We start from the raw sequence: 115,343 nt of genomic DNA, 5'->3' as shown, positions 1-115,343 counted from the left end.
GCTTGACCCACCGTCGCCGGCACACGCTGATCTCGCTGACACCAAGGGGCACCTGAACTCGCGAAACGCGATGACCGGCTTCGCGGGTTCGAAGGTGCGGGACAGCGGAGATCGGTAATCTATGCGCGAGCGGTCCCCCGCCAATACGCCTGGCGGGGGACCGTTTCCGTACGGGGTCAGCCGGCTCGCAGGCAACTCTGGAGAGCAACCCACTCCTCGGCGGAGAAGTCGAGTGTTCCCAGGTCACGGTTCTGCGAGTCTCGGACATCCGCGCCTCTGGCGTACTCACGCGCTTCCACGCAGTTCCCGCCGGTGCCGTTGCTGTACGACGACTTGTGCCAGTCTTCGGTCATCATCAGAGGTTGCCTCGAATCTCTTCCAGTTTGGCGCGGGACTCAGGAACCGGCAGAGCGGCACTCATCAACTCCGCGAAAGTCCGTTCGTAGCTTGCCACAACCTCCGGTTGCCTCAGCACGAACCCCGTCTCCTGACTCTCCACATACGCGAACGTGCCCGAATCAGGTACTTCCATCAGAGTAAACGCCCCACACAAACCCGCATGACCCTCGGCCCTGAGCGGTACGACCTGAATCCGCAGTCGAGGCTTTCGTGACTGAGAGATCAGGTGATCGACTTGTGCCTCCATCACGTTCGGGTCCTGAAAGCGCCGCAACAGTACCGACTCGTCCAAAAGCACAGTGAGAGCGGGCGGGTGCTTACGAACGAGCAGCTCCTGCCGTTGACGTCGAGCGACCACGTTCTTCTCGATGCTCCCGGGATCCGCCTGCGGGCGGGCCAACAGGCCGATAGCCCGGATATATCCCTCGACCTGCAAAAGTCCGGGGACCAAGCCCAGCGCGAACTCCCGAATCTCCAGCGCGGTCTGTTCGGATCCCGCGACCTCACGGAAGTACGCACTGGTACCACCCTCGGAGAACGCCGCGTCCCAGGCACTCGTCAGAACTCCGTGCGCGGTAAGCGCGGAATCCAGACGGAGCACATTCTCCCGATGTGTCTGTTTCTTCCCTCGTTCGACATCGCTGATCGTGCTCTGTCCAACGGTGGATACAGCGGCTAACTCCTGTTGAGTCATGCTCGCCTGCACCCGAATCTTCTTCATGAGATTGCCGAACCGAGCCAGCGGAATCTGGACATCGTTCCTCTTCACAGACCGCCCTCCGGTCGAATATCTGAACCTATCGCCGCTTATGAAACCTCTACCGAGTCTCCTGATAAGCGTAGCCGGCGACAGAAGCCCTTGTCAGAGTTTTCACAGAAGGACATTTCTTCCGGAACAGAAGAAGCCCCGGGGCCGATTACGACGGCCCACCGGGGCAGGCGAATCGCCCAAAATTACCCGGAGTGAGAAGAATGCAAGATACCCAGGCACGCCCCCCACACCAGACGAGCCCTATCCGCGGTTGCTCCATTTCCCGAACTCGCGCCGGTCCGGAATCCTCCTGGGGCACACCCTCGCCCCCGCTCCCCTACTCACCTGGTGTCGCACCACGCTCCCCCACCGCGCCGTACCGCTGATCCAGATCACCCGAGCACTGGTCGACAACGCCCACCACCACTCAAGTTCAGGGCTGCCCGGCGGCACCGTCCGTGTCGTGCTCGACCAGACCCTCCCCCTATTACCTCACCTGTACGTGACCGACGAAGGCCCGCGCCCGGACGATCCCTTGATCAGCTATCCGCATCGCCTCACCCACGCCCCGCACAGCGGTCTCGCCCTCGTCGAGCGACTCTCCGTGTACTGGGACTTCTCCTGGACTTGGGACGGGCACCGCATACGCGCGCTGACCATGCAGGTCGTCCTCGACACCACCGACCCGAACTCCCGAAGGACCCTTTGATCGGAGTTTTTCGGGCAGCGCAGACCCCGGGCTTCAGCCCTAGGGATAGCCGTCCTTCCGCGAACGGGAACATGGAACAGCCCTTTGCCCTACGATGAGTTACTCGTCCGTCACTCCGCGCTCGATCTGCGGCATCACTTTCCCACGAGCCTTCCACGTGCTCTGGTACCCCATGCACCGAGGCCGCGTACCGGGGGGCTGTGTCGAGGAAGGGATGAAGGAGCTCGTGCGCGAGGGATCTCGGGCACCTGAAGTCCCCCTGCCGATGCTGTGGACCCACGGCTGCTTCGTGGCCGCTGTCGGAGGTGTCCTGCCGGGAGCGCATCGAGCGTGACGTGGCGAACCAGGAGAGCCGCTGAGAGGGAAGGGGGTGTTTCACGGTGTTGACGGGTCGTCGTTACCGGCTTGCTCTGACCGGTGTACAGGAGGCGATGTGTACCGAGTTCGGTGACCTGTGCCGGGCGGTGTGGAACACCGCTCTGGATCAGCGTCGCCAGTACGTGGACCGCTACACCCGAGGCCGACAAGGTGGGTTCTGCGGCTACCACCTTCAGGCCGCCCAGTTGGCCGAGGCCAAGGCCGAAGAGCCCTGGCTGAAGGTGGCCCCCTCGCATGTGCTCCAGCAGACCTTGAAGGACCTGGACCGGGCTTGCCGGGAGAAGGGCACCTTCAAGGTGCGGTGGCGGGCCAAGTACCGGTGGAGCCCGTCGTTCCGCTTCCCGGCCGGGAACCTCATCACCGTGGAGAAGCTGAACCGCAAGTGGTCACGGGCCAAACTACCCAAGCTCGGCTGGGTGCGGTTCCGCTCCTCCCGGCCGATCGGCGGCATCATCCGCTCGGCGACGGTGTCCCGTAAGGGCGGGCGTTGGTTCGTGTCCTTCCTCGTGGAGGACGGGCTGCTCACCCCCGAGCACCATCCGGGTACCCCGGTGGGGGTGGATCGGGGGGTGAAGGTCGCCGCGACCCTGTCCACCGGCCGGTTCCACGACCGTCCCTTCGCCTCTCCTGGGGAGAAGGCCCGACACCTGCGCCTTCAGCGCAAGCTCGCCCGGAAGAAGAAGGGCGGCGCGAACCGGGCCAAGATCCTCAAGTCCCTGGGGCGCATCGCCACTCGTGCGGTGGACCGGCGTACCGACTTTTGCGCTCGGCTCGCCCGCCAGCTGACCACCCGCCACAGCATGGTGGTGCTGGAGAACCTGCGCACCACCAACATGACCGCCTCCGCGAAGGGGACCCCGGAAGAGCCCGGAAAGCGGGTCCGTCAGAAGAGCGGCCTGAATCGGGCCATCCTGGACAAGGGGTGGCACCGGCTCGAACTCGCGTTGCGCAACGCAGCGCGCAGGACCGGCACGCGCATCGTGCTGGTCGATCCCGCGTACACCTCGCAGACGTGTTATCGGTGCAAGGTGGTGGACGCGAACTCGCGCGAGAGCCAAGCCGAGTTCGTGTGCACTTCTTGTGCTCATACCGATCACGCCGATGTGAACGCGGCCAAGAACATCCTTCACGCCGCAGGGCATGCGGTGTCAGCCTGCGGAGACCTCGGGGTTGCCCGGTCTGTGAAGCAGGAACCAGCGCCCCCGCGAGGGCAGGCGCACCAACCGGCGTTGCCGCTGGTGGGAATCCCCCGCCCTTAGACGTGGGGAGGAAGTCAAGGACGTCTGCCCCGCGATCGAGTGGGGCAAGCGCGACGCCTGAGCGCGTTATCGGTTCGGGGCGCAGAGCAGGAATCTCGTCCGTTGCGGTGCCAGGCGGATTGAGGCGGCCAGATCTGCGGCGGCGTCACGTCGGCTCCCCCGGGGAGCGTGTTCTGGGGGTCGGACGGGACTTCGCCGGCCACTCGGATGACGCGCCGACAAAATACGAACCCGAACCGCAGGTCAAGGGCGGGTCCCACCATAAAGTTGATTGATCATCTACCATCTGGATGCCGTATCGATCATCACCGGGATCCGGGCCGAGCCGGGAGCACGGGGACGCGAGGTTCCACCCCAGGCCACGTTCCCTCTCCGGGGACGCGACAAAGGAAGTGAGAACCAGATGAGCGACTCCTCGACGACGAACTGGCCGAGCCTGCGGGTCTCGGACTGGACGGACACCCGCGACACCCTGCACATGTGGACCCAGATCGTGGGCAAGATCCGCATGGCCCACGCCCCACTGGTCAACCACTGGTGGCAGGTGCCCCTGTACGTCAGCCCGCGCGGACTGACCACCTCGACCGTCCCCTACCGTTCGGGGGCCTTCGAGATCGAGTTCGACTTCGTCGGCCACCGGATCGAGGTCCGCAGCAGTGACGGCGACACGGACGGTTTCCCACTGCGGCCCATGACCGTCGCCGCGTTCTACTCCCGGATCCTGGACCTGCTCGGCCGACTCGGGATCGCAGCGCCGATCCGGCCGATCCCCAACGAGGTCGACCCGGCGATCCCCTTCGCCGAGGACCACGAGCACGCCTCCTACGACGGCGAGGCGGCCACCCTGTTCTGGCGTCAGCTCCTACAGGCCAACCGGGTGATCGGTGAATTCCGGTCGCACTTCATCGGCAAGGTCAGTCCGGTGCACTTCTTCTGGGGAGGGATGGACCTGGCCTGTACCCGCTTCTCCGGGCGGCCGGCCCCCGAGCACCCGGGCGGGGTCCCCAACTGCGGGGACTGGGTCATGGTCGAGGGCTACTCCCGGGAACTGTCCAGCTGCGGCTTCTGGCCCGGCGGCGGCGAGGAAGGCGCCTTCTACTCCTACGCCTACCCCGCACCCGAGGGCTTCGCCGAGCAGTCGCCCGGCCCCGAGGGCGCTCACTACAGCACCGAGTTCCAGCAGTTCCTGTTCCCCTATGAGGTCGCCCGCACCGCCCCCGACCCCGACCGCGCCGTGGCCGAGTTCTTGCACAGCACCTACGAAGCCGCCGCGAACCTCGGACGCTGGGATCGTCCCGCGCTGGAGGACGACCCTCTGCGCTGGCACGGAACCTCCGCGACGCCGGGGAACGGCGAGGCCTGACCGGACTGCCACGGGCGGAGAGGAAGCGCAAATCCTGTTGACTGGTCAACAGGAACTTCCCAAGCATGAAGTCGATTCATCAATCGAACGGTGACGATGTCGAGGAACGCGAGGGACCAGGCCCGGCATCTCGTTCACCACGCCGGTCGACACAGCGACCGCAGGGAGGTAAGTGCGATGCGGTTCGGGATCTTGACCCTCGGTGACGTGACACAGGATCCCGGATCGCGCACCCTCACGTCAGGCTTCGACGACGGAAGGGTCGGGGTCCGCTTCCTCCGGCTCGGAGCCGAGGTCGTCGATCCCACGGAACGCCGGGGAGACCAAGGCGGCCAACGCGGTGACCCCGACGAGGACCGCGATCACGGCCCCGGCCACGGGCAACCCGGCCATCGAGGCCACCGCCGCGAGCGGTGCGCCGGCCAGGGCGGGCGCGGAGAGCATCACGGTGTTCTGCGCCCCCAGCACACGACCGCGCATGGCGTCCGGGGTGGCCTCGATGGTCAGCACCCCGAGCACGCCTCCGGCCGGAGCGAAGAGGAACCCGGCCAGGGCCGCGCCGCCCAGCACCAACCAGGGGGAGGCCATACTTCCCACCGCGGCGAACCCGATCAGCGCGCCCAGCATGCCGATCACGAACCAGACCCGTCGACGGACCCGGAGCGCGAAGGCGGCGTAGAGCGCGGAGCCGCCGATACTGCCCGCGGCGATCGCGCTCAGGGTCAGACCCGTCAATTCGGGAAGGTCCTGCTCGGTGAAGTAGGCGGGCATGAGGGTGGTCTGTAGGACGCTCAGAACCGCGATGAACACCCCGGTGACCAGGGTCGATCCGAGAACCAGCCGGTTGCGGAACAGGAACCGCCACCCGTCGGCCAGATCGGCCACCGCCCGCCGCAGCGAGCCCCCCGCGGCATCGGCCGGGACGGGGTCCCGGGGCGGGATCCGTCCGGCCCGCGGGTCGAGAACGAGCATGCTCAGTGCGGCGAGCAGGCTGGTCACGGCGGCGGCGAGCAGGATCGCCGGGGACAGGCCGAACAGCGCGACCAGCAGCCCGCCCAGGCCGGGGCCGGCCAGCACGAGCATGTTGCCCACGGTCTCGCGGACCGCGACCAGCCGGTCCAGCCGGACCGGGCGCCCGTTCCGGCCCGGCTCGGCTTCACCGAGGCGGGCCAGGGTGGGCAGCATGGTCTCCTGGGCGGTCATCCCCGGAACCCGGATGAACGCCCCGACCACGGCCATGGCCAGGAACCAGGCCAGGTTCAGGCCCCACGTCAGGTCGATGAACAGCAGCGCCGCCATCGACAGGGCGTTGAGCAGGTTGGCGATGACCGACACCGCGCGCCGGTCGACCCGGTCGACGAGCAGCCCGGAGAAGAGCCCGGTCAACGCGGACACGGCCATACCCACGGTCGCCATGATCCCCGCCGCGAGCACGTCTCCGGTGCGGTCGAGTACCAGGAGCGGGATCACCACGCTCGCGATCCCGGCTCCCAGCAAGGACAGCGCGTAGGAGGTGAAGTAGATCGTCGGGCTGCGGCGCACGGTGGCCGACCTCCTCAGGGAGTCGGTCGCGCGTGCCCGGGACGGCGGGCACGCGCGAGCTGATGGGGTGGCTCCGTGAAGTACGGAGCCGTCGGGACGAACCGGTCAGCCCCGCGGACCGGTCGCGGGGCCGTCCGAGGCGACCAGTCGCTTGGTGGTGCGGCGGTCGGCTCTGCCCGGACCGTCCGCCCAGGTACTGGGCGATGAAGCGGTCGGCGGCCTCGAACACGGCCATCTGGTTCTCGGGGTTCACGAACCCGTGCCCCTCGCCCTCGACGACCACGCACCGTCGCCGGCCTGGCCCCAGACCTTGCCGGGACCGGGGCGTCGAGTTCGTGGGGGTCGAACGTCCCGAGGTCGCGAGTGTTGAGCAGCAGGGTCACCTTCCCCGGGCGGACCGGGGAGGGGGCGAATCCCAGAACCGTGGTTCCGGGGAAGGGGGTGAGGTCGACCGCCTCCGACCCCGGGGTGTCGAGGTCGGCACGGTGCAGGTACCATCTCTGCTCCCCTCCGTCATCTTGGAGGTGGAGCAGCCGGCGCGGGTCGTCGGCCCACTCGAAGCTCTGTACGCTGCGGGTCTCGTCGGCGGTGACGGGCCGGGGCTCGGATCCGGGTTCGAGGTCCCGGACCCAGATGTTGAGCCGGGTCCTCCAGGGCCCGAGGAACGCCATCCTGGTGCCGTCCGGAGAGATCGACGCGCCGGCGCCGCGGAGAGCCGAAGAGGTCCTCGATGGTGTGGAGCTTGGGGAGTGCCATGTTTTCCGGTCCTTGCTTCCGCGGCGTCGCCTCTGATCAGGTGCACTCCGATTCAAGCCGTCGGGCCGTTCGCCGGGGAGTGCCGCCGCGTCAACTCCTCCGCATGAGGTTCGTAGGGGTGTGGACATGACGCGGTGTCACTATCGCGACCATCGTCCCTGGTGAGACCGTTTAGCCGGACCCCGGAACTCAGCCACGCCCAAGGGGTGATCGACCGGCTCCACGGCTGCTCCGGCGTGCTCGACGAGCAGGGCCGGTACGCCTACTACGGACACGCCGGCGGCTTCCCGGCCTACGAAAACCAGCGCGCGGCCTGGGACGCCGGTTGTGGTCCCGACAACGCCGATCCCGAACATCGCTGATCACCCGTGATCCTCCTGGGAGGGTCCGGCGGCCCGGACGAACGCCGTGTGGCCGGTTCAGCCCGGCTGCTTCTCCGCGTGCTCCAGGACGCGCTGGGAGAGCCGGGCGAACGTGTTGAGCTGGTTCGGCGTCAGTGCCTCGATGAAGAGACGGCGGACGTGCTCGGCGTGCACGGGCGCGGCGTCCTGGATGGCCTCGTAGCCGGCTGGAGTGGCGACGATGAACGCTCCGCGCGCGTCCTCGGGACATTCCTTCTTGGCCACGAGCCCGCGCTTCACCATCCGCGTGACCTGGTGGGACATACGGCTCTTCTCCCACTCGACGAGCTTGGCCAGTTCCAGGAAGCGCATCTGCCCGTCAGGGGCCTCGGTGAGTTTGGCGAGCACGATGTAATCGGACGCGGATATCCCGGAGTCGGCCCGAACGAGACGGGTCAGCCGCCCTATGAGGACTTCCTGCATGCGGATGAAACCGTCCCAGGCGGCCTGCTCGTCCGGGTCGAGCCTGCGCGGTGTCTCATACATGGACGCAGTGTAGCGAAACTGTTGACACTTCATCTATCAGAGCTCACATGACGTCGTCAATGAACCCCGGAGGTCGAGGCTCCGTGGATCGCACGGAGCCTCGACCATCGCGCGAGCGGTCCTAGTCGGTGGGTAGGACGAACCGCGGTTCCTCCGCCACGGTCGGCGTTCCCGTCAGGGTCTCGCCGATGGCGGACGCCAACCGTTCCAGACCCTCGGCGGCGGTCTCGGCGTCGACCTGGGGCACTTCGGCGGCGCACACCTGGTCGGTGATCCTCTCGGGGTCGGCCGGACCCGGGTTGTCGAAGGCGTCCAGGGCCAGGGCCGCGGCGACGGGGTCGGTCGTGCCGAGCATCAGGTGGTCGGACTCGTTGTCCGCGCACAGCTCCTGGACGGCCACGTTGCGCACGTTCTCGCCGGCGAGTACGGACGCCCCGGACTCGTCCGTGGTGGCCGGGTGCACGGTGTCGTCGGTCGTGCTCAGGATGCTGGTGGTGCTGACCTCGGCGAAGGTCTCCCGCGGCGAGTTGAGCTCGGTGATGAACCTCGCCTCCGGGTCCATTTGCCACAGCGCGGGCGGGCACTCCACCTCAGTGGTGCAGTGGGTCGCGGTGCTGCCGTGGTGCGGCGAGCCCAGGGTCACCAGGTCGTCGACCATGTCCCTGGTGTCGGGCCAAAAACGCAGGGCGGCGCGCCCGAGGACCCCGCCCTGGCTGAACCCGAGGACGTCGATCTCCTCACCGTGCTGTTCGTAGGTGCCGCGGATGGCGTGGGTGACGTACTCGGACGAGACCTGCATGTCCGCGGTGGAGTTCTCGGGCGGCTCGATGGTGCAGACCGTTCGGGACTCGTTCAGCCGGGGAAGGTGGTTCCAGGAGAAGGTCTCGTCCGCTGTGAGCAGGGTCGGCGGGATCAGCAGGACGGGAGCCGCTTCGCCGTCGCCTGGACCTTCGAAGCAGGCGAACGCCGCGGCGAGCTCATCGGCGGACACGGTGAGTTCCGGGCCGCTGTCGGAGGCGCTGGTGTCCGATGAAGCTTCCTGGCCTATGTCGAGCGCGGCACAGCCCGTCAGCGGAATGGCGAGCGCCAGCAGCAGCGCTGCGAGATCGCGCTTCATCCGCCCTCGCCGAAACAGGTTCTTACGGAGAGGCTCCGTGTCGATGGTCGGTCCCTCGGTGTTCATGGCGACAGAACTTCCTCAGTGGTGGGTGTGACGATGCCCCGGTCGAGAACGGTCGCGGAATCGCGACCGAACCGGGTACGTTGGCGACGCTAAAACCTCACATCAATGTGAGAGGCAAGCGATGTGTCGCAGTTCACCAAGGGGGTGGGATGAGGATCGGGGAGCTCTCACGACGGACCGGAGCGAGCGTCCGGCTGCTGCGCTACTACGAAGAGAAGGGCCTGATCGGCAGTACCCGCAGCGCCGGCGGACAGCGCCACTTCACGGAGGACGCCGTTCCACGCGTGGAGTTCGTGCGCCGGCTCCTCGCGGCGGGGGCGACCAGTCGTGCCATCGCCGAGATGATGCCCTGCTTCGACACGCCCCTGGAGGAGAACTTCGACAGTGCGATGGAACGCCTGGCACGGGAGCGCCTGCGCATCACCAGCGACATCGAGGATCTATTGCGGGCGCGAAAGGCCCTGGACGCCCTGATGGACACCGCTCGGGAGCATCGCGCTCGGCTACCGAGGAACCAGGCGGGCCGACCTCTCGACCTTCCCGTCCACCGGACGTGATCGTCCCGCGCGCCGCGCGGCCCGAACTCCTAGGAGTCATCCGATGCTCAGTGGTGAACTCGCCGAACTGGCCGGCGTCACCGTCCGCACGCTGCGCCATTACCACCAGATCGGTTTGCTGCCCGAGCCCTCGCGCTCGACCGGTGGCTACCGGCGCTACGACGTGAGTGACCTCGTGCGGCTCCTGCGGATCACGAGGTCGACCGCGCTGGGCGTACCCCTGTCCGCACTGCCGGCGGTACTGGATGATCCGGCGGGGGTAGAGGAGTTGCTGGACGAGCTCGACCGCCAGGCGGCCGCCGAGATCGCACGACTCAACGCCCGAAGGGCCGACATCGCCGCCCTGCGCAGTAGCGGCTCCCCGCCCGACCTTCCCCCGGAGCTGGCGATGCTGCGCTCCGCCCCCGAGTCCGGGGTGCCCGAGGACATGGCCCGACACGAACACGAACAGCTGGTCCTGATCGGACACCTGCTCGGCGAGGACGGCCCAGCGAGACTCGCCACCCTGCTCGCAGGGGTGGACAAGGAGATGATCGAGCGGCTGGAGCCGCTGACGGCGCGGTTCTACGCCCTCGGCCCCGACGCCCCGGACGACGAGGTCGTGTCCTTGATCGACGACTGGGTCACCGGGCTGGAACCACTGTCAGCGCGGCTGGCCGGTACGCCCGAGCCCGGCCCGAAGGCCTCGGCCCTGCTGGACGAACTGTACGAGCAGTCCCTCGAACCCGTCCAGCACCGGGTGCTGCGCCAGGTCCTACAGCGGTTGGAGCATGAACGGCGACCGTCCGGGTCCTGACCCCACCGAGCCCTGTGGTCCGGGCCATGCCCTACGGCCTTGACTCCGAAGCGGCGTCGGAGTTTTGAGTGGACCGTGCTCGCGTCCATCGACCAGAGGGATCCACCATGACCGCCCCGTCGAAGCCGATCGCCGTCGAGGAGTTCTTCGGCCCGCCCACCCGCGGTCGGGCGGTGTTGTTCCCCGGACGGCACCAGGGTCGCCTACCTCCCTCTATCCGGCGAACGCCCGGACCGGACGGCCGTGGACGCCGGGGCGGATCTTGAAGAGCGAGCCGGACAACGGTTCCTCGTCCGGTTCCAGGTCTTCCCGGGACGTGGTCATGTAGAGGGTGCCCAGGTCCTCGTCACCGAAGGTGCACGCCGTGACCTTCTGGACCGGTAGCGAGATCACCTCGTCCAGGTCACCGTCGGGGGTGTAGCGGTGCACCTGGCCGGCGTTGACGATCGCGGTCCATATGCCGCCCTCCGCGTCGACGACCAGGCCGTCGGGCAGGCCACCGTCCCGTATCCGGGCCAGGACGCGGCGGTCGGTCAGGCCACGGTCGGAGTCCCAGTCGAAAACGGCGACGCAACCGGTGTCGGTGTCGTTGTAGTAGGCGAATCGGCCATCGGGCGACCAGTCGATGCCGTTGGAGACGGTGACGTGGGGAAGCACGGTGGTCACCTCCAGCTCCGGCGTGAGGCGGTAGAGGGCGGCCGTCCCCGGTGTCTTGTCGTAGGCCATCGATCCGCAGTAGAAGGTTCCGTCCGGGGCGCAGCCGCCTTCGTTCATGCGGATGCCCGGGTCGGTCCAGATCTCGACCCGGCGCCGTTCCTCGCCCTGATCGTCGAACAGCGCCACCCCGCGTTCCACGCCCACGATCGTTCCCCCACCGGCGCGAGGGCGCACGACCGCGGCGACGTCGTCCACGTGCCTTCGGGAGACGTCGCCGGAGGGTGTCAGGCCCAACACGTCACCGCGGGTCATGTCGACCCAGCGCAACCCGCCCCAGGACGGTGACCAGCAAGGCCCTTCGCCATGCTCGGTGATCGGATCGGTGACCCGTTCCACCTTCACGATCGCGTCCCCCTTCGTCATGCGACCCGACCCCGACCAGGCATCGTAGCCGACATCTCCCACATGAACACACACAGTAATCAGATCGTCTACAATACGTGAGGTCATGAGTTCCGCACCCGATCGGTCAGGTCCGACACCCAGGTCCTTTTGGCGTCCCGCCTGGAATCGGGTGCGCACCAACGCCTGGTCGGTGCTCCAGCAGTCGGCCGCCGCGGGACTGGCCTGGATCCTGGCCGAGTGGCTGGTGGCGGGGGACCATCATCCGTTCTTCGCCCCGATCGCCGCCGTGGTCGCGCTCAACACCGGCTTCGGGGTCCGCGGGGTACAGGCGGTGAACCTGCTCACCGGCACCCTGATCGGCATCATCGTCGGCGCATCGGCGGTGTGGCTGATCAGCACGCCCAGTCTCGGGCTGGTCGTGGCGACCCTGGTCGCGACGCTGGTCGCCGTCGCGGTGGGCGCCGCCCGGGTGACCATCGCACAGGCCGCGGCCGCCGCCATCCTCACCGTGACCATCCCCTACGGAGGGGATGGCGGACCGCAAAGACTGTTCGACGCCGCGTTGGGCGCGGGCGTGGCACTGGTCTTCAGCCAGTTGCTCTTCCCCACCCATCCGCTGCGCCTGCTCTCCCAGGCCGAGCACGAGCTGGTCTTCCATCTACACCGCCTGCTGGTCAGGACCGCTCACGTCGCCGACCGGCGAGACGACGCGCAGAGCGAGGTACAGGACGCGCTCGTCTCGACGCACACCGCCATCGCGGACCTGGAATCGGCTCGATCAGCCGCTCTCGACATCGTTGACCGCACCCTCCGAGGGGTGTATCTGCGCCAACGGACCCGGACGCGGGTCGCGGCCGCCGGCCCCTTGGAGGGCGTGGCCGTGATGTGCACGCTCGTGGCGACGACGGTGTTGTCCGCCCCCGGGAAATCACAGACGGCCCTGGCCGCGGTCGTGCGTGAGGTCGCGGACGTGTTCGCGCGTGTGGCCGAGGCCCGTTCCACCGACGGCGCGTGGGGGGCGGCGGCCTTCTGGGACGCGGCGGCGCTGCGAGCCGAGGAGCTGCACGAGACCCTTCCCGGGCTCCGAAGGCGACTGGAGGATTCGGGTCCGGAGACCGACGCGGCGATCAGCGCCATCGACATCCTCTGCGACACGCTTCGCCGAACGGCGAAGTAGGGCGCATCACCGGTTCGCGGCGCCTACCGGTCTGTTCGTCTCCGATGGGGCACCAGGAAGTGCGGCCCTATGGTCGACCGCCCGCGGCGTTGGGCGGTTCGGGGGTGTTCGTGCGGGTCGGCGTTCCCCGGGTGGTCGACACTCACGCCCCGACGCGAAAGACCCCACCGGAGGGTCTCCGGTGGGGCGAAGCTCCATGTCAACGATGGATGGCCGGAATCATCCGGCACCACCGTGTGGGGGAGTCAGGGGGCGGGCCGGGGTCAGCGAACCCAGACGTCCCAGGTTGAGCCGTTGTACACGCACTTGTACTCGGTGAAGTCGTGGTTGTTGTCCTCCTCGACGACGTAGCTGTAAGCATCGATGAGGCAGACGGCCTGCATATCGAAGCCACCACCGACGACCTCCCAGTCGGCCGCGTGCGCGGGGCTCGCGGCGAGCGGGAGGGCCAGGGCCGCCGCTCCGATCGCGAGTCCGGTGGCGATGCGCTGCGACAAGGACATGTGTCTCCTCCAAAATGTGGATTTCTGTTTACTCTCCCCGCGCTTGGCGGGGAGAGGCCGTGCTGACCGCTCGCGGCGGTCGGTTCTTCCCGGGCTCACCGATGGGAGCCCGGTAGGTCCTGTCATCGGACACGTCGTCGCCCAGGTCGGCCCTCGGGCCGATCCGTCCTGAAGAGCCTGCTCGTGGCCACCACCCTGATTCCGACCGGCGTGTGTTCGAGTGGTTACTCGCCGACACCGATCAACCTAGTAAACGAAAACCGGCGAACCCTCCGCCTTGGGGACGAAGCGGACCCCGACGAACGTTCACGTGCGCGCGCCGTGGGGCAACGAAAGTTCAGTGTGGCGCCCAACGATCGTCGATCACCGACCGGCGGCCCGCGGACGTCCCGCGAGAGTGCTCACCCTCCGCCACTCCCCCGGACGTACTCCTATCTTCACGTCGCGACACCATTATCGGGACGTAATTCTCATAACGCCAAAAACGGACACAGGGCGCCATGGTTTCGCTGATATGAGCAATACGTCGGCGGGAACAGTACTCTGGCCGAGTCACCTGACCATGACCCCGTTGAGTCAGCGTCAAGCATGAGGAGGAGATTACTTGCTGACCCGTCTACACGACTTCATGAGACTGCGTACCTCACCCCCGATCTTCTTCGGATCGGCCGCGGTGATCATCGCCTTTGTTGTCGGAACCATCGTCTTCACCGAGCCGCTCGACGCGGCCGTCACCGTCGCCTCGGAATGGCTTTACGCCAACCTCGGCTGGTTCTACATTCTCGGCCTCACCCTGTTTCTGGGATTTTTGATCTTTATCGCCCTGAGTCGATTCGGCCGGGTGAAACTGGGACCACACGACGAGCCTCCCGAACACTCCGGACCTGCGTGGTTCGCCATGCTCTTCGCCGCAGGCATCGGTAGCATCCTGATGTTCTGGGGTGTGGCCGAACCCATCAGCCATTTCGGCGACCCTCCGCGGGGACCCTCTTTGGGCATCGAACCGGAATCGCCGAGTGCCGCGGCGGACGCGATGAACTTCACGTTCTATCACTTCACCCTGCACACCTGGGCCATCTTCACGCTGCCGGCATTGTGCTTCGCCTACTTCATCCATAAACGGAACCTGCCACCACGTGTCAGCTCGATCTTCCAGCCGATCATCGGCGAGGGGATCCACGGACCGATCGGCCGATTCATCGACATCGTCGCCATCGTCGGAACGGTCTTCGGCATCGCGGTCTCTCTCGGCTTGGGCGCCCTGCAGATCAATAGCGGGATCAACCAGGTGTTCGGCATCCCCGAGAGCGCCATGTGGCAATTGATCATCATCGGCGTCGTCGGCGGGGTCGCGATGATCTCCGTCGCCCTGGGGCTGGACCGCGGAATCAAGATCCTGTCCAACATCAACATCTGGATGGCCATCGCCATGTTGGTGTTCATCCTGGTCACCGGTTCCACCCTCTTCGTGCTCAAGGGCACCATCGAGTCACTGGGCAGTTACCTGATGAACCTGCCGGAACTGGCCCTGTGGAACGACACCTTCGCCAATTCCGGATGGCAGGCCGACTGGACGGTGTTCTACTGGGCCTGGACGATCAGCTGGTCCCCGTTCGTGGGCATCTTCATCTCCCGCATCTCCAGGGGACGGACCATTCGCGGATTCGTCTCGGGTGTGCTCCTCGTTCCGGCCGGCTTCTCGGTGCTGTGGTTCGGCGTCTTCGGTTTCTCCGCCTTCGACATCGAACTCCACGGAGACGGCGGACTGGTGGAAAGCGTCGTGGAACAGGAGGACGTCCCCGGGGCCCTGTTCGCGTTCTTGGAGCACTACCCCGCCGTGGGCGTCACCTCGGTGATCGCCATCATCCTGGTGGTCGTCTTCTTCATCACCTCGGTGGACTCCGCGGCCTTGGTCGCCGACACGATGGCCAATGGCCACGAGGACTTCAACCCGTTGGGACAGCGCATCTTCTGGGCCATCTCCATCTCGGTGGTGACCGCGACCCTGCTGGTCTTCTCCGGATCCGGTGGTCTGGAGGCGTTGGAGAAGATCATCGTCCTCGTCGGCCTGCCGTTCTTCATCATGGGCTATTTCCAGATGTACGCGATGTATCGAGCCCTGAGGGAGGACGCCGGAGAGCTGCCGCAGGTGCGGATGCGCAGGTGGAAGAAGGTCCTGCCACCGGAAGAGTACGAACGCCGCCAGGACGAGGACGAACACGACACCTCGGAAATCGTCGTCGAGCCCGAAGCCGTCGATGAGCCGCCCGTACTGCGCGACCCCTACGTCAAGCAGGTCCGGACCACCGGAACACACGGCACACTGTCGGCGCGGACCGGTTCGACCGGGCACAAGGACCACCCGCGGTATCAACCGCCGCCGTCCGGACCCCAGGACCGAAAGGATTCCGAGTAGGCGAAGCATTTCGGGACCGTGGTGGTCTCGGGCCGGGTGGAGGCGGCGGTCGGGGATCTCAACAGTGAGGTCCCCGACCGCCGCCTCCACCGGGTTGTGACGTCTGGAACCTCAGGAGTTGGGACGGTCACGGGCCGGTGCGGGTGTGGTTACCGGGCGGCGAACAGTTCGGGAAGGGACGCTCGGGTCCGGTGATGCGAGCGTCCTGTGGCCCTAGGATCATCGCGTCGGCGGGCCATGCGCCCCCGGTTCCTTTGACCGAGTCGGAGCGGTAGGACGCGAGGGCGCTCATGGGGATGGAGATCCCCGACGATCTGGCCAATCTCTTCTACGGGCTCACCGGGACCAAGTGGCCCAAGGTCGACGAGGACCGTCTGCGGAACATGTCCGACGCGTACGCGACCGTCGAGTACATCCTCGCCACCGAGCTTCCCGATTTGATCGTGGTCCTGCGGCGCAAGGTGCAGAGCACCTTCGACAGCCGCACCACCGAGTACTTCGAGAACTCCCTGGCCCAGTTCACCGCTGGAGAGCGCGACTACGTCGGCGAGTCCGCCAAGCTGGCCGGGGAGATCCGCCAGTACGCCAAGGACGCGGCCAACCAGGTCGAGTACGCCAAGTGGATGATCATCGGCCAGCTCATCCAACTGGCGTTGGAGATCGCCTGGGCGATCGCGACGGCCAAGTTCACCTTCGGCGCGTCACTGAAGATGATCCCGGTGTTCAAGTTCATCAAGAGCGTGGTCATCCGGCGCATCCTCAACTCACTGCTGTGGAACCTGCTCAGTCACCTGTTCATCGCGCAGATGTTCGGCGTGACGATGGACCTGCTCATCCAGCGGATCCAGATGGACCAGGGCAACCGGGAGGAGTGGGACAAGGAGCTCACCCGAATGGCCGCCGCGGGCGCGTTCGTCGAAGGTCTGCTCAGCGCGGGTCTGTCGTTCGGCGCGGATCTGTTCCTCAGTGGCCGGCTCGGCAAGCTCTTCGGTGACAACCTTCCCGATCCGCCGACACCCCCACCACCCGTCCGTGACATCGTCCCCGATCCCCCGGCCGGCCCGGCCGTACGGGGGCCGGACCCCGACTCGATCGCCACCCCGACGCCACGGGACACCCCCGATGCCTCCCCGACCCCTCCGCCTCGGGACCAGCCCGGCGACGGGCCCGAGGGGCCCCCGGGGCACGTCCCACAGCCGCCCGGAAGCATCACCCCGGAGTTCAATCGCGACCTGGTCAACCTGTTCGCGCGCAACTCCAACGAGTTCCTCGGCGCGGCCCAACGGCCCAACACCGCGAGTGTGGGCATGGACCACGCCCGGCGGTTCGTGGACAGGTCCGGCGACATGTTCGCCAAGCACTTCGGGGAGACGATCGGTGACGCCGCCGCACGGAACCTGGGGCGTGAGTACGCCGAGACGATGCTGCGCACGTGGAACACACCGCGCATGACGTCCTCCCTGGACGACGTCCTGGGCTCCGCACCGCTCCCCCAGAGCACGCGGGACCACCTGGCCCGGGACGTGCCGGAGGCCTTCGGCCGCACCGTGGCCGACTTCGGCAGCCGCTGGCGCGACCGGGCCATGTCCCTGGGCATCGGCGCCGCCTCCGGCGCGTTCGAGGGTTACGTGGGCGAGGGACTCACGAATCTGTGGTTCTCGCCCGAGCAGGAGTGGAAGGCGTCGGGCATGTCCGCGGTCGCCGGGGCCTCCAGCTCGGTGGTCCACGATCTGGCCGTGAGCGGCGGTCTCAAGGGCATCGACGCCCTCAATGGTCTGCGTGACCTGAACAACCTACCGGCACCGGAGTTCGGTGGTGCGGGGCCGGGGGCCGACCCGGAGCGGGGCGGCGACCGTGGCCCGGAGCCCGATTTCAGGCCCTCTCGTCTGCGAGGCGGCGGAGAGAGCCTCTCGTCCTTCGAGAGTGACGGCGGGGGCGGCGACGACTCGACGGCGATCGGCCTGTCGGGCCACCCGGGTGGGGAGGACGGCGCGGGCGGCGAGGAATCGTCTCGGGGTGGTGAGGCACCCTCCCGGCCTGAGGAAGAGGCGTCTGAGAGCGGGGAGGAAGCGTCCGAGGGCGGCGAGAGTGCCCCCCGGGGCGGGGAAGAACCGCGTCAGGGTGACGCGGAGCCCTCGCGGGGCGGGGAGGCGTCCCAGGGTGGGCAGGGTTCCGAGACACGTTCGGGGGAGGACGAGAACTCCGGCCGGCGTGAGGCGGAGGCCCCTCGTGCGGGGACCGGTTCCGATCCCGTCGGACGCGGCGGGGAGCACTCCGCAGCACGGTCCGGCGACACGAGCGGCTCCGACGGGGACGGTCGGGAACGGTCCGACGCCCAACCCGCCCCGGCGCCCGAACCAGGCCACGAGGATGCCTTCACGGGCGACACCACCACAGGCGACACCACGGGTGGGGAACCCACCCACGAGGCCGAGCCCGCACCCCCGACCACCGTGGTGGAGCCACCGCCCGCCGCGCAGGAGACCGGCGAGGAGCACTCCGGGCAGGCACCTCGTGGGGACCTGGAACGTTCCGAGGCGGAGGCGGAGACGATCACTTCGCCCACGGGTCCTGAGCACGGGGAGCCCGAGGGGTTCGAGGAGCACACCCCCCAGGCTCCGTCCTCACCCTCGCCCGAAGGCGAATCACGCGGCGGCGAGAGGCGAGACACGTTCACGGAAGCCGACCCCGAAGGAGAATTTCCAACTTCGAACGAAGGGATCGGTCGGTCCGAACCCCACGGGTCGGAGGCCGGTGGCATCGCCGGGGAGTTCTTCCGATCCCTGAACGGCGACCTACAGGAGAGCGGTACCGAGGGTGCTCCCGTGCCACCCCCGATGGTGGCCGCTCCCGTACCGCAACCGTCCGGTTCAGGCCCTGCGACCGGGCCGGCGTCTTCGTCTTCGTCAGGGCGGCAAGAGGGTACGGGCTCGGGCCCCTCCCGAGAAGGCGTGTACGAAGCGGGACAAAGGGATGGCTTCGAATCGCCGACGGACGAGGGCGTGTCCGCCCCTTCGGACCCGCCCGAGGTGGTGGACGGTCCGGTCGACACGGAGACGGTCGGTACGTCACGAGAGGCGGAGCACACCTCGCACGAGACGCCCACGCCGCGAACGGAGAGCACGATCGTTCCCCCGGCGCCGGCTCCTGTCACACCCGTGGCCGAGCCACCGTCCTTTGGGAGAGAACGGCCAGAGGGGCACGTGGCGAACCGGAGCGCACCGCCCACCCGGCAGGGCGGCGATCCGCTCACCCCGATCCGGGAGGAGCAGGATGAGGGGGGCGTGGAGTCCTCCCCCGTCGATCCGGACGGCGACCCCATCGGGCAAGAAGAGACCGCCACCCCCGATCCCACTGCGGAGACCAGGGGAAAGAGGAAGGAAGAACCTCCGACCGATGGCGTCGAGGGGGACGTCGTCGGTGGCGAGGACACCCCGGTGCCCCATCGGGGAGAGGGCCTGGACGACGATGATGTGAAGGCACCGGTCGGCGATGGCGCCCCACCTCGCTCGGATGAACCCGCCGAATCGTCCGCGTCCGACGTCCACGCCGTGGGTACTCCCCCACCGGTCGCGTCCCCTCACCGAAAGAGTGGATCCGAGACGGGTTCCGCACGTCCATCGAGTCCGGTCCGCGACCGCGATCCGCTCCGGAACTCGGACGACCCAGTGCAGGAACCGCTCCCTGCGACGGATCCCGCGATCGAGGAGACGCCCGGTACGAGCGTCCCACCGGTGGCGGAATCCGAGGTCTCCGGGGCAGAGGGCTCTTCGACCGGGGGACCCGAGACCCGGGAACCCCGCACCAGGGAACCCAAAGGAAAGGAACCCGAGGCCAGAGCGCCCGACCCCGAGGAATCACGACCGCAGACCCCTCCGGCCACGGAACCCGAGACCGCTCGGACAGAGCAACCTCCGACCCCGGAAACCCGAACCAGGGAACCCAAGGGAAAGGAGCCCGAGACCAGGACGCCCGACCCCGACCCCCCGGCCGACCCCGCCGAGGAATCCGGGACAGAGGAATCCGAGTCGGCGGAACCCGTCATCCGAGAACCCAAGGGCAAAGGCCGTGCGACCGAGGAAACCGACTCCGAGACCGATGGTCCCCCACTCCCGATCACGCCCGAAGCGCCCGAAGCGCCCGAAGCGCCCGAGAACACCGTCCCCCAGGTAACGCCTCCGGTGGGGCCGCCGGCGGTCGCGGACCCCTCCCGTACCGGAGGCGCGGACGGCCCAAGGCTCAACTACCTGATCGAGTCGCGGTGGATCGAGGCCTACGGTGTCCGCGTCGATCCGGAAGCGGTCCTCGCCACGTTCTCGGGGTCCCCGCTGCCCGACGATGTCCGCGTCTTCTTCCGAGGCCATCTCGCCACCGACCCCCGAGGTTTCTTCTCCCCCGAGGGTGTCCGCAAGACCTCCTCCGACGGCAGGACCTACACACTGCGTCTGAGCACCGAAAACGTGTGGAGTCGAGACGAACGACCTCGACCGGGTGCCCCGACCGCCAACTACAAGGGTCTGCACGACGAGCAGACCCAGACGTCGACGGGCGAATCCGGGTTCATCGGTAAAACGCGGCAGCCGGCGGTGGGCGTCCACGCCAACCTCTTCCACGTGGAGGCCGCCCCGGCCCCCTCGTTCGGCGGCAAGGTGTCGGGCTACCGGGGCTCGTCTGTTCAACAGCAGTCCGGCGCCACCAACCACACCCAGCAGTTGAGCACGGAGATGACCGGCGAGGGGCAGCCCTACACCAGCGACCTGACGGTCACGTGGCGGGTCGAGGGAGATCCGGACCCGGTGGCGAGCACACCCGGGTCGGATGGTGCAACAGGGCCGGAGACCTCGGGCGACCCACCACCGACCACGACAGCCACCGAGGGCGTCGACGGAATCGAACTGGGGACCCTGTCGAACCCACCACCGGTCATCCCCACCGAAGGAGACGATGGGACCGAACAGGACACCTCTGGGAACCCGGCTCCCGCGACGACCACGATCGCCACGACCGAGGGGATCGAAGGGAACCAAGCGAACGGGCCGAGGGTGCTGGAGCCGACCCCCATTCCACAGGGGGTACGGCTGGTCGTGATGGGCGGTTTGAAGCCACCGGACGACCTTCCGACGTTCATCGAGTTCGCGAACCCGTGGGCACCGCCCGTGGCACCGCACACCGAGGGTGCCGAGACCACGACGAACGACACCGGAACCAACAGGGAGCTTCGACGGAACGGCGGCTTCCTGGCCCACTCTCACCCCATCTCGATCGACTCCCTCACCCGCCGCCCCACCCGGGGCGACACGTCCAGGCCGGAAGCGGACACCGCGCCCACCTCGATGAACGACTGGATCGCCGACCGGCTCGGGTTCGATTCCTCCGCCACCCCTCCCAGGACCCGCAAGGTGCTCCACCGCACCCATGGGAACGGCGAGACCCCGTCCGTGGTGACCCAGCGCAAGACCGGATCGCGGGAACAACACCGCGAGCTGAACCGATTCGGCGTGCTCACGGTGTTCTCCGACGACGTCATCATGCCCCAGCTGCCCACCATGACGAGCGAGCCCCGCACCGTGAGCGTGCCCGACGCCGAGGGTGGGACAGAGACGATCACGTTCCGGTCCCTGCCGGTCTCCATGGAACGTATCCCCGACGTCCCCAACAAGTTCAACATCAAGCTGACCGATCGTCTCACCCGCAGCGCCGGCCTGATCGCCAACCGCTTCAAGGGCTTCTCCGTGGAGTTCTCCGCCGGTGTCATCTCCCGGCTTCCCGGTGACATGGTCCGATTGGAGATGCCCGCCTTCCGAGAGCGCTTCCAGAAGGTGTGGACACGCGGCCGGGACCGATCGGACGATGTCTGGGACGCGCACCTGTTCCACAGCACGGACACGGCCGTGTACAAGGTACGGCGCACGATCGCCGTGTGGATGGAGAACGACACCTCTCCCACACTGTTCGACTTCTCCACGGTCGAGGCCCTCACCGCGGACGACGTCCGCCGGATCGACGAGGGCAGACCGAACACGAATAGGATCCCCGAGACGGAGGACCCGTTCCTGGACCGAGCCGGGGGTACGACCCACCTGGGCGGCGCCTTGGTCCGGGACGTGACCTATCCCAATGGCGGCGACGCCGGGGATCCGGCACGCCCCTTCTTCCGGGACTTCGCTCACCGGCTCCTCACCGAGATCGACCAGGAGTACCCGGGCCTGGTCCTGCCGCACCTGGCCATCCCGGGCACACCGAAACCCGAGACCTCCCACGCGGGTTGGCGCCACCGGCGCAACAAGAGCCAGGCCCGAGAGAACACCGAGAACTTTCTGGCCAAGGTGAACGCCGCGTCCTTCCACTCCGACCCGAACGCCTGGTTGTCGGGGCGGTTCGAGGTCAAGCTGGTCGAGACGAAGAAACTCCCTTGGCGCAACGAGTTCAGGGAGCGCCGTGTGTTCGTCCCCGACCACATCTCCGTGTGGCCCCGCGTCAGGTTCAACGGCTACTCCGAGGCCACGGCCCTCGATACCTCGCACACGGGCACCACCACCGGTTCGTCGTCGAGTCTGAGCCGACGGGCGGGCAAGTTCACCTCGCTCACCAATGAGGGGAGGGTCGGCGTCAATGTGCGCAGTGTCCACCAGGGCCTGGACACCTTCGGTCACCCTTCCCAATCGGGCGGCCCGACCATCCGATTGGCCTCTGATTTCCGTCATTCGAAGCGGAGCGAACACGGTATCTCGTCGGCCACCGAGACCAACGTCAAGGACAAGAGCGGTAGTCGCCGTCTTTTCGCGAACGCGGAGTTCTCGGCGTGGATCGGCCCCAGGGATGGGCTGGTTCCGCGCTCTTCACGGGCCGAGAGGGTGGCCGACCCCCGTATGGGGCGCGAGATCTTCGGTGACCCCGGCACCGCCGTATCGCGGCCCCGGGCCCAGGTCGAGTTGCACGCGCCCCGGGTGGGGCGCCGTGTTCCGCTCGACAGCCCGCCGACCACGCATGGGACACCACCCCGAAGCCTCCCCCCGGCCGAGGCGCACCGCCTCTTCGGGCAGGGACCCGAGGGCTTCGTGAACACCGCCCCACCGTCCACGCGTGTCCTCCCTCCCACCCAGTACGGGTTGGAGACGGTGGTGGAGGAGGCCGAGCCCGAGGAGGCCACGCCGCGCACCGAGAGCCGGAACCCACCACGAACGACCGACGGGACCACGACCACCACGAACACCCCCCGGGACACCGAGCCCCCGGCAGGACAGCAGGAGGGGAGCGGTCGGCGGAACAACGGGAACGACACGGCGGTCCGACCCCCTCAGCGGGACGATGGCGCCCCTGAGCCCCTGGCCATCCAACGCACCCCACTGGCGCGACTGCTGGCGGATACGTTCGGCACGGTCCAGGCCTTCGACTCCGCCCTCTTCCACCGCGACGGAAACGTCATCACCGTGGCGTCCCTCACCTTCGAGGCCATGGACCATGACCACTGGTCGTTCTCGCGGTCGGTCGACTCGCGGGACGGCAGCACGGCCATCGTCGCCGCCCATGTCTCCTCGCAGACACTGGCGGCCTCCCCCGGCTTCCTACGCGGGACGGGCGACCGCTTCCGGACCCAGCTCGACGACGGCCTCGCATGGCAACGCACCAGGCCGACCACCGTGACCTGGTACGTGCCCACCTACGTCGCGTCGGCCGCCCTGCGTGGGTCCGCCACGTTGGAATCCAACCAGACGCGGGAGGTCTCCTTCGGATCGGGGCTCTCCCACGAGAACACGACGACGATCTCGATCGCGGCCCGGGGTGTCTTCAACTTCCAGGAAACGGCCGAGACCCCCGGCCAGGCCCAGCGCGGAAACGACTATCCCATCGTCCAACCCGGGCTGGAAACGCGGCACACCTTCCACGGGCACGCAGAGGGGGAATCGTCCTCGGTGTCGTACCGGAACCGTCGGGAGGTCAAGTTCACCGGTGCCTCCTTCGAGTTCATCACGGGCGGCGTGATCCTCCAGGCGACCGAGCACAAGCAGGACATCGACTTCATCGTCACCTTCCCGCGGTCCCCTGGGGAGCATCGGCACACGGGTTGGCAGGTGCCGGTGCGGGACGCCCAGAAGGTGATGGTCCCCGAGCTGTGGGTGTTCGCGCGAGGGCTCGTCCACGACGCCATCACCTGGCGGCCCGACGGGACGTTCGAGCTCGGTACGCGGCCGCCGCCCACGGCGCCGCCGGCCGATCTCGTCACCAAGCCGGACCTGATGGGGAAGGGGCTCGACTCGCGTCCCCTTCAGGTGGATTCCCTGCTCGACCGGCTGAATCAGCGAATACGGTCGGACGGGTGGGAGTTGACCGTCAATTCCCGCGAGGACGTCATCAAGGCGTTGAACAGGCATGTCAGCGGTAACCGAATAGGGCTGGAGGTGCGGGTGAAACCCATCGGACCACGGTTCCACAACCATTCCCGCACCGCGACGCTCAACTTCGATGTCCAGCGCGGCCCTTCCAACGTCGACCATCTCGGCGGGCTGATCGAGTACGTCGACCGCAACATCACATCGACCGGTGATACCCAGACCAACACCAAAATCCGCGGCAATGGCACCGGCGGAGCGTTCGGTCTGCTCGGACCGATCGGAAACGAGCACGACCCGGCGACCGGGCGGGACACCGGAGCCATCAGTGCGGGCGGCACCCCCGCGTTCCGGCAGCAGTCGCGCACCGAGCAGTCGGATTCCCAGGGCTTCGCGCGCGAGCTGACACAGGAACGTGTGCTCTTCTCCCCCTACGCCACGGTCACCACCCCGACCACCGTGGCCGCGACGTTGACCATCGGCGATCGTGCCTACACCGAACAGGTCGACGACCTCCGGCAGGAGAGCGTCTACCCTCTGCCCTACCTGGAGACGAGGGCCACGGGGGATGCTCCTGTCCCCGCGCCGTCGTACCGACCACAGGAGACCCCCTTCGACGTCGACACCTGGTCGAGGAACAACAGAGGCCAGGACGGAACCGGCTTCCAGGATGGTGATGGCGGCCTCGACGCGATCCCCGTCGCGATCCAGGGCGAGGCTAAGTCGCTTCTCGACGCCGCCGTGGTCAACACCGCGCTGCTCCATGGGTGGACGAAACCGAACGAGCGCGCCGATACCGAGGTCTCCAACGTCGCGTCGGCCACCCGATACCTGGATCGCAGGTTCTCGGACATCGACCGGGCGGCGGGGATCACCGCACGCAAGGACGAACTACTCCTTCAGGCGTTGACCCCCGACGCGACGCACGAGCCCACCGTGCTGGCCGAGTTCGAGAAGTCCGTGGTCAAGGTGCGGACCCTGATCGACACCGGGTCCGCCAGGATCGAAGGGGTGAGCAACGAGAGCCGGTCCCGTGACTCGGATCAAGAGGGTGGGCGGCAATCGCAGGGCACGACGGAACAGATGGCGAAAAACGCCGGTCTCGGCATCGAAGCAACGCAGAGCGGACAGTCGGCGGACCGTATACGTGAGAACTTGCAATCCGAGTCCGCGGACTTGAGCGGTGCTCGTGGCGGAAAATCCACCGGGCAACGGCACGGGGCCGAGGCGAGCGGCCCGGGGACCAAACGCATGTTCCTCGTCCGTGTGCCGGCCGTGTGGGCCATTTGGGCCGAAGGCGAGGAAGGCACGGCCACTGCCCGTGGAGGGCATGCCGAGGCCTCGATACTGCGCTGGGTCGACGCCGATCAGGCGCGGGCTTGGGGTCTGACGACCGAGTCCCCGCAGATCAAGAGGTACGCGCAAGCGGAGAAGCGATTCAGTGATGCGGACGCGGCCTACTTCAAGGCGCGTGGGAAACTCTTCTCCTTCGTCGGCCGGTTCGATGCCCCCGAGGTCCGTGACAATTCCCGCCGGAGGCATCACCAGAACGAATACCAGAGGCTGGAGGAAGAATTCGGCAGAACGAACACGGCCCGTAACTCCGCGATGCGGGCTCTGGTCGACGCATTGCGCGACCTGCGAGCGTCTCAACCCGCGCCGGCGACGAGGGGCACCCCTCCGACTCAGACCACCGGTACGGGGGAAACGTCCCACAGCGCACCCGCACCGAGGGGACCCTCCCCCGACGTCGACGTCGACGTCAATACCGACAGCGCCGCGCCACGCACCCCACCGACCGCTCCCGGTCCGGCAGCGGAGAACACCGGGTCGCGGGCGACGACCGACAGCGCGCCCACCACCGATCACCGACAAACCAGGCACACCGAACCCGACCGCGTCCCGGTCGCCGGCCTCTACGACATGCCCCCACACCCCACACCCGCCGACACACCCATCGACGCACCGGCGTCAAGAGCCCCATACGCCAACGACGACATCGACACCATCACCCGAGCGACCGACCCGGCACGGAACGCCCCCACGGCGAAGGACACCCGAACGCCGAGAACATCCGATGGGCGGGCCCGGGAATCAACCGCACACGAGACGGCGTCCTCCCCCGCGCCCGCGCGTCCCCCGGGTCAACGAGATTCCGACGGGGTTCCTCGCTTCCCCGTCCAGACGGAACCGGCCGCCCACCAGGAGCACCCCCACGCACCGGTCGTCCCCCCGCCGCACACCCCCGGCGTCCCCACCGCCACCGAGGGCGGGGAGACGGAGACCGTCCCCACCGCCGAGGAACCCGAAACGACCGGCGAGGATCGGCCATCCCGGCAGGAGGAGCTGAACGCCGAGTTCCACGGCGCCCTGAACGTCCCCCCGAACGGCTGACGAGTGTCCCTCGTGTACATCCGGCCGTCAACGGGCCCACACGTTCCCTTCACCGCCCGCCGCTAGAACGTGGGGGAAGCACGGACGTGCCGACCCCCGCGGGGACGGCCCCACACACGGCAGGGGACGATGATGGCGAACGACAACCTGACAGTGCACCCGGAGGAGATGGCCCGAGCCGGAGAGGCCCTGCGCGAACCGGGGGAGATCATCCGGCAGGCGTTCTCCTACCTCGCCTCGGACCGTGGCGACGTGAGCACGATCTGGGAGCCCGGCGACGAGATCGCGGACTCGCTCGAAAAGAACCTGCTGCCCCAGGTGGAGATGCTGGACAAGCTCGGTGAGACGCTGGTCATCGCCTTCGACCGCACCGCCGACCAGGTGCTGCGCTCGGCCCGTAACTACCAGGTCTCCGAGGAGGGCGCCATCGACGTGAGCAACGACCTGGGCGTCTCCACGGGTTCCGGCGGTGGCCGACGCTGACGCGGCGTGAACGAGTCACGTGAGTGGTCCCACGCGGGAGCGGGGACCACTCACGTCATCGGGCGGGGTCCGGTGGCCCGTACTCAGTCCTCCGTTCGAGGCCGCGACGTTCTCCCTCGGCCCGCCTTGCGCGGTTTGGCCGGTTGGGGGCGGTCGGAGAGCGCGGTCTGGTCATCGGCCACATGTCCGGGCAGGGCCGGTGCGGCGACGGTGACGCGGGCCTGCTGCGAGGCCGGCCGGGCCGCACCGGTGTCCTGGAGGGGTTGCCGGGTCGCGCGGGGACGCACGGGTCCGCGGGCCGATCGCTCCACCGGTTCCGGAGACGTCGGCCGATCCACCCGGACGACACGGACCCGTCCGGCCTTGCGTCCGGGTACGCGCTCGAAGCGGACCTCCTTGTCCTCCCGGGCCTTCGGGGTGGGCGCCTCCTCCCAACGGGTGGAGTCCTTGGTCGGAACGGCCACGTGATCGGCGATTCCCGCGTCCGCACGGGTGGCTTCGCCGGTGGGACCGGGCGGGTCTTCGGTGAGGGGCTCGACCTTGGCGACCTCGCGTTCGGGAGCGTCCCCGGTCAGGGCGGCGAAGGGGTCCTCCGTGGTGGGGACGACGGTCTGATCCCCACCCTCGGTGTCGGGCACGGAGGTGGCGTCGGTGTCCCGTTCCGGTGCGAGGGTCCGCGGGTTCTCGGGTTGGTCCGGGTCGCCGTGTTCCTCTGCGTCCCGCTCCTCGGCCTTCCCCGTCTGCTCGGCCTTCCCCGTCTGCTCGGTCTCGGCGGCCGCGGACACCGGGGTCTCGTCCCACCAGGAGTCGTCGTGGTCGTCGACCGTGGCCACCCTGTGGGCGCCGACGTCCCCGTCCTGGAGGGCACCGAAGGCGGCACCGATGGCGGCACCGTCATCGGGAGCGCTCCGCTGCCCGTCCTCGACGTCACGATCGATCTCGACGGCTTCCTCAGCGGCGTCGGCATCGTCATCGGCGGCGAACGAATCGGGGTCCTCGTCCCAGGCCCGGGTGAGCCGCTCCCAAACGGCGTCATCACCCACCGGCGTGAACGCGTCGTCATCGGCCCAGTCCTCGGCGACGAGCACCGGACGGTCACGTTCCGCCTCCCACGCCTCGGTGTCACGGCGTGAGGACGGTCGTTCCGTCCGCTCCGACAGCGCGTGGTCCGCCTCGTGGTAGGTGACGACGGCCTCGCGGACCTTCTCCGAGGTCGATCCCGCCCAGGAACAGTGGAACAGGGTGGAGAGCGGCTGGCTGGTCTGCGAGATCAGCCCGTCGGCGTCGACCACGCAGTTGCCGCCCAGTGGCCAGCTGCCCAGGATGACCGCGGTGACGCCACGGTGCTGTCCGTGCAGCAACAATCCGGACAGAGCGTGCTCGTGTCGGGGGTCGGGGGAGGCGATCAGGGCGAGGGGTGCCCGCTCCCGCGTGTCCATGGCGTGCAGCTCCGAGGCAAGGAACGCCAACGCGTCCTCCATCGTGGGCACCATGGTGACCGGCTCGCACGGCCGATCGCGCAGCAGGTCCCGGCCGGCCTCGCCGAGCAACCGGGTCGCCTCGGGCTCGGTGATCAGGACGCGCACGGCGAGGGGTTCGGTCGGGTCCAGGGCGTTGACGATGAGGCGGCGGACCGCTGCGTCGGCGCCCTTGCCGATGAGGCCCAGGCCGGGGACGTGGTCCAGTTCCAGGGTCACGCGCTCGTGGATCTCGTCGGTGGGCTCGGGGCGCTCGGGCGGGGCCGGAAGCGCCAGGCGACGCGGGCGGCCGGCGCGCAGCCGCGGCCGGGGCAGGCTGAGCGCCATCCTCGGGACGAAGGAGCCCCGCTTACCCAGCAGGTAGCCCCCGGCCAGACCGGCGAAGGCCACGGTCGCGGCGATGCCGCCGTCCGGGATCTCCACGACGACGACTCGGGGTCCGTCCTCATCGGTGACGGCGGAGGTGTTGTCCATGGTGACGACGGGCCGATCGCCCTCTTCCTCCGCTGTCTGCGCGGCCTGGCCCTGTCCCTGCGATTCGGGTGCCGGGGCCGGGGGCGGGGTCGGTGCCAGGGTGTAGGCGATCTCGACTCGACGTTGGGTCTGCGCCGGTCCCTCGATCTCCTGGTCGGACCCCTTTCCGGTGACCTCGGTGTCGGGGGCGTTCTCGCCCAGGGACTCCGTCAGGTGCTCGGCGAGCGCCCGGGCCCGTTCCTCGGACAGTTCCTGGTTGCGTTCGGCGTCGCCACTGGGGTCGGTGTGACCGGTGATCCGGACGGGAACGTTCGGGTCCCAGTGGTCTCCGAGCATCTCGACGGTGGGCGCCAGGTCCTGGCGCATCCGTTCGGTCAGCTCCGCGGACCCCAGTTCGAACCCGCTGACGGTGCGGGTCCGTTCGACGGGCGCCTGTTCGGCGTCGTCCTGGGCGGCCTCGGGTGCCTCGTCCTCGTCCTCGCTCTGCTCCGCCGGGGCGACGGTGTCGGCGAACGCGACGGCGGGGGTGACCGCGGTGGCCGCGACGGCCGTGGCGGCGATCGCCTGGAGTGGGCCGAGCGGGCGCAGGCGCAGGGTGACGCCGCGCAGCCGCGCCACGGCCTCGGCCATGATCGCCAGCGCGAACAGTCCCCACAGCGCCCACAGGGCCGTGATCAGCGCGGCGGTGAGCACACCCGGTGGGGTCCGCCATCCGCGCAGGTGCGCCAGGGCCACCTCCCAGGAGGCGGGCGGCTCGGGCCAGGTCACGTGCCAGAGCAGTACGTAGGGAAGGCCGATCAGGAAGGCGAGCGCGAACGCGACCGCGCAGAGCCGGCTCAATGGATGCATCTCCGCCTCACGAGGGTCAAGGGGTGGACTGCGTGTGGGGGCGTGCGGTGGCCGTGGTCTCGACGGTGGTCGAGCCGGCGGGGAGCAGACTGAACGAGTAGGGCAAGGCGCAGGTCACGGTCACGGTGTCGCCGCTGACGTTGACGGTGCCGTCGGCTCCGGCGGAGCCGAGGAAGGCCTGGGCCGCCGAGGCCGCCGCGGCGGCGTCCAGCGGTACCTCCTCGGCGCCCTCCCGGTAGGTCTCCCAATCGAGTTGTTGGGCGCCCACGCGGGCTGCCTCCTGGGCCAGCGTCGCGGTCTGGCGGCGGGTCTGGAGCAGTTCCCCGCCTTCGTAGACGAGTCCGAGGCACAGGAGGAAGGCGAGCGCCATGATCACGACGAAGGCGCTCACCTGGCCGCGGTCGTCCCGCGTCGTGGCGGTGTTCATGGGGTCCCCCGGAAGGTGTCGATAGCGACGGTGGCGTCGCCCTCGATGCTGCGGCTGCCGGGGAAGGCGACCCCGAGCAGGTCGGAGAAGCTCACCGTGCAGGTCACGGTCACCGAGACAGCCCCACCGGCGGCGAGACCACCGTGGTCGACGTTGGTCGCGTGGTCGGAGCAGGCCAACCCCTGTTCCCGAAGCGTCGCGGATGCGATGGTGGTCGCCACCGCCGAGGCCTCCCCGGGGGTGCGTTCCAGGGAGGCCGCTCGGGCGGCGGCGTGGGCGACCTCGTCGACGGTGGTGCCCGCGTCGACGGTGCGCCCGGCGAAGATCATCAGCATCGCGAAGAGCAGCAGGGCGGGTGTGACGATGGCGAGTTCCACCGACGCGGAGCCCCGGTCACGGTTCCTCACGGTGTGGCACCTCCGGGGACGAAGCGTTCGACAGGGGCGACCGACACGTGTTCCACAGACCAGGTCGCCCCCGGTACGAGGCTGGGGACGGTACCGGTCACGGTGACTCTGACCTCCTCTGTGCCGCGATCGACGGAGACGTCGACGTCCCGTAGGACCGTTCCGGCGGCCGGGGCCGCCGTCGCGGCCCCTTCCACGGTGCGCGCCTGTTCGGCGGTGCGCCGCGCGAGGTCGGCCGCGACGTGTTCGCCGTGCGTCCACAGGGCGGCCTGGACGACCAGCATCACCAGGAGCAGGAGCGCGGGGGCGGCGATCGCCAGCTCGGCGCTGCCTCGGTCGTCTTCGTACTGACGCAACGGTGGCTCCTACTCGCCGCCGCCGATGAGGGCGATCTGCTCGGTGGCGACCTTGCCGATGGCAGCGACCGCGGCGAGGGCGATACCGACGAGCACCGCGGTGATGATGACGGTCTCGGTCGAGTAGCCACCGTCGTCCTTGGGCGGGGTCAGCGCGGCGAGGATGCGGACGTACAGGTCTTGCATGGTGCTTCTCCAGGTGAGCGGGTCAGGTTTGGAAGAGGATGAGGCTCATGGCCGGGTATCCCAGCAGGACCAGGAACCCGGTGAACAGCAGGACGACGGGCAGGCTCATCCGTTCGGTCGCGGACTGGGCGGTGGCCTCCATCTCGGCGAGGAACTGCACGCGCAGGGTCTTGGCCTTGGCCGCCAGGGAGCCGCGCACCCGGGCGCCGTCGGCGCCGGCCAGGTGCAGGCTCGCCGACAGTTCGGCGAACTCGGGGGTGTCGTACCGTTCCCCGAGGTCGCGCAGGATCCGCCAGGCCGGGGTCCGGGTGAGGGACGCTTCCCGTAGTGCGTCGCGAATGGCGGTCATCGCCCATCCCCCGCCGTGCGCGGAGGCGTCGGTGAGGGCTCCGCTGACCCCGGCGCCCCCGGCGAGGGAGACCACCACCAGGTCGGCGAAGCCCGACAGGGTGCGGCGCATCTCCTCTCGGCGCTTGGTCGCCTCGTCGTTGAGGGACAGGTCCGGGGCGAACCACATGAGCACGAGGAAGCCGGCCCACGACAGCAGGGAGACGAAGGTCGGGGGCAGTACGCCGAAGGAGGCCAGGAGCATGCCGACCAGCGGGGGGAAGACCAGGCCCACCACGACCCCGGACACCTTCTCCGCGAGGTAGCCGCCCGCAGCCCGGTCGCACACGCGCAGATTCCGTACGGCCCGGGGGCCGGGGAGTCCCGCCGCCCGCAGCAGGGGGACGCCCACTCGACCGATTCGGGAGAGGAACCCGTCCTCGTGTCGACGTGGTCTTTCCACGGGGGTCGGTTCGGGGTCGCTCAGACGTTCGGCCAGGCTCGGCCGGGCCCAGCGGGCCGCCGCCAGCGCCCACAGCGCCAGGCCCAGTGCGGCGCCCGCCAGGGCCGCCGCGGTCACGGGGTTCACAGGGCGGCCTCCTTGGCCGGGTCGGGGGCGAGGACGCGCGGGCCGAGGGAGAAGCGGGACATCCGCGTCATCCACACCACGGCGGTGGCCCACAGGGCACCGATGCCCGCCAGTACCGTCTGGCCGAGGAACCCGTCGAACGGCGCGAGGTACTCGGGGTTGAACAGGAGCAGGAACGCCCCCATCCCGAGCGTGGCGCCCATGATGATGCGCGATGAGGTGCGCAGCCGCGCCCGGCTCGCGGACACCTTGACCAGCATCGCCGCCTGGTCGCGGGCGGACTCGGCCAGCGCTCCGAGCAGGACGCCCAGGTCGGTGGCGTGGCGGGTGGCCGACATGGACAGGGCCGAGGCGACCAGGTCACCGGTGGGGTTGTCCACGGTCTCGGCGAAGACGTGCAGCGCCTCCTGGGGTTCACGGCCGCCGCGCATGTCGTCGGCGAGCCGGTGGACGGCCTCGCGCAGTGGTTCGGGGGCGATGGGCGCGGTGGCCGCGATCGCCTGGTGCAGGCCCGAGGAGCCGGCCATGAGGTCGCGGAGCATCTCGGTCCAGGCGGCGACCGCCTCGACCCCTTCGACCTGTTCCTTGTGTTCGGCGTCGCCACCGAAGAGTCGCGGGGCCCACCAGAGCCCGGCGGCGGCCAGCACCCCGGCCACGGGCCAGCCGGTGAGGAACCAGGCGCCCACCCCGGCGGCGACCGCGAAGACGACCTTGCCCGGGCGCGGGAGCCGAAGGGGTCTGCGGTCACGGGCACGCTCGGCCAGGAGTGGAGCCGCCCAGAAGCACAGCAGGAACACACCGAGGCCGACGACGCCGCCGGCGGTGGCGAGCAGGAGCGTGTTCACCGGCCCCACCCCGCCGTCCGCGCGAGCAGGGTCTGGGGGTCGAAGCCGTGGTCCACGAGCACGTCGAGGGTGTCGGGGCTGGGCGGGGCGGCGTCCAGGCGGCCCTGGCGCGAGGAGTAGCGGTAGATCTCGTTGGAGACCACGTTCTGCCCCTCCGCGCCCACGACCTCGCGGACGCTGGTGACCCTGCGTTCGCCGGTGGGCAGGGCCGACACGTGCACGACCAGGTGCACCGCCGACGCCACCAGGGAGGCGGTGGCCTCCAATGGCAGACGTTCGGCGGACTGGGCGGCGTAGGCGCCCAGTTTGGTGAAGGCGCCCGCGGAGCCGGCCGCGTGCAGCGTGGTGAGGCTGCCGTCGTTGCCCTGGCTCATGGCGTTGAGCAGGGGGACGGTCTCGCTGCCCCGCGTCTCTCCGACGATGACGCGGTCGGGTGACATGCGCAGCGCGGTGCGGACCAGGTCGGCGATGGTGATCTCGCCGACGCCCTCGATGTTGGCGGGGCGGGACTGCAGCGCCACGCAGTCCGGGTGGGCCTCGCGGTCCTTGTCCAGGCCCAGTTCGAAGACGTCCTCGATGGTGACCAGGCGTTCGGTCGGCTCGATCTCCGAGGCGAGGGCGCGCAGCAGTGTCGTCTTGCCCGCGCCGGTGCCCCCGGTGACGACCATGTTGCGGCGCGCGGCGACGGCGGCCCGGAACAGGGAGACCAGTGCCGGGTCGAGGGTGCCGAGTTTCTCCAGTCGGCGCAGCGACGAATGCGTGTGCCGGTGCCGGCGGATCGACACCGACGGCTGCCGGGAGACCGCCATGACCGCGTTGAGGCGCTCGCCGCCCGGGAGTTGGAGGTCGAGGATGGGCGCGCCCGGGTCGAAGCGGCGTTCGCCGCTGGCGGACTCGGCGGCCAGTCGGCGGACCAGGACCACGACGTCCTCGACGTCGTCGAACAGGTTCGCGTGCAGGCGTCGGGTGCCGTCGGCGAGGCGCACCCAGGCGTCCACACCGTTGATGTTGATGTTCTCGATCTCGGGGTCGTCGAGCAGGGGCTGGAGGGGTCCCACCCCGGTGACCTGGGCGAGCGAGGCGGCGGCGATGGCCGACTCGGTCTCGGGGGCCAGCAGTGCGCGGCCCCGGGCCAGGGCCGCGCGGGCCTCCTCGTCGAGGATGTTGGCGATGATCCGGTCGGCTCGGGCGCGGTGCTCGGCCGGGGTGTCGGGGTCCTCGCCGCGTGTCTCGTCGGTGATGCGCCTGGCGGTCTCGGCGGACACGTAGGCGACCCATCGGGCCTCGTTCCGGCCGGCCTCCGGGTCGAGGAAACGATCGAGGTCGGACACGCCGATGTCGTCGGGGTGGCTCATACCGTCACCTCCGGTGCCCGCGGCACGGAAGGCGACGGCTGCTCCGGTTCGGTGGCGTCGAGTTCCGTCGCCAGGGCGCCGACCGCCTTGAACAGGGGGCGGCGCCGAGGACGGGCGAGGTCGCCCTCACCCCGTAGGAACCGGGCCGAGCGGTCATCGGCGGGGACGCGTCCCCACACGGCCGGGCCGAGGGCGTCCGCGATCTCGCCCACGCCGCCCCTGCCACCCGAGACGACCACGCGCAGGTCGCGGACGGGGAAGGTCGGCGAGAGCAGGTGCTCACGGGCGCGACGCAGTTCGGTGAGCCCTTCGGAGACCACGAGCACGGTGTGGTCGGCCCGCGCGGCGAGGGCGTGGGCCGGGGAGGAGGTGGTCAGGCGCCCCAGGTCCACGACGACGACCGGCGCGGCCATGGTGGAGAACGACAGCGGTTGACGGCCCAGCAGACGCACCGCGCCCTCGGCCGGTTCGCCGGTCACCGGCGCCGGGCAGACCCGCAGGCCGCCGGGCAGGGTCTGGGTGTGTTCCTCCAGGTCGGCGCTGCCCCGGCGTAGGGCGGCGGCGAGACTGGTGAGTCCGGGTTCGGTGGGGACGCGCCGCCAGACGGAGAGCGCGCCACCGGCGGGGTCGGCTTCCATCAGGATCCCGGGCTCCTCCCCCGGCCAGGCCCCGGCCAGGGCCATGCCCACGCTGGTCACGCCCGGGGATCCGCCCAGGGAGAAGAGGGCGACCGTGCGGGTCATCATTGCCCTCCGCGCGGGTGGACCTGGACGAGGCTGATCCGCCCGGCCGCCGCCGCGTCGGCGATGCGCGCGGCGTCGGCGGAGGAGACCAGCAGTTCGGCGTTGACGGCGCCCTCGACCCCGGGGTCGGGGGTGAGGGTGCGCACCAGGGCGAGGTAGGCCTGAGGTGCGCCCTCCTCGGTCTCCTCGCCGCCACCGACGATCACCGAGACGTTGGCGCCCGCGCCCAGGGATGCGGGGAAACGCCCGGGCTGGAGGGTGGCGCCGACCAGGGCCCGGTCGGCCTCGGGGAACTCCGCGTCACTTCCGAGCCCGGCCTCGGGGACGACACCTCCTTCGACCACGGGCAGGGTGAGGGTCTGCCCGACGATCTCCTCCATGCGTCCGGCGTCCACGAAGGAGATGTCGGAGGAGATGGTCATCTCGGATACGCGCAGGTCGGAAAGGGTGAGGACGTGGCCGGCGGACAGATCCTCGTCGGCGACCACGACCCCGGTCCGGTCGTCGAGGCGTTCCAGGGCGAGGACCCCGCCGAGCGCGCCCGCCGTCGTCAGGGTCAGCGCCAGGACCAGCCAGCGCCAGCGCTTGGGGCCTCCGCCGGAGAGCCGTACGGTGGGGGGTTGTTGCGCGGGGCGCCCCGCCCGGAGGGGCGGGGCCGTCGTCGTCTCGACCACGTCTGTCTCAGTTCTTCTCGGTGTTACCAGGTGTCCGTGGTCACTGGGTGTCCGTGACCAGTCCGTGGGATTCACGGACGGTGAGGTCGACCTCGGAGGTGCTGACGAGTCCGTCCAGAGCGCCGCTGTCACCGTTGGAGAGGCTCCACTCGGTGTCCCAGAGCACGTGGACGGTGACCGTTCGGGTGGCCTCGCCCTTCGCGTCGGAGGTGTCGGAGGCGGAGGTGTAGACGTGCCCGCAGTCCGGAGACGCGGAGTCGGCCTCGTGCACCGACGCGTCGAACGGCGTGCCGGGGCCCTCGCACTCCACGGTGGTGCCGTCGCCCATGCTCCAGACGGTGCGCACGGGGGCCGCCGTCACGGTCAGGGACGTGGAGTCGAGTTCGGCGGAGACGGATTCGGCGTCCCACCCCTCGGGTTCGACCCACAGCCACAGCGGCGCGTTGACCAGGATCAGGGAGTCGGTGCCCGGGGAGGTGGCGATCGTCGGTTCGGGGAGTTCGAAGGAGGCCATGGCCTCCTCCAGCGTCGCGAAGGGGTCGGTGCCCTCCTCGCCCTCTTCCGGGTCGGCGAAGATGGCGTCCCAGTCCATGGCGCCCCAGTCGATGTCGTTCTCCCAGTCGACGCCGATGTCGTTCCAGTCGATGGCGTCCCAATCGACGTGGTCGTATTCGCTCGCTCCGGTGCCGGCGTCGGCGCCGCCGGTCCCGCCGGATCCGGGTGTGCCCGGGACCCCACCGTGTTCCAGCAGCCACTGCAACCGGATCTGGCAGCCGTTGCCGCCGGAGCTCCCGCACTCGACACTGCCGAGGAAGGAGCCGTCGTCGGCGTGTGCGGGTGATGCGGCGCTCACGGTGGCGAGCACCAGCACGGCGGCGGCCGTGGCCGCCGCGGGGGGTAGTGGTCTCAACATGATCCGGCCTCCCAGATGCGCAGTTCGGACACGCGCCAGGCGAGTCCGTCGTGAATGAGCGTGGCGTCCACGCGTCGTGGCCCCGCCGTTCCCCCGGTCCCGCCGGTTCCCCAGGCGGAGTCGTCGACGCAGTCGTCGACCACCGCGCGTTCGGGGCCCTCGATGTCGATGGTGGGGTCCAAGGCGGGTTCCCCCTCGGTCTCGCCGCCGGCGGCCGCCTCGGCCAGAGCCGTGCGCATGAGTTCGCGCGCGCTTCCGACTGCGTGGTCGTCGAGGGCGCGCGAGGCCTCCTCGTCCCCGTGGGAGGCCGCCACCACGGCGTCCCACATCCCGGTGTAGGCGGCCAGGGCCACCTCCTCGTCTCCGGAGGAGGAGGCGGCGGCGGAGGGTGCGGCGTCGGGGGCTTCATCAGTCTCCGGGGCGCCGTTCGCGCAACCGGTGAGGCAGAGGAGGAGAACGGCGGAGAAGACCGTCGCACGGGGAAAGCCGGAAGTCATTGCGGCCTGGTCCCTTCCATGTACTCCGCGTGCCGGGGCGGGGGCGAGCTCCGCCCGTGGAACAGGAGCGGAAGCGGCGAAACAGACAGAATGTGGTTTTCCGTGTGTTTTGTTGCTTGTGTCAGCCGTGAGCCTAGACGGCCCACGCGAAACCCAACAACCCTCCAGCAGGTGAAAAACACGCAACAAAACGGATGTCATGGGGAGCCGAAACCTGCCACGGCGTGGAGAGGGCGACCTCCATCATCCGGTCCGATCGGTTCCGAAACATGCCATCCGGCAGACATAACCCCACATCATCGGGGCTTCGGCACAAGAAATCACACGCGCACCGCGGTCCGCGCCGCTCCTTCGGACGGCGGTACTCCGAGCGACGGTCCGCGCATCGGAGAGTGACACCGAACACGCCGCCCCCTTCACCGCGCCACGCGCGAACCCTCCGCGACGTCATGCTCATGTGACGAGACGAGAACGGGAGGCCCGTGAGACCCCGCCCCTACCTCACCTTCCCGTGGTGCTACCGTTACCGTCGCTTCAGAGTCACGTGGCGTCAGGGGGAGTCGGGTATGAATTTCGACCCTCGCGACATGAGCAAGTCGGCGCACAACGCCGTCAAGGTCATCCTGGGCATCGACCTGCCGCGCGCCAGCCCCGCGAGCATGCGTGCGGTATCGGAGGTCTACGACCGTCTCTCCGGCCAGCTGACCGGCGAGCTCGTCGACGTCATGGACACGACCCGGTCCCGGGTAAGGCGCAACTTCGGCGGCGCGGCCTCCGACCACTACGACCGATCCCTGGCCGCCTTCACCAGCGGGGACAAGGACTACATCGGCAAGGCCGCGAGCACCAGCCGGATGCTCTCGGGGGAACTGCGCAAGGCGGCGGCCAACGTCGACTACATGGTGTCGATGGTCTGGGTGCAGCTTGCCCAGCTCATCGCCGAGATCGCCTGGGCCATCGCGACGGCCAAGTTCACCTTCGGCGCGTCCTTGTCATGGATCCCCGTCTTCAAGGCGATCCGGAGTCTGGCGATCAGACGGCTCCTCGCATGGTTGGCGTTCACCGTACCCAGCCACCAGATCGTCAGCCACGTCTTCGCGAGCTTCGGCGAGTTGATCCAGCGCGTCCAGATCGCCAACGGCGAGCGGGACGAGTTCGACAAGGACCTCCAACGCGAGGCGCACGTGGGGGCCGTGATCGAGGGCCTCATCTCGGCGGGGATCTCCGGAGGCCTCGGAGCGTACTTCAAGAACGGCTTCACCGAGGTCTTCGTCAGGAACATCGACGACCTGCGCGCGCTGCCGGACCCCCTGCCCACTCCGATCAAGGGTGCTCCCGTACCCGACCCGGTCCCCGCTCCGATCAAGAACGACCTCCCGCTCGACCCCGTCCCTCCGCCCAAGGTCGACCCGGACGCACCCCCGACACCGCGCCCCGAGCCCGACCCCTCACCCGTGCCGAGTCCGGGGCCCGGCACGCTCAACAACGACCTCGCCGACGTCTTCGCCCGCCAGCAGGACGAGATGCTGGTCCCGTTCCACCCCAACTCGCCCCCCGGCGCCCGTGCGTGGGACAACACCGCCTCTCGGACGGCGTTCCGCGACGACATGGCGGACCTGTTCCAGCGGACGTTCGGTGGGAGCATGGGGGCCGACCAGGCAAGGCGGTTGGGTGACGACTACGCGAATACGCTGGCCCGCTCCTGGAGCGACCCGGATCTGGGTTCCCAACTCTCCAAGACACTCGGCGACCGGCTGCCGGCGCACCTGCGCGACCACCTGGTCGACGTGCCGCAGAACCTGTTCGGTTCGCTCCGGCAGAGCACGGGCGGTTTCCTGCAGTACTTGAAACAGCTCGGTATCGGGGCGGGAAGCGGGGCCGTGGAGGGCACCCTCGGTGAGGGGCTGGGTAACGCGGCCAACGGCCAGGGGTTCACCGTGACCCCCTGGTCCGCCACCTCGGGTGCCATCATGAACCCGGGCCAGCAGATCACCACCGACTCCACGTTGGTCGGGATCGACGCCCTCAAGGGCCCGGACGGCACCATCCTCGCCCCTGACCTGCCCCCTCCCCCGGAACCAGAGCCGACCCCCGAGGCGGACGCGGGTTCCGCGAACCGGGAAGTTCCCCCGACCGCCCCCTCCTCCGGCTCGGAGGAACGGACGAACCCCTCGTCCGATCCATCGACGGACACCCCCGCCCCTCCTGAGACCGACGACCGCTCCGCTCCGGCCCTCGACCCCGAGGCCGCTTCGCATGCTCGACCCACGGACACGCGGGACCCCGCGTCGCAGGACGGGGACGACACCGTGTCCAGGGACGTCGACGCCGCCACCGGCGAGAACGCACCCGAGCCGACCGTCGAGCGGCCTGACACCCGCCCCGAAGCGTCCGAGGCCCGGGCGACGGACCCTCCCGTGTCCGACGACACGGGTGCCTCCCGACCGAACACGGGACCCGCGCCCTTGAGCGAGACGCAGGAGCGTCCCCACCCAGACGACGCCTTCCCCGAATCGACGGGATCGACGGACGGGCGGACCTCGCAGACACCGGTGGCCGCGTCGGCTCCGCCGGTCGCGTCCGGACCCGTCGCGGCGGACCGCGGCGCTCCCGGCCCCGCGCCGGACGGTGGCCGCCCCGAGCGCAGCACCGGGGAACAGGGGCGGCGATCCGCCTCCGATCCTCAAGGATCGACACAGACCCGGCAGGAGCCGTCGGTGGACGGCCGCACTCCACCCGCGACCGAGAGCGGCCCCACCCCAGACGACGTTCCCGTCTCCGACGAGGGTCCGGTTCCGTCCCACGGCCGGACCCCGGCGGATGTGCGCACGGAGAGCGGGACGGCCTCCGCCGACGGCTCCTCCGCCCGGCCCTCACCCGGTGGAGCCGACAGGCCGGCGGAGACCGCGCCCGAACCCGGACCCGCGCCACGGCCGGTACACGAGACCGATGTGCCGAACACCGAAGCCGACGTGAGCGCGACCTCCTTCTCGTTCGACGCTCTGCTCAACCCCACCGGAGCGGACCACGACTCCTCGTACGACACCGACGACGAGGTCTCGGACGTCTCGTCCGTGTTCGACGACGAGGTCTCCGACACCATGAGTGTCACCACCGAGGTCTCCGACACGAAGGCTCCGGACACGGGGAAGGACGGCGCCGAGTCCGGGTACGTGCCCGGAAAGTCCACGGACCCGCTCGGTACCCCCGACGCGTTCGCCGCGAATCGAACGACCGTGTTCCCCGTGCTCGACGTCGGCCCGGACGTCCCACCCCCGGCGAACGGGGACACCACCCCCCTCCCTCCGGCGATGGCGCGTGCCGAGGAGGCCCTCGACCATCTGGACCGGCTCACCCGACACCTCGACGACGGAGACCTCGCACAGGCGCGGGCCGTCGGGGCCGACATCCAGCGCCTGCTCTCCCCCCGACCCACCGACGGCGCCCCGCAGAATCCCTCCGTCCAGAGGGCCCGGCACCTCGCCCTGGGGCTGGTGTTCACCCTCTCCGACCCGACGGACCGGCGGGTCCCCGTCGACCAGCGGGCCTTCTCCGCGGAGAAGGCCGAGGACGCCGGCGCACTCATCCGCGGGATCGACCGCAACCTCCGAGACCGGGACGAACCGGTCCGGGCCCGGCTCTGGCTGCCCGGCGGCCGACTCGACACGGGTGAGGTCCGCCGCGTCGCTCAGGTCCCGCCGCCCTCGGGCGAGAACACACCGGCCACCACGACGAGCCCGAGCGTGGACCTCACCGGAGAAGACCCCGTCCCCACGCAAAGCGTCGACAGCGCGGCGCACGCGGGGCCGAGCCCCTCCCGGACCGCCGACGCACAGGCCTCGGCTCCGACCTCGCGTCCCGGAGCACGGGCGGCAGAGGCCCTCGACCGTCTTCCCCGGATCACCCGATCCCTCATGGCCGGGGACACCCGCCGGGCGTGGGCCCTGGGGGCCGAAGTCCAGCGATTGCTGGTCCACCGGGCGGACGACGGATCCGCGGAGAACCCCTCCGACCGCCAGGCGCGACAACTCGCGTTGGCCATGATGTACGTGCTCTCGGACCCGTCCAACCGCAAGGTGCCCCTGAGCGGGGAGGACCTACCGCCCCGCCGGCTCGACGACGCCCTTGGCCTGGTCCGCGGGATCGGCCGCAACCTCCAGGACCGGGACGACCCGATCCGGGCCCGGCTCTGGCTCCCCGGCGGCCGACTCAACACGGACTACGTCGTCAACGCCATGCGGGACCCGGCCGACCGGAACCCGCCCTCGGGCACTTCGAGGGACACGTCGGCCACCGTTGGCACCATACCGTCAACGGAGGCCGTGGACACGACGAACGCGTCTGAGGAGACCGCGAGCACCGGAGACGAAGACACCACCGCGTCGAGCACGCCGAACCGTGAGAACGCCCTCGCGGAAGAACCCGGCCCCGAACTGACCGTCAACGTCATGACCCAGGACACCGAGGACGCGGAGGGCCCGGGTGAGGACTCCACCGGAATCCGCCGCTTCCCCGGCGAGGTCGGTCTCCTCGAATACGGCGATCGCCTCCACGACCCGGCCTTCAACCCCAACACCCACGACGCCCTTCCCACTCGAACCCGCAGGTACATCCAGGCCTACACCGCCGAAAGCTGGATCGCCGAATTCTCCCGGCTACGGCCACTGAACGAAGAAACCGTGCAGGCCGAACTCGACCGGCGACGCCAGGAGAGCCAAAACCACCCCGGATGGCGGCTCTACGAAATCGGCAACGGCCGCTGGCCGGACCTTCGGGTCCTGCGTCCCCGACTCGACGCCGGAGTGCTCACCCCCGAACAGGAAAGGGTCGTCAGGGAAGTCCTCGACTCCCCCTACCCCTCCGCGGCCATGGACGGCCTTCGCGCCCGCGCGGGCAGCGCCGGCCGGATCGCCGAAACACTCCCCGACAAGAGGGGGAACGGCTACTACCCCGACGCACAAGACGTCCTGGACATCATCGAACGCCTGGACCAGGCCACCCGGCACCCTCTGCCCGAAGGGGTCGAAGCGGTGCGGGGCGTGTACGGCTTCGAACACCTGGGCCCCGGCGGTACCCGCGATCCCGCCTCCCTGGTCGGCAACACCTACACCGACCCCGGCTACATGTCCCTGTCCCTGGGCGACCGCCCCGGCGCGGCCGGAGGGTCCCCCACCGACCTCATCCACTTCACCCTCCCCCAGGGCACCCAAGGCCTGTGGGTGGGCGACCGAAGCCTGCATCCCTACGAACGCGAGCTCATCCTCGCCCGCGACACCACCTACCAGATCACCTCCACCGAACCCTGGGGCCGAGGGAACCTCCTCCACGCCCGGATCATCCCTGCCGGGCACGGCTCGGACCCCCACACGGCCACCGAATCCTCCGATGAGGTGACCGTCATGGCGGTGACCCCGGTCGAGGGAAGCGTGCAGGCTCCGGACGCCGGCGCCACGTCGCTCTCCGACCCCGACGCCCTCGCGCACGGTATGGGACTGACCGACGGGAGCGGTGGGCCCGGTGAGACCGCTGAGGCCGGAGGAGACAACACGGCCGGCGGAAGCGGTGAGAACAACGGGGCCGAAGGGACCACCACGGAAGGCGACACCACGATCGGCGACGCCGCGCCCACCCTGGAGGAGATCCGGCTCACGGCGCAGCGACTGGCCACGGACATCGCCGACTTGACCCCCGACATCCGAAGAATGGAGGCCACCACCCGCGCCGCGGCGTTCGACCGCCTCGAACAGGTCGGGAGCTCATTCGGTGGTCTCGTGACCCGGGCCTCCGCGATGGCCGGCACCGTACCGGAGGCCATCGACATCACGGCCGGCCTGGCCTCGGACATCGCCACCGCCGCGAACGAGGCGGCGAGACTGAGCGCGGGCGCGGCCACAGGCGCGCGGAACGCTATCCGTAGGGCGCCCACTTCGCTGCCGCAGGACCTGGCCGGGATCACCAGCATGGCCCAAGACCGGAACGCCGCCGATGCGAACGTCACGGCCGCCGCCACCGCACGCAACGAAGCCGACCGCGCGACCCAGGTGGCCGCCCAAGTCACCAAGACGATCACCGGTGCGACCAGGACCGCCGGTGAGCAGGCGCGGAGGCACACCGAAGAGGCGCGTACGGCGTCGGATGGGGCGAACCGCGAGCTGCGGAGTGCGCAAAAGGCCGCGCGCGAGGCCGTCACCCGACAGGAATCCCTCGTGGCCGCCGTTGACAAAGCGACGTCCGACGGCGTCGAACGGGCCCTGGCGACAGCGGCCACCGCTCATACGAACGCCACGAACGCCGTCGAAGCCGTGGAGACGGCACGGGTCAACGCGGAGACCGCCGCCGTCGATGCCGCCCACGCCCGCGCACTCACCGAGACGGCCGTCGCGGATGGTCGCCACAACGACACCGTCGACCATGTGGTCCAGGCTTTCGAACAGGCCGCCACCGCCCGTAGCAACCGAGATGCCATCCCCCAGGCCAAGACCATCCGCGAGGCGATCGAACGCGTCCGGCGAGCGCTGACGGAGGCCGAGCGGATGGCGAAGCTGTCGTCCGACGGTTCTCCCGCACGGAACCGTCTGGATTCGAACCAGGTGACGCCTCCCAGCCTCGACCCGGAGGACAGGTCCGCCGCCGAGGTCGACGCCGAAGCGGCGGTGAATAGGGCCGAGCGTGCCGCCCAGGAGGCGCTCTCCCTCCCCATCGAAGCTCTCAACAGACACACTCGTTCACTGGACTACACCGCTGAGGCGGTCGGCGACCTGTACACCGAGGTGGCCGGGAACCACGAGAGTGCCGAAACGGCCGCTCAAAACGCGAATTCGGAACTCGTCAGGACCCGTGTCACGGACGACCCCGCCGTTGCCGACACCGCCCGGCACGCGGCCTCCGCCGCGGCGGACCGGGCCGAAGAAGTGGCCCGAGAGGCCCGTGACAGGTACGACGGCCACAGTTTCGCGAGGTTCCGCGAAAACTACACCGACGACCTCTTCGCGGCCCAAGAAGACGCGCGTACGATCCAGCGGATCGCCGACGGCGCTCGGGGCCGTCAGGTCGTGGCGAACGCCGCGGTTCAGGCACACGCAACGGTCCAAAGCGCACTCGAACGCCGGGTTTCCGGCCAGGAACAGCGCATGGAACACATCGAACGTGTCCTCGACCAGACCGGGCAGGCGGTTCTTCGGGCGGAGGAAGAGGCCGCCCGAGCGCGGCGCGACGCCCAAGAAGCGCACGACCAGGCGCGGCATCCCCGTGAGTACCCGGGCACGCTCCCCCGGGACGAGTCCGCCAAGACGTACGACCTGGACTACCTGGTCCGGTCACGGCTCATCGCCCCGGATCGGCTCTACACCGAACGCGTACCCGAGGTCGTCGAGTATCTGATCACCGCTCAGGCGCCCGACATGCCGACGTCGCTGCACTCGGACGTAGCGTCTCAGATCGACAGCGTCGCCCGCACGCAGGGGATGGCCGTCTTCTTCTCCTCCGAAGGTTTCGCGGTGACCGTCACCGACGAAACGGGGAGCGACACCCGTTCCTGGACGATCCAGGTGGCCCTGGAGTCGGCCACGCAGGACGGTTTCCGGCACCTCGCCCTCTCCCGTGAGTCGGGGGCTCCCTTGGAAGGGACCGAGGAGGAGCGCACCCACGCCACCAAGAGGGGCGGCGCCTCGTCCCACGACCCGCGCCGCGGGGTCAGCGCCCGCTTCACGGCGAGCCCGATGCTGCTGGGGGACGTTACCGGCGGCTTCGCCGCCGGGCCGTGGTTGACGCTCGGAGGTGGTTACACGGGGGGACGGAGAAGCGGCACGGCCGGCGGTAACGTGGCGGTGAGCTCCACTCTGGAGTACATGGCCTTCGGCCCTCCCGAGGTCTACCTCAACGACCTGCGCGTACGTGTGAAGGTCACCCCTCCCCCCGAAGCCCCCTCCGAGGACGGGAGCCCTTCGGCCCCCGCTGAGAGCGCGGGGACCACTTCCCCGCCCGCCGCAGCTCAAAGGGACGAGACCGCACCCGCGCCGGCTCCCACCGGTAACCGGGACGACGGATTCCAGAGCGGTGTCATCGTGAACGGCATGGCCTTGGTCCTTCCGGGCGAGGTCGCCGCACGACCGGACGACGTCCCCGCGAGCATCGACCTGACCGCCACCCGTCCCGGGCAGGGCGCTGAAGGCGGCACCCCCGCGCGCCTGCCCGACGGGCCGATCGGCGGCCTCCCGATTTCCGTCGCCTCGGTCACTCCGCGCGGGGACGGCGCGAGTCCGCACAGCGATCTGGGTTCCTGGATCGCCGACTACCTCGTCTCCGACTCCTACGCCCCGCATCGCGAGGCCATGGGCGATGTCATGGTGAATCTGACGAAGGAGAGCACCCGGGCGAAGATCCGCGAGTGGCAGGCGACGATCCGGAAGTTCTTCGACAACGACTCCATCCAGGAGTATCTCGCCCACCTCGACACGGGCCCCATGACCGTCGAGGTGACGCACCCCGTCCTGGGCGACATGATGCTGAAGTTGTCCTCGACCCCGAACAAGTTCACCGCCAAGGAACACACGCCTTCGTTCGGCGAGACGTTCCTGAATCACACCGTCGAGGAGAGCACCGCTCTCGGACTGAGCCGCAACAGCAACGTCACAGCGTCCGTGGGAGGGGGGTTGGGGATCGTCGTCCCCCTGCCCACCGGCGGATCGATCCGCCTCAACATGCCCCACGTGGAGTACACCTGGGGTCGGACGTTGTCCGCACAGTCCCAAACCGTCTCTGCTTCCGGAGACCACCGGTCCCTCGCGCACCATGGGACGAGCACCGAGAAGTTCACCGCCTTCGATGTCGAACGCACCGTGTCGGTGGAGCTCCAGGAAGAGCAAGTGGCCCACACGTTCGACGTGCGTACCGTGGAACTCCTGCAAGTGGAGAGCGCGACGAACCTCCAGCGCGCCGCCACCGGCGAGGACGCCCCCTCCGGGGCCGAAGCGGACCGGGTCCCGCCCTTCACACATCTGCGCGGCGAACGCGTCGTGGATTTCTCCGGCACCCACCACCACTCGCTCACCCGGGTTCCCCCACCCGAGGGAGAACGAGCCGCCGAAGGATCGGAGACCCCCTCGACGACCACCGACGACGATCGCGGTGTGTTGGAGACGCTCACCGACCGCATCCTGGAGGGCATCGCCCGCGAGCACCCAGGCCTGGTCCTGCCCGAACTGTCCCGTAAGCGAAGCCTCTACGCGCTCAAGCCGGGGCAGGAGAACACCTCGTTCTTCAAGCGGTCCTTCCGTGAGCGCTGGGGGCTCCGCCGTTCCTACAACATCGCCCACCAGAACACGCTCGACGTGCGTAACGCGGTACGCGACGCCATGAACGGCGACAACCGCGACAGACTCGCCTCCGCCGACGGTCTGCGCATCCAGCTCAGGGAATCCGCGCTCGTCGACCCCACCCTCATGGCACGGGACAGGAGGCTCGTGCGCCCTGACGTCCTGACCCTGGCCCTGAAGGCCGATTTCTCCGCTTTGACGCACCAGGGGACGACCACGGCCGAGACCGGGGTGCGCATGGGCGGGAGCACGACCCTGGGATCGGAATCGGGGACGGGCTCCTCGCACGCCCTCTCCCTGTCCTTCGGCTCCGGCATGATGCGCTCGGCGGAAGCGGACGCACACGGCCTGGCTCGGCTCCTGGGCGGCGTCATGGCCTCCCTCAGGTGGAGCAGGATCAACCGCAGTAGCGCGACCCACGGTGTCTCCTACAAATCGAACAACCGGTTCGTCTTCCCGGGGGACTCGGACCGATGGGAGGGGACGGTCGGCTTCACCGCCCGTCTCTACGACGACACCCAGGTCCTGTCCGGTCGCACGGATAACCACGTCAACCTGTTCGAGAGCCCTGTCGAGGCCCGGTACTCCCTGATCACCCCCAAGAAAACGACCGAGGTCCCTCTGAGGAGAGGCGCGGACGAACCGTCTCCTCCCGAGCTCCTCCCAGCGGAGGAGAGCCGAGCGATCATCGACCCCCGCCCCGAGGACCTGGCCGCTCCGGAACCGGGGGACGTGCACGAGCGCCGGGCACGGGCGGCCATCGACAACGGTGCCACCATCGACAAGGTCGGCCTCACCGTGTTGGGCGACGACGCCGCCGCCTCCGCCAACGGTGTGCTCCAGAAGACCTTCGACACCTTCACCGACCGGCGCCCGGTGTTGGACGGTCGCAAGCACAAGCTCCGAGGGTTCCTGGACACCATCGGCGGGAGACACTTCTTCACCAACTTCCTCTCCCCCGTCTCCCTGGCCTCCGACCCCGCCACCTTCTTGCCCTCGGGACACCGGGGCCGGGTCGAGATGGGCGGTACGTGGCGGTCTCCCAACGACATGCGCGCCGCCGGGGCCACCATCGCGCGACCTGAGCGGATCGTCGGGATGCACGCGATCGAAGCACAGGTGGCGGTCACGGGAGAGAGTTCCTCCTCCGCGGGGGCCGCGAAGACGAAGACCTACACCGCCGGCCTCAGCGGCACCGGTTTCGTGGGCGGTACCAGCAACACCCTGCAGGAGGACGGAGCCGCATCCGGCGCCGACCGGTCCGCGGCCATGGGCCCCACCCCCATGGGCGGGCCGTCCCACAACTGGAACTTCTTCCGCCGCGGGGAGACCCTCGACTCCGGAGTCTCCTCGACCTCGGGGCTCTTCCTGCTGACCAACCCGGCGACGGTCTACACCTTCCGTATGGGGGGCAGCATCTCCCAGGCATGGGAGTTCAAGAAACACCGCGGACTCAACTTCCCCGGTTGGTGGTCCCACAAATACGTCGGCTGGAAGGCCTGGTTCAACGACCTCGCCTCGGGCTTCATCACCGCCCGCGACGCCGAACAGGGCGGCATCATCGACGACGCCGTCGCCCAGGCCGACGACGGCACCCTGGAGCCCGCCACCCAGCGCAACCCGACACCGCCCGCCAACATCCGCGTCCGCACCGGCTTCGACGGCGCCGGAGAGCAGCGTCGGCCGGCGGATCCGACGGCGGCGGTCCGCCGATTGGAAGAGCGGCTCCGCGACCAAGGGCTCAAGCTGACCCGCGGAGGCAAGGAGAGGCTCCTCGCCTCCCTGACCCAGCGCCTGGGAAACACGACCGGGATGATCCCCCCCGTCTCGGTCAAGGTGGTTCCCTCACGAGGAACCTTCCGGAGGTTCTTCCCCCGGTCAAAGCCCGCTCGGGTTCTGGTGGAGCTGTCCAAGACCAACCCTCGGGTCGACTACGTCACCTCTTCCGTCTTCACCGTCGAGAGCCACTCCTGGCAGGCGAAGACGACGAAGATCCACTCGCGGGGCAAGGACCATTCCTCCGCGGTGACCGTGCCCCCGTGGCAGCCCGCGCCCTACGGCGACCCGGAGGGCGGCCCTGGTGAACTACCGGACAGCCACCCCTACCTCCTCTCACCCGCGGCGGGCGTCGGAACCGCCCGTTCGGACTCGGAGAACGTCTCCTACACGGAGAAACAGTCCCGCAGCATCGTCATGGAGTCGTCCGGCCCCTTCGCCAGGATCACTCACGACACGTCCCTCACCCTGTCGTTGGAGACGGCGGGCAAGGACCCGGTGGACGCACACGCCGACAGCGGTCCCGTGCAGACGTTCCATCTCGCTTCGTCGTTGGAGTTCGGCGCCCCCACATCCACGCCCGCCACCCCCCTGGACACCGCACCCACACCACCCATCGTCACCCCCCGGGGCGGCGACAGCCTCGCCGACGCCGTCACCACCGCCACCCGAGCACTCGACGGCTTTCCCCCCGCCTCCCGGGACGCCATCATCATGCCCACCGCGGTCTATGGCCCCGACGTCCGCGACGCCGCCATCCACACGATCGCCCACTCTCTCGGATGGAAACCACGCACCGCCCCGGGCGGTCGTGAGGACCCCACACCCGAACAACTCAACGAACTTCGCGACCACCACGCCCGGGACACCCACGAAGCACGCCGCCACATCGCCGAGCGCCTCAAGCTCGACGACCGCTACACCCCCATCGACAACACCCTCAACCCCGACGCGCTCAAAGGCCTCTTCTCCAACACCCTCGGCCACCCCGAAGGCACCGACATCCTCCGCATCGGCCGCACCCAGTGGCGCGTCGCCGCCACCCCCGACTTCACCGGCTCCCGCATCCTCACCGCCCGTCCCAGCAGCCGACTCGCCTACAAGGAAACCGAAGGACAAGCCGTCTCCCACGGCCACTCGCAAAGTGGCGGTACCACCGCGACCGTGGCCTTCCGTCCCACCGGCAGCGACACCGTCGACTCCGACAACCCCGACCGCAGTGCCATCCTCACCGGCTCCGGCGACGCCACCGTCCAGAACAACACCAGCAGCTCACCCGCCGCCCACAGCCTCGTCACCGGCGCGCCCCCCGACATGACGCGCCAACGGCTCGGCACCGCCTACCTCGTCGAATTCGACACCACCTGGACCATCGGCAGCCGCACCACGAACAAAACCCCCTTCGGTGACCTCCCCCAACAATTCACCACCGACCACACCAACAAGGTCAGCGCCTGGATCTCCCAGAGCGACGCCATCCGGTTGGGCATCATCACCCCCGAGCAAGCACACAGCGCGGACACCCCCATCACCGCGGAACTCGACGCCGCCACGACCATGTCCGACGCCGAAGCCACCTACATCGCCGAACGCGCCAAACTCCCCGTCCTCGCCGATACCTATATCAAGGCTTACAACGCCCACCACGCCGCACCCACAAGCGGCACCAGGGCCTCACTCGACGCCCTCATCGACGCCCTCGATCCCACGCCCGAGGCCCGGGCCACCCTCAACACCGCCCTCACCGCCCACGCCACCAACCCCACGAACGCCACCCAGGCGGCCCTCGACACCGCTTTCACCGGCTTCGACCTCGGCGCCCTCAACCCCACGCCCGAGGCCCGGGCCACCCTCAACACCGCCCTCACCGCCCACACCGCCAACCCCACGAACGCCACCCAGGCAGACCTCCAGGCCGCCCTCGGCACCCTCCGCCACGCCGGCGGCACCGCCTACGACAGCCAGAACGCCATCTATCAGAGGGCCCTCAGGAACTACAACACCGCCGTCGACGCCTGGACCACCGCCGCCGCGGCCACCCACGCCCACTTCGCCGCGCTCACCCGCCCCGATCCCGAGCCCCCTACCACACACAACGCACCGCTCACCGAGCAGATGGAGCGGTCCCTGGGGCTGCGACCCAAAACATCGCCATTGGTAGAGGCGTTCCGGTCCGCCCTGAACACGCCTCCCACGGTCTCCGCCGAGGACACGGACCACGGCGGGGTTCCCGATCCGGGGGCCGGCCCATCCCGTCAGCCGGCTCCGGTGTCCCCGGAGACCGGTGCGTCGGACGATCCCCCGGTGCGTCCGGAGAACGACGAAGACGGCCGGTCCGAACCGCCTGCCGACTCGAACGACGTCCACGTGTTCATGATGGAAACGGATGACGACGCCCCCGCGACGGAGGCCGGGGAGCCCGGTCTGGCGAGGGGCGAGGAGGACGCCCTCGCGGCGGCCCTCGGGCTGGACGGCACGGACTCCGACGACGACGGCATGAACGTCGACGACGGCTCCGACGCCGACACGATGGACATCGACCACGACGACGTCGGCGTCGTCGGAGAGGACGGCGTCCGCAGGTTCGATTCCGACGAGCAGTTGGACTCCTACGACCATTGGCTCCAGGACCCGGACAACAATCCGCACGCCTTCGACACCCTTCCTCGGGATCAGAGGGAGATGGTCGACACCTACACCAGGACCGCCTGGATCACCCGCATGGCCCGCGTACAGCCCTTCGTTCCGCAGAACGTCCTTCGGCAGCTCACGGATTGGCGCAACCGATCCCGGGCGGAGGCGGCCGACCCCGACACCGCACCGACCGCCCACGGCTGGGACCTGTACGAGGCCAACAACCTCACCTGGCCCACCCTCGAACGCCTCCGCGAAATCCAGGCCTCCCCCGCCTCACTGCCGGCGCGCACCCGGGGCCTCATCGACTACATCCTCACCGCCCGCGATCCCGCCGCCGAGCTCGGGCACTGGTACCACAACGCCGGATACGCGGGCGTCATCGCCGGACACGACAACGGCGCCTATCCCCACGTGGAGCGTGTCCGCGAACTCTTCGGCCTCCTCGACGGCGCCGTCGATCGCCCCTTGCCCGAAGGCGTGCAAGTGAGCCGGGGCCTGAACTCCATCGACCACCTCTTGCGGGAGGCAGGCAGCGGGGATCCCCGCGATCTCGTGGGTACCGTCCACACCGAACCCGGCTACATGTCGACCAGCCTGGGCGACGACCCCTTCAAGACCGATGCCGACCCCTTCCCCTTCCTGCTGCGCCTCGACGTCCCCGAAGGGGCCCACGGACTCTGGATCGGCTCGCGCAGCCACGACCCCGAACAACGCGAACTCACCCTCGCCCGCGGCACCGACTACCGCATCACCGAGGTTCGGCGGGTGGACGACCCGGCGACGGGAACGCAGCGGTTCGAGTTGCGCGCGGAGGTGGTTCCGACAGTGTCACCGCGTCCGGACACCTTCTCCTCGGGGCAGGTCGGATCCGATGGTGTCCGGCGGTTCGGCAATCCCTTCGAGGCGATGTGGTATGGGCACAGACTGCACAACACCACGCACAATCCGCACGCCCTCAACGCACTCGCACCCGCCGAACGGTCCCTGGCCCGCGCGCTCAGCAAGTTCCCCGCCGCGTCCACTCCCGTCGCGGCGGATCCGAACACCTCTCGGGCGTGGCTGGACGCCGTGCGCGGCAGGAGCCGGGTATTCGGTCTCGCCCCCACCGACCCACGGAGCGGCATCGGGTGGGACCTGTACGAGGCCAACAACCTCACCTGGCCCACCCTCGAACGGTTGGGCGAGCTGTTCCCCGTGGAACGAGAACGCAACCCCGGCCGCGCCCGACTCATCCACTTCATCCTCAACGACCGCGATCCTCGGGCCGCACTCGCACGGATGTACCAGAACGCGGGTGAGGCCGGCGCCCTGGCCGAGGCCAACGGCGGGGTGTATCCCACGGCGGAACGGCTCCGGGAACTCCTGGACACCTACGACACCTTCCTCGACCACCCGCTCCCCGACGCGGTCGAGACCACCTGGCTCCTCGACGACCCCTCCGTGCTCCACTCCATGGTGGGATTCGATCCGAACGACCCCGCCACCCTGATCGGCACGGAACAGGCCACCTCCGGGTACACCGCCGTCGCACTGAACCCGGACCCGATCCAAAGGAGCCGTTCCCTGCCGGTGGCCATCCGTCTCACGCTCCCCCCGGGGACCCGTGGTCTCTGGGTCGGTTCCTTGGGACTGCTCCCGGCGAACCAGGAATTCGTTCTGCCGCCCGGAACCCCTTACCGCGTCACGGCCGCACACTCGACGAACACCCGTCTTGTGATCACCGCGGAGGTGATCGTCCCGCCGCAGGCACGTCCCGAACCCGGCACCGAAGTCGCCGCGAGCCTGCTCCCGGCCGGAGCGGACACGGTGCCCACGGGTCACTCTTCGCGGCAGGATCCACCCGCACCGGCGGAGCCTTCCGGGGACGGCATGGGGTTCGTCGACGACCACGGGGTCAGACGGCTTCGCTCGGACTCGGAGATCGAGGCCTACGGACAGTGGCTGCACGACCCGGTCAACAACCCCAACGCCCACGACACCCTGGACCAGGCGCGGCAGGACGGGGTGTACGGCTACACCCTGGACGGGTGGGTCAACTGGGTGGTCCGGGAGGGCATGGCACCCGGGCAGATCGCGCGGCACTTGGATTCGATGCGGGAGAGCACCCGCCAGGATGTCGAGACCGAGCCGATGGACAACCAGGGCTGGGATCTTTACGAGGCCAACGACCTCACCTGGCCCACGCTCCAGAGGCTGGGCGAACTCGAAGCCGACGCGCGCACCCCCGACCGCGCGAGAAGACTCATGCGGTCCATCCTCGGGGCCGATGACCCCGAATCCGAACTGGAGTACTGGTACAAGCGTAGTGGTGCGGCCGGGAACATGGCCCGATCCAGCGGCGACGTCTATCCGACACCGGAGCTCGTCCTGCGGCAGGTGCGCATCCTCGACAGCGCCATCGACCGCCCGCTGCCCACGGCGGTCGAGGTGGTCCGTGGTCTGGAGGACCTGGACCACCTCGGCGGGTTCGACCCGAACGACCCCTATTCGCTCGTGGGTACCGTCCACACCGAGTCGGGTTTCATGTCCACTTCGTTGGGGGGCGTGCTACCCGATGACACCGACAACGAGTACGCGCACGTCATCCGCCTGACGCTCCCCAGGGGCGCCCACGGCCTGTGGATCGGCGACAGGAGCGTGTTCTCCCAAGAGCGCGAGCTCCTCCTCCCCCGAGGGACCACCTACCGCGTCACACGCGCGGGCTGGGGCGGTTCCCAGGACCTGCCCGGTTTCTTCATCGAGGCCGAGGTCGTGGTCACGCCGGGGCCGGGATCCGCGACCTCATCGACGCCATGAGAGTAGGACGCTTCGTCCCAGGTGATCGGGGCACCCGCGGGGTCCGGCGGGGTCTTGAGGACCTTGGGCCGGGAAAAGACCTTCCGAGCCCCGTCCTCCACACTGAAGTGACCAGCGAGAGTGATCTGAAATGAGTTCCATCATGAACGCCATGAACGGCGCGGAAGGCGAATACCGCACGGATTCACAGGGCCCGATCACCGCCCGGCCCGTCGTCGCGGAGGATACGGTGATCGGGTACCTGTGGTTCGCCCACGCTCCACAGGAGCATGCCGCCGGCTTCATCGCCGTACCGGGAAGCGCCGTCGCCACGGCGCGGGCCACAGAGGTCTGGGAGACGAGGCTGCGCGAGGCCGCGCGTAACGGGATCTCCCCCGAGCAGGCGGTACTCGACTGGATCGGCGTACCCGCGGACCAGGAGGCGGGAGCGATCCCCGCCGGATCCTCCACCTGGGAGGCCGAGAACACCGGCGCACTGTCGCGGGAGCTCCTCGCGGGCTTTCAGGGACGAGGCGACGAGGAGCCTCGTGTCCCGGGGCCACCGGTGTTCGACCGGTGGAGTGACGAGGCTCTCTCTCCGGTCCTGGTCGGCAGGTCCTACGCCCCTGCCACCGATGGGCCGGTACTCTACGTCCCCGTCACCATGGGTGATGTGCTCATCGGCTACCTTTGGGCCTCGGAAACCGACGACGCCGCCGACTTCCAGCCCCTGCTCCCGCCCGATGTCGAGGCCAACATCGCCCGCGGTTGGTGGATCATGGAGCACGTACGCCTGCACGGCGAGGGACTGACACCTTTGGAGGCCCTACGCTCCTGTGTGGGCACCGTGGACGACCGCCACGGTGGCAGGGTGGACGCCGAAGCCACCGAGTCCCGAGCCGAGAGCCTGGCGGGACTCCGCGACATCGCACGCAGGTGAAGCTCGGTCCCGGGTCGTCGGGGCCCACGGACGCACCCCCTCGGCACGACAGGAGAGCCTGTTGACAAAAACCTCGGCCAGACCCGCGCTCGTGGGCCGCGCCACCGTCGCCTCGCTGTTCCTCCTGGGACAGTTCGCCTTCCCCGCCGTGGCCGGAGCCGACACCTCCGAGGAACCACCGACGCTTCCACAGGTCCACGAGTTCAAGGGGGAACAGCAACCATGCGGCCCCGAGAGCACCGACACCGTCGATCGGCTCCCCTGGACCCACAGCTCGTTGGGCCTGGACGAAGCGCATCGGCTGAGTACGGGGGCGGGTGTCACGATCGCGGTACTGGCCCCCGAACTCGACGCCACCGGCCCCGCTCTGGAGGACGCCGTGGACCAGGGTGAGACGGCGGACTGTCTCGGCTACGGAACCTTCGTGGCGGGTATCGTCGGCGGTCGTTCGTTCGAGGGGAACGGAGCCGTGGGCGTGGCCCCCGAAGCGACCCTGCGATTCGTCCCGACCGGGTCGCCGGCTACGGGGGTGGCCACGGCCGGGGAGATCGCCTCGGGGGTGGCCACGGCGGCGGACTCGGGCGCGTCCGTCATCCTCGTGGCCACGTCGGCGTGGTCGGGCTCGACGGAGCTGGACCAGGCGGTGGAGGCCGCGACCGAGGACGGATCGTTGGTGGTGGCACCGGCGACCGTGAACACCTCGCGCGGCCCCGTCCCCGGACACCCCGCCCAGCACACCTCGGTGCTCGCCGTGGCGGGCCACACACCCGAGGGCCCGCCGTCGATCGAGTCTCCCCTGCCGCTCCCGGACGGTACGCCCTCCCGGGTCGACCTCCTGGCGCCGGGTGACCGGGCCGTGGCCCCCGGGGTCGGCGGCGGACACGTCACGGGAAGCGGAGCCGGGGTGGCGGCCGCCTTCGTGGCCGGGACCGCCGCACTGCTCACCGAGCGTTTTCCGGACCTGGGCACCGAGGAGCTACGGGACCGGTTGCTCGCCACGGCCTATCCGTCTCCGGGCGGGGACGATGACCCCGTGCACGGGAGCGGGCGGGTGGACCCCGTGGGCGCCCTGCTGTCCCACCCCGCCGAGGAATCCGTCACGGTGGCGGGCGACGTCTTCGTCCCGGACCCCTCACCCCAGGGGACGTTGGAGGCACTGCCCACCTCCCTGGTCGCGGGCGGGTTCGCGCTGCTGATCGTGGTATGCGGTCTGGGCGCCGCGGTGGTGCGCAACGGTCGCGCCCGTTCGTGGCGACCCACGGCACAAGGCGAACCGGTCCCCATCGGCCCCCCACCCGACCCCTTGCGGGACTGAACGGCAGCGGGGCCGAACGTGCGGCGGGCCGCTCCGATCGGAGCGGCCCGCCGGACACGATTCACCTTCGCGACGTGCTCAGGAGTCCTCCCGCTCCTCGGCGATCGCCAACTGCACCTCGACCGGGTCTCGTCGGGAGATCCACAGGGCCCGTCCGGGCTGCATGCGGCGGGCTCGGACGGAACCGAACAGCATGCCCTCCGAAGGCGGGGTGGAGAGCATGATGCTGGGTGTGTTGAGGTCGATCAACGACCGGATGAAGGGGTCACCGGCCGCACGGCCGAACCCGCCGGCCGCGTGGACCACGATGACGTGCATCCCGATCTCGGCCCCCTGCGCGATCAGCGGCAACAGGGGGGACATCGGGCTCGGCCCACTTCCGGCCACCAGTTCGAGGTCGTCGACGATCACGAACAGTTCCGGCCCGTTCCACCAGTCTCGCGAACGGATGCGGTCCGGCGTGATGTCGGGACCCGGAACCCGAACGTCCATGGCCTGCGCGGCGGCCTGCATCATCTCGCGGACGCTGTCGGCGGAGACCCCGTATCCGAGTTGCATCTCCTTGGGTACGGCGTCGTAGAGCTGACGGCGCTGATCACCCAGGACGACCCTCGCCTCCGACGGACCGTAGTGTCTGCGGATGGCGTTGGTGATGTGCCGTACGAGGTTGGTCTTACCGGACTCGGTGTCGCCGATCACGAGCAGATGGGGTGTGGCCCCGAAGTCGTGCCAGAACGGCTGCATCCGACGGCTCTCCAGCCCCAGGGGCACCCGGAGCACACCGCCGGTGCCGTCGAGGTCGGAGGCCGGGAGTTCCTTCGCGCGCAGCTTCGTGGGGAGGGTGCGCACCGGTGGCACCACGGGACCGTCCCAGGCTCCCTTGACCCGTTCGACGATCTCCGCCATGCCCGCGGAGGCCGTCACCGAGTCCGACACCCCGTCCGCACGCGGGAGCGCGCTGAGGAAGTGGTGTTTGTCGTCGGTGATGCCGCGTCCGGGGATCTTGGGAACGGTCTGCGCCGCCCGCATGTGGACGAGGGAGTCGACGGGGTCGCCCAGGCGGAGTTCGAAACGGGTGCCCAAGAGGTCACGGACACCGGTGTTGAAGTCCGCCCAACGCGGTGAGGCGACCATCACGTGCAGGCCGTAGTTGAGGCCACGTTGGACCAGCTGCACGATGGGCGCCACCAGGTCCATGTTGTCCTGGCGGATGGTGCCCCAACCGTCGACCACGAGGAAGACGTCACCGTATGACTCTTCGGCGAACTCACCGGCGGCCCTGCGCGCACGATAGGTCGCCATGGAGTCGATCCCGTGGTCGGCGAAGAACGCCTCCCGGTGGTCGAGGATCTCGTGCATCTCCAGGATGGTGCGGAAGATGCGACGCTCATCGGTGCGAGCCGCCACACTGCCCATGTGGGGCAGGTCCTTGAGCGCCTGAAGCAGGCCGCCACCGCAGTCGATCGCGTAGAACTGGACCTGGGCCGGGGTGTTGACCAGCGCGAGGCCGAGGATGAGCGAGGCCAGGAGCGTGCTCTTGCCGCTCTGCGGGCCGCCCGCCACACCGATGTGGCCGCCGCTGCCCGCCAGGTCGACCGTCATCGGCGACCGACGGTGCTCGAAGGGGCGGTCGACCACACCCGCGGCGACCCGCAGCGAGCCCTGCTTGTTCCAGAGGACCCCTCCGTCGGGGATGTCGTTTCCGATCGTGCTGTGCAGTTCGTCCAGGAGCGGGGGGAGCTTCAGGGGCGGTAGCCACACCTCCCGGGCCGCGGGCCCATGGCCGCCCAACCGCTCCAGGGCCAGATCGAGCAGGGCGATCTCCTCGACCTCCTCCACCGGTTGGGCCTCCGAGGGTTCCTCGGGCACGGTGACCGGGGAGTCGGTGAACAGGACCGTCTCCAGGCCGGCGCTCTGACCGGTACTGACCGCACGTCGACTCACCCGATAGGGACCGGACACGTAGGCGGCCTTGAAACGTGTGAGCGTCTCGGTGTCGGTCTTCAAGAACCCGTTTCCCGGCGCGGAGGGCAGGCGGTGCGCGTCGGGCACCCCCAGCACCCCCCGGCTCTCGATCGCGGAGAAGGTCCGCAGGGCGATCCGGTAGGACAGGTGGCTCTCCAGCTGGTGCATCCGCCCCTCGTCCAACCGCTGTGACGCCAGCAAGAGGTGGACCCCCAGGCTCCGTCCCAGCCGACCGATCATCACGAACAGGTCCATGAAGTCCCGGTGCGCGGCCAGCAACTCGCTGAACTCGTCGACCACGACGAACAGGGTCGGCAGTGGCTCCATCGACGGATCCGACTCCCGCGCCTTCTCGTACTCGTGCACCGAGCTGAAGCCGCCCGCGGCGCGCAGGCGCTCCTGGCGGCGCACCAACTCACCGTGCAGGGCGTCCTGCATGCGCTCCACCAGGATGGCCTCGTCGGCGAGGTTGGTGATCAGCGCCGAGGTGTGCCGGAGCCCGTCCAGACCGATGAAGGTCGCGCCACCCTTGAAGTCCACCAGGATGAAGTTGAGGGTGTCGGGGGTGTGCGTCAGGGCCAGGCCGAGCACCAGGGTGCGGAGCAGCTCGCTCTTGCCCGAACCGGTCGCGCCGATGAGCATGCCGTGCGGGCCCATCCCCCCCAGCGCCGATTCCTTCAGGTCCAGTTCCAGGGGGGCGCTGTCCGAGGTCATGCCGATCGGCACCCGCAACCGATTCTTCGGGTGCAGTTCCCCCCACATCCGCTCCGGGTCGTGCGTGCGCAGGTCACGGATGCCCAGCAGCGTGGTCAATTCGAAGTCCGTCTTCAGCGGTTCGTTCACCTCGGTGGTGACACCGCCGGCACGGTAGGGGGCCAGCAGTCTGGCCAGGGTGGACGCACGAACCGCGCTGAGGGTGTCGGGACGCCCCAGGCTCTCCTCCGTGTCACGACCGGAGTGGTCGTTCCCCAACATCACGAGTTCCTCGGAATCGACGCGCAGCGCCAAGGTGTGGGGATCGTCCTCGGGTGGCATCGGGTCGTCGACGTCGATGACGACCGTGTTGCGGTATCCGCCCCCGAGCAGGCGCGACCCGGGCGGGATACTGCCTCCGTCCACGATGATCACGGTGAAGGGCTCCTCCCTGTCCGGAGTCGCCGAGGGGTCGAAGCGTGGACGGTTCATGAGGTCCTCGGAGAGGGCCTGCTCCAGGTCGACGGCGTCGGTGAAGAGCAGACGCAGGGTCCCCGCACCGTCCCGTTTCGTCTGATGCTGGGCATGTGGCAACCACTTGGTCCACGACCAGTGCGGCATCGAACCGGCGGAGGCACAGACCGCGATCCTGAGGTCGTCCGGGGAGTGGAAGACCGTGAGCTGCCCCACCACGGCCCGGGTGAGCCCGCGCGATGCGGAGACCTGCCCGCGCATCGTCACCCGCGCGTATCCGCGCAGGTACACCTGGACCGGTTGGTCGCCCACCGTTCCGTAGGCGTGGATGAAGCGTCGCAGCGCGTGCGCGCTGAGGGGTTCGAGGTCCTCCACCGGTTTGGACGAGATCGGGGAGATCTTCATGGACAGCGCTTGCGCGCCGACACCCACCCGGACCTCGCCGAAGTCCTCGTCGTCGATCCGTCGCTCCCACAGTCGCGAGGTGCGCACGATGGACCACAACGCGTCGGGGTGGGGTGCCCGCCAGAGCATGGCGTCCCGTTGCTCGGTGACCACACCGCGTAGGCGGACACGCATCTGGCGCAGGTAGCGCAGGTAGTCACGGCGGTCGTCGTTGAGCTTGGTCCTGCGTTCGAGCATCCCGCGCAGGTACTGGCCGCCGAGCATGGCGACGGCTCCGACGAGCATCATCCCACCCGCGATGAAGGGCATGACCGTGCCGCTCATTCCACCGGGGCGCATGATCATCATGAGCATCGCCATCGAGGTCAGCGCCATCGGCAGGTACATGAACACCGAGGACATACTCGACTGCTGAGCCGTCAGCTCGGGCGGCTCCTGGAGGGCCACCTCCCCCGAGGGGAGCTCGGGGCCGGGCCGTCGGGGCGGTCTCCGCACACGGATGGTACTCAAAACCGGGGTCTCCTTCGAAGGGCCGGATGTCGGCCCAGAGGATAGGGATTTCGGGTTACGAGCAGGAGGCGGGAAGGTCACGCACCCGTGAGCGTGAGTGGCCCATAGAAGCTACCGTTCCCAAGCAATAACACGAAGACAGAGATTTAACCCAACACAACATCAAATGTCACCCGAAAGGTGTTAACCTCCCAATCGCCAAGACCCCGTCGATCGGCCCCCAGGTGAACGATTCGTCTACCGGCGACCCTTGTCGCCTCCTGATCCGCGCCCCTGAGCGTTCCTTCGAGATAGCGGCACCGGTCGAGATACCACTGTCCGAAATCATCCCCACGCTGGTCCTTTACGCCGAGGGCGACGAGGGGGAGGACCTCGACGAGGCGGGTCTGGAGCACGATGGATGGGTTCTCCAGCAGCTGGGTGACGAGCCGCTCGAAGAGGACGAGACGCTGGCGTCGCTCGGGCTCTGCCACGGCGAGACGCTCTACCTGCGGCCCCGGCGCGACCAGCTGCCCCCGGTCCACTTCGACGACATCGTCGACGGGGTCGCCAACGGCATCGCCGAGCGCCCGGACCGCTGGGAGCCGAACCACCTCAGGGTCCTCCTCCAGGTGTTGGGGCTGGTGGTGCTCTTCACCGGTCTGACCGTCATGGCCGGTTCGGGGCGTGACCTGTTCACCGCCATCGGCGCCGCGGGCTCCTCCCTCCTCATCCTGGCCTCCGCCTGGGCGGCCTCCAGAGCCATGAGCGACCTCACCGCCGCCAAGGGGCTGGCCGGCATGGCGACGCTCGCCATGGGACTCGCCGGCGCCTGTGTGCCCACCGGAGAACCGGGAACCATGCTTCTCGGTGCGATCATCCTCACAGCCTCCCTGACGGCGGCGGGCGCCAGTGTGCTGGGGATCGCGGCCGTCGCGGGGGCGATCCCCTTCTTCACCGGACTCTTCGTCGTGGAGGCGCTCGGGGTCATCGCGGGCCTCAGCCTGATGTTCCTGCCCGGCACCTCCACCGTCCAGGCCGCGGCGGTGGCGGGTACCGTCGCCCTCTTCCTCGGTACCTATGCCCCCCAACTCGCGTTCCGGCTCTCCGGTCTGCGCATGCCCGCCCTGCCCGCCAACCCGGATCAGCTCCAAGAGGACATCGCCCCCTTCCCCGCCCGAAGGATCCTCGATCGGACCACGCTCGCCGACGACTTCCAGACCTCGTTGTACGCGTCCACCGGCGTCGTACTCGCCGTCTGTCTGACGGTGCTGTCCATGGGACCGGGCTGGGCGCCCAGAACCCTCTCCGTGATCATGTGTCTGGTGATGCTGCTCCAGACCCGTGGACTCAACAGTGCTCGGCAACGGATCCTCATGACCGTCCCACCATGGCTCGGACTCATGGTCTTCGTGGTGGACCTGGCATGGAGCGCGGAGCCCGTACCACGCCTGCTCGCGGTGGTCGGCCTGTTCACGGTCACGACCCTGTTGGCGGTGGTCTCCTGGTCACTGCCGGGAAGACGGGCGATCCCCCATTGGGGTCGGGCCGCGGAGATCATCCAGGGGATCCTGTGCGTGGCGATCGTTCCCCTGATCCTCGCCCTGTACGAGGTGTACGGACTCCTGCGCGGAATCGGGGGCTGACATGCAGTCGCGTCGTGACCGGGTGATGGCCTACAACTTCACCGTGGGGCGGTTGGGGACGGCGATGTTGGTGGGTGACCCCGACGCGGTGGACGCCCCCATGCGCCGCACGCGTGGCGGCACCTACGTCGGCCTGGGCCTGGGGGCACTCCTGTGCATCGGATTCCTCGTCTTCGGCCTCATCATGCCCGGCGGAGCCACTGCCTGGCGCCAGGAGGGCGGAATCGTGATCGACAAGGACGGCGGCGCCACCTACCTGTACTCGGAGGGCACGCTGCGTCCGGTCGACAACCTGGCCTCGGCGCGTCTGATCGTGGGCGACGGCGCAAAGACCAGCCTGGTGAAGCAGGCGTCCTTGGAGGGCACTCCGGTGGACGGACCCGTGGGGATCCCGGGCGCCCCCGACGCCCTGCCGGAGGAGGACGCCCCCGCCGTGTGGCGGTACTGCGCCCTACCGCCGCTCGAGGACCAGGACTCCCCGCGCGGGCGAACCGCCCTGGTCGCCGGAGACGCGTCACCGCCCCGGTCCCCCGAAGCCGACCAGGGCATCCTGGTGTCCGATCCGGACGGCGCGGTGTACCTGTTGTGGGGCGGGCAACGACTGCGGGTGGAGGAGGAGTCCGGCGGATTCCAGGCGCTCGGCTACGGCACCAGCCCCGTCCTGACGGTCTCCAACGCGTTTCTCGGCACGATTCCAGAAGGACCCGACGTCGAGGCACCGCCCGTGACCGGGGCCGGGGAGCCCGGACCGGGTTCGATGGACGCCGACCACCGTGTCGGTCAGGTGTTCGCGGTCTCCACCCCGGGTCAGGAGGACCAGCACTACCTCCTGACCCATGAAGGCCTGGTTCCCCTCACCCTGACGGAGGCGTTGCTCCTCCTCGCGGATCCCGATGTCTCCGGTGCCGCTTACGGCGACACCTCGCCCGAGGCCGTCCCTCTCAGCGCCTCCGAGGCACACCGGGCCCTCGCGTCCGGAGCCTCCGCACCGGAGAACGCGAACGGACTCCCCACCGCTCCACCGACCGCATTGGACCTGGGGTCCGCGGTGCCCTGTATGCGTTGGGAAGAGGACGGGTCATCGCTCCTGACCGTCGACGACCCCAAGGAGATCCAGGCCTGGCCCGTCCAGGATCGCCCCTTCGTCGCCCCCGGTTGCCCGACCCCCGACCTGGTGGGAATCCCCTCCGGTGTGGGCGGTGCCGTCAAGGCCTTGCCCGTGGGCGGCATGGAGGCCTCCCCGACCTTCTTCGTGGTGACCGACACGGCCGCCAAGTACCCCGTGGCGGACGACGCCGCGCTCGGCGCCCTCGGATACACGGCCGCCGAGGCCGTCTCGCTACCGATGTCCCTACTGCGAGTCCTGCCCACAGGACCGCTGTTGAGCCAAGAGTCCGCCCCGCTGCCCTTGGCGGCCTCCCCTCGGGCCGGGGACCAAGCCTGTCCCTAGCCAACGACAACAGTGGAGATGATGCAGATGTCCAGAACACGTAATACCGATGAGGCCAACCGACTCGCCCAGGAGGCGATGACGGAGGCCCACACCCAGTGCAACAACATCTACACGAACGTCGACGACCTGCGCGACGGGCTCCGAGCCTCCTGGCACGGAGCCGCCTCGAACCGATACAGCGAAGCCCTGGTGGGATGGCTGGAGGAACTCCGGCTCATCACCAACGACATGAACCAGATGATCGGTACCTACGGCGGCACAGTGCAGGCCATGAACCAGGCTGAGGACACGGCGATCGTCACCGGATCCCGGTGGATGGACGACCTCAACCCCAACCAGGCGGGCTGACGACCGCACCCGATGTCCCCGTACGAAGACCCCTGAACAGTACTTCCGAGACGAGGTAGAGCACATGCAAGGATTCGACGTCAGCTACGGCCAGGTGGACGAGGCGACCAGCCGCCTCTCCCAGCAGACCGAAGCGGTGGCCCGACAGATCGAGGAACTCGACCAGAAGATGCAGACGCTCCTGGCCGACATGTCCGGTGAGATGAAGGAGAACTACCAGACCAAGGTCTCCTCCTGGCGCCTCAACGTCGCGGACATGCGGACTCTGCTGGGCAAGGCGCAGACCGCACTGAACGAGATCCGGAACAACTACTCGGGCACGGACCGCCGCGAGGCCATGAACTGGTCCGCCCTCCTCTGAGCCGGTCCGCACCGGGCCGACGCGTGCGCACCCCTCCCCCGTCGAGCCCGTCCTAACGGGGCCGGACCCGTCCGACCACGGGTCCGGCCCCCACCTCCCCACGTTCGGATGACGCCCACCGAATGGGCGGCAAGGAGACAGAACAGTGGCCGAATCGCCATACGACTTTCGTTCCGCTCTCTCTGGTGAGCCGGGCCCCCTGGTGGAAGAAGAGGGCGAAGAGGCTCAGGCGGAACTCCTCTCCACACTCACGACCCAGACCAACTCGTCCTCGGGGTCTGGTGGTGCCCCACTCAACCTGAATTTGGCGAACGGCCTGCTGGTGATGGGCAATTCCTCCGGCTCCCTGGAGGTCGACACCACAGACCAGAGAGTGGTCATCGATCCGGAATCGCCCTCCGAGGTCGGTCGGCGCGATGGGGAGGTGGTTCTGGGCACCACCGATGAGGCCACCCCCCTGTGGACGGGTCAGGCCGTGGAAGGCGAAGCGCTCCAGCCGATGGTGAGCTCCAAGCTCGCCCCGGTCTCCGAGGGTGTGCCCGCCTCCAGCGCGACCATCCCGGAGGGGGAGGTGACCGAGCCGCAGGAGAACCCGGTACACGTCGTCTCCGTCCAAGAGCCCGATCCATCCGACCTCGGCGAGGACTTCTCGTCCACGAAGGGCACGCCCCTGGCGGAGGCCGTTTCCTCCGAGTTCACGCCGATGACGGAGAGTATCCCGGCCACGGAGGCCATCTCGGTCGAGGAATCTCCTGACTCAGCCGACGCCACCGGCCCGGTGGTCACCGTCGACCCCGAGACGGGCGAGACCGTCATCCTCGCCGAGGACCTGCGAATCACGGTCGGCCCCGAGAACGGCCAGGTCCGGATCGAGCCCTCGGACGAGAACGTCCCCCTCGCCGAGGACACCGCCCCGATCACCGTCGACGCCGGCGGCATGACCATGGTGATCGACCCCGAAACCGGCACCCTTGAGGTGGCCCCGGTCGAGGGAGAGTCCACGGACATCACCGTGGAGGTCGGCGACCTGCGCCTCGTCATGGACGGGGAGACCGGCGAGATCAGCGTCGATCCCGCGGAGGGCTCCGTCTCGGTCGACCCCGACACCGGTCTGGTGACCATCGAGCCCACGGAGACCGAGGGCGGCGAGAGCGGCGAGAGCGGCGAGGGCGAGGAGAACGAGGGCGCTACCGGTGGCGACGAACATGTCGAAGACACCGGTCAAGACACCGCGGACCATGAGCAGGGCACCGATGGCCAAGGTGACCATTCCTCTGGGCAGGGGCAGGGGCAGGAGCCAGGGATGCCCGGGACCGTACCGGGTGGGACCGGCGGAATCCCCCAGGGCGGGTACGGCGGCGGCGAACCGGACGAGCAGGTCGCCGGTGAGAGGGGCGAAAGCGACGGCCAGGGGGGCGACTCGGAGTGGTCCGAGGTCTTGGCCCCGACCGAGATCCCCGAGCCCGCTGAAATGAGCTTCCTCGAACCCGGACCCGACCCCGGGCAGGCTCCGAGCGAGGAGCGAGACGAGCCCACTCCGGACGGCGGCCGGCCGAGCGGCGACGGGAACGGGGGCGAGGACGGCGAAGAGCAGGTGCTGAACAAGCTCGCACCCGGACCCGACACCGAACCGGATCCGAACGAGGACCAAGACGAGCCCACCCCGAGCGGCGACGAAGAGGACTCGGAAGACGAGAAGGACAAAGAAGACGAGGAAGACGGCGACGGGGACGGCGACGGGGACGGCGACGGGGACGGCGACGGGGACGGCGACGGCGACGGGGACGAGGACGACGACGGGGACGAGGACGACGACGGGGACGGGGAGGAGAAGGACGACGAGGATGGCGATGACAAGGGGGATAAGGGTGGCGGAGGGGAGGGCGGTGACGGTGGAGACACGAAGGACAAGGGAACGAAGATCGACCTTGACCGGATCGCGATCTTCAGGGACGAGTTCATCATCAAGGTCCGCGATGCGCTGGAATCACAGACCCCCAACTTTTACGACTACAGCGGCGGCGCAAGCTCGGAGGGCGCCGCACAGGTCACTCGCTTGGGGGACCCTTCGCTCCTTGAAATCGCCGGTGTACTCGGCAGCAGACTCGACCAGTCCATGGCGATGCTCCACTCGATCCTGATCGAATTCGAGGAAGAATTCGAGGGGATTCAGGATCGCCTGCACACGAACATGAACATCTTCGATGACTTGGAAAGCGACCAGGAACTCACCGCCGGCCAGGTAGCACTCATCATGGACGGATCTGAATCCGCTTCGGGCGGAACTCCGACGCCCTGATAGCCACCGAACACACTCACACCGGAGAGGGGAAGAATGCCTGACCTGCACGACATCATGAACATCGTCGCCGACGGCGCGGACAACAGCGACGGGGACTACCCCCGCATGCCAAGCATCGACTCGATCATCGGCCCGGATGTGAAGTGGGTGGATCACGGAAGATACCACCACTCGAAGGACACCAAACCTTTCGTCGGCTTCGAGTGGCACTACGGCGGAAACGAGATGGACCGCTGGTGGGCCATGAGAAAGCCCGGGATGAAGTACGTCCCGGGGTTCGGACCCTACTCCAGCGGCTATTACACGGTTCATGACTGGGACTATGCCGGGTACACCATGAAGTCGGGCCTGTGGGGAGAACAGAACCCGGTGGACGGGGCGGAAGCCGCCGAGGTGGAGAAACCTTTCCTGGATGCCTTGCAAAAGATCTCCAATGTCATACCGAACTCTCTCGACAATCTCGATGCCGGGAAAACAGGAAATTTCGAGTGGGGTCCCACCGGGAAAGTTATCGGCGACCTCCTGAACTTGAAATTCCTATTCGAGGAACACGGGGAAGGGTCGGATTCGAACGGTACCCTGTTGACGGCGTACAAGAATCTCGATATTCCCGAAGGCCCGATGACCGGCGCCGCCGCCTCAATGTTCGGCGCGAAACTCTATCATCTGTTCCATCGCTTCAGGGACATGGAATCCCAGATCCGGAACAATCACGAGGCGATCAAAAATATCAAGGAGGCGATCTCCAAACCCGCCAGGGATCTCCAGGGAGCCGTCAAAGACGCATTGAAAGAAGATTCATACAGGATGCGAGCCGTTCTCGACCACTGGTATTTCAAGGAGAGCATCGGCAAGCAAAAATGGAATCACGGGACCGGCCAGTTCTGGATCAAAATCACAGAAACCTCCTGGGGCCCGGTCAGCAATCCCACCACCGATGAGAACGTCAACAACCGACTGAAGGAAATCTGGAAGGAAAACTTTAAGGATGTGATCAACAAGGCGAACAGCCTCTACGACACACTGAATGAGGTATACACCGACGCCAACAGGAAGTTGAAGGTCATCGAGCCCCCGGAGGGGCAGATCCCTATCACCATGGCGCCTGACCTCGGCGCCGATGGGAACCCCGAGGGCCCCGACATGCCCGATATGCCTGACTTCCCGGATGAGATCGATTTCAAGTTCGATGACGACGTCTTCGGCGGCCCCGAAGGTCCCGGCCCTGAAAGTCCCGGCCCCGGAGATGGCGGCCCCGAGATCCCGGATTGGATGCAGGATCCCCCTTCCATCGGAGGCCCCGAATTCGACTACGAAAGTCCGGGTGGTGGGGACGACGTCCCGACCCCTGGGCCTCCGCCCTTCGTTCCAGGTTCCCCGCCCGCGGTCCCCCCGACCGGTTCGGAGACCCCACCACCCTTCGTCCCAGGCTCCCCGCCCGCGACCCCACCGACCGGTTCCGAGACCCCACCACCCTTCGTCCCAGGCTCCCCGCCCGCGACCCCACCGACCGGTTCCGAGACCCCACCACCCTTCGTCCCAGGCGCACCGCTACCGCCGATGCCCTCCCCCGGGGCCTCTGGCTCCAGACCCCCCTCCCCCAGTGGGAGTTTCCCGCCACCGACGGCGCTGGAAATCGATCCGGAGACCGGGCTGCCGATCAACCCCGAGACCGGACGCCCCTTCCCCGTCGACCCCGACACCGGCATCCCTTTCGTCCCCGGCACCGACCTGCCCCTCCATGTCGATCCCGAGACCGGAAGCGCTCTTCCCATCGATCCGGTCACCGGGCTGCCCGTACAGGACGGCGGCACCCGACTCGACATGGATCCGCAGACGGGGCTGCCGATCAACCCCGAGACCGGACGCCCCTTCCCCGTCGACCCCGACACCGGCATCCCCTTCGTCCCCGGCACCGACCTGCCCCTCCAATACGACCCGGTCACGGGACAGGTGGCGCCGATCGACCCCGTCACCGGGCTGCCCACGGCACCGGACCCGACCTACCCGTCCCCCACCGACTTCGACACCGAACTCCCGCCCCTGCCGGAGAGCGTCTACGAGAACCCCGTAACCGGGGAACCCGCCGAGATCAATCCAAGAACCGGCCTGCCGTACCAGATCGACCCGGATACCGGCGAGGCCATCAAGGGGGAAAGGCCGCCCCCGGAGTTCGCGGCCCCTCCCCCGACCCCCATCAATTCCTCCCTGCCGGTCCGCGAGGGGCCCGCTCCGCTGGACCTCAACTACGGGGGTGTGAACACCCCTCCCCCGACCTCCTCTTCCGGTCCCGGGGGCGTGGACTCGGGGAACTCCGGTGCGGCGTTCGGGGCTCCCCCCGGCGCGGGTGGAACACAGATGCAGGCCGGTGGAGAACCAGGAGGTTTCGGTGGCAACGCGCCCGCCGGAACGCACACCGGTATGCCCGGCGGTGGCATGCCGATGATGCCCCCGATGGGTGGCATGGGCGGTGGAGGCGGTGGTGGTGGAGACAACGGTCGCGAGCGCAACCGAGCCACCTGGCTCTCCGAGGACGAGAAGGTCTGGGGCACCGACAAGACCCGCGGCAAGGCGGTATTGGGCCGTCCCGTGCCCGGCGAGAAGAAGGGAACCACCCGTCATGAGTTCATCGATGCGGGAGCAGATGGAAACCGACCTGGCACGACTTCAAACGACGATGCGAGAACTGGAGGACGCAAGCGCAAACCTGGAGTCGGCAACAGAAGAGGTAACGGCCAAGAACAGACTCGTGACGGCGACGGTCGACGCGACCGGTCGTCTGACTGAGCTGAAGTTCCACACCGACGGCTATCGGAGCATGGCCCCCGCGGAGCTGTCCTCGGCCCTGGTCGAGGTGATCGACCGTGCCCAGCGACAGATGGCGGAGCGGGTCGCCGGAGTGTACGACTCCTTCGCCCCTGAGGGCATCGACACGGCCGCCGTCATGCGCGGCGAGGTGGACGTGGAACAGACCCTCCGTGCGATGGGGGTCTCCCTGGACGACTTTCGATGACCATACGTCCCTAACGAGCATCACGACCGAAGGAGGAGGACGATGTCCGCAGCGGGTCAGGGCCTGTCCGCCGATCCCGATGGGATCAATCAGGACGGTAAACGGATCTACGAGGCCGCCGACTACACCGACGAGATCGTGAACCACGCTCTCACCGGTCGTGAACCCCACGGGGTGCCGTGGGGGGAGGAGGGCGACTACTCGCAGAAGATGCAGGAGACACTCGGCAAGGCCGAGGACATCCTGTGGGAGCTCCTCCCCATGATCGCCTCGGCCCAGCGTCAGGCCGCCGACGGGACCCTGCGCACCGCGGGAGGCTTCGGGAACACCGAGGAGAGCAACGTCGACCTGTCCGGTGCGATCGACACCCCATTGCCCGGGGGTCGACGGTGACCGTTTCTCCCCCGAGTGGGAACGATCGCGGAACGCCCGCGGAGGAGCCCTCAGGGCAGAACGCGACACACGCGTTCCGTGCCGCCCTGTCCGAACCCGCGCACCAACGACCGGCCTTCGAGGAGGTGGCGGCCTCCCCCTCCGTGGCCGGCCGTACCCCCGCCCCGGCCGTGTCCGAGGCCGATCAGGAGCCGGTGCCTTCCAGGGAGCCGACCGCGATCATCGCCGACCCCGGTGGGAGGGGTGCCGGGGAAACGGACACCGAACCGGCCCTCGACCGTCCCGGGGCGCCCGTGCTGGCCGGCGCCGCCATCGCGGGGGCGCTCCTCGTCGTCGCCCCGTTCGCCGTGTCCGCGAGTATGCCCGCGGTGTCCCTGAGCACCGTCGCCCCACAGTCCCCCGTGTCGAGCGCGCTCGGTGATCAGACCGCGGACGGTTCCGCACGAGTGGGCGGGGAGGCCGCCTCGGTGACCGACGCGGGTGGTGGCGGCTCGCCCGTGACCGAAAGCGTCGCCGACCCCGGGTTCGTACCGCAGGTCCAGGAAGGAAGCACCAACCCTTCTCTCCCCGATCCTGGCTCCGCGTCGGAAGGAGCGGGAGCGATCCAGACCTCGGCACCGGCCACTCAGGAGGCGGACCCCCTGCCCCCGGAGGACACTCCCCAGAGCACCGGGGCAGAGGGCACGACCACCGAGGACGGTTCCCCTGAGGCGGCCGGTGGCACCGAGACGGCCTCAGGTGAGGCGTCCGAGAGCGGAACGGCCACCGACAGCACCGAGGAGGGCACCCCCGAAGAGACCGCGGCCGGCGAAACGGAGACCACCTCGGGCGGGGAGAACACCCCGGCATCGGCCGAGAACGACGCGACCGATGCCGGCACGTCGTCGGAAGCGGGCGGCGAGGAAACGACCGCGCAATCATCCTTGGACGGCACCGACACCCCGGAGTCGGCGTCGATCCTCGAGAACGCGACCGAGACGATCGTCCCCGTGGAGGAGCGCTACCGTGTTCTCACCGGGCCCGGCTGCACCGGTACGGCCGACTCCTCCTACGGCGGAGAGGGTAGGTGGCAGAGCGCCGAGGATTCCGCCGGCTGGACCACGCGTCCCGGCGGCTACGACCAAGAGGGATGCGATGGTTCCTACGAAGCGATCCCCGTGTCCGGTGACCCCGAAAAGGGCGACCACCAGTTCGCCGCCTGGACCTTCACGCCGGGCGAGGAGGGCGCGGTCTGCGAGATCTACGTCCACGTGCCCGAAGACGAGAGCCCACTGTGGATCGCCGGCGGGGAGACCCGGTATCGGATCCACCCTGGAGAAGACGGCACCGAGCCACCGGTGGCGGTGTTCGGCTTCGACCAGTCCGAGATCGCGGGCGGGTGGGTACAGGTGACCGGGTTCGTGTCCCCCGCCGAAGCGTTCACGGTGCGGCTCACCAACGCGGGTGAGGACCCGTTCCCCAATGACGAGCACACGAACGCCCACGTGGCCGCCTCGGCCATGCGAGCCGACTGCTCTTGACACATCCCCCACGTGGGACCACGAAGGTCCCCCGGACAGGAAGGCAACCGATGAGCAGGCAGCTCCTCACCGTCAACCCCGACGCCCAGGGAGCACACGAGACGATCTCGTCCGCGCTGGAAGCGGCGGTCGGCGACGCGGTCATCACCATCGCCCCGGGGCGCTACGAGGAGAGCCTCGTCCTGCGCGAAGTGGTCACACTGGTCTCACGCGACGGGCGTGGAACCGTGGAGATCACCAGTGCCTCGGGCAGTGTTGTGTTGTCCGGGGCGGAGGCGGTCAAGCTCGACGGACTGGTGCTGCGTTGCCGCGACGAGGAACGTCCGACCGTGGACGTCGCGGCGGGCGAGGTCGAGATGGCGGACTGCGAGGTGTACGGGGCGGCGTGGTCCGCCGTGTCCATCCGGGCCGAGGGCGGACTCGCGATGCGCGACTGTCGTGTCTGCTGTTCCGAGGGAGCGGGTGTGGTCGTGGTGTCCTCCGGGCGAACGACCATCGAGGACTGCCTCATCGAGGACGTCAAGACCAGCGCCCTGGTGATCGGAGAACAGGGACGGCCCTGGGTGCGCTCCTGCGTGCTCAGGGACGCGGGCGGCAACGGCCTGTTCGCGAGCGGCAGGGCCGCGGGCACCCTGGAGGACTGCGAGATCACGGCCACCGGCAAACCCGGGGTCGCCTTCGAGGAGGGCGCGGCCACCACCCTGCGACGGCTGCGCGTGCACAACACGGAGAGGGAGGGGATCACCCTCTCCAGCCAGGCGCGCCCCGTCGTGGAGGAATGCGTCGTCGAGGAGACCGGGGGCGACGGGGTCGTGGTGCGCGGTGGCTGCGACCCCCAGGTGAGCGGCCTTCGGGTGATCAGGCCCCAAGGGACCGGGATCCACGTCACCGAACGCGCGCGGGGCCTGTTCCAGTCGTGTGAGGTGGAGGAAGCGGGCGCGGACGCCCTGCGCTCGGGTGGTCGCGCCTCGACCACCTTCCTCCAACTGAACGTGAGGGGCGGCGGTGGGCTCCTCCTGGCCGAGGACGGCGTGGTGGAGTTCGATCGCGGCGGTGTGCGCGACACCCGAGGCCACGGCATCGTCGTCACCGGCGGCGCCCCCTTCCTTCGGGGGATGACGGTGGAGGACACCGGCGGCCACGGAGCGCTCCTGGAGGGCTCCGCGCGAGGACGGTTGGAGGGGATGACCTTCGAGCGCACCAAGAACGCCTCCGTGGCGGTGCGCGAGGGCGGGCGGGTCGAGTTGGAGGGCGCCCGGATCGTGCAGAGCCGGGACGTGGGCGTGGTCGTGGGTTCCGAGGGAGAGGCGGACGTGCGGGACTGCGAGATCGCGGAGTCGACCGGCGACGGCGTGTCGATCCGCGGAGGCGGCCGGGCCACCGTCCTTCGGACCAGGGTCCGCGAGGGTCGACGCAACGGTGTGCTGGTGACCGCCAACGCCGAAGCGGCCCTGCGACGCTGTGAGGTGTTCGGCAACCGGGCGGACGGCATCCTGGTCCACTCGACCGAAGAGGTGGTGGTGGAGAACTGCACGGTGCGCGACAACGGACGATCCGGTCTGCGCCAGACCGTGGCCGGCCAGAACACCCACGCCGAGGACCTGTTCAGCCAGGGGAACGGCTCCCCCGACGCCTTCGGGGAGATGGCGGGCACCGCCGTACCCCTCGCGCCACTGGAGGAGGACGAGGCCGAAACCGAGGCGGAGGAGGGCACGGGACCGCTCGCGGAACTGGACGCCCTCGTCGGGCTGGCCAACGTCAAGAACGAGGTCCGCACCCTGATGACCCGCAACCAGATGGCGCAGCGGCGCGCGGAGATGGGGCTGCCCAGTCCGCCGATGAGCCGCCACCTCGTCTTCGGGGGCGCTCCGGGCACCGGTAAGACCACCGTGGCCCGCCTGTACGGGCGTGTGCTCTCCGAACTCGGTGTGCTGAAGTACGGTCACGTCGTGGAGGTCGCCCGGGCCGACCTCGTCTCCCAGTACGTGGGCGGGACGGCCATCAAGACCACCGAGGTGTTCGAACGCGCCAAGGGCGGGGTGCTGTTCGTCGACGAGGCCTACACCCTCTCCGAGGGAAACGACTCCGGTAAGGGCCCCGACTTCGGTCGCGAGGCGATCGACACCCTGGTGAAACTGATGGAGGACCACCGGGACGAGGTCGCCGTCATCGTGGCCGGCTACACCGAGAACATGGACCGGTTCTTGGCGGCCAACCCCGGACTCGCCTCCCGGTTCAGCAGGACCATCGAGTTCGTCAACTACGAGGACGCCGAACTCGTGGAGATCGTGAACAGGCTCTGCGAGGGGAACAGCTACCGGCTGTCGCCCGAGGCGGAGGCGGCCCTGCTCCGGCACTTCGAGCAGACACCCAAGGGCCCGACCTTCGGCAACGCCCGCGCGGCCCGCAAGGTGTTCGAGGAGATGATCGACCGGCAGGCGGCCCGGCTCGGCGCTTCCTTGTCCGAGGACCACGACTCCCTCACCCTCCTTCTCCCGGAGGACCTCGGGGTCTCGGCGGACGCGCCGCCCTCGGCGGACGAACGCCAACGGCAGATCACCGAACTGCGCGAGGAACTGGACGCGCTGGTGGGGCTCGGACAGGTCAAGGACACCGTCAACGACCTCACCAACCTGCTGCTCATGGCCGAACAACGCGCGGCCATGGGGCTTCCGGTGTCACAGATGAGCCACCACCTGGTGTTCACCGGTCCCCCCGGTACCGGTAAGACCACGGTCGCGCGGCTCTACGGGCGTCTGCTCCACACCCTGGGCGCCCTGCCGGCGGAGCACGTGGTGGAGGCGGCCCGTTCGGACCTGGTCGGACGCTACGTCGGCCACACCGCGCAGCTCACGGCGGAGGTGTTCGAGAAGGCGCGCGGAGGGGTGCTGTTCGTCGACGAGGCCTACACCCTGACACCGCGCGGGGAGGGCAACGACTTCGGGCAAGAGGCCGTGGACACCCTGCTGAAGCTGATGGAGGACCACCGGGACGAGGTCGCCGTCATCGTCGCCGGCTACCCCGTGGAGATGGACCGCTTCATGGCCTCCAACCCGGGCCTGGCCTCCCGGTTCAACCACCGGGTGGAGTTCCCGTCCTACAGCGACGACGAACTGGTCACCATCATCACCCGCATGTCCGCGTCCTCCGGTTACGAGTGCGCTCCGGACACACTGGCGGCGCTGGCGGGGCACTTCTCGACGATCGAACGGGACGGCTCCTTCGGTAACGCCCGGTACGCGCGCCAGGTCCTGGAGCGCATGATCACACGACAGGCGGGCCGCCTGATGCAGGTCGGCCCCTCGGCCACACGGGAGGACTTCACCACCCTGCTGCCGGCGGACATCCCCTGACCCGAGAGCGTGGGGCCGGGGCTCATACGTGGCCCCGGTCCCGCGCCGGTTCCGCTTTCCGTTCGTCGGCCGGTCGGGGGGTGCGGGCGGCGGGGGTGAGCATCGCCGCCACGATGACCAGGACCAGGACCACGATCATCGCCGGGCGGAGCCCGAACTGTTCACCCAGGATTCCCAGGGCGGGAGGCCCGACGAGGAAGGCGATGTAGCCGATCGTGGCGGCGAAGGAGACCCGGGCCGCCGTCTCCGCGCCACTGGTTTCACCCCCGGTGTCGCCCGCGGCGGACAGCGCCACCGGGAAGCCGAGCGAGGCCCCCAGCCCCCAGAGGACCACCGAGGCCACGACCAACGGCTGGTGGTCGATGAAGATCACCCCCGCCATCCCGAAGGCACCGATGGCCGCGCTGGCGGCCAACACCGGTGCGCGACCGAACCTGTTGACGAACGACCCACCGACGAACCGGCCCAGCGTCATCGCCGTGGCGAACACGGCGAAGATGGCCGAACCCCAGACGGCGTCGAACCCGTGTCCGTCGACCATGACCAGCGGGAGCCAGTCGTTGGCCGTTCCCTCGGCCATCGCCAGGGCCAGGATGACACCACCCAGGAGGACCAGACGGGTGTCCCGCCATGGAGCCGCCTTGGGGGTGGGTTCGGAGACGGTGTGGTCGACGATCTCGCGGCGACCGAAGCCGACGGGGATACGTCCGATGCTCAGCGCCGATCCGACCAGGATGACGACGCTCATGAGGAGCATGTGGGCGACCACGGGGAACCGAAGGGCCGTCGCGAGCAGGCCGAAGCAGGCACCGACGGCCGTTCCCAGACTGAAGAACCCGTGCATGGCGGGCATGACCGACCGGACGAGCAAACGTTCGACCTCGGCCCCCTCCACGTTCAGAGCGACTTCCCCACTGCCCATGCCGAGCCCGAAGAGCGCCAACCCGAACGCGACCAGCGCCCCGTTACCGGCCATCGCTCCCAGGCCCACCACGCCCACGCCCACGGCGGTCGACAGCATGCCGGCGACGATGATCGGTCGTGTCCCGAACCGGGAGACCAGCGGGCCCGAGCTCAGGATCCCGGTCATGGACCCCACCGACAGCCCGAACAGGATGAGCCCCATCTGGGCGGTGTTGGCGCCCACCAGGTCTCGCACGTCGGGCGTGCGGGTCACCCATGACGACATGCCCAACCCGGGGAGGAGGAACAGCACGAACAGCGCGTTGCGCCGTTTGATCGCGGAATCGGGCATGGGTGTCGACCCTCGGTTTTCGAGCGGAGAGGTGAGCAAGGAATTGAGAGTGTACAAACGTACGCACTTTGTTCCGGGGAAGTCAACCGCCTAGAATCCGGGCCATGCCGAGAAGCCGCCGGGATGTACCGAACGACCCCGACCGTAAGATCCGCATCCTCGACGCCACCCTCGAAGTCATCGTCGAACACGGCGTACACCGCACCACGCACCGGCGCATCGCCGCGCGGGCCCAGGTGCCCTTGGGCTCGGTGACCTACCACTTCACCAACCTCGACGACGTCCTGGCCCGAGCCTTCGCCCGGCTGATGGAGCGCATGTCCGCCCAGTACCGGGAACACATGGAGAACGCCTCCTCACGCGCGGAGGCCGAGGCAGCGGTGGTCGACCTGATCTGCGGCCCGACGTACGCGTCACCGACGTACATGTCGAAGGAACAGATGCTCCTGCTCTTCGAGATGTACACCTACGCCCGCCACAACGTCGCCGTGGCGGACCTGACCCGAACCTGGCTGTACACCAGCCGGGAGAGTCTCGCGCTGCACTTCGCGCCGAACACGGCCAAGGCCCTGGACGTGCTCATCGAGGGTTGGCCCATTCAAGCCACCTTCGAGAGGACCCCGCCGGAGCGGGAGCTCGTGGCGGCGGCGGTCCACGCGATCAGCGCAGCGATGGAGACCCGGGAAGCGGAGACGAATGATCCGAAGGGAACGAACAGCCCTGCCTGACCGCTACTGACGGGACCAGCGCTGCGGACGGGTAACCGGGCGGGGCGGGTAACCGGGCGGGGCGGGGAAGAAGGCGGGGCGAGGAAGGGAGCGCGGCGGGCAGGGCGGGTCGGGTCGGGGAAGGAGGCGGGGTGAGGCGGTCGGGGGCGCGGAAATCTGGTGGGGTTTCGGGTGTCTTGGTGGGGCGCCTTAGGTCGGGGCTCTTCCGGTGGTCTGGCGGGGTGGGGGTGTGTGGGTGGGGCGCCTCGGGTCGGGGTCCTGCGGGTTGTTGGGCGGGGTGGGGGTGGGTTCTCCCTCCTTCCCCGCCGCGTGATTGTTGCCGCCCGCACCGCACGCGTCAAGGCGATGTCGGGTTCTGTGGCAGCGGTGTTGGTGGCCTTGACCCGTGCGGTGCGGGCGGCGGTTTGGCGGCTATCGGGGAAGGGGGGAGAGTGGTTGGGGTTCCAAGGGCCCCGGGCTTCGCCCGGTCCGGCCGCAGGCGGCCGGATGCCTTCCCCTCCGCCTGGCTGTCTCGTGGGCCGCGTCGCCACTACGTGACGGGTGAGGTCACGAAGTACCCGCTACAGGTGGGCCATGGGGCAGGCCGCGTCCCCGCGGTGGCCGGCCCTGGTCTTCTCAGCGATGATCTTGCTCGTAGCGCCATGTTGGGCGCCCAACATGGCGCTACGGACAAGATCATCATGATGAAGAGACAACACGGGGTCGGTGGTGTCGGTGGGCCGGTACCGGGGGTGGCAGCCGTGCCGACACCCCCGATGGGAGCCACTGTGGCCCCGGAATGTGGCTCCGGGTAGGGGGTTCGAGGCGGGGACATGCCGATATCCCCACAGGACACAGGGCCCTTGGGGTCTGACACCCGCTTGGGGGTGATCTCGGGGTGGTGGTGTTCCACCTGGCGGAAACACGTGGTGGAAGCGGATGGTGGTGGTTAGAGGGCGGTGGCTGGGGCTGGCTCCCCCTCACCATCCCCTGACTCGGATTCTTTTCCTGCTTCCTGGCGGTTCTGGGCGTGGTGGTGCTCCCAGATCTGCCGGTTCACCTTGGCCTGCAACCGGTGCTTAAGCCGGTTATGGGTCGAGCAGAGCACCTGCATGTTGTCGGCGCTGGTGGCCCCGCCGTGGGAGAAGGGGACGATGTGGTCGTACTGCGACCAGCTACGCGGCATGTCGCAGCCTTCGTGCCACTCGCAGTAGGGCTTCTTGAACCCGGCCGCCTGGCGCACCGTGTCCGGAGCGCACCGCTGCTTTCGCCCCACATCCAACAGAGTCCGGCCCTGGGCGTCGGTCACGAACCGGCGCAGCCAACTCTGCGGGGTCAGACGGGCCACCATCTGGTCCGGGATGACCACACCATCCTCGGTGGTGGCGGGTTCAGCCGTCCCGTCTCCGAGGAAACGTTTGAGGGGCACGGTGATGTTCAACGTGGCCAACGGTTGGCGGCTCAGGCTGGAGCAACCCCGGTGGGTCAGAGCGGTCTCGAAGATGCGCATCATCGCGTCATAGGTGCGCTGATGCTTCGGCATCGCGGCGTTATCGGGCCCATACGGTTCGGTGTAGGCCTCCAGGGCGGCCTGGATCAGCTCGTTATCGGCCCCCGGCCCCCACATCCGCAACAAAAACCCGGACTCGAACGTAGGCGAGAACTGCGCACCCCGGTTCTCGAACGTTTCGTCATAGTCCCGGTCGGCTTTGTCGGGGTCCAGACGGGCGACGAACCATTTCGCCGCGTCCCGCAACTGGCGCACCGAAGCCTGCGGGCACTCCTGCTTATAGGCGATCAGCCCGTATTCCAACCGGGCCCGAAACCCCTCCACCGAAGGACGCTGGGCACGGAATTCCTCATCCGCCGTTTCCAGGACCTTCGCCCACTCGGTGGTGGCTTTTTCGGTGGAGGTCGCGATGGCGCACGCCTCACCCAGCGACAAGACCTCACCTTGGAAGGCTTCTTCCACCAAGGGCAGCTGCTGCTGGTACAACGCTCGGGCGAGGGTGGCAAGGCTCTTGGCCTCGGTCGGAGAGGTCCCCCACTGGTGGGTGATCCACGCCTGGATACTGCGCTGGCCACCCTCTTCCAACAGGGCACCGGTGGCCTCCAGGCGGGCCAGGGCGGGCAACATCCCGTAGCGGATCCGGTCTGTTTCCTGGTTGAGTCGGCCGAACTGGGCGAGCACATCGCCCTCGCACCCGAACGGGATATCCCGGACGGAGAATTCCACCGCCATCTCCCGTGCACCCGCCATCGCCTGATCGACCGGGGTGTTCCCGGTCGGGCTCGGTGCGTGGGGAGGAAAGCTCATACTCTGATTATATGCGAACACCCCAGGAAATGGCAGGCTTACCGGCGGGTATATTCAACCTATTTCCAGGGCGGCGAATGTGCCTACCGTAGATGGGGTGGCCATTCTGGGTTATCCACAACCCCTTCCCCTATGACCGGATCCACCTATCACGGAGATGCTCCTAGCGACTTCGAGGGAAGGGGCTCTGAAGAGAAACGATCTTGTCCGTAGCGCCATGTTGGGCGCCCAAATGGGCGCTACGAGCAAGATCATCAGGGAGAGAGCCTCACCGGTGCCGGCTACCGCGGGGACGCGGCCCGCCCCGTGCCTCACCTGTAGCGGGTCCTTCGTGACCGGGCCCGTCACGTAGTGGCGACGCGGCCCACGAGGACACCAGGCGGAGGGGAAGGCATCCGGCCGGCTACGGCCGGAGTGGGCCGAAGGCCCGCAGGGCCGTTGGGACCTCAACCACTCTCCCCCCTTCCCCGATAGCCGCCAAACCGCCGCCCGTGCCGTACGGGTCAAGGCCACCAGCCCGATCGCTACAGCACTCAACATTGCCTTGACGCGTGCGGTGCGGGCGGCAACAATCACGCGGCGGGGAAGGAGGGAGAACCCACCCCCACCCCGGCAGGCCACCCGCAGGATCTCTAGCCGAGGCGCCCCACACACCCACCCACACAACGCCCAACAACCCCACGACTCCCACCCCCCAGGCGCCCCACCACACCACACCCCACACCCGCCTTCCCCCCTCCACCCCCTTCCCCGCTCCTCCTTCGCCCCTCCCCTATCGCCTCTCCCCTAGGCATCGTGCTCGTCGTCGAACCTTTCCCGGGCCTGGTCCACTTCAGGCATATACGCGGTGGCCCAACCGAAAAGCGCGTCGATGAGCTCCTGCAGCGTGTTCCCCAGTGCGCTGATGCGGTACTCGACGGCGACCGGCCGGGTGCTGATGACCACTCGTTCGACCATGCCGTTGCGCTCCAGCCGACGCAGTGTGGTGGTCAGGGACTTTTGCGACACGGTCGGGATCACCCGGCGCAGCTCGTTGAAACGACGCGGGCTCTCGCACAGCTTGTCGAGCACCAGCAGCGACCATTTGTCGAGCACCTGGTCCAGCAGCTCACGATGCTCGCCGGCGATCTGGGAGTGACCGGCCTGAGTGACGGTGGTTTCGTTCATGAAACCTAGTCTCGTTGAAGTTCCCTTTCTTGCCTAGGTATCAATGAGCTACCACCCATCAAGGAAGGGAATCTCCCATGACCGTCCAGCTCTCCACCCCCGAAGGCATGTTCCAACCGGTGCCCTACCACCACGTCTCGGTCGCCACTGGCACGCGACACGTCCACGTCGCGGGTCAGATCGCCCGGAACGAGAAGGCCGAACACCTCTCGCCCGGTGACCTCGCCGGACAGATCGCCCACTCACTGCGCAACATCGCGCGGGGTCTGGCCGGGGCCGGGGCGAGCTTCTCCGACGTCGTGCGCCTCCGGTTCTTCGTCACCGACTGGCAACCGGAGAAATACACCGACTTCATGGCGGGCATCGAAAGCGTCGTCGAGGAGTTGGGGATCCCGCAGCCGCTGCCGCCGCTCTCGGCGATCGGAGTGGACTACCTCTTCGAGCCCGACGTCCTGGTCGAGGTCGAGGCGGAGGCCATCCTCGACTGAGGCGTGTCGGCGGGCCGACCGGCCCGCCGACGCGTTGTCTCCGTCATCGGAGAACCCCGTCAGGAGACCTCGGTGAGACCGCACCATTGCGCGATGAACAGGGCGATGGACTTGGTGATCCGCCGTACGGACTCGATGTCGACCCGCTCGTCGTACCCGTGGATGGCCTCGGAGATCGGACCGTAGACCAGTGCGGGAATCCCCTGGTAGAGGGCGTAAACGCGCCCGTCGAGGTAACCGGGGGTGGTGAAGGTGCGCAGCTCTTTCTCGAAGACGGTCGCGTGCGCCCGTCGCAGGACGTTCTCCGCGTCCGTGCCCTCGGGCAGGACGTAGCCCTGGGCGTAGAAGCCGGTCCGCTCCCCCACCGCCTCGATGGGATGGCCCGAATCGTCGGTGACGGTGCTCCGCAGGACATCCTGGATCTGCTCCCAGGCGTCGTCGGCGCTCACCCCCGGGTAGATCGCGGCTCGTACCTGAAGCTCGCACCAGGCGGGAACGCTGGAGGGCCAGTCACCTCCGGTGATCCCACCGAGGTTGAAGTTGATGGGATGGTCCAGGTCCTCGAAGTAGGGGTGGTCCTCCTTCTCCTGGTTCCAACGCAGTTCGAGTTCACGCAGCCTTCCCATGACGTGGTGGGCGGCGTCGATCGCGTTGAATCCCGAGGACATCTCCCTCGGGTGCGTGGGGTGGCCCGCGACCCGCACGTTGAACCAGATGACGCCGACGTTGGCTCGGACGAGCATGTCCTCCTCGGGTTCGGGGATCAGTACGGCGTCGGCCGTGTAACCGCGCTGGATCGTCGCGATCGCACCGTTGCCGGTGCACTCCTCCTCGGCCACGGACTGGAAGTGGATGCGTCCGGCGGGCGCGAATCCGGCCTTGAGCACGGCGTCGTAGGCGAACAGGTTGGCGGCCAACCCCGCCTTCATGTCGCCACTGCCACGGCCATGGAGCCAGCCATCGATCACGGGAGCGTCCCAGGGCGACCTGGACCACTCTTCGAGGGGACCTTCGGGGACGACGTCGATGTGACCGTTGAGGATCAGCGAGCGGCCTTCACCGTGCACGGGTGTGTACGTCCCCACCACGTTCTCGACGCCTTCGTAGGAGACCTTGATCTCGCCCGCGCCGGGGTGGGCGGCGATCTCCTCGGCGTCGAGTTCCCAGCGGTCCATGGCCAGGCCGCGCCGGGACATGGCCTCGTACATGAGGTCTTGGGCCGAGGCCTCCTGGGTGCGCAGGGAGGGGTGGCGTACGAGTTCCCGGGTGAAGGCCAACTGGGAGTCGAAGGCTTCGTCGACCGCTCGGTCGATGCGCGCGATGATGTCGGGCGTGAGGCTCACGTGCGGATCTCCTGACTCGGGGTTGTGGTGGGAAGGGGCGTCTCAGGCCCTGGTTCGCGTGTCCTTGATCCTGATCCGCTCACCGGCGAAGCCGCCGAGCGCGGTGATGACGCAGATGCCGATGAGAACCAGCACGGCGGGCCAGGAGGCACCGTCGTCCACGACCAGGAGCGCGGTGGCGATGAGCGGGAGGAACCCGCTGAGGGTCCCGGCCAGGTTGTAGCCCAGGGAAACACCGCTGTAGCGCAGCCGGGGCGGGAAGAGGTCGGCCAGGAGTGCGCCGGTGACGGCGTAGGCGAGGGTGATGAGGCAGATCCCGGTGGTCACCGCGATGGTGATCGCCCACGGGTCGGCCGTGTCGATGAGCCAGAACAGGGGGAAGGCCGCCGCTCCCGTGGCCACGGCACCGATCACCGTCATTCGGCCGGGCCCGAAGCGCTCGGCCACGCGTCCGGCGAGCAGGGTCGTGACGATCTGGAAGAGGGCCGCGACGAGCGTCGCGTTCACGACCATCTGTCGGTCGACCTCCAGGACACTGGAGGCGTAGGAGACCACGAACGTCGTCATCATGTAGAAACCACCGACGCCCAGGAGCGCCGCGGCGACCGCCACGAGCAGGCGGCCACCCGCTTCACGGAACAGGGCCAGGGCGGGCACCTTGGCACGGTCCTCCATCTGCACGAGTTCCTGGAAGACGGGGGACTCCTCCACCCTCATGCGGATGTAGAGCGCGATGCCCAGCAGGGGGAAGGCCAGGAGGAAGGGAAGACGCCATCCCCAGGCGTCGAACTCGGCCGCGGGCAGCAGCAGCACCGCGGAGAAGGCGGCGGAGGAGATGAGCGTACCCACCGGGGATCCGACCTGGACCAGGGCCGCGTAACGGGCGCGTTGCCGTTCGGGGGCGTGCTCGATGGCGATGGTGATCGCGCCACCCCACTCACCGCCCACGGCCAGTCCCTGCAGGAGCCGCAGGACCGCCAGCAGGATCGGTGCCGCGAGCCCGATCGCGAGGTAGTCGGGGAGCAGCCCGATGAGCCCGGTCGCGCAGCCGATCATGACGATGGTGGCCAGCAGCGCGGGGCGTCGGCCATAACGGTCACCGACGTACCCGAAGATCAGCGCGCCGATGGGCCTGGCGGCGAAGCCGACACCGAAGGTCGCCAGAGCCGCCATGAGACCCGCGTTCGGATCGAGGTCGGTGAAGAACAGGCGGTTGAAGACCAGTGCCGCGGCCATGCCGAACAGGAAGTAGTCGTACCACTCAAGGGCGGTCCCGACGAAGGCGGCGAAGGCGATCCGCCGCGCGTCGGAGGCGTTGACCGTCGGTCCGGCCCCGCCTGGGGCGGCCTGGTCCGGTTGTGACATGTGTTCCTCCGGGAGATGAGCATCGGCCGGACAGTGCGTGAACGACCAGGGCTGATGAAGCTCATCGTCTTGGAGAAAAAGAACCTCCACAAGCGCAGATCACAACGAACCCCCTGGATAAAATGTGCACATGCACAAATTCGAGCGATCGGGGGTCGTCCCCCGCGCGGCCGACGCCTGCCTGAGGGACCTCGGCGCCATCGCCTGGACCTACGTCCACAGGGTCCGCGAACTCACCGGTTACGCCGAGACCGTCATCGATGACACGGATCTGCACCGCACGGCCGGAGCCACGCTGGAGCTCCTCTTGGACCTCCTGCGGGGGCGGGACCGCTTCGAGGAGCTGCGAACCCACTCGGTCGAGGTGGGACGTTCACGCGCCCGCCGCGGGATCCCCCTGGAGTCGTTGCTGCGTGCGGTGCGCATGGACTTTCGCTTTCTGTGGGAAGCCATGCGCGGGCACGTACCGCGGGAGGACTTCTTGGAGTTCTCCGAGCAGGTCATCTCGATCTGGGAGGCGGTCGAGGTGCACACCACGTACGTGCAGACCGGGTACACCGACGAAATCGCTCGGATGCGCTCGGAACTCGAACTGGAGAACGCGTTCCTTCTCCGGCACCTGCTGAGCGAGTCGAGCACGGACGAGCGTCTGCACACACAGGCGGCGGAGGCCCTCGGGCTGCGCGCCGACGGTGTCCACGTCGTTTTCGTGGCCAACGAGGGCCACGCGCGTGACTTCAAGGAGTGGGTGGGACGGATCCTGCCGTCCACCGTCCTACTCCGTCTGGATGGGATCGAATTCGGAATCGTCCCCGCCGGGGACGTGACGGGCAGGACCAGGACCGCACTGCTACAGAAACCCGTCGGGGTCTCACCCAGCGCCCACGGTGTGGGCGAGATAGCCGAAATGTGGAGGATCGCCCGCGAACTTTCGCAGTGGGCGGAGGAAGGTGGGGCGGCGACCGTCGGAAGTCACTGGACACACCTGGCGAGCGCCCGCCTGGGTTCGGTTTCCCAGGCCTTCTCCAGGGATGTCAGGAATTCGCTCGATCGATTCTCCGAACGTGAGATCAACCTACAGATCGAGACGGTCGAGGCCTATTTCACGACCGGTTCCATAACCGATGTCTCACAGAAGATGTTCTGCCACCGGAACACGGTCATCAACCGTCTCCGCAGATTCGCGAACGCCACCGGGCTCGATGTCTCGAAACCGATGGACGCCTCCGCCGCCCACCTCGCGCTGAGAGATCATCAAGCGCCGATAGCCGCCGAACCGTGAATCTATGACTTCCGGGTCGGTTTCCATTCGTGGGCGAGGAGGCCCATCAGGACCTCGTCCACGAACTCGCCCAGGACCCACCCGGAGGAGCGCAGCACGCCCTCGCGGACGAAGCCGTTCTTCTCGGCGGCGCGCAGCATGGCGGCGTTGTCCGCCAGGGTCTCGATCTGCAGGCGGTGCAGGCCGCGCACCACGAAGCCGTAGTGACAGAGCACGGCGACCACGTCGGCGCCGTAGCCCTTGCCACGGGTGGCGGGAAGCAGGCCCAGGCCGATGTGCGCCGAGCGGTTGTGGGTGTCGATGCCCCACAGTGTCGCGGTGCCGATGAGGGAACCACCGCCCATCTCCACGATGGAGAACTGGACGAGGTTCGGATTCTTGTCGTCCACGACGAGCCGCGGGTCCTCGGTCCCGGGTGTGAGCGGCCGCCAGGGACCACCTTCGGCCCGCGACCCGGTGACCACGTCGTCGTAGAGCTCGGCCAACAGGACCGGGATGTCTTCGTCGTGGCGGGCCCGCAGCCCGACCTTCTCTCCCCTGAGCATGGATGCTTACTATCGGACCGGTGGCCGCGGAGGCAATCGGATATTGGCGTCAGTCGGCCCGGGCCGGGGTCGGGCAGGAGTTCGCGGCGCGTAGGCGGGATCGCAGGGCCCAGGCCAGGAGCACCATGCCGGCGACCGCGAGCAGTGGTTGCAGCGGGGCGAACCAGGCCATGGCGCCGCTCGTTCCCAGGGCCAACAGGACGAGTTTGTTGCAGACCGGGCAGCCGATCGCGAACCACGCGAGGGCCGCGCCCACGAGCCCTCGTCCCCCGTCGCGATCGCCGCTCGTCTCCGCCACCTCCGACGTGCCGCGCACGTAGGTCGCCATGACCAGGCCGGACAGGAGCGAGGTGGCGATCCAGACCGGGTAGGACCACCAGGTCGGCTCGATCTCCCGAGCGAACAGTCCGTTCGGGATGAGGACTGCGGGCAGTCCGAGCAGGAGCAGGGTGGCGGCCGTGCCCAGGGCCGCCACGCCCCACTGTCGAAGTCCCCATGCGCGCATGCGACGTCCCTTCGATCGACCGGGGAGGCACCCCCGTTTCCCACGTGTTTCTATGGAGCATAGAGTACTTTCTATCGAGCATAGAAAGCAGAGGTGCCCCATGCCCCCACAAGCGAAGGCGTCCACCACCGGGCCGTTGCTGCTGGCCGGCGCGGTACTGCTCGCCGTCGTCCTGGCGGTGGCCATCGGCCTCACCCTGGAGGAGGATCCCGGTGACGGAGGCGCGAACGCCTCCCGGGCGGAACCACCGGCCGAGAACCGGATCGGCGAGGAGCAACGGGAGTGGGGGCAGAGCCTGGCCCGGCGCGAGGCCGACGACCCCGCCGCCCTGGGTGAGGAGGACGCCCCGGTGGTGATGGTCGCCTACTCCGACTTCACCTGTCCTTACTGTGCCACCTGGGCCCAGGAGACCCAACCCGAACTGGTGGAACGCTATGTCGAGTCCGGTGACCTGCGGATCGAGTGGCGCGAGTTCCCCTACCTGGGTGATCTGGCCCGTGATCTCTCCGCGGGCGCGCTGGCCGTCGCCGAGCAGGACGCCTTCTGGGAGTACCACGAGGCGGTGTTCGCGCGGCAGGAGGAACTGAAGTCGTCCTCCGACCCCGAAGGCGACCTGCGGGAGATCGTCGACGACATCGGCGTGGACCTGGAACGCTTCGACGCGGACATCCAGGACGAGGAACTGCTGACCAGGATCGACGCCGACTTTCTCGAGGGCCAACAGATCGGGGTGTCCGGTACCCCGGCCTTCATCATCAACGGGGATCCGGTGATGGGCGCCCAACCCCTGTCGGTGTTCGTCGACAGCATCGACACCGCGCTGACCGCGGCCGAGGGGTGAGCGGAGATGGACATCGGATTCCTCGCGGCGATGCTGGGCGGCGTGTTGGCCCTGCTCAGCCCGTGCAGTGCGCTGCTGCTGCCCTCGTTCTTCGCCTACGCCTTCCGTGACCCGGGCCGGCTCCTGTTGCGCACCTCGGTCTTCTACGCCGGGTTGTGCCTGACCCTGATCCCGCTCGGGGCGGGGTCGGCCATGGTCAGCATGCTGTTCTACGGCCACCGGGAAACACTGATCAACGTGGCGGGCGCCGTCATCATCGGCTTCGGTGTCCTGCAGATCCTGGGGCTGGGGTTCACCTGGGCGCCACTGGCGCGGGCCCAGGGCCGGTTCGCCGCTGGGCGGGGGCATCTGTCGGTGCTCGGTCTGGGCGCCGTCTACGGACTGGCGGGTTTCTGTTCCGGACCGATCCTGGGCGCGGTCCTGACAGTCGCGGCCACCGGCACCCCGCTGCGCGGCATGTTCCTCATGGCCGCCTACGCGCTGGGCATGGTCCTGCCCATGTTCGTGCTGGCCCTGCTGTGGGACCGCTACGACCTGGGTCACCGCCGATGGCTGCGCGGCCGATCGGTGCGCTTGGGCCCCCTGACCACGCACACCACCGCGTTGCTGAGCGGCGGCCTGTTCATCGGGATCGGCGTGCTCTTCATCGCCTTCGACGGCACCGCGTCCATGATGGGCCTGCCCGGGATGGCGGGAGCGGAACAGCTCGCCTACCGCGCGCAGAAATCGCTCTCCCGTCTGGGTTCGATGACCGACCTCATCGCCTTGGTCCTGGGAGCGGTCGTGGTCGGCGCACTGCTCGTGTTCACCTGGCGGGCCAGGACCCGTGCTCGCGAAACCGAGGCCGAGAGCCACGAGACCTCCGAGAAGGGCTGATCATGCCGTCGACGAAGGGGTGCGGCGTCATCGTGACCGCCGCGGTGCTGTTCCTGAGCGCCTGCGCGGCACCGGTCTCGGAGGGGTCCGACACGGTGCCGCGCGATGACCCCGCGCTCCCGCCGCCGGAAATCTCCGACGCACTCCCCCGACCTCTGCGGGGCGCCCCACTGTGGGCGGCACCGTTCTCCTCCGAGCCCAAGGCCACCGAGTCGATGTTCATCGGGGTGTACCAGGAGCGGGAGGGTGGCGCGGTCGAGTTCCTGGGGGTCGATCACACCGGCCGGACCCGGTGGTCGGCCGAACGCGACCCCGAGTGCACCGGGTTCACCATCATCCGTGACCCGGACGACGGTTCCGAGCTGGTGGTGCTGCTGGACAAGGAGAAGGATCCGGACGGGGGTTTCCTGGCCACCAGGACCACGGCGTCGGCCTTCCGACCGGACGACGGTGAACTCGTGTGGGGTCCGGTGGACGTTCCTGGCACGTTGGTGGGTCCGGGGTTGGTGTTCGCCGCGATCCAGGGGAGCGTCATGAGCGACCACACCGGCCCCAAGGTCGCCCTGCATCCGGGCACGGGCGCGGTGGTAGCCGACGAGAATCAGGACGAGGCGGTCCTGCACGAATACCACGGCCTGTTGTTGGTCCACCGCGACGAGGCGCTTCGGGCGGTCGACGGCACCGGCGCGGACCTGTGGGACCACACCGACCTGGAGATCCCCGCGGAGCTGGACACCACGGACGTCCGGGTCGGTTACGGGCCTCGCCCCGCCGATGACTCCACGGCGGCGGTCACGCTCGTGTGGACCGCCGCTTCCGACGACGAGGACGAAGAACCCCTGCTGTACACGGTGCACGACCTGCGGACCGGTGATCGGCTCCTCACCCTCACTCCGGATCAGGAACCCCGGACCCTGGAGGTCGGGCACGGTCGTACGGCGGTCCTCGGTACGTCGAGCGTGCAGGTGGTGACAGACGAGGGGGACGCCCCGCTCTGGCGGCACGAGGTGGGTCCGGACGCGCGTATGCGTGGGGCGGCCGGCGCCACCCTCTACCTCGATGACGCGGACACGCACCAGGCCCTCGACGTACGGACCGGGTCGGTGGACCAGGAGTGGGAGGGTTCCGCCGAACCGCCCGCCGCCGCGCTCGAATCGGGCCCGGCCCTGGTGGAGGTCACCACCGCCGACGAGTCGCGGGTGTTCGCCGCGCTTCCCGTGGATTGAACGACAACTCCTCCTGACGCGACGTCTTCTATGGTGGATAGAATCCCACGAAGGCGCGGCGGACGCCGCGGTGGAGTCCACGGGAGACGGGTGCCATGCTCACGGGCCTTGGGTCGTTGGAATCAGAGGTCATGGAGGCTTTGTGGGCCTCTCCCTCCCCCATGAGCGTTCGCCAGGTGCTGGACTCCCTCCCACGTGAGGGAATCGCCTACACGACGATCTCCACCGTTCTGGAGAACCTGCGCCGCAAGGGGTGGGTGCGGCGTGAGCGGCTGGGACGCCTCTGGTTCTACCAACCGCTGAGCGATCGCCCCACCCACGCGGCCGAAAGGATGCGCGACGCCCTGGAGGACGGCCGGGACGCCGGGGCCACGCTCCTGCGGTTCGTCGACGGCATGAGCCCCGAGGAGGTGCGCACCCTGCGCGCGCTGTTGGCCGAGCACCCCGAGGAGGGGCCGTGATCTGGTCGTTCGTGGCGGTGTGCGCCGTGGTCGTGCTCAGCGTCAAGGGCCCCGACGTCCTGCGTCGCGCCACCACGAACTGTGGCCCAGGGCCACGCGGCGAGCTTGGGCTGTGGGTGGGGGCGAGCGCCGTGTGGCTGCTCTCGTGCGCGGCCCTGACCGTGGTGGCCGCCGCCGAACTCCTGGGTCCGTCGGTCAAGGGCCTCATCGCCATGTGCGTGAACCTCTTCCAAGCGCTGGAGGGTCAGGGGCCCGGCGCGGTGGGGTTCGTCGGGACGGCCCTGGCCCTGGCCCTGCTCGCCGTCGCCCGACTGACGTGGACCGGTTTGCTGCGCGGGCGGTCCGGTCGGTCCTGGCGGCGTGGACACCACCGGGAACTGAGCGAGGGCGCGGTGCGCCACGTCCTGTACGGGCACCGCGTGTGGCTGGTGCCTTCGAGCCGGCTCAGCGCCTACTGCGTGCCCGGTGACGGTGGCCGGATCGTCATCACCAGCGGGGCCCTGGAGGCCCTGACCCCGCGCCAGACGCTGGCCGTGTTGGAGCACGAGAGCGCCCACCTGGCCGGTGGCCACCACCTGTTGGTCGGCTGGGTGGGCCTGCTGGACCGGGCCTTTCCGGGGGTTCCGCTACTGCGGGAGGCCTCCCGGCGTGTGTCCGTCCTGGTCGAGTGGGCCGCCGACGATCGCGCCGTGCGCCGTGTGGGGGTCGGGCCACTGGCACACGCGCTGGGGCGACTCGCCGATGCCCAGGACGGGCGTGGTGCCGCGACACTGTCCATCGGTGGCGCCTGCCCGATCGAGCGGGTGCGGCGCCAGGTCGCGCCTTCGCCGAGCTGTCCGCGCGCCCTGGTCTGGGCACGTTCGGTGTTCGCGGGCCTGCTGGTCGCGGCCCCTCTCGCGTTCACGGTCACGATGACGCTGGCCTGCGCGATCGTCCCCCCTTGTTCCTGTCTGACCTGACCGATACCGGTCGGGGATCGGGATTGCCCCGGCACGGGTCCATGGCGAGGATGTGTGGGCCGAATATCGATGGGGGGCTCATGTTCGATGTGATCGTGGTGGGTGGCGGACCGACCGGATTCATGCTGGCCGCGGAGTTGCGGATGCGCGGGATTCAGGTGCTCGTGGTGGAACGGGACACCGAACCCACGAAGGTGGTGCGCGGGCTCGGGTTACACGTGCGCAGCGTCGAGATCATGGACCAGCGCGGCCTGCTGGAGCGGTTCCTCCAGGAGGGGCGGCGGTATCCGTTGGGGGCGGTGTACGCGGGGATCGCCAAACCGGCTCCGGAGGGGCTGGACACCGCGCACCCCTACATCCTCGGCATCCCACAGACCATCACGGAGCGGTTGTTGAGGGAGCACGCCGAGGAGCTGGACGTGCCGGTCCGGCGCGGCCGGGCGCTGGTCGACCTGGAGCAGGGCGAGGACGGCGTCACCGCGATCCTGGACGACGGCTCACGGTTGCGGTCGCGCTACCTGGTGGGCTGCGACGGCGGTCGGAGCACGGTGCGCAAGCTGCTCGGGATCGGCTTTCCTGGTGAACCCGCCGCAAGCGAATGGCTCCTGGGCGAGGCGCGGTTGACCATGCCCATGGACGAGGTGATGGCGGTGGTCACCCGGGTTCGGGAGACCCGACCGCGTTTCGGTGTGGGGCCCGCGTCGGACGAGGTGTTCCGGATCGTCGTCCCGGCGGAGCGGATGGCCCAGGACCGGTCCGTCCCGCCGACCTTGGCGGAGCTGCGCGGGGCGTTGCGGGCGACCGCCGGCACGGATTTCGGCGCGCACTCGCCCCGGTGGCTCTCCCGTTTCGGGGACGCCACCAGGTTGGCCGAGAAGTACCGGGTCGATCGGGTGCTGCTGGCCGGTGACTCTGCGCACGTGCATCCGCCGCTGGGCGGACAGGGACTCAACCTGGGCGTACAGGACGCGTTCAACCTGGGATGGAAGCTGGCCGCCGAACTCCGGGGATGGGCACCGCAGGGGCTGCTCGACGGTTACGAGAGCGAACGCCGTCCGGTGGCCGAGACCGTGTTGGACAGCACCCGCGCGCAGGGGGTGCTGATGAACCAGGACGCCGGCTCGCAGGCGGTGCGTCGGCTGGTCTCGGACCTGATGGACCTGGAGGAGGCCAACCGGTTGCTCATCGAGCGGATCACCGCGATCGGGGTCCGCTACGACGTCGGGGAGGGACACCGGCTGCTCGGTCGGCGGCTGAGGGACGTGGAGTTGGAACAGGGACGGCTATTCGAACACATGCGCGATGGCCGCGGGCTGTTGGTGGACGCCACCGGCGGGCTCTCTGTCAAGGGGTGGCAGGACCGGGTCGGCCGCGTCGTCGCTCCCGCCGGCGCGCTGGACGTACCGGCCGCGCTGTTGCGACCGGACGGCCACGTGGTGTGGGTCGGCGAGGACCCGGAGGGACTGTCCGAAGCACTCCCCCGCTGGTTCGGCGCCACCACCTGAGCGGGCGCCACGGACGTGGTGGCGCCGGTGTCGGTGGGATGTGGTTGTCTCATCCCATGGGTGTTGAGATCGAACGGTTCCTGCGGTTGGTGCGCGCGCTTCCGGAGTGCACCGGTACCGAGTCGCGGCGTTACACGACCTTCCGGGTGCGCGAGAAACCGTTCGGATACCTGTGGCCGGACACCGCCACCGTCGGGCTCAAGCAGACCCTCATCGAACAGGCCGCGCTGGTCGCCGAACGCCCCGACGTGTTCGAGGCGCAGTTCACCGCGGGCGGGTTCGGCTGGGTGGTGGTGCACCTGGACCGCATCGACGTGGACGAGCTCAGCGAGCTCGCCCTGGAGGCCTGGTACCTGACCGCGCCCGAGGAACTCCTGGCCTCCCCACCGAGCCCGGAGGCCCTGGTCCGGGCGGGCTGACCGAACTCAAGGAGTGCCGCGGAAGGTGCGTCGGTAGGCGCTGGGGGGCACCCCGAGCGCCTGCTGCATGTGCAGGCGCAGGGACGCCCCGGTACCGAAGCCCGCGCGTTCGGCGATCCGGTCCACCGGCAGGTCCGAACCCTCCAGCAGGTGCTTGGCCAGATCCAGGCGTTGCTCGGCCAGCCAACGCCCCGGGGACAGCCCGGTCTCGTCGCGGAAGCGACGGGTGAAGGTGCGCACGCTCATCGCCGCGTGGTCGGCCATCTGTCGAAGCCCGGGCTGTTCGTCCAGGTGTTCCAGCGCCCAGGTACGGGCCGCGGCCGTGGCGGCGCGGCCGGGTTCGGGCAGGGGGCGCCGGATGTACTGGGCCTGGCCGCCCTCGCGGTGCGGTGGGACGACCGTGCCACGTGCCACCTCGTTGGCGACGGCCGCGCCGTGGTCGCACCGGATCATGTGCAGACACAGGTCGATACCGGAGGCCACCCCGGCGGCGGTGAGGTGTCGGCCGTTGTCGGTGTAGAGCACGTCCGGGTCGAGTTCGATGTGCGGGTACATGGCGCGGAAGTATCCGACCGAACGCCAGTGGGTGGTGACCCGGCAGCCGTCCAGCATCCCGGCGGCGGCGAGCACGAACGCGCCGGTGCAGATGGAGGCCACGCGCGCGGTGGCGGGGATGAGTTCCAGGGCGGCGGCCAGGTCCGGGGAGAGGGGGTCGTGGGGGCGTTCTCCGTAGTCCTCGTCGGCGGCGGGAAGTACGACGGTGGCGGCCTGGGCCAGGGCTTCGGGGCCGTGGTCGACGAGGACGCGGAAGTCGGCGTCGGCACGGATCGGACCGGGTTCCAGGGCACAGGTACGCACCTCGTACAGGGGCGAACCGTCGGGGTCGCGGGCCTGGCCGAACAGACGGTGCACGGCAGCGGCCTCGAAGGAGAGCAGTCCTTGGCGGGCCAGGACGGCGACCGGGTGGCGTTCGGGGTGCCGGAATACGCTCATGGCCCGATCCTTTCACTTATTGGCTTTCGGGCCACTGTCGACGGTGGGATCCGGCGAAGGAACCTGGGTCCATGCAGACGACGACACACGTTCCCTCCCCCGTCCGACCGCGCCGGGCCTGGTCGATGGCTCTGGTGGCCGGGCTGGTCATCACGGGCGCGGCAGCCTTCGCGACCATGCCCGGCCTGCTCACCGAACCACTACGGACCGAGTACCGGTGGTCGCGAGCCGAGATCGGCCTGGCCGCGTCGGTGAACATGGTGCTGTACGGGTTGGTCGCCCCCTTCGCGGCGGCGTGGATGGACCGGTTCGGGCTGCGTCGCGTGGCGCTGGTGGCGCTGGTGCTGGTCGCGGTGGGAGCGGCCCTGACCACGCTGATGTCGCAGGCCTGGCAGTTCACCCTGTACTGGGGGCTGCTGGTGGGCGCCGGGACGGGATCACTGTCGATGACCTTCGCCGCCACGGTGGCCCAACGTTGGTTCGTGGCACGGCGTGGCCTGGTGGTGGGCGCGTTGACCGGGGCGAGCGCGTTCGGTCAGATGGTGTTCCTACCGGCGCTGGCCTGGGTGGTGGACCAGCACTCCTGGCGGCCGGCGGTGGTGGGTTTGGCGTTGACCGCCGTGGTGTTGGCGGTCCTGGCCGCTTTGGTGCTGCGTGACCACCCGGCCGACGTGGGGCTCGTGCCCTATGGCGCGGCGGGGCCGATCGCCCGTCCCGCACCGGAGAGGGGCGCGTCGGCCCGAACGTTGCGGGTGTTGTCCACCTCGGTGCGCGATCGGCGGTTCTGGTTGTTGGCCGCGACCTTCGCGGTGTGCGGGGCGACCACCAACGGGCTGTTGTGGACGCACTTCGTGCCGGCCGCCCAGGACCAGGGCATGGCGGTGACGGCGGCCGCGGCCCTTGTCTCGGCGGTGGGGGTGTTCTCCCTGGTGGGGACGGTCGCCTCCGGCTGGTCGTCGGACAGGTTCGATCCTCGGTGGTTATTGGCGTCCTACTACGCCGGCCGGGCGGTGTTGTTGGCGGTGTTGCCTCTGGTGTTGGGGCCGCAGGCGGGCCCGGCGATGGTGGTGTTCGTGGTGCTGTTCGGGTTGTTGGACGTGGCGACGGTTCCGCCGACGATCCTGCTCGCCCGGCGGATGTTCGGCGCGGACGGGGCGGTGGTGTTCGGTTGGGTGAACGCGGTGCACCAGGTGGGCGCGGGGGCCATGGCGGTCGTCGGTGGTCTGGTGCGGGACGTGGGCGGTGGTTATGGACCGGTGTGGCTGTTGGCGGCCGCGCTGTGCGTACTGGCGGCGTCGGCGTCCCTGCGCCTGGGGAGGTCGAAACGATGAGGAGCCTGTTCCGGACTTGGGGAAGGGCTCGACCGAGCGTGTTCTCGCTGGTGGTTTTGGTACTGGTGGGTTTGCTGGGATACGTGGGACTGTCCGGTTGGGACCGGGGGGTGCGCGCGGCTCGGGGCGAGGGCGCACCGGGTGTGTTCGTGGCCGAGTCGCTGTCGTGCGTGCGGCACCCGGGGCACGAGTCGTGCGTGTGTCAGGGGACGTTCACCCCGGAGAATTCCGGGGAGGAGCGGTCGGTGCGGTTGCACGCCGCCCAGCGGAGCGACTGCGCGAGCGGGGCCGAGGTCGCCTCGGTGGACTCCGGCGCGGCCGATCGGGTCTACGGCCCGTGGGGGTCACGGGAGTGGGTGTTCTCGGCGGTCCTGGTGTCCATCGCGGTGGGTGCGACCGTCGTCATCATGGCGGGGTGGTTCCGGCCCCGGCGAGAGTCGGAGGAGGCGGATTCGGGCAGGTGTCGACGGGGCGTTGCGGTCACAGCAGAGCGGTACTTCGATCCGATCGGAACCCGCCGTGGGAGCGATCCCAAAATCTCTCCGAAACCCTCTTGTGACGCAGCGGAATCACACCTACAGTCACTTAACACTTGTTCAGCTCGGTCTCGGGTCAGTACCCGCCGGAACCGCGCGCGACCCGCTAGCACGCGCGTGTCCAGGGTGCCCGAAGGCCCCGATCCCCCTTGGAGACAAGGATGCGCAAGCGCACCAAGAACACCCTGACCGCCACCGTGGGCCTGGGCGCCGCGGCGGCCCTCACCGCCACCGCCCTGACCTGGACCGGCGGCGACACCGCCGACAACAGCGCCCTGACCTCGGCCGAGGCCGCCGAACCTGGCGCGCTCGTGTGGTCCGACGAGTTCGACGGCGCGGCCGGCGACGCACCCGACCCCGCCAACTGGAACCACGAGACCGGTGACCACGGCTGGGGCAACCAGGAGTTGCAGAACTACACCGAGAGCCGGGAGAACTCCGCGCTCGACGGTGACGGCAACCTCGTCATCACGGCACAGCAAGAAGACGACGGCTCCTACACCTCGGCACGTATGACCACCCAGAACAACGTCGAGCACGCCTACGGCCGTATCGAGGCCCGCGTCCAACTGCCCAGCGGACAGGGCATCTGGCCGGCGTTCTGGATGCTGGGCTCCGACTTCCCCGAGACCGAGTGGCCGAACTCCGGCGAGATCGACATCATGGAGTTCATCGGCAGCGACGTCGGCACGGTCCACGGCACCGTGCACGGCCCCGGCTACTCGGGCGGCGGCGGAGTGGGCGCCTCCTACGACCACCCCGAGGGCGGCGACTTCTCCGACGACTTCCACGTCTTCGCCATCGACTGGGAGCCCGGCTCGATCACCTGGTCGGTGGACGGCGTCCCCTTCAACACCATCACCCCCGAGGACGTCGGCGGTGAGTGGGTGTACGACCAGGAGTTCTTCATGATCTTGAACGTGGCCGTGGGCGGCGAGTGGCCCGGCTACCCCGACGAGACCACCGAGTTCCCGCAGGAGATGAAGGTGGACTACGTGCGGGTCTACGACCTGGCCTGAGCCTTCCCCCTCTTCCAGGGGCCCGCGGGCGCGCCGTGGGCCCCTTTCTCGTGTCCGGGGGCGACCCGTCCCTTTCTCCCCGTCCACTCTCCCTGTCCACCGGTTCTCCACTACCGGTGGGTATGCTGGGTCTCGGTCATGGACGCACCACTCGTACCTGAGGAGACCACGTGATCCGACCGGTCGTGCGCACCCTGACCACCGTCGTCGCCGCCTTCTCCCTGGCCCTGGTGGTGGGATGCGCCGGCGACCCCCAGAAGGCGGAGGAACAGGTCTTCGACACGGTGCCCGAACCCCTGATCGTGGAGGGCGGCAACGCCGAGATCGACCTCGTCGCCACCGATGGTGACCGGGTACGGGTGTCCCGAGAGGCGTCCGGCCAGGCCGGCGGCGAATGGGGGATGGAGGGTGACACCCTCACCCTGGGTTCGGACTGCGCCGTCTTCTCCGACTGCGACGTGCGCTACGAGGTGGCGATCCCCGCCACCACCCCCCTTTCGGTGAGCACCGACAACGGTCCCGTCTCCCTCACCGGATTCACCTCCAGTGTGGAGGTCACCAGCGCCAACGGAACGGTACGGGTCTTCGACGCCACCGGGCCGCTGGACCTGTCGTCGGACAACGGGAACATGGAGCTCGACGGGGTCGGTGCCGAGACCGCGCGGTTGGCGACCGACAACGGCACCATCGACGCCGCCTTCACCGACCGCCCCTCGGAGGTGGAGGTCAGCACCAACAACGGGAACGCCACCCTCCTCCTGCCGGACGGCCCCTACGCGGTCTTCGAGACGGTGGGCAACGGGGAGATCGAGACCGAGGTGGACACCGTCGACCGGTCCGAGAACACCATCACCGCGCGCACCGACAACGGCACCATCAGACTGCTCCCCCAGGACTGACCCGCCGCGGGATCGACCGGCCCCACGGCCACCTTCGGCCACTCGGGTTCCGAGAAGCGTTCGGGAGTCTAGAATCGCCGCGCGTGCCCCTGCCGCCTCGGGCGCTCCACTGCCCCGGAGCGTCGGCCCTGCCGCCTCCCGGGGAGTTGTCGGATGTCCCTTCAGCCAGTGGTGTCGATGGCACTCATGGGCCTGCCCGCCGTGGTGGCGTTCGTGGCCCTGTGTCTGTCGGGCCTGGTCCCCCGGCATCGGCGATGGCCGGCCATCGCCGGTCTGATCCTGATCATCGTCGGAGGCGTACTGGAGCTGGTCGTCTACGTCCTGTTCCTCGGATTCGTCGACATCGACCTACCGCTGTGGTCGTCCACCACGGTGAGCCTTCTGACCTGGTTCACGCTGGTCATCGGGGTCCTGTGTCTGGTCCTGGCCGCGACGCGCGGGCCGGCCACCGGCTCGAACGTTCGGCACGCTCCCGCCCCCGGAGACCTGCGATGATCACGCCCGCGCTCGTCTACGCCGCTCTGGCCGTCCTCCCGCCGCTGGGCTGCTCGGCCATCGCGATCGTCCTCCTGGCGCGCTCCCGCAACGCCGGGCGCGGACGCGGGCCGGCCCTGGTCGCCGCGTTGTTCCTGGTCCTGTACGGGGTCTTGGGCGTGACCCACCACGTGCTGCGGATCATCCATTCGATCGTCCTGGAACGGCCGGGAGGGGAATCCGTCGAGGGGACTCCGTCGCGCGTCCTCACCGACAACGTCGTGCAGCCGGTGTGGACGTATTCGAGTTCGGCCCTGATCGCCCTGGTCGTGCTCTTCCTGATCTGGGCCATGATCCGAAGCCGCGCCGACGAGCCGTGGTCGGCCGGGCCCGCGCCACGTCCGGGTTCGCACCGACGCCCGGACCCGTTCCCGCGGACGCCGCCCCCTCCTGGAACGGAACCGCCCAGACCCAAGGGGCGTCACCACGCCCCCGAACCCCCGAGCCATCCCCCGCCGCGCTCCTGATCACCGTCCCGGCCATGTCGAAATAGGTCGATAGCTGTCGATAGCTACCGCCATGGGCTATGTGTTCCGGTTCAGGGGCATGCCCTACAATCGCTCCCATGCTCGGTCCCGCACGCTTCCTGCGCATGGTGCTCATCTCCATGTCGCTGACGAGCACCGATGACGGCCTCTGTCGCCGCCGGTGCCGCTCCGTCGTGCGCTGACCCCGATCCCCCGTCCCGCGCGCCGACACGGCACCGGTCACAGTAGGTCCTTCTCCCGCTCCGTCATGTCTGGACGTCTCTTCGTGACCTCAACACCCACCACTCCGGTAGGAAAGACCGATAAGGTCGACCATCCCGTCGAGTCCTCACCCGCCCTGGCCCTGAGGTGGCGCCCCACCCTGTCCGTTCCACCGCCTCAGGCACCCGAGGCCGAACCGGTGCGTCGGTGGCCGCTGGCCATCGCCCTGATCGGCGCGCTCGGGCTGGCCGCGTTCGTGTGGTCCGAACACGGCGCCCTGCCCGCGACCCTGCTGGTCCTGGGTCTGGGACTGGGCTTCACGCTCTTCCACTCCCGGTTCGGTTTCACCTCGGCCTGGCGCCAGTTCCTGGCCGTGGGCAACGGCACCGGGCTGCGCGCCCACGCGGTGTTGCTCGGCACCACCGCCACCCTGTTCGCCCTGGTCATCGGGACCGGAACCGGCCTGTTCGGAAACGAGCCGGGGCCGTCGGCCGGGCCGATCGGCATCGCACTGTTCGCCGGCGCGTTCCTGTTCGGCATCGGGATGCAACTCGGCGGCGCGTGCGCCTCGGGCACCCTGTTCGCGGTCGGCTCCGGACAGTCCGCCATCCTCATCACCCTGTTCGGGTTCATCGTGGGTTCGGTCATCTACTCGGCGGCCTGGCCGCTGGTGGCCGTCCTGCCCTCGGTGCCCCCGGTGCTGTTGTCCGACCACGTGGGCTGGGGTGGTTCGTGGGCGATCACCATCGCCGCGTTGGTCGCCCTGGTCGTCATCACCCGCGCTGTGCAGAACCGTCGGGTTCCCCCGCCGGTGGGCGCCCCACCCTCGGCCCAGGGGTGGGCCCGCGTCCTGCGCGGTAGCTGGCCGCTGATCGCCGGCGCCCTGATCCTGGCCGCGCTGGGCGCGGCCGTCCTCCTGGTCTCCGGTGGGCCGTGGGGCATCACCTCGGCGTTCAACCTGTGGGGCGCCAAGGGGCTCCAGCTGCTGGGCCTGCACCCCGAGACCTGGGCGTTCTGGTCCCAGCCCGGTCAGGCCGAGCAACTGGCCGGCCCGGTCCTACAGGACAAGAACAGTCTCACCAACATCGGCATCATCCTGGGCGCCGCCGCCGCTGCCGCGGCCGCCGGCACCTGGAAGGTGCACACCGGCCTGAGCTGGAACCTGGTGGCCGCGGGCCTGGTCGGCGGTGTCCTGATGGGCATCGGCGCACGGCTGGCCGGCGGCTGCAACATCGGCGCCTACCTGGCGGGCATCTCCTCTGGCAGCCTGCACGGCTGGCTGTGGGCGGTCTTCGCGCTGGCGGGCACCTGGGCGGGTCTGCGCGCCCGCACCCTGTTCGGTCTGGGCGTGCCCAAGCCGAGCGACAGCGTCTGCTGAGGTCTCCCTCCCCGGGACACGGGCCCCGCCGAACGTCGGGCGGGGCCCGTCCTGGTCTAGGCTGCGGCCATGGCCGAGGTGACGAGGGTGGACCTGACCGAACAGGTACGACGCTGGGCGAGGGTCGTCTACGACCACCAGCGCTTGGGTGAGGAGCCGCGCCGGTGCGACGTGGCCGTGGTGCTGGGCAGCCACGACATCGGGGTGGCCGACCGGGCCGCCGAGCTGTATCGGCTGGGGTTCTTCGATCGGATGGTCATCACCGGCGCCAACAGTCCCACCACCCTGTCCCGGTTCCCTCGTGGAGAGGCCGTGCACTACCGCGAGCGGGTCGTCGAACAGGGGGTTCCGGGGTCCGCGGTCCTCATGGAGACCGAGGCGACCAACACCGGCGAGAACCTCCGGCTCGGTCGCGCCCTCCTCGACTCCGAGGGGGTCACGCCGACCACGGTGATGTTCGTTTGCAAGCCGTACATGGAGAGGCGCGTCCACGCCACCGTCCTCAAGCAGTGGCCCGAGGTGGAGACCCTGTACGCCTCGGCCCCTCTCGACTTCGACGCCTACCTGCCGACCGTGGGCGACGACCGGCTGGTCCTGGACACCATGGTCGGCGACCTGCAGCGGGTCATGGAGTACCCGGCACGCGGCTTCGCCGTCCCCCAACCGGTCCCCGAGGACGTCCGGGAGGCCTTCCATGGCCTGGTCGCCGCCGGCTTCGACCGCCACCTGCTTCCCGACTCCCGAGGGTGACTCGGTGGTCCACTCCCCCGGTGGGCGGTAGCCTGCGGCCGACGTCGAAAACGAGAGGTTCCCCCATGGACGAGGTCGAAGCGTTGCCCGAGCGAAGCCGCCGTGTGGTCGAGGTTCTGGACGGGCTCGGTCTGACCGGACGGGTGCGGGAGCTGCCCGCCTCCACCCGTACCGCCGCCGAGGCCGCGCGGGCCCTGGGTTGTGAGGTCGGCGCGATCGCCAACAGCCTGGTGTTCATGGCCGACGACGCACCACTGCTGGTGATGACCAGCGGACGGCATCGGGTGGACGTGGACCTCCTCGCTCTGCGGCTGGGAAGGAAGAGGATCCGCAGGGCCGAGCCGAAGGAGGTGCGGGCCGCGACCGGTCAGGTGATCGGCGGGGTCGCGCCCGTCGCCCACCCGGCGCCGGTGGAGACCGTGGTGGACACCGGTCTGGCCGAATACCCCACGCTGTGGGCGGCGGCCGGCACCCCGAACACCGTCTTCCCTCTCACCCACGGCGAGCTGGTCGAGATCACCGGCGGCGTCGAGGTCGCCGTCAACTGACGGAAGGCGCGCTCACCCGCCCTATCGCGTGGTCGCCGGTTCCGGCAGGGCCTTGCTCACGCCCCAGGCGACCAGTCCGCAGACGGCGCCGACGACGGCACCGGTGACCAGACCGCTCAGGGCCGCGAAGACCCGGATGACGACCTGCTGGACCAACGGGGACAGGTCGGCAAGGTTACCGCCGAGCGTGGGCGGATCACCCTCATGGGCGACGGTCCATAGGAGCTGGTGGCCGAGCATGAGCACCACCCCGTACAGAACTCCCACCACCAGGAGGGTACGGAAGGGGTCGGGGACGCGGCGCCACAGGACCACCGCGATCCACACCAGGGGCGGCACGAACACGAACAGGGCGTTGACGAAGGTGCCCTCCTGGATGAGACCGAGATCGTGCAGGACCACGCGCGGCGCGGCGATCAGCGCGAGGAGGACCAGGGCCGGCAAGGACAGGCCCGGGGTGGGACGATCATGTACGTTCATGCCGCCATCGTGCGTGGCGGCCATGGGACACCGCGTCGGCCCGGGGTCGCGTTCGGGTACGTCCGATCGCGTATCCGGGGTGGGCCGTGATCATGTGCTCACTCCCTGTGCGGTACCGTCTTCGATGACGCCGGGCGGACGTCCGGCCCCGGGAAGGACCCCCTGCGCATGACCAGAACCGGATGGATCGCCACCGTCGTCGCCGCCGTGGCCGCGTTGATCGTCGGCTTCGGCGCCGGGTGGATCACCCACGGGAACACCATGGGGCCGCCCGTGGCCGAACCCGAACCCACCGCGCAGGAAACCCTGCGGCCCACTCCCACCTTCGACCCGGTGACCGTGGACCTGGAGGAGACCCACGACTTCGGCGACGGGTTCACCATCGGGCTGAGCGACTTTCGGCGCGAGGTGGAGGAGGGCGGGGTCGACCCGGTCAGCGGCGAGGAGGAGGACCTACCGTACGTGTCCTGGCGGGTGGAGGTCTCCAACGACGGCCCCGAGCCCGTGCAGACCGGCTCGTTGACACGCACCTGCGAGGTGGGCGATCCGCCCCGGGAGTCGGGCGCGCCCGCCCTGGGTTCGCAGGTCAAGCCGCCCGAGACCCTGGAACCGGGGCAGAGCGGTTCCTGGGACGAGGACTGCTGGGCCGAGGAGGACGAAACCCGACTCCAGTACACGGTGGAGTTCCACGACCAGGACTTCGTGCCGCTGTACCCGCCGGTGACCTTCGCCGGTGAGGTGGACTGAGCCGGGTTCCGTAACGCCGGTGCCGCTTCAGCCGGTGAAGAGGGTGGCCGCCTGCAGGGCCGTCTGTGTCACCCCGTATCCCAGGGCCACGATCACGGCCACCCACAGGAGGACGGCGGCGGCCTTGGCCGAGACGTTGCCGGAGCTCTTCTGTTCCATGTGCTTCTCCTCGGGTTGCGGGGCCGGGCTCACGCGGACTGCCTGGACTTCGCCGGCGCGTCGGAGGCGCTCTCGTCGAGCTGACGCTCGCTGAGTGGGCGGACCAGCATGTTGGCGGTGAACCCGATCGCCATCACGATCACCATCAGGTACAGCGACAGCGTGTACAGGTCCGCGCCGGTACGACCCGCGGCGAGCTGGTGGTCGGCGATCACGTTGACGATGAGCGGCCCGGCGACGCCCGCGCACGACCAGGCGGTGAGCAGGCGACCGTGGATCGCGCCGACGTTGAAGGAACCGAACAGGTCCTTCAGGTAGGCGGGGACCGTGGAGAACCCACCACCGTAGAAGGACAGGATGATCCCGGTGACGGCGACGAAGAGCACCACCGAGCCGGTACCCGCGACCGCGATGAGCAGGTAGAGGACGCAGCCGACGCCCAGGTAGCCGATGTAGGTGCGCTTGCGGCCCAGTGCGTCGGAGGTGGAGGACCACACGAAGCGGCCCAACATGTTGCACAACGACAGCACACCCACGTAGCCGGCGGCCTCGGCCGCTCCCACGTCGGCGAAGAAGTCCTGGATCATGGGGGCGGCCTGTTCGAGGATGCCGATCCCCGCGGTGACGTTGCAGAACAGCACGATCCACAGCAGCCAGAACTGGCGGGTGCGGAAGGCCCGTTCCACGCTGACGCCCTCGGTGGCCAGAACGCTCCCGGCGATCGGGGCGGGCGGCTCCCACCCTTCGGGCTTCCAGCCGGGCGGCGGCACCTTGACGGTCATCGCGCCGAGCATCATGGCGACGAAGTAGACCGCGCCCAGGGTGAGGAACGCGGGGACGATCGCGTCGGCCGGGGTGTCGGCGAAGCGCTCCAGCAGTGCCGCGGACAGCGGTGAGGCGATGAGCGCGCCACCGCCGAAGCCCATGATGGCCATCCCCGTGGCCATGCCGGGACGGTCGGGGAACCACTTGATGAGGGTGGACACCGGCGAGATGTATCCGATGCCCAGGCCGATCCCGCCGATGACCCCGTAACCCAGGTAGAGCAGCCACAGTTGGCCGGTGGCCACACCGAGCGCGCCCACGAGGAACCCGGCTCCCCAGCACAGGCCGGAGACGAACATCGCCTTACGGGGGCCGTTGCGTTCGACCCACTTGCCACCGAAGGCCGCCGACAGGCCGAGCATCACGATCGAGATGCTGAAGACCACGCCGATGGCGGTCAGGGTCGTGTCGAACCGTTCCACCAACGGCGTCTTGAAGACGCTGAAGGCGTAGACCTGGCCGATGGACAGGTGTACGGCGAGCGCGGCGGGTGGGATGAACCACCGGCTGTAGCCGGGCGGGGCAACACTCTTCTCACGGTCCAAAAACGACAGCACGAACCATCCTCGCGATCCTCAGGATTGCTTTCCGTTCGGAATACAGGCCTTTTCCACGCCACTTCCGCAACACCGGAAACAAGCATGGAACATCGTCACACCAGGTGTGAGCGGAATCAAATACGAATTTTCTTTCACGCGATAACGGAGGCTTATCGAAGGGGCCGGGGTTCAGCCGGTCAGCGCCGCCCCTCCGGCGGAGTCGCGTCCGGGCAGGTATTCCTCCAGGTCGACCCCGGTGACGCTGTCGAACAGGGCGCGGGCGAGCACCGGTTCGGGATCGCGGTCGGCGATGACCAGCCCGATCTCCTGGCCGATCTCGGGCCGCACCAGGGGGATGGCGCGCATGCCGTCGGGTATGGCGTGCAGGTACAACCAGGCGTGCGGCATCACGGCCGACCACTGACCACCACGGACGTGGGAGCACAGCGCGCTGACCGAGTTGGTCTCGACCCGGGGCACCGGTCGGGTGCCGGCCTGCCGGAAGGCGCCGTCGATGATGCGCCGGTTCTGCATGTCCGGGGTGAGCAGGCACAGCGGCACCTCCGCCGCCTCGGCCCAGCTGATGCTCGCGCGGTGCCCCAGTGGCCCGTCCTCGGCGGTGAGCAGGACGTAATGCTCCCGGTAGAGGTGTTTTCGGCGCACGTGGTCAAGGGGTTCGTTGGCGATGTAGGTGACGCCGACGTCGATCTGGAAGTCGGCCAGGGCCTGTTCGATCTCGGTGGAGGTCATCGAAACGATCGACAGGGTGACCTGGGGGTGGCGTTCACACAGCCCACGGGTGATCAGGGACAGGGAGCTGAGGGTGGTGGGGATGGCGCCGATGCGCAGTCGCCCGCTCAGCCCCTCGCTCCCGTTGCGCACGCTCTCCAGGAGGGAGTCGTGTTCGGCGATGACCCGTTGCGCCCAGGTGACGATCTGTTCGCCCTCGTGGGTGAACCCGATGAACCGGTTGCTCCGTTTGACGATGGGGACGCGGAACTCCGCCTCCAGCTTGCGGATGGCGGAGGACAGAGCGGGCTGGGATACGTGGCAGGCCTGGGCGGCGCGTGCGAAATGACGTTCCTTGGCCAGCGCGGTCAGGTACTTCAGCCGGCTCAACAACATCGCCCGAGCGTACAGGGACCAAGGTCCCCTCAACAAGAACGGTCAATCGCTTGATAGTGATCTCTTCTTTTGGCATACGCGAACGCATCCGCCTCCTGCGCTTCGCTCCGTGGGGTGAAAGAATGGGCGGTGTGAGACACCATGATTCGCAGATGCCCGATCCCGCACAGGACGCGCCGGAGGTCGGATCACCCAAGGAAAGCGCCGCGGGGATCCCCGCGGTGCTCAGCAGCGTGCGTCACGTAGGCGAACAGGCCGGTGTGATGCGCGGGCTGCCGGCGATGCTCGCCGTGAACCAGAAGCGCGGCTTCGACTGCCCGGGGTGTGCCTGGCCGGACCCGGACAAACGGCACACGGCGGAATTCTGCGAGAACGGCGCCAAAGCGGTCGCGGAGGAGGCCACACGCCGCGAGGTCGGCGCGGACTTCTTCGCCCGGAACCCGGTCGGTGAGCTGGCCCGGCGCTCCGGCTACTGGCTGGGGCAGCAGGGCCGGTTGACCGGGCCGGTGTACCTGCCCGAGGACGGCACTCACTACGAGCCCATCTCGTGGGAGGCCGCCCTGGACCTCATCGCCGAGGAGCTGCGCGGGTTGTCCTCCCCCGACGGCGCGGAGTTCTACACCTCGGGGCGTACCAGCAACGAGGCGGCGTTCGCCTATCAGCTGTTCGCCCGGCAGTTGGGCACCAACAACATGCCGGACTGCTCGAACATGTGCCACGAGTCGTCCGGTTCGGCGCTCACCGAGACGTTGGGCGTGGGCAAGGGCAGCGTGTCCCTGGAGGACATGTACGAGGCGGACCTGATCATCGTGGCCGGGCAGAACCCGGGCACCAACCACCCGCGGATGCTCTCGGCCCTGGAGAAGGCCAAGCGTTCGGGGACGCGGATCGTCACGGTCAACCCGCTGCCGGAGGCGGGTATGAAGGCGTTCCGCAACCCGCAGAACGCGCGCGGCCTGGTGGGCCGCGGCACCGAGCTGACCGACCTGTTCATGCAGGTCCGCCTGGGTGGTGACCTGGCGCTGTTCAGCGCGGTCAACCGGCTGCTGTTGGAAGCCGACCAACGTGGCGAGGACGTGCTGGACCACGGGTTCGTACGGGAGTTCACGCACGGGTTCGAGGAGTTCTCCCGGGCCCTGCTCAAGGAGCCCGAGGACGAGTTCTGGGAACGCACCGAACGCGACTCCGGGCTGTCCCGGTCGTTGATCGAGGAGCTGGTCACCATGGTGACCTCCTCCCACAAGATCGTGGTGTGTTGGGCGATGGGTCTGACCCAGCACAAGCACTCGGTGCCGACCATCCGCGAGGTGGTCAACTTCCTGCTGCTGCGCGGCAACGTGGGCCGGCCCGGCGCGGGCGTGTGCCCGGTGCGCGGCCACTCCAACGTGCAGGGCGACCGCACCATGGGCATCTTCGAGCGGCCCGACGAGTCGTTCCTGGACGCCCTGGGCGCCGAGTTCGACTTCGAGCCGCCGCGTGAGCACGGGCACGACACGGTCAACGCGATCCGGGCGATGGGCCGCGGCGAGGTGGGCGTGTTCTTCGCGATGGGCGGCAACTTCGTGTCCGCCTCCCCCGACACCGAGGTGACCGAGGAGGCGATGCGCCGGGTGGGTCTGACGGTGCACGTGTCCACCAAGCTGAACCGTTCGCACGTGATCACGGGTACGCGGGCGCTCATCCTGCCGGCGTTGGCCCGCAGCGACCGGGACGTGCACGAGGGCCGGGCCCGGTGGATCACGGTGGAGGACTCCATGGGAGAGGTGCACGCCTCGCACGGTGTGCTCGCGCCGTTGTCGGAGGACATGTGGTCGGAGGTGGACATCGTCCGCGCGCTGGGCCGGCGGATGTTCCCCGACGGCACGGTGGACTGGGAGGCGATGGCCGACTACGACCGGATCCGCGACCACGTGTCCCGGGTGGTGCCGGGGTTCGAGGACTTCAACGCCAAGGCCAGGCGGCGCGGTGGTTTCCGGTTGCCGCACGCTCCCCGGGACGACCGCAGGTTCCCGACGGCGACGGGGGCGGCCAACTTCACCACCAACGGCACCTACGCGCCCGAGATCCCCCAGGGCCGGCTGCTGTTGCAGACGCTGCGTTCGCACGACCAGTACAACACCACCGTCTATGGGCTGGACGACCGGTACCGGGGTATCAAGGACGGTCGGAGGGTCGTGCTGGTCAACCCCGAGGACGCCCGTGAGCTGGGGTTGGCCGACGGCGCCTACACCGACATCGTGGGCGAGTGGTCCGACGGACGTGAGCGGCGGGCCCCGCACTTCCGGGTGGTGCACTACCCCACCGCGCGGGGCAGCGCGGCCGCCTACTATCCGGAGACCAACGTGCTGGTGCCGTTGGACTCCACCGCCGACGTGAGCAACACCCCCACGTCCAAGTCGGTGGTGGTGCGGTTCGAGCCCTCCGCCGTACGGAACTCTCCCGTTCGCGATTAGGCGACGCCTGAATGGACCGGCCCGGCATCGGGCCGGTCATTCGCGTCCGCGGAACCGGCCGACACGGATGTCGGGCAGGCGCGGTCGCCAGCGCAGCCACGGAAGCCAGGGTTCCTGGGCCGGGGCCGGGATCGTCGGGTCCTCCAGTTCGCCCAACAGGATGTCCTCGACCTCGTCGAAGCGGATCCCGGCGAACACCATGATGTCGGTGGCGACCATCTCCACGGCCAGGTGGGTGGCGTGGGTGACGGGGTCGTCGTCGGGGGTGCCCGCACCGTAGCCGCGCGCCGCCGTCAGTGCCTGGTTCACGGCCTGTTCCCTGGTTTCCCGGCTGCTGAGGTCGTCGGCGAGGGTGCCGAGGACGTCGGCCATGCCCCGCACGATGGGGGCGAGTTCACGGCGTTCCTCGCTGTCCATGGCCACGGTGGTGCGGGCGAGGAACAGGCAGCTCTCGCCGAGCAGGATGAGCCGTTCGATGACCTCGTCCTCGTCGAGGACGGGTCCGGGGTCGCCCCAGCGGATGGTGGAGAGCCGGATCGTGGTCATGCTCGCCTCACGGGCCTTGCTGAGGTCGGCCATGGGTCTGCTCAGGTCACCGAGACGGTTGACCACCTGTGCGCTGGCGTCGTCTCCGTCGGAGGTCAGGGACAGACCCACCTCGTCGAGCATGCGGGCCATCTCGCCCAAGGCCTCCTCCTCGATGCGCCGCATCATCGCCACGAGGCGGGCGGGGAAGAACAGCTGGCTCAGCAGCAGGGCCACCCCGGCTCCGATGAGCGCGTCGACGAGTCGGTCGATGCCGGGGCTGCCGTCGCCGACGAAGATCGTGGTGAGGATGGCGCTGGCGGCCGCCTGCCCGACGACGGCGCGTTCGGAGGTGATCGCGGCGGCCACGATCATGGCCAGTCCGGTGCCCACCGTCAGGGCGAGCAGGCCTCGGTCGGTGAGCAACAGCGCGGCCTCCCCGGCGAGGATGCCGATGAAGACACCGGTCAGCATCCGAACCGCGTTGACTCCTCGTTCGCTGCCGGCGGCGTTGAGCGCGATGAGCGCGGCGATGGGCGCGAAGAAGGGGCTGTGGTCCTGGACCAGCCCCCCGGCGATCGCCCACGCCAGGGCGGCGCCGATGACCGCCAGCACGATCTGGGACACGTAGGAGGACAACCGTTTGCGTGCTTCGAGGAAGGCGGTCCGAATCAGTCGCCGCACGGAAGTGCCCCCCGAGAAAAGTGCTCCCATGGTCTCCTCGTCGTGTGGGACGCCGGAGGTCTGGGGGGACCGGCCCTACTTTTCTACCGGCCGGGATGGTCGAAGTGTGTCAACGCCATGCCCGGTGGGTGCACGCGAGGGGCGTCCCCGTACATTGTGCGCATGCCGACGATCTACCTGATCCGCCATGGAAAGGCCTCCCCCGAGGCAGATGACTACGACCTGCTGAGCCCCACCGGGTACGAGCAGTCGCGACTGTTGGGCGCCGAACTCAAGCGACGTGCCCTGTCGGTGGGCGCGGTGGTGACGGGGTCGCTGCTGCGCCAGCGCCAGACCGCCACCACCGTCCTGGCCGAGGCCGGGATCGACGTGGAACCCACCGTCGATGAGCGGTGGAACGAGTACGACCACCTGAACCTGCTGAGCCGTTTCCCGATCGAGGAGGGCTCGCTGCAACAGCGGTTGGACGCCTGCCTGACCTCGTGGACCACCACCGAGGAGGTGGGGCCGGGTTCGTTCCCGCACTTTCGCGAAGGGGTGCGCGCGGCGCTGGCCGACGTGGCCGCGGACCTGGGCCGTGGGCGGACCGCTCTGGTGTTCACCTCCGGCGGGGTGATCGGCGCCGCCTGTTCCACGCTGATGAACGCTCCGGACTCGGCGTTCGTGATGATGAACCGGGTGACGGTGAACGCCTCGGTGAGCAAGGTGGCGCACGGGCGGGGCGGGACGCAGTTGCTCTCGTTCAACGACCACGCCCACCTGGAACAGGGCGGCCCGGAGCTGATGACCTACCGCTGATCCGGGCCTTTTCACGCCCGTGGCATACCGACTGGTCGGTCCCGATCGTCGGGTGCGGCCCTCGGGTGTGGTCAGGCGCGACGTTCGGCGGCGCGGGCCAGGACGGCCCGCAGCCCCAACTCGTAGCCCACGATCCCGCATCCGGCCACGTAACCGGCGGCCACCGGCGCGGTCACCGAGGTGTGCCGGAACTCCTCGCGGGCGTAGACGTTGGAGATGTGCACCTCGACGACGGGCGCCTCGACGGCGTCGATCGCGTCGCGCAGCGCGATGCTGTAGTGGGCGTAGGCGCCGGGGTTCATCACGACCCCCGCGTAGTGGCGGGCGGAGTGGACGTGGTCGACCATTGCGCCCTCGCTGTTGCTCTGCGCGCAGACCACCTCCACACCGAGTTCCTTGCCCAGGGCGACCACGCGTTCCTCGACCTGGGCGAGGGTGGTGGTGCCGTACTGCCCGGGGTCGCGGGTGCCCAGCAGGTTGAGGTTGGGGCCGTTGAGCAACAGGACGGTGGCGGTGTTCTCGGGCATCGGCGGCTTCCTGGTCGTATTCGGTGTTCGGTGGGACCAGCGTAGACCGTTCCCCTCCGGCGGCCCCGAGCGCGCTTGGGGTATTCGGAGGCGGGTAGCATACCGACCAGTCGGTTCTCATCTTGGAGGCATCCCGTGGCGTCCACCCTGCTGTCCGCGCGCGATCTGCGGTTCCTGCTCTACGAATGGCTCGACGTCGAGGCCCTGACCCGGCGGACCCGGTACGCCGACCATTCCAGGGAGACCTTCGACGGCGCCCTGGAACTGGCCGAACGCGTGGCCACCGACCACTTCGCCCCGCACAACAAGACCAACGACGCCGAGGAGCCCCGCTTCGACGGCGAACGCGTCCACGTCAACCCCGAGGTCAAGAAGGCCCTGGAGGTCTACGCCGAGACCGGCCTGTCCTCCATCGCCATGGACGCCTCCGTGGGCGGCGACCAGATTCCCCGGGTCGTCTCCAGCGCCTGCGACGCCTACTTTCAGGCCGCCAACCTGGGCACCTCCGCCTACCCGTTCCTCACCTCCGGCAACGCGTCCCTGCTCATCGAATACGGCACCCCCGAGCAGATCGACACGTTCGTACGCCCCATGGTGGAGGGCCGCTACACCGGCACCATGTGCCTGTCCGAACCCCAGGCCGGCAGCTCTCTGTCGGACATCACCACCCGGGCCGAACCCGCCGGCGACGGCACCTACCGGCTCTTCGGCAACAAGATGTGGATCTCCGCCGGCGACCACGAACTCACCGAGAACATCGTCCACCTGGTCCTGGCGAAGATCCCCGGCGGCCCGCCCGGGGTCAAGGGCATCTCCCTGTTCATCGTGCCCAAGCACCTGGTGAACGAGGACGGCACCCCGGGCGAGCGCAACGACGTCGTCCCGGCGGGCCTCAACCACAAGATGGGCTACCGGGGCACCGTCAACGCGCTGCTCAACTTCGGCGAGGGCAGGCACACCCCGGGCGGCGAGCCCGGCGCGGTCGGTCATCTGGTCGGCGAGCCCCACCAGGGGCTGCGCTACATGTTCCACATGATGGACGGCGCCCGGATCGGGGTGGGCGCCGGCGCGATGGCGGTCGGCTACACCGGCTACCTGAAGTCGCTCGCCTACGCCCGCGAACGTCTCCAGGGCCGCGCCCTGGGGGCGAAGGACCCGCGTGAGCCGCAGGTGCCCATCATCGAACACACCGACGTGCGGCGGATGCTACTCGCGCAGAAGAGCTACGTGGAGGGCGCTCTGGCCCTGGTGCTGTACTGCGCGCGGCTGATGGACGACAAGCTCAGCGCGGAGTCGCCCGAACGGGTGCGCGAGGCCGGGCTGCTGTTGGACGTGCTCACCCCCATCGTCAAGAGCTGGCCCTCCCAGTGGTGTCTGGAGGCCAACAGCCTGGCCATCCAGGTCCACGGAGGCTACGGCTACACCCGCGAGTACGACGTGGAACAGCACTACCGGGACAACCGGCTCAACGCCATCCACGAGGGCACCCACGGCATCCAGGGGCTGGACCTGCTGGGCCGCAAGGTGGTCCAGGACGGCGGGTCGCGGTTGACGCTGCTGGTGGAGACCGCGCGCGCCACCGTGAAGCGGGCACGAGGGTTGGGCGGAGCCGAGGCCGAGTACGCCGAGCTGTTGGACGCGGCCCTGGCACGCACGGCCGAGACGGCCGCCTCGGCCTGGGCCGAGGGCGACCCGGCCGTGGCGTTGGCCAACGCCACGACCTACCTGGAGGCCGTGGGACACGTCGTGGTGGCCTGGCTCTGGTTGGAGCAGCTGGTCACCGCGCACGGCCGGAACGAGGGTTTCTACGACGGCAAGCGGGCCGCGGCCGCCTACTTCTTCCGGCACGAGCTGCCCAGGACCGGGCCCTGGTTCGACCTGGTCGCCTCCCGCGACCGCACCGTCCTGGACGTGTCCCCCGACGTCCTGTGAGCGCGCGAGGGCCCCGCCTTCCCTATGGAGCGCGGGGCCCTCGGCGGGCGGGATCAGCGCGATTCCCCCAGCACGTGACGGGCGTAGTCCTCCATCGCCTCGCACTGGTAGTCGGCCAACCCGGGCGCCACCTTCTCGTACACCTCGCGCCAGGGCCCCGGCTCCGCGTAGACCCGCCCCAGCTGGACGAACGCGTCGGCGTCCGGAGTCCACATCCGGCACACGCCCTCGTAATGAACGGCGACCTCGGCGCGCACGGCCGGGTCGTCGACCGGACGGCCCGCCCTCAGGTGTGCGGCCATGCGCTCCAGCTGGGCCGCGGTCTCCGCGCGCATCCGCTCCCCCTCCTCGGGGGTCAGGTCACGACCGGCGGCAGCGGCCTCCTCCCACTGCTCGGGCCACTGGGTACGGGCACGGTCGTCGTAGTGGGTGACGTCGAAGCCCTCGAAGAGCTCCTCGGGTCGGATGGTGGTCATGCCGTCTCCTTCCATCGTGTCGACGGTGCGTCGCACGGTCTCGATGAGGGAACCCAACCGGTCGCGTTCGGCCTCCAGGTCGAACAGGTGCCGGCGCAACGCGGCGACCTCGTCGCGTTCGGAGTCCAGGGCACGCCGGATGTCGGCCAGCCCCAACCCCAGCTCGCGCATGACCAGGATCCGTTGCAGTCTGCGCAGTTCACGATCGCCGTAGCGGCGCTGCCCTCCGGGGCCCAGACTCTCGGGCTCCAAGAGACCGATGTGGTGGTAGTGGCGCAGGGTTCGGGAGGTCACGCCGCTGACGCGGCAGACCTCGGCCATCGACCAGGACATCGGGTTCCCTTCGTCGGGCCGGTCCGTCCGGCCTCGGCACGACCGTAGGCGTTGACGTCGCGTCAACCGCAAGTCCGGGCCCCGGCCGAACCCGGGTGCGACCGAATCCACTCCGGAGCGAATTCTCGGGCAATGGTCGTGCAAGGTTTCCGCACGATCTCCACTGAGAAGGGATGAAAGCCCTCAAAAGGGAACACAGTGAGGGTGAAGTCCTGCAGAAAGGCGTGACGTGTTGCCCCTTTCGCCCCACGATCCCGACCGAATCGGACCATATCCGCTGACACATCGGCTCGGCACCGGTGGCATGGGTCAGGTGTACCTGGGACGGGCCGACGACGGCGCGCACGTGGTGGTCAAGGTGGTGCGCTCGGCGCTGGTGGAGGACGACCGGCTGGACGGCACCGACTACCGCGCACGTTTCGCTCGTGAGGCCGAACTCGCCGCGCGGGTGGGCGGGCGCTACACCGCCGAAGTGGTCGACAGCGACCCCCACTCGGAACGGCCCTGGATCGCCTACGAACACATCCCGGGTCCGTCGCTGAAGGCCGCGCTGGCCGAACACGGGCCGCTCGACGCCGCCTCGCTGCGGGCGATGGCCACCCTGCTCGCCGAGGCCCTGGGCACCATCCACATCCGTGACCTCATCCACCGCGACATCAAGCCGAGCAACGTCATCCTGGCGCCGGACGGGCCCCGGGTGATCGACTTCGGTATCGCCCGTCCCACCGAGGGCAGCACGATGACCGGCACCGGGCACGTGTTCGGCACGCTGCCGTACATGTCGCCCGAACAGGCGGAGGGGTCGGCGCTCTCACCGTCCTCCGACGTGTTCGCGTTGGGGACCACCCTGGCCCAGTCGGCGACCGGTCACTGTCCCTTCGACGGTCCCTCCGAGCCGCGCATCCTCATGCGGCTGATCTCGTCGCCGCCCGTGGAGGTCCTGTCCGGGCTGCCCGCGGACCTGGAGGCGCTGATCCGGGACTGCTGGGCGCACGATCCCGCGCTGCGACCCACCCCCGCCCAGGTGGTGGAGCGGTGCGCCGGCCCGCGCCTGGAGCACACCTGGCCGCCCCGCCATCTGGGCGTGCCGGAGACCGCGCCGCCCCTGCCCGAACCCGAACCGACGAAGCCTCAGGTCACCCTGCTCAGGTCCGTGCCGTCCCCGACACCGTCCGAGGAGTCGGTCCGGCGGCGCTACCAGGTCACCATCGTGGCCCTGTTGGGTCTGTTGCTGTTCCTGGGTGTCCTGCTGCTGGTCTGAGCTAGATGGCCTCGCGGCGTTGCAAATGGTTGAACGACAGCCAGCCGGGCAGCACCGGGAACCAGAACGTCAGCACCCGGAACAACAGCACCGCGGGCAGCGCCACCGCCGCCGGGACACCCGCCACCGCGGTGAGTCCGCCGATGAGCGCGGCCTCCACCGCGCCCAGACCACCCGGGGTGGGCGCGGCCGAGCCGATGGCGTTGCCGGCCAGGAACACCACGGCGACGGCGACCAGGCTCACCTGGATCTCGGGGCCGGCGAACGCCAGGACCGAGAAGTGCAGGCACAGCACGAACGCGACGGTGAGCAGCAGCGTGCCGCCCACCCCGAGCAGCAGGCTCATCGGGCGCTGGAGCATGTCCAGCAGTCGGGGCAGGACCCCGCGCAGGTAGGGGCGCAGACGTTCGGCGACCGCCCGGCGCATGCGGGGATGCAGCAGGACCGCGGCCACCAGGGCCGTGCCGAGGACGCTGATGAGGGCGACGGTCGGTGAGGGGCTGAAGCCCGTCCAGTAGGAGGTGCCGGTGAGGTAGGCGCAGACCAGCAGCAGGGGGACGTGGATCAGGAAGCCCACCAGTTGGGTGAGTCCGACCGCGGACAACGCGAGGGAGGTGGGCACGCCGGCCTTGATGACGAACCGGCTGTTGATCGCGATCGAGCCCAGCCCCGCGGGGGCCGCGATGCGCACGAACGACGCCGCGTACTGCACCAGGATGGTGCGCCACCAGGGCAGCGGCGCGGGTACGAAACCGATCAGCACCATGGCGGCGGCGATCATGCACGTGGTGGCCATGGCGAACGCGGTCAAGGCCCACAGCGGGTCGGCGTGACGGATGGTGGCCAGGTCGACGCCGGCGAGTTGGTAGACCAGGACCAGTCCGACGACGGTGGCGACCACGAAGCTGACGATGGTGCGCGGCCGCATCCGTTCCAGCCGGGCGGGTTCGGTCGGGGCCTCGGGGGCCAAGGACACCATGTGGTCACGGAGTCGTCCCAGGAGCGCGCGGTCGGTGCGTCGCAGTTCGGCGCGCAGCCGGTGCGGCAGGCCGGGGGGTTGTAGCAGCGGAAGCACGGCGGCGGCGGTCTCCACGTCCAGGGCGCGCACGGCCGAGGCGACGGCGCGTTCGACACCCACGCGCAGCGCGAGCAGGGTGAGCATGGCCGCGTGGTCCAGGGAGGTGCGCAGTTGGGCCGCGGCCACCGAGCCGTGGTCGAACCCGGTCAGGGCGGCGGTGGGTGGATCGTCGGGACCGTTCTCGCGGATGCCGACCGTGGCGCCGTGGAGGTCGCCGTGGACGACGCGGCGTCGGTGCAGCGCGCCGAGGAGTTCCCACAGATCGGCGAGGAGGGTGTCGGTGACCTGTTCGGGTTCGAGGGTGTCCAGGCCCCGGACGTGCGAGCGTTCGCGGGCGAGCAGGACGGTGCCCGGGGAGAGTTCCCCCAGGGCCAGGATCCGGGGAGCGGGGACCCCGGCGTCACGTGCGGCGGCGCTCATCAGGGCGGCGTGTTCGGCGCGTCTGCGGACCCCGTAGAGGATGCGGGGGGCGACCGGGCGGCGCAGCAGGAGCAGGGCGCGCAGTCGTCTCCAGAAACCGCTGGTGTTCTCGGAGCCGAGGACGGTGAGCTCGATCCGACGCCCGTCGGTGAGGTCGGCCAGGTGGCGGGGGTCCCCGTCCTCGTCGGTGCCGTCGGGGACGATCCGGTCGGCGGTCAGGTCGAAGCGGGCGAGTTCGTCCAGGATGCGTCCGGTGGCGGGGGGAGGTACCCGCACGCCGATGGCGTAGCGGGCCAGGGCCGCGCAGGTCAGGCCGACCAGGACGGTGAAGAGGACGGCGAGGATGCTGTTGACGCCCGCCGTGACCGCGGTGACGGCGACCATGGAGTTGGTCCCCCACAACAGGGAGCGGACCCTGGGCTGCCCGGCGGGCATGGTGCGGGTGAAGGCGATACCGGCGGCCACGTAGCCCAGGGTGGCGGCGGTGAGGACGTCCTCGGGCAGGCCTGGCAGGGGTGCGGCACCGATGGAGGCGATCTCCATCCGCGCGTTGACCCAGGAGGTCATGCCGTAGGCGGCCACCGCCGCGACGAGGGGGCGCAGCAGGTCGCGCACGCTCCCGACGATCAGGGTGCGCAGGACGACGTAGCAGACCAGGACGAGCAGCAGGAGGTTGGCACCGACCGCGACGGCGAGGAGCAGCCCGGGCGGGATCACCGCGCGCAGTTGGGAGGCGTCGTCGATGGGCCCGCCTTCGGCCAGGGCATCGGTGACCAGGAGCAGGACCACGAAGACCAGCATCAGTC

At 69.1% G+C, this 115,343-nt stretch carries 83 protein-coding genes (1 of these 83 cut by a window edge); 47 read left to right on the top strand and 36 right to left on the bottom strand.

Annotated features, from left to right (window positions below):
- Nucleotides 1-6 carry the 3' portion of a VOC family protein gene (locus ACWGKS_RS06655; protein WP_358508057.1) on the top strand. The gene continues 417 nt to the left of window position 1, outside the view, so the window shows 6 of its 423 coding nt (coding positions 418-423); its start codon lies beyond the left edge, outside the window; the stop codon is at nt 4-6.
- Nucleotides 7-176: 170 nt separating this feature from the next.
- Here the strand turns inward: ACWGKS_RS06655 and ACWGKS_RS06650 are convergent, their stop codons facing one another.
- Nucleotides 177-356, bottom strand: a complete 180-nt coding sequence (locus ACWGKS_RS06650) for a DUF397 domain-containing protein (protein WP_358508055.1) — start codon at nt 354-356, stop codon at nt 177-179.
- A complete protein-coding gene (locus ACWGKS_RS06645) occupies nt 356-1,168 on the bottom strand; it encodes a helix-turn-helix domain-containing protein (protein ID WP_358508053.1) in 813 nt (270 codons plus the stop codon). Before ACWGKS_RS06645 ends, ACWGKS_RS06650 begins: the two co-directional genes overlap by 1 nt.
- 253 nt (nt 1,169-1,421) lie before the next feature.
- On the opposite strand from ACWGKS_RS06645, the gene ACWGKS_RS06640 reads away from it, so the two are divergent.
- From ACWGKS_RS06640 to ACWGKS_RS06630, 3 genes are all read left to right on the top strand, one after another.
- Nucleotides 1,422-1,859 (top strand): ATP-binding protein, encoded by a 438-nt coding sequence (locus tag ACWGKS_RS06640; protein ID WP_358508051.1) that lies wholly within the window; start codon nt 1,422-1,424, stop codon nt 1,857-1,859.
- 380 nt (nt 1,860-2,239) lie between these two features.
- Nucleotides 2,240-3,496, top strand: coding sequence for an RNA-guided endonuclease InsQ/TnpB family protein (locus ACWGKS_RS06635; protein ID WP_452521984.1), 1,257 nt, complete (start codon nt 2,240-2,242; stop codon nt 3,494-3,496).
- A 403-nt stretch (nt 3,497-3,899) separates the two neighbouring features.
- Entirely contained in the window at nt 3,900-4,859 is a 960-nt protein-coding gene (locus tag ACWGKS_RS06630; RefSeq protein ID WP_358508045.1) for a DUF5996 family protein, read from the top strand.
- 240 nt (nt 4,860-5,099) lie between these two features.
- On the opposite strand, the gene ACWGKS_RS06625 is transcribed toward ACWGKS_RS06630, so the two are convergent.
- Nucleotides 5,100-6,401: an MFS transporter gene (locus ACWGKS_RS06625; protein ID WP_358508043.1), complete on the bottom strand. Its 1,302-nt coding sequence runs from the start codon at nt 6,399-6,401 to the stop codon at nt 5,100-5,102.
- A gap of 917 nt (nt 6,402-7,318) precedes the next feature.
- On the opposite strand from ACWGKS_RS06625, the gene ACWGKS_RS06620 reads away from it, so the two are divergent.
- Nucleotides 7,319-7,519 carry a hypothetical protein gene (locus tag ACWGKS_RS06620; RefSeq protein ID WP_358508041.1) on the top strand — a complete coding sequence of 67 codons (201 nt, stop codon included), beginning with the start codon at nt 7,319-7,321 and terminating at the stop codon, nt 7,517-7,519.
- Nucleotides 7,520-7,576: 57 nt separating this feature from the next.
- Here ACWGKS_RS06620 and ACWGKS_RS06615 read toward each other — a convergent pair whose 3' ends face one another.
- Nucleotides 7,577-8,044, bottom strand: a complete 468-nt coding sequence (locus ACWGKS_RS06615) for a MarR family winged helix-turn-helix transcriptional regulator (protein WP_358508039.1) — start codon at nt 8,042-8,044, stop codon at nt 7,577-7,579.
- A gap of 121 nt (nt 8,045-8,165) precedes the next feature.
- Nucleotides 8,166-9,227, bottom strand: a complete 1,062-nt coding sequence (locus ACWGKS_RS06610; protein ID WP_358508037.1) for an esterase/lipase family protein — start codon at nt 9,225-9,227, stop codon at nt 8,166-8,168.
- Between the two features lie 149 nt (nt 9,228-9,376).
- Between ACWGKS_RS06610 and ACWGKS_RS06605 the strand changes: the two genes are divergently transcribed.
- Nucleotides 9,377-9,784 carry a MerR family transcriptional regulator gene (locus ACWGKS_RS06605; RefSeq protein ID WP_358508035.1) on the top strand — a complete coding sequence of 136 codons (408 nt, stop codon included), beginning with the start codon at nt 9,377-9,379 and terminating at the stop codon, nt 9,782-9,784.
- 43 nt (nt 9,785-9,827) lie between these two features.
- Nucleotides 9,828-10,580, top strand: a complete 753-nt coding sequence (locus ACWGKS_RS06600) for a helix-turn-helix domain-containing protein (protein ID WP_358508033.1) — start codon at nt 9,828-9,830, stop codon at nt 10,578-10,580.
- A gap of 213 nt (nt 10,581-10,793) precedes the next feature.
- On the opposite strand, the gene ACWGKS_RS06595 is transcribed toward ACWGKS_RS06600, so the two are convergent.
- Nucleotides 10,794-11,660: an SMP-30/gluconolactonase/LRE family protein gene (locus ACWGKS_RS06595; protein WP_358508031.1), complete on the bottom strand. Its 867-nt coding sequence runs from the start codon at nt 11,658-11,660 to the stop codon at nt 10,794-10,796.
- A gap of 85 nt (nt 11,661-11,745) precedes the next feature.
- Here ACWGKS_RS06595 and ACWGKS_RS06590 point away from each other — a divergent pair, with 85 nt between their 5' ends.
- Complete coding sequence (locus tag ACWGKS_RS06590) at nt 11,746-12,819, top strand: FUSC family protein (protein WP_358508029.1); 1,074 nt, start codon at nt 11,746-11,748, stop codon at nt 12,817-12,819.
- A gap of 263 nt (nt 12,820-13,082) precedes the next feature.
- Here ACWGKS_RS06590 and ACWGKS_RS06585 read toward each other — a convergent pair whose 3' ends face one another.
- Nucleotides 13,083-13,322 (bottom strand): hypothetical protein, encoded by a 240-nt coding sequence (locus tag ACWGKS_RS06585; protein WP_358508027.1) that lies wholly within the window; start codon nt 13,320-13,322, stop codon nt 13,083-13,085.
- A 628-nt stretch (nt 13,323-13,950) separates the two neighbouring features.
- Between ACWGKS_RS06585 and ACWGKS_RS06580 the strand changes: the two genes are divergently transcribed.
- The 3 genes from ACWGKS_RS06580 (at nt 13,951) to ACWGKS_RS06570 (ending at nt 26,945) form a co-directional block, all read left to right on the top strand.
- The gene (locus ACWGKS_RS06580) at nt 13,951-15,738 is read left to right on the top strand and encodes a BCCT family transporter (protein WP_358508025.1); all 1,788 of its coding nucleotides are present in this window, start codon (nt 13,951-13,953) and stop codon (nt 15,736-15,738) included.
- A gap of 290 nt (nt 15,739-16,028) precedes the next feature.
- Nucleotides 16,029-26,462: a WXG100-like domain-containing protein gene (locus ACWGKS_RS06575; protein WP_452521979.1), complete on the top strand. Its 10,434-nt coding sequence runs from the start codon at nt 16,029-16,031 to the stop codon at nt 26,460-26,462.
- Nucleotides 26,463-26,594: 132 nt separating this feature from the next.
- A complete protein-coding gene (locus ACWGKS_RS06570) occupies nt 26,595-26,945 on the top strand; it encodes a hypothetical protein (protein ID WP_358508022.1) in 351 nt (116 codons plus the stop codon).
- Nucleotides 26,946-27,028: 83 nt separating this feature from the next.
- Here ACWGKS_RS06570 and ACWGKS_RS06565 read toward each other — a convergent pair whose 3' ends face one another.
- The 12 genes from ACWGKS_RS06565 to ACWGKS_RS06510 are packed head-to-tail and all read right to left on the bottom strand — an operon-like array spanning nt 27,029 to nt 37,065.
- Nucleotides 27,029-29,746 (bottom strand): OmpA family protein, encoded by a 2,718-nt coding sequence (locus tag ACWGKS_RS06565; RefSeq protein ID WP_358508020.1) that lies wholly within the window; start codon nt 29,744-29,746, stop codon nt 27,029-27,031.
- Between the two features lie 16 nt (nt 29,747-29,762).
- Nucleotides 29,763-30,173 carry a TadE/TadG family type IV pilus assembly protein gene (locus ACWGKS_RS06560; RefSeq protein WP_358508019.1) on the bottom strand — a complete coding sequence of 137 codons (411 nt, stop codon included), beginning with the start codon at nt 30,171-30,173 and terminating at the stop codon, nt 29,763-29,765.
- Nucleotides 30,170-30,580, bottom strand: a complete 411-nt coding sequence (locus ACWGKS_RS06555) for a TadE family protein (RefSeq protein ID WP_358508017.1) — start codon at nt 30,578-30,580, stop codon at nt 30,170-30,172. The genes ACWGKS_RS06560 and ACWGKS_RS06555 overlap by 4 nt, the downstream gene beginning before the upstream one ends.
- Nucleotides 30,577-30,936 (bottom strand): TadE/TadG family type IV pilus assembly protein, encoded by a 360-nt coding sequence (locus tag ACWGKS_RS06550; protein ID WP_190318485.1) that lies wholly within the window; start codon nt 30,934-30,936, stop codon nt 30,577-30,579. Before ACWGKS_RS06550 ends, ACWGKS_RS06555 begins: the two co-directional genes overlap by 4 nt.
- Before the next feature lie 9 nt (nt 30,937-30,945).
- Nucleotides 30,946-31,122 carry a hypothetical protein gene (locus ACWGKS_RS06545; RefSeq protein ID WP_358508015.1) on the bottom strand — a complete coding sequence of 59 codons (177 nt, stop codon included), beginning with the start codon at nt 31,120-31,122 and terminating at the stop codon, nt 30,946-30,948.
- Between the two features lie 22 nt (nt 31,123-31,144).
- Nucleotides 31,145-32,038 (bottom strand): type II secretion system F family protein, encoded by an 894-nt coding sequence (locus ACWGKS_RS06540; RefSeq protein ID WP_358508014.1) that lies wholly within the window; start codon nt 32,036-32,038, stop codon nt 31,145-31,147.
- Entirely contained in the window at nt 32,035-32,892 is an 858-nt protein-coding gene (locus ACWGKS_RS06535; RefSeq protein ID WP_452454941.1) for a type II secretion system F family protein, read from the bottom strand. The genes ACWGKS_RS06540 and ACWGKS_RS06535 overlap by 4 nt, the downstream gene beginning before the upstream one ends.
- Nucleotides 32,880-34,238 (bottom strand): CpaF family protein, encoded by a 1,359-nt coding sequence (locus ACWGKS_RS06530; RefSeq protein ID WP_304073174.1) that lies wholly within the window; start codon nt 34,236-34,238, stop codon nt 32,880-32,882. Before ACWGKS_RS06530 ends, ACWGKS_RS06535 begins: the two co-directional genes overlap by 13 nt.
- On the bottom strand, nt 34,235-34,984 hold the full coding sequence (locus ACWGKS_RS06525; protein ID WP_452521975.1) for a hypothetical protein: 750 nt from the start codon (nt 34,982-34,984) through the stop codon (nt 34,235-34,237). Before ACWGKS_RS06525 ends, ACWGKS_RS06530 begins: the two co-directional genes overlap by 4 nt.
- Complete coding sequence (locus ACWGKS_RS06520; RefSeq protein ID WP_304073179.1) at nt 34,981-35,655, bottom strand: SAF domain-containing protein; 675 nt, start codon at nt 35,653-35,655, stop codon at nt 34,981-34,983. Before ACWGKS_RS06520 ends, ACWGKS_RS06525 begins: the two co-directional genes overlap by 4 nt.
- Nucleotides 35,656-35,695: 40 nt before the next feature.
- Entirely contained in the window at nt 35,696-36,568 is an 873-nt protein-coding gene (locus ACWGKS_RS06515; protein WP_358508008.1) for a hypothetical protein, read from the bottom strand.
- Nucleotides 36,562-37,065, bottom strand: a complete 504-nt coding sequence (locus ACWGKS_RS06510; RefSeq protein WP_452521972.1) for a hypothetical protein — start codon at nt 37,063-37,065, stop codon at nt 36,562-36,564. The genes ACWGKS_RS06515 and ACWGKS_RS06510 overlap by 7 nt, the downstream gene beginning before the upstream one ends.
- A 566-nt stretch (nt 37,066-37,631) precedes the next feature.
- Between ACWGKS_RS06510 and ACWGKS_RS06505 the strand changes: the two genes are divergently transcribed.
- From ACWGKS_RS06505 to ACWGKS_RS06495, 3 genes are all read left to right on the top strand, one after another.
- Entirely contained in the window at nt 37,632-53,588 is a 15,957-nt protein-coding gene (locus ACWGKS_RS06505; RefSeq protein ID WP_452521970.1) for an ADP-ribosyltransferase, read from the top strand.
- A gap of 142 nt (nt 53,589-53,730) precedes the next feature.
- Nucleotides 53,731-54,507: a hypothetical protein gene (locus ACWGKS_RS06500; protein ID WP_452521968.1), complete on the top strand. Its 777-nt coding sequence runs from the start codon at nt 53,731-53,733 to the stop codon at nt 54,505-54,507.
- A 61-nt stretch (nt 54,508-54,568) separates the two neighbouring features.
- A complete protein-coding gene (locus ACWGKS_RS06495; RefSeq protein ID WP_452521966.1) occupies nt 54,569-55,822 on the top strand; it encodes a S8 family serine peptidase in 1,254 nt (417 codons plus the stop codon).
- Nucleotides 55,823-55,900: 78 nt separating this feature from the next.
- On the opposite strand, the gene eccCa is transcribed toward ACWGKS_RS06495, so the two are convergent.
- Nucleotides 55,901-59,869 carry a type VII secretion protein EccCa gene (eccCa, locus tag ACWGKS_RS06490; protein WP_358507999.1) on the bottom strand — a complete coding sequence of 1,323 codons (3,969 nt, stop codon included), beginning with the start codon at nt 59,867-59,869 and terminating at the stop codon, nt 55,901-55,903.
- A 224-nt stretch (nt 59,870-60,093) separates the two neighbouring features.
- On the opposite strand from eccCa, the gene eccD reads away from it, so the two are divergent.
- The 10 genes from eccD (at nt 60,094) to ACWGKS_RS06440 (ending at nt 74,237) form a co-directional block, all read left to right on the top strand.
- Nucleotides 60,094-61,494 (top strand): type VII secretion integral membrane protein EccD, encoded by a 1,401-nt coding sequence (gene eccD, locus ACWGKS_RS06485; protein WP_358507998.1) that lies wholly within the window; start codon nt 60,094-60,096, stop codon nt 61,492-61,494.
- 1 nt (nt 61,495) lies between these two features.
- Nucleotides 61,496-62,944: a type VII secretion protein EccB gene (gene eccB, locus ACWGKS_RS06480; protein ID WP_358507996.1), complete on the top strand. Its 1,449-nt coding sequence runs from the start codon at nt 61,496-61,498 to the stop codon at nt 62,942-62,944.
- Nucleotides 62,945-62,971: 27 nt separating this feature from the next.
- Complete coding sequence (locus ACWGKS_RS06475; protein WP_358507994.1) at nt 62,972-63,295, top strand: hypothetical protein; 324 nt, start codon at nt 62,972-62,974, stop codon at nt 63,293-63,295.
- Nucleotides 63,296-63,359: 64 nt separating this feature from the next.
- A complete protein-coding gene (locus ACWGKS_RS06470) occupies nt 63,360-63,656 on the top strand; it encodes a WXG100 family type VII secretion target (protein ID WP_358507993.1) in 297 nt (98 codons plus the stop codon).
- A gap of 145 nt (nt 63,657-63,801) precedes the next feature.
- Nucleotides 63,802-65,955 carry a hypothetical protein gene (locus ACWGKS_RS06465; RefSeq protein WP_452521962.1) on the top strand — a complete coding sequence of 718 codons (2,154 nt, stop codon included), beginning with the start codon at nt 63,802-63,804 and terminating at the stop codon, nt 65,953-65,955.
- Between the two features lie 36 nt (nt 65,956-65,991).
- Complete coding sequence (locus tag ACWGKS_RS06460; RefSeq protein ID WP_452521960.1) at nt 65,992-68,745, top strand: hypothetical protein; 2,754 nt, start codon at nt 65,992-65,994, stop codon at nt 68,743-68,745.
- Nucleotides 68,636-68,971, top strand: coding sequence for a YbaB/EbfC family nucleoid-associated protein (locus ACWGKS_RS06455; RefSeq protein WP_358507988.1), 336 nt, complete (start codon nt 68,636-68,638; stop codon nt 68,969-68,971). The genes ACWGKS_RS06460 and ACWGKS_RS06455 overlap by 110 nt, the downstream gene beginning before the upstream one ends.
- A gap of 42 nt (nt 68,972-69,013) precedes the next feature.
- On the top strand, nt 69,014-69,364 hold the full coding sequence (locus ACWGKS_RS06450; RefSeq protein ID WP_358507986.1) for a hypothetical protein: 351 nt from the start codon (nt 69,014-69,016) through the stop codon (nt 69,362-69,364).
- Complete coding sequence (locus tag ACWGKS_RS06445; RefSeq protein WP_358507984.1) at nt 69,361-70,884, top strand: hypothetical protein; 1,524 nt, start codon at nt 69,361-69,363, stop codon at nt 70,882-70,884. The genes ACWGKS_RS06450 and ACWGKS_RS06445 overlap by 4 nt, the downstream gene beginning before the upstream one ends.
- Nucleotides 70,885-70,934: 50 nt before the next feature.
- The gene (locus ACWGKS_RS06440) at nt 70,935-74,237 is read left to right on the top strand and encodes a right-handed parallel beta-helix repeat-containing protein (RefSeq protein ID WP_452521958.1); all 3,303 of its coding nucleotides are present in this window, start codon (nt 70,935-70,937) and stop codon (nt 74,235-74,237) included.
- A gap of 22 nt (nt 74,238-74,259) precedes the next feature.
- Here ACWGKS_RS06440 and ACWGKS_RS06435 read toward each other — a convergent pair whose 3' ends face one another.
- Nucleotides 74,260-75,492, bottom strand: coding sequence for an MFS transporter (locus ACWGKS_RS06435; RefSeq protein WP_358507980.1), 1,233 nt, complete (start codon nt 75,490-75,492; stop codon nt 74,260-74,262).
- A 104-nt stretch (nt 75,493-75,596) separates the two neighbouring features.
- Here ACWGKS_RS06435 and ACWGKS_RS06430 point away from each other — a divergent pair, with 104 nt between their 5' ends.
- Complete coding sequence (locus ACWGKS_RS06430) at nt 75,597-76,220, top strand: TetR/AcrR family transcriptional regulator (RefSeq protein WP_358507978.1); 624 nt, start codon at nt 75,597-75,599, stop codon at nt 76,218-76,220.
- Between the two features lie 928 nt (nt 76,221-77,148).
- On the opposite strand, the gene ACWGKS_RS06425 is transcribed toward ACWGKS_RS06430, so the two are convergent.
- Together ACWGKS_RS06425 and ACWGKS_RS06420 are read right to left on the bottom strand one after the other, a co-directional pair.
- Nucleotides 77,149-78,516 (bottom strand): HNH endonuclease signature motif containing protein, encoded by a 1,368-nt coding sequence (locus tag ACWGKS_RS06425; protein WP_358515361.1) that lies wholly within the window; start codon nt 78,514-78,516, stop codon nt 77,149-77,151.
- A gap of 786 nt (nt 78,517-79,302) precedes the next feature.
- On the bottom strand, nt 79,303-79,683 hold the full coding sequence (locus ACWGKS_RS06420; protein ID WP_358515358.1) for a winged helix-turn-helix transcriptional regulator: 381 nt from the start codon (nt 79,681-79,683) through the stop codon (nt 79,303-79,305).
- 77 nt (nt 79,684-79,760) lie between these two features.
- Between ACWGKS_RS06420 and ACWGKS_RS06415 the strand changes: the two genes are divergently transcribed.
- Complete coding sequence (locus tag ACWGKS_RS06415) at nt 79,761-80,171, top strand: RidA family protein (protein WP_358515355.1); 411 nt, start codon at nt 79,761-79,763, stop codon at nt 80,169-80,171.
- Between the two features lie 59 nt (nt 80,172-80,230).
- Here ACWGKS_RS06415 and ACWGKS_RS06410 read toward each other — a convergent pair whose 3' ends face one another.
- Nucleotides 80,231-81,514 carry an ArgE/DapE family deacylase gene (locus tag ACWGKS_RS06410; RefSeq protein ID WP_358515352.1) on the bottom strand — a complete coding sequence of 428 codons (1,284 nt, stop codon included), beginning with the start codon at nt 81,512-81,514 and terminating at the stop codon, nt 80,231-80,233.
- A 42-nt stretch (nt 81,515-81,556) separates the two neighbouring features.
- Nucleotides 81,557-82,879: an MFS transporter gene (locus ACWGKS_RS06405; RefSeq protein ID WP_358515349.1), complete on the bottom strand. Its 1,323-nt coding sequence runs from the start codon at nt 82,877-82,879 to the stop codon at nt 81,557-81,559.
- 130 nt (nt 82,880-83,009) lie between these two features.
- Here ACWGKS_RS06405 and ACWGKS_RS06400 point away from each other — a divergent pair, with 130 nt between their 5' ends.
- Entirely contained in the window at nt 83,010-84,161 is a 1,152-nt protein-coding gene (locus ACWGKS_RS06400) for a PucR family transcriptional regulator (RefSeq protein WP_358515346.1), read from the top strand.
- Between the two features lie 2 nt (nt 84,162-84,163).
- On the opposite strand, the gene ACWGKS_RS06395 is transcribed toward ACWGKS_RS06400, so the two are convergent.
- Both ACWGKS_RS06395 and ACWGKS_RS06390 read right to left on the bottom strand, forming a co-directional pair.
- On the bottom strand, nt 84,164-84,706 hold the full coding sequence (locus ACWGKS_RS06395; protein WP_358515343.1) for a GNAT family N-acetyltransferase: 543 nt from the start codon (nt 84,704-84,706) through the stop codon (nt 84,164-84,166).
- Nucleotides 84,707-84,755: 49 nt separating this feature from the next.
- On the bottom strand, nt 84,756-85,211 hold the full coding sequence (locus ACWGKS_RS06390; RefSeq protein ID WP_358515341.1) for a hypothetical protein: 456 nt from the start codon (nt 85,209-85,211) through the stop codon (nt 84,756-84,758).
- A gap of 100 nt (nt 85,212-85,311) precedes the next feature.
- On the opposite strand from ACWGKS_RS06390, the gene ACWGKS_RS06385 reads away from it, so the two are divergent.
- From ACWGKS_RS06385 to ACWGKS_RS06355, 7 genes are all read left to right on the top strand, one after another.
- Nucleotides 85,312-86,052, top strand: a complete 741-nt coding sequence (locus ACWGKS_RS06385) for a DsbA family protein (protein WP_358515338.1) — start codon at nt 85,312-85,314, stop codon at nt 86,050-86,052.
- Between the two features lie 6 nt (nt 86,053-86,058).
- Nucleotides 86,059-86,928 carry a cytochrome c biogenesis CcdA family protein gene (locus ACWGKS_RS06380; protein ID WP_358515335.1) on the top strand — a complete coding sequence of 290 codons (870 nt, stop codon included), beginning with the start codon at nt 86,059-86,061 and terminating at the stop codon, nt 86,926-86,928.
- A gap of 2 nt (nt 86,929-86,930) precedes the next feature.
- Nucleotides 86,931-88,154 (top strand): pyrroloquinoline quinone biosynthesis protein, encoded by a 1,224-nt coding sequence (locus ACWGKS_RS06375; RefSeq protein WP_358515332.1) that lies wholly within the window; start codon nt 86,931-86,933, stop codon nt 88,152-88,154.
- A gap of 95 nt (nt 88,155-88,249) precedes the next feature.
- The gene (locus tag ACWGKS_RS06370) at nt 88,250-88,615 is read left to right on the top strand and encodes a BlaI/MecI/CopY family transcriptional regulator (RefSeq protein ID WP_358515329.1); all 366 of its coding nucleotides are present in this window, start codon (nt 88,250-88,252) and stop codon (nt 88,613-88,615) included.
- Entirely contained in the window at nt 88,612-89,574 is a 963-nt protein-coding gene (locus ACWGKS_RS06365) for a M56 family metallopeptidase (RefSeq protein ID WP_358515326.1), read from the top strand. Before ACWGKS_RS06370 ends, ACWGKS_RS06365 begins: the two co-directional genes overlap by 4 nt.
- An 80-nt stretch (nt 89,575-89,654) precedes the next feature.
- On the top strand, nt 89,655-91,079 hold the full coding sequence (gene rox / locus ACWGKS_RS06360; protein WP_358515323.1) for a rifampin monooxygenase: 1,425 nt from the start codon (nt 89,655-89,657) through the stop codon (nt 91,077-91,079).
- Between the two features lie 56 nt (nt 91,080-91,135).
- Complete coding sequence (locus tag ACWGKS_RS06355; RefSeq protein ID WP_358515321.1) at nt 91,136-91,498, top strand: MmcQ/YjbR family DNA-binding protein; 363 nt, start codon at nt 91,136-91,138, stop codon at nt 91,496-91,498.
- A gap of 6 nt (nt 91,499-91,504) precedes the next feature.
- Here the strand turns inward: ACWGKS_RS06355 and ACWGKS_RS06350 are convergent, their stop codons facing one another.
- Nucleotides 91,505-92,491: a GlxA family transcriptional regulator gene (locus ACWGKS_RS06350; protein ID WP_358515318.1), complete on the bottom strand. Its 987-nt coding sequence runs from the start codon at nt 92,489-92,491 to the stop codon at nt 91,505-91,507.
- Between the two features lie 71 nt (nt 92,492-92,562).
- Here ACWGKS_RS06350 and ACWGKS_RS06345 point away from each other — a divergent pair, with 71 nt between their 5' ends.
- From ACWGKS_RS06345 to ACWGKS_RS06310, 8 genes are all read left to right on the top strand, one after another.
- Nucleotides 92,563-93,822, top strand: coding sequence for an MFS transporter (locus ACWGKS_RS06345; protein ID WP_358515315.1), 1,260 nt, complete (start codon nt 92,563-92,565; stop codon nt 93,820-93,822).
- 697 nt (nt 93,823-94,519) lie between these two features.
- A complete protein-coding gene (locus ACWGKS_RS06340; protein WP_358515309.1) occupies nt 94,520-95,377 on the top strand; it encodes a glycoside hydrolase family 16 protein in 858 nt (285 codons plus the stop codon).
- Between the two features lie 170 nt (nt 95,378-95,547).
- On the top strand, nt 95,548-96,276 hold the full coding sequence (locus tag ACWGKS_RS06335) for a DUF4097 family beta strand repeat-containing protein (RefSeq protein ID WP_358512454.1): 729 nt from the start codon (nt 95,548-95,550) through the stop codon (nt 96,274-96,276).
- A 153-nt stretch (nt 96,277-96,429) separates the two neighbouring features.
- Nucleotides 96,430-96,771, top strand: coding sequence for a hypothetical protein (locus tag ACWGKS_RS06330; RefSeq protein ID WP_358512451.1), 342 nt, complete (start codon nt 96,430-96,432; stop codon nt 96,769-96,771).
- Nucleotides 96,768-97,277, top strand: a complete 510-nt coding sequence (locus ACWGKS_RS06325; protein ID WP_358512448.1) for a hypothetical protein — start codon at nt 96,768-96,770, stop codon at nt 97,275-97,277. Before ACWGKS_RS06330 ends, ACWGKS_RS06325 begins: the two co-directional genes overlap by 4 nt.
- 286 nt (nt 97,278-97,563) lie before the next feature.
- Nucleotides 97,564-98,877 carry a YeeE/YedE family protein gene (locus ACWGKS_RS06320; protein WP_358512445.1) on the top strand — a complete coding sequence of 438 codons (1,314 nt, stop codon included), beginning with the start codon at nt 97,564-97,566 and terminating at the stop codon, nt 98,875-98,877.
- Between the two features lie 69 nt (nt 98,878-98,946).
- Entirely contained in the window at nt 98,947-99,627 is a 681-nt protein-coding gene (locus tag ACWGKS_RS06315; protein WP_452454912.1) for a YdcF family protein, read from the top strand.
- 65 nt (nt 99,628-99,692) lie between these two features.
- Nucleotides 99,693-100,175, top strand: coding sequence for a YbaK/EbsC family protein (locus tag ACWGKS_RS06310; protein WP_452454911.1), 483 nt, complete (start codon nt 99,693-99,695; stop codon nt 100,173-100,175).
- A gap of 21 nt (nt 100,176-100,196) precedes the next feature.
- Here ACWGKS_RS06310 and ACWGKS_RS06305 read toward each other — a convergent pair whose 3' ends face one another.
- Complete coding sequence (locus ACWGKS_RS06305; RefSeq protein WP_452454910.1) at nt 100,197-100,655, bottom strand: hypothetical protein; 459 nt, start codon at nt 100,653-100,655, stop codon at nt 100,197-100,199.
- Between the two features lie 168 nt (nt 100,656-100,823).
- On the opposite strand from ACWGKS_RS06305, the gene ACWGKS_RS06300 reads away from it, so the two are divergent.
- Nucleotides 100,824-101,402: a hypothetical protein gene (locus ACWGKS_RS06300; RefSeq protein WP_452454909.1), complete on the top strand. Its 579-nt coding sequence runs from the start codon at nt 100,824-100,826 to the stop codon at nt 101,400-101,402.
- 27 nt (nt 101,403-101,429) lie between these two features.
- Here the strand turns inward: ACWGKS_RS06300 and ACWGKS_RS06295 are convergent, their stop codons facing one another.
- The 3 genes from ACWGKS_RS06295 to ACWGKS_RS06285 form a co-directional block, all read right to left on the bottom strand.
- A complete protein-coding gene (locus ACWGKS_RS06295; RefSeq protein WP_358512430.1) occupies nt 101,430-101,561 on the bottom strand; it encodes an MFS transporter small subunit in 132 nt (43 codons plus the stop codon).
- 29 nt (nt 101,562-101,590) lie between these two features.
- A complete protein-coding gene (locus ACWGKS_RS06290; RefSeq protein WP_358512427.1) occupies nt 101,591-102,943 on the bottom strand; it encodes an L-lactate MFS transporter in 1,353 nt (450 codons plus the stop codon).
- Nucleotides 102,944-103,114: 171 nt separating this feature from the next.
- On the bottom strand, nt 103,115-104,050 hold the full coding sequence (locus ACWGKS_RS06285) for a LysR family transcriptional regulator (RefSeq protein ID WP_452454907.1): 936 nt from the start codon (nt 104,048-104,050) through the stop codon (nt 103,115-103,117).
- 122 nt (nt 104,051-104,172) lie between these two features.
- Here ACWGKS_RS06285 and ACWGKS_RS06280 point away from each other — a divergent pair, with 122 nt between their 5' ends.
- A complete protein-coding gene (locus ACWGKS_RS06280) occupies nt 104,173-106,503 on the top strand; it encodes an FdhF/YdeP family oxidoreductase (RefSeq protein WP_452521944.1) in 2,331 nt (776 codons plus the stop codon).
- A 36-nt stretch (nt 106,504-106,539) separates the two neighbouring features.
- On the opposite strand, the gene ACWGKS_RS06275 is transcribed toward ACWGKS_RS06280, so the two are convergent.
- A complete protein-coding gene (locus ACWGKS_RS06275; RefSeq protein WP_452454905.1) occupies nt 106,540-107,742 on the bottom strand; it encodes an FUSC family protein in 1,203 nt (400 codons plus the stop codon).
- Nucleotides 107,743-107,874: 132 nt separating this feature from the next.
- On the opposite strand from ACWGKS_RS06275, the gene ACWGKS_RS06270 reads away from it, so the two are divergent.
- A complete protein-coding gene (locus ACWGKS_RS06270) occupies nt 107,875-108,510 on the top strand; it encodes a histidine phosphatase family protein (protein ID WP_358512416.1) in 636 nt (211 codons plus the stop codon).
- 71 nt (nt 108,511-108,581) lie between these two features.
- On the opposite strand, the gene aroQ is transcribed toward ACWGKS_RS06270, so the two are convergent.
- Nucleotides 108,582-109,037 (bottom strand): type II 3-dehydroquinate dehydratase, encoded by a 456-nt coding sequence (aroQ, locus tag ACWGKS_RS06265; RefSeq protein ID WP_358512413.1) that lies wholly within the window; start codon nt 109,035-109,037, stop codon nt 108,582-108,584.
- A 135-nt stretch (nt 109,038-109,172) separates the two neighbouring features.
- On the opposite strand from aroQ, the gene ACWGKS_RS06260 reads away from it, so the two are divergent.
- Nucleotides 109,173-110,969, top strand: coding sequence for an acyl-CoA dehydrogenase (locus ACWGKS_RS06260; protein WP_452521941.1), 1,797 nt, complete (start codon nt 109,173-109,175; stop codon nt 110,967-110,969).
- Nucleotides 110,970-111,022: 53 nt separating this feature from the next.
- Here ACWGKS_RS06260 and ACWGKS_RS06255 read toward each other — a convergent pair whose 3' ends face one another.
- On the bottom strand, nt 111,023-111,778 hold the full coding sequence (locus ACWGKS_RS06255) for a MerR family transcriptional regulator (RefSeq protein WP_358512407.1): 756 nt from the start codon (nt 111,776-111,778) through the stop codon (nt 111,023-111,025).
- 229 nt (nt 111,779-112,007) lie between these two features.
- Between ACWGKS_RS06255 and ACWGKS_RS06250 the strand changes: the two genes are divergently transcribed.
- On the top strand, nt 112,008-113,039 hold the full coding sequence (locus tag ACWGKS_RS06250; RefSeq protein WP_358512404.1) for a serine/threonine-protein kinase: 1,032 nt from the start codon (nt 112,008-112,010) through the stop codon (nt 113,037-113,039).
- A gap of 1 nt (nt 113,040) precedes the next feature.
- On the opposite strand, the gene ACWGKS_RS06245 is transcribed toward ACWGKS_RS06250, so the two are convergent.
- On the bottom strand, nt 113,041-115,338 hold the full coding sequence (locus ACWGKS_RS06245; RefSeq protein ID WP_452522008.1) for a lysylphosphatidylglycerol synthase domain-containing protein: 2,298 nt from the start codon (nt 115,336-115,338) through the stop codon (nt 113,041-113,043).
- Nucleotides 115,339-115,343: the final 5 nt, after the last annotated feature.

The sequence above is a fragment of the Nocardiopsis sp. NPDC055879 genome, from assembly GCF_053615935.1.
This window is presented reverse-complemented; position numbering and strand designations above follow the sequence as displayed.

Bases quoted from the DNA above. Each gene is read 5' to 3' on its own strand.
- ACWGKS_RS06650 (WP_358508055.1), bottom strand. From the start codon at position 356: ATGATGACCGAAGACTGGCACAAGTCGTCGTACAGCAACGGCACCGGC.
- ACWGKS_RS06630 (WP_358508045.1), top strand. From the start codon at position 3,900: ATGAGCGACTCCTCGACGACGAACTGGCCGAGCCTGCGGGTCTCGGAC.
- ACWGKS_RS06615 (WP_358508039.1), bottom strand. From the start codon at position 8,044: ATGTATGAGACACCGCGCAGGCTCGACCCGGACGAGCAGGCCGCCTGG.
- ACWGKS_RS06610 (WP_358508037.1), bottom strand. From the start codon at position 9,227: ATGAACACCGAGGGACCGACCATCGACACGGAGCCTCTCCGTAAGAAC.
- ACWGKS_RS06605 (WP_358508035.1), top strand. From the start codon at position 9,377: ATGAGGATCGGGGAGCTCTCACGACGGACCGGAGCGAGCGTCCGGCTG.
- ACWGKS_RS06600 (WP_358508033.1), top strand. From the start codon at position 9,828: ATGCTCAGTGGTGAACTCGCCGAACTGGCCGGCGTCACCGTCCGCACG.
- ACWGKS_RS06595 (WP_358508031.1), bottom strand. From the start codon at position 11,660: ATGACGAAGGGGGACGCGATCGTGAAGGTGGAACGGGTCACCGATCCG.
- ACWGKS_RS06590 (WP_358508029.1), top strand. From the start codon at position 11,746: ATGAGTTCCGCACCCGATCGGTCAGGTCCGACACCCAGGTCCTTTTGG.
- ACWGKS_RS06585 (WP_358508027.1), bottom strand. From the start codon at position 13,322: ATGTCCTTGTCGCAGCGCATCGCCACCGGACTCGCGATCGGAGCGGCG.
- ACWGKS_RS06580 (WP_358508025.1), top strand. From the start codon at position 13,951: ATGAGACTGCGTACCTCACCCCCGATCTTCTTCGGATCGGCCGCGGTG.
- ACWGKS_RS06575 (WP_452521979.1), top strand. From the start codon at position 16,029: ATGGGGATGGAGATCCCCGACGATCTGGCCAATCTCTTCTACGGGCTC.
- ACWGKS_RS06570 (WP_358508022.1), top strand. From the start codon at position 26,595: ATGGCGAACGACAACCTGACAGTGCACCCGGAGGAGATGGCCCGAGCC.
- ACWGKS_RS06565 (WP_358508020.1), bottom strand. From the start codon at position 29,746: ATGCATCCATTGAGCCGGCTCTGCGCGGTCGCGTTCGCGCTCGCCTTC.
- ACWGKS_RS06560 (WP_358508019.1), bottom strand. From the start codon at position 30,173: ATGAACACCGCCACGACGCGGGACGACCGCGGCCAGGTGAGCGCCTTC.
- ACWGKS_RS06545 (WP_358508015.1), bottom strand. From the start codon at position 31,122: ATGCAAGACCTGTACGTCCGCATCCTCGCCGCGCTGACCCCGCCCAAG.
- ACWGKS_RS06530 (WP_304073174.1), bottom strand. From the start codon at position 34,238: ATGAGCCACCCCGACGACATCGGCGTGTCCGACCTCGATCGTTTCCTC.
- ACWGKS_RS06525 (WP_452521975.1), bottom strand. From the start codon at position 34,984: ATGATGACCCGCACGGTCGCCCTCTTCTCCCTGGGCGGATCCCCGGGC.
- ACWGKS_RS06515 (WP_358508008.1), bottom strand. From the start codon at position 36,568: ATGTTGAGACCACTACCCCCCGCGGCGGCCACGGCCGCCGCCGTGCTG.
- ACWGKS_RS06510 (WP_452521972.1), bottom strand. From the start codon at position 37,065: ATGACTTCCGGCTTTCCCCGTGCGACGGTCTTCTCCGCCGTTCTCCTC.
- ACWGKS_RS06505 (WP_452521970.1), top strand. From the start codon at position 37,632: ATGAATTTCGACCCTCGCGACATGAGCAAGTCGGCGCACAACGCCGTC.
- ACWGKS_RS06500 (WP_452521968.1), top strand. From the start codon at position 53,731: ATGAACGCCATGAACGGCGCGGAAGGCGAATACCGCACGGATTCACAG.
- eccB (WP_358507996.1), top strand. From the start codon at position 61,496: ATGCAGTCGCGTCGTGACCGGGTGATGGCCTACAACTTCACCGTGGGG.
- ACWGKS_RS06475 (WP_358507994.1), top strand. From the start codon at position 62,972: ATGTCCAGAACACGTAATACCGATGAGGCCAACCGACTCGCCCAGGAG.
- ACWGKS_RS06470 (WP_358507993.1), top strand. From the start codon at position 63,360: ATGCAAGGATTCGACGTCAGCTACGGCCAGGTGGACGAGGCGACCAGC.
- ACWGKS_RS06460 (WP_452521960.1), top strand. From the start codon at position 65,992: ATGCCTGACCTGCACGACATCATGAACATCGTCGCCGACGGCGCGGAC.
- ACWGKS_RS06455 (WP_358507988.1), top strand. From the start codon at position 68,636: ATGCGAGAACTGGAGGACGCAAGCGCAAACCTGGAGTCGGCAACAGAA.
- ACWGKS_RS06450 (WP_358507986.1), top strand. From the start codon at position 69,014: ATGTCCGCAGCGGGTCAGGGCCTGTCCGCCGATCCCGATGGGATCAAT.
- ACWGKS_RS06440 (WP_452521958.1), top strand. From the start codon at position 70,935: ATGAGCAGGCAGCTCCTCACCGTCAACCCCGACGCCCAGGGAGCACAC.
- ACWGKS_RS06435 (WP_358507980.1), bottom strand. From the start codon at position 75,492: ATGCCCGATTCCGCGATCAAACGGCGCAACGCGCTGTTCGTGCTGTTC.
- ACWGKS_RS06430 (WP_358507978.1), top strand. From the start codon at position 75,597: ATGCCGAGAAGCCGCCGGGATGTACCGAACGACCCCGACCGTAAGATC.
- ACWGKS_RS06425 (WP_358515361.1), bottom strand. From the start codon at position 78,516: ATGAGCTTTCCTCCCCACGCACCGAGCCCGACCGGGAACACCCCGGTC.
- ACWGKS_RS06420 (WP_358515358.1), bottom strand. From the start codon at position 79,683: ATGAACGAAACCACCGTCACTCAGGCCGGTCACTCCCAGATCGCCGGC.
- ACWGKS_RS06415 (WP_358515355.1), top strand. From the start codon at position 79,761: ATGACCGTCCAGCTCTCCACCCCCGAAGGCATGTTCCAACCGGTGCCC.
- ACWGKS_RS06405 (WP_358515349.1), bottom strand. From the start codon at position 82,879: ATGTCACAACCGGACCAGGCCGCCCCAGGCGGGGCCGGACCGACGGTC.
- ACWGKS_RS06400 (WP_358515346.1), top strand. From the start codon at position 83,010: ATGCACAAATTCGAGCGATCGGGGGTCGTCCCCCGCGCGGCCGACGCC.
- ACWGKS_RS06395 (WP_358515343.1), bottom strand. From the start codon at position 84,706: ATGCTCAGGGGAGAGAAGGTCGGGCTGCGGGCCCGCCACGACGAAGAC.
- ACWGKS_RS06390 (WP_358515341.1), bottom strand. From the start codon at position 85,211: ATGCGCGCATGGGGACTTCGACAGTGGGGCGTGGCGGCCCTGGGCACG.
- ACWGKS_RS06385 (WP_358515338.1), top strand. From the start codon at position 85,312: ATGCCCCCACAAGCGAAGGCGTCCACCACCGGGCCGTTGCTGCTGGCC.
- ACWGKS_RS06380 (WP_358515335.1), top strand. From the start codon at position 86,059: ATGGACATCGGATTCCTCGCGGCGATGCTGGGCGGCGTGTTGGCCCTG.
- ACWGKS_RS06375 (WP_358515332.1), top strand. From the start codon at position 86,931: ATGCCGTCGACGAAGGGGTGCGGCGTCATCGTGACCGCCGCGGTGCTG.
- ACWGKS_RS06370 (WP_358515329.1), top strand. From the start codon at position 88,250: ATGCTCACGGGCCTTGGGTCGTTGGAATCAGAGGTCATGGAGGCTTTG.
- rox (WP_358515323.1), top strand. From the start codon at position 89,655: ATGTTCGATGTGATCGTGGTGGGTGGCGGACCGACCGGATTCATGCTG.
- ACWGKS_RS06355 (WP_358515321.1), top strand. From the start codon at position 91,136: ATGGGTGTTGAGATCGAACGGTTCCTGCGGTTGGTGCGCGCGCTTCCG.
- ACWGKS_RS06350 (WP_358515318.1), bottom strand. From the start codon at position 92,491: ATGAGCGTATTCCGGCACCCCGAACGCCACCCGGTCGCCGTCCTGGCC.
- ACWGKS_RS06345 (WP_358515315.1), top strand. From the start codon at position 92,563: ATGCAGACGACGACACACGTTCCCTCCCCCGTCCGACCGCGCCGGGCC.
- ACWGKS_RS06340 (WP_358515309.1), top strand. From the start codon at position 94,520: ATGCGCAAGCGCACCAAGAACACCCTGACCGCCACCGTGGGCCTGGGC.
- ACWGKS_RS06330 (WP_358512451.1), top strand. From the start codon at position 96,430: ATGTCCCTTCAGCCAGTGGTGTCGATGGCACTCATGGGCCTGCCCGCC.
- ACWGKS_RS06325 (WP_358512448.1), top strand. From the start codon at position 96,768: ATGATCACGCCCGCGCTCGTCTACGCCGCTCTGGCCGTCCTCCCGCCG.
- ACWGKS_RS06315 (WP_452454912.1), top strand. From the start codon at position 98,947: ATGGCCGAGGTGACGAGGGTGGACCTGACCGAACAGGTACGACGCTGG.
- ACWGKS_RS06310 (WP_452454911.1), top strand. From the start codon at position 99,693: ATGGACGAGGTCGAAGCGTTGCCCGAGCGAAGCCGCCGTGTGGTCGAG.
- ACWGKS_RS06305 (WP_452454910.1), bottom strand. From the start codon at position 100,655: ATGAACGTACATGATCGTCCCACCCCGGGCCTGTCCTTGCCGGCCCTG.
- ACWGKS_RS06300 (WP_452454909.1), top strand. From the start codon at position 100,824: ATGACCAGAACCGGATGGATCGCCACCGTCGTCGCCGCCGTGGCCGCG.
- ACWGKS_RS06295 (WP_358512430.1), bottom strand. From the start codon at position 101,561: ATGGAACAGAAGAGCTCCGGCAACGTCTCGGCCAAGGCCGCCGCCGTC.
- ACWGKS_RS06285 (WP_452454907.1), bottom strand. From the start codon at position 104,050: ATGTTGTTGAGCCGGCTGAAGTACCTGACCGCGCTGGCCAAGGAACGT.
- ACWGKS_RS06280 (WP_452521944.1), top strand. From the start codon at position 104,173: ATGGGCGGTGTGAGACACCATGATTCGCAGATGCCCGATCCCGCACAG.
- ACWGKS_RS06275 (WP_452454905.1), bottom strand. From the start codon at position 107,742: ATGGGAGCACTTTTCTCGGGGGGCACTTCCGTGCGGCGACTGATTCGG.
- ACWGKS_RS06270 (WP_358512416.1), top strand. From the start codon at position 107,875: ATGCCGACGATCTACCTGATCCGCCATGGAAAGGCCTCCCCCGAGGCA.
- aroQ (WP_358512413.1), bottom strand. From the start codon at position 109,037: ATGCCCGAGAACACCGCCACCGTCCTGTTGCTCAACGGCCCCAACCTC.
- ACWGKS_RS06255 (WP_358512407.1), bottom strand. From the start codon at position 111,778: ATGTCCTGGTCGATGGCCGAGGTCTGCCGCGTCAGCGGCGTGACCTCC.
- ACWGKS_RS06245 (WP_452522008.1), bottom strand. From the start codon at position 115,338: ATGCTGGTCTTCGTGGTCCTGCTCCTGGTCACCGATGCCCTGGCCGAA.